This is a genomic window from Herminiimonas sp. GW821-FHT09C12, from assembly GCF_059416385.1.
Map to the genome: position 1 here is coordinate 192,198 of NZ_JBWKPC010000002.1, position 115,343 is coordinate 307,540.

Consider the following 115,343-nt stretch of genomic DNA (forward strand, 5'->3'; position numbering starts at 1 on the left):
CTGTCCCCATCGTCTAGAGGCCTAGGACATCACCCTTTCACGGTGAGTACAGGGGTTCGAATCCCCTTGGGGACGCCAAATTCCAGATTCGTCTGGTATGAAAAAAGCCCTGATTATTCAGGGCTTTTTTCATTCAAGGTTGGAGCGCAAAGAATCAGTGTGCGGGCTCATGTTTGCCGCCACTGTCAAATTTGCGAAGGTCAGTATCAAGGACAGGTTTCTGTCCCCATCGTCTAGAGGCCTAGGACATCACCCTTTCACGGTGAGTACAGGGGTTCGAATCCCCTTGGGGACGCCAAGTTAAAAACGTCACGCTTTTGCGTGGCGTTTTTTTTGTCTGAAATGAAAAAAGCTCTGATTATTCAGAGCTTTTTTCATTTTTACTGTTATTCAATTCAATATCGTATTACTACACAAACTGCATCGAATGGCGCATGCACTTTCAAGTCATTATTGAAGTAGTCGAACATAGCGGGTTGTTCATGTGTGTGCGTCGCAGCTGAGTATACGCACTAATATTGCCGCTAAATCGCACCACAAAGCTGCCACCCGTTCGCATCCAAGTTTCCACTTGATCGACGCTGCCCAATAGCCGCATCGGGGAATTGCTGCCGCATCACTGGATATCGGCCGGCTATTCTTTGCCATCATGGGAAGTTCAAGTCCAAACCGAGTTTCGTGGCAAAGATGAAGGTGACGAGCACCAGGGCCAGGAGCGATAGCACGAAAACTATGGTCACCTTGACGCCCGCGCGTAGCACCGCGCGTTTCTCCTCGGCCTTATCCTTCGCCTTCTTCCCTTGATCGTAATGCCACTTGATGGCGAAGAACATGCCCGTGCCGAGCACGAGAGCCTTGAATGTAACGAAGACTATAAGAGTCCAATCCATCATTTTGAGTATTTCCCAGCTGTTACTTGACGCTATCTATCGTGAGGAGCACTACCTCAAAACGCTGCATGACATCTCAATCGAAGTCGGCTTATTCTAGGTTAAGCAAACAGCGATCGACATTGGACATAAAGCCCTAGGACATAATGTCCTTACTGAGTTATCGGAAAGATCACACGCGGCTCAAGATGGGTTTGCCGGGTGTTTACCCTCAGGTGGCAACTTTGGAATGCGAACCGGTGGCAACATTAATGCGAATATTCATCACAGCACAGAAATCAGTTGCGTATGCTCTGGTGCCAGATAGATCTTTATGGTTCGCAGGTACGCGATGCAAATGCCAACTCGCGTGCTGAATCAGATTTGGTGGATACAACGAATTGCAGCAAGCTCTACCGAGCAAGTCTGAAATACCTCTATATAAGATGCCGTCGTTGCATGCTCCCGCGCTGTGATTTAGCGCTAAAGAGATGACAGCCTGATCACTTTTTGGCATCTCACATGCAAAATTATTCTAAATCCGGCAGGTTTTAACGGTTTCTTTACTCATCAAAATAAAATCGCTGATAAATTAGCTGCTTAGGCAGTTATTGACTTAAGCAGTTATTGATTAAGCATGTATATGAATAAATTTGAAAAAAATTTCCCATCGGGGTCTTGGTGCGTAGAAGAAAGTGTTGGCTACTTGCTGGCGCGTGCTCGTACCAAGCTAGCGAAAGCGGTCGATGTGGATTTGGCGCAGCACGACATTACCCATGCTCAAGGCAGCATGTTGCTGATGTTGAATTCGGGGAATTACTCGACTGCCGCAGAGTTATCGCGAGAGTTGTATATCGATTCGGCATCTATCACCCGCATGGTCGACAGATTGGAAAAGCGTGGCTTGATTCAGCGCATGCCGCGTGGTGATGACAGGCGCGTGATCAATCTGCGTTTGACGGAAGAGGGTGTCGAGCTTGCGGACAAATTACCTGATTTGTATGTAGGTGTGCTCAATGAAAATTTTGCCGAGTTCAGTGGCGAAGAAGTGAATACGCTCAGAAGCTTGCTGCGCAAATTGCTATACGGCGCTGCATCGGAGGCCGTTAGCAAGGAAATGAAAGACAGGGGCGAATGATGAAAAATCTTTTACGTTTTTCTGCCGGTTTAAACCAAAATTCTTTCCGCGGCATGATCGCAGTCAGTTGTGCTGCGGTCTTGCTCAGTGCTTGTGCCAGTTTTAAAGGCATAGATACCAGCGCGAATTTGAATCAGCCTGCGGACTATGCAACGACTGCTTCCTTACCAGAACAGCGCGGACAATGGCCGGATGCTTCCTGGGCGCAAACCATCGGTGGCGCACCTTTGCAAGCTTTGGTGGATGAAGCCATCGCAGGCAATCCTAATTTACAAGTTGCCGCAGCGCGTGTCGCTGGCGCAAGGGCAGCAGCTGATGCAGCTAGTGCAAGTGCTCGTCCATCGTGGTCTGCTAATGCCAGCAGCACATATCAGCGCTATACCGAGAACGGTATCATTCCACCACCGCTGGGTGGTGAGTACAAATCGGATAATGAACTGTCGCTGAATTTTTCCTACGATTTTGATTTCTGGGGCAAGCATGCCGCGGAATTACGCAGTGCCTTGTCCGCAGGGAAGGCCGCGCAGGCAGAGCAATACAATGCGCGTCTGATGATTGCTACTGCAGTGGCGCGCGCCTGGGTGCAATTGGCGCGCCAGTATGCGCAACTGGATTTGAATCAAGAGCAATTGACTGTCGGTGAAAACATCGAGCGCCTGACCAAGCTGCGTTTTAAAGTCGGCCTCGATACGCAAACAGATAATCAACAAACGCATCAACAACTCGCTAGCCTGCGTGCCGAGCGCGCGCAATTGAATGAAGCGATTGCCTTGACGCGTAATCAGTTGGCAGCGTTGATGGGCAAAGGCCCGGATCGCGGCTTGCAAATTGAACGTCCTTCATTGCCTTCCGAAGTAGCGATTGCATTGCCAGACGCATTACCGCTGACCTTGCTCGGACGTCGTCCTGACATTGTCGCAGCACGCTGGAATGTTGAAGCCGCACAAAGCGATATCGATACGGCAAAAACCGAGTTCTATCCGAACGTCAACATCATGGCCTTTGCCGGTTTCTCCAGCTTGGGTTTGAGCAATCTGTTGAATAGCGGTAGTCGTGTTGTTGGTATCGGACCGGCAATTCGTTTGCCGATACTGGATAGTGGTTCTCTGCGTGCCAATCTGAAAGGTCGCGTTGCTTCCTACGATGGTTTGGTCGCAATGTATAACCAGACTTTGACCGAAGCCTTGCACGACGTTGCTGATCAAGTGCAATCGTCGCGTGCTGCGGCGCTGCAAAGTGAGCAGCAGCAACTGGCAACACAAGCATCGGCGAACAACTTGAAACTTGCGCAGCAGCGCGAACGTGTTGGTACTACCAATATGCTGCCGGTACTGTCAGCACAAATGACGTGGCTGTCGCAGCGCCGTATCGATCTTGATTCACAAGCGCGTCGCAGCGATTTACGTATCGGTTTGATCAAAGCCTTGGGCGGCGGTTTCGACGCGCAGACGCAAGGCCTTGAAAAAGAAAACTCCAATCCCTCGAATGTTTCCACCTCCGTGAGAAGTGCATCATGAATACGACCAGCCCAGAAGTAAAAGAAGCCGAAACTCCTAATACCAACGGCAAACGTCGCCGCCGCCTCATCGCGGTGTCGATCCTGCTGGCACTTTTGTTGATTGCCTATGGAATCTGGTGGGCAATTTATGCGCGTCATTTTGAAGATACTGACGATGCTTATGTTGCTGGCAATGTGGTGCAGGTGACGCCGCAGGTGAGTGGTACCGTGATCGCTATTCATGCGGACGATACGGAGTTGGTAAAAGCCGGTAAGCCGCTGGTTGATCTTGATCACAGCGATGCACAAGTGGCATTGGATCAAGCTGAAGCACAACTGGCGCAGACGGTGCGTGAAGTGCGTACCTTATTCGTCAACAACGGTGCACTGAGTGCAGCTGTGACGCAGCGCACCGCAGATGTTGCGCGTGCGCGTGATGATCTGGCACGTCGTCAGGAATTGAGTGGTACCGGTGCAGTAGCAAAAGAAGATCTGGAACATGCGCGCGTTGCATTCATTGCGGCGGAATCCGCATTGCAAGCAGCACGCGATCAGCTGACATCGAATCAGGCATTGACCGAAGGCACAACGGTTGCCAAACATCCTAATGTGCAACGCGCCGCAGCGCAGGTACAAGCTGCTTATCTGGCTTTGTCACGTAATACCTTGCTGGCACCGATTACTGGTTATATCGCCAAGCGTTCGGTACAAGTCGGTCAGCGTGTTGCGCCAGGTACGCCTTTGTTGTCGGTGGTGCCGCTGAATGCATTGTGGGTGGATGCCAACTTCAAGGAAGTGCAAGTTGCCAAGATGCGTATTGGTCAACCGGTCACATTAACTTCTGATATTTACGGTAGCAGCGTTACCTATCATGGCAAGGTCGCTGGTCTCTCGGCAGGTACAGGCGCAGCCTTCGCTCTGTTACCTACACAAAATGCGAGTGGTAACTGGATCAAGGTCGTGCAACGTATTCCAGTGCGTATTACTTTGGATCCCAAGGATTTGGAAGAGCGCCCATTGCGCGTAGGTTTGTCGATGCAGGTTGAAGTGGATGTGGCCAAGTCCGAAGGTACGTCTTTGACCTCGACGACAGCGCCGCGCACTGAGCCGGTTTATCAAACAGCTGTGTTCGATGATGCAGGCAACCAAGCTGCTGCGCGCGTTGCACAAATCATTGCAACCAACAGCAACAGTACTGCGACCACAGGCAAACACTAAACCATGAGCGCTACTCCTCGCGCTGCGTTGTCGCCACTGAGCGGCACGCCACTTATCATTGGCACTCTGGCCTTGTCGCTGGCGGTGTTCATGAACGTGCTCGATTCGTCGATTGCGAACGTGTCGATTCCTGCGATTTCAGGTGACTTGGGTGTCTCGCCACAACAAGGCACCTGGGTCATTACTTCGTTCTCGGTTGCGAATGCGATTTCGGTGCCGCTGACAGGTTGGCTGACGCAACGTATCGGTCAGGTGCGCCTGTTCATCAGTTCCATCTTGCTGTTCGTGCTGGCTTCCTGTCTGTGCGGCTTTGCGCCTAGCATTGAAATTCTGATTGCCGCACGAGTCTTGCAGGGCGCGGTGGCGGGACCGATGATCCCTTTGTCGCAAGCCTTGCTGCTTTCCAGTTATCCGCCCGCGAAGAGCGGGATGGCGCTAGCGTTCTGGGGTATGACGACGCTGGTGGCGCCGATTATGGGGCCGCTGCTGGGCGGCTGGATATCGGATAACTACACATGGCCGTGGATCTTCTACATTAATATTCCCATCGGTATTTTTGCTGCATGGGCAACATGGTCTATCTATCGTGAACGTGAATCGAAAACCTACAAACTGCCGATCGACAAGGTTGGTTTGGTCTTGCTTGTACTGTGGGTCGGTTCTCTGCAATTGATGTTGGATAAGGGCAAAGAACTGGACTGGTTCCATTCTGGCGAAATCATTATTCTTGCTTCAGTTGCGGTGGTGTCTTTCATCTATTTTATTATTTGGGAAATTGGTGAAGAGCATCCGGTGGTGGATTTATCCTTGTTCCAGGGCCGTAATTTCAGTGGCGGTGTGATTGCAATTTCGGTGGCTTACGGCTTGTTCTTCGGTAGCTTGGTGATTCTGCCTTTGTGGTTGCAGACGCAGATCGGTTACACCGCGACGGAGGCTGGCAAGGTGATGGCACCGGTTGGTATTTTCGCGATTATCTTGTCACCTATCGTCGGTAAGTTATTGCCAAAAATCGATGCGCGCTGGGTTGCGACGACTGCATTTCTGATTTTCTCGGTGGTGTTCTTCATGCGGGCGCAGTTCACGCAAGATGTGGACATGATGACCTTGATGATTCCTACCGTGATTCAAGGTGCGGCGATGGCGATGTTCTTCATTCCATTGACGTCCATCATTCTGTCCGGTCAATCACCAGACAAGATTCCGGCGGCAGCAGGTTTGTCCAACTTCGTGCGTATCATGTTCGGCGGTATCGGTACTTCTGTGATGTCGACGATGTGGGATAACCGTACCATCCTGCATCATGCGCAATTGGCTGAATATACCGGTACGCATAATCCAGCCTTTACACAAGCCGTGAGTACCTTGATGGCGCGAGGGATGTCGGAGCAGGCTGCATGGGCGGTGATAGACAGGCAGATGACAGTGCAAGCCAGTACCTTGGCGGCGACGGATTTATTCTGGATGTCCGGCATCATGTTCCTGTGCTTGATCGGTTTTATCTGGATTACCAAACGCAGCAAAGCGGCTGGTGGAGCGGATGCAGCAGGCGCGCATTGATACTTCGTTTATCATGCGTGAATTAAATTTCTGACTGTTTGCATGAGCTTTCCACAAACCTTGCATTTGTTTTGCCGGGTCGTCGATAACTACGGCGACATTGGTATCTGCTGGCGCTTCGCACGACAGCTGCAACAAGAGCACGGTATTGCCGTGACCTTGTGGGTAGATGATTTGCCTAGCTTTAGGCGCATCTGCCCAGACGTTGTACTCAACGTAGAAGAGCAGCAGGTCGCTGATGTGACGGTGCGGCATTGGCGCAATCAAGATGGCGTGTTTGCTGCCAGCGATATTGCCGATATCGTTATTGAGTTTTTCGCCTGCGATATTCCACCGGGTTACATTACTGCGATGGCAGAGTGCAATCCGCGTCCGGTGTGGCTGAACCTGGAAGGGTTGACTGCGGAAGAATGGGTCGAGGGCTGTCATACCTTGCCTTCGCCTCATCCGCGTTTATCTTTGACTAAACACTTTTTCTTTCCTGGCTTCACTAGCAAAACGGGCGGTTTGCTGCGCGAGTTGTCTTTGGAAAAAGAGCGTCAGCAATTCCAATCAGATCCAGCGGCCATGGCGGCGTTTCTTGCGCAATTTGGCGTGACGCCAGAAGAAATGACGTCGACCAAGGTGTCCTTGTTTTGTTATCCGCACGCACCAGTTTCAGCCTTATTCGACGCATGGCAGGGCGGAGGCACGGCTATTACTTGCTTGGTGCCGGAAGGCGTTGCCAGCGGGGTAGTTCAGACATTTCTCGGGACGGATGCCGAGGCGGGAGCCGTATTTACGCGTGGCGCGCTTACTGTCCGCGTATTGCCTTTTGTGCCTCAACCAGATTACGACAAGCTGTTATGGGCTTGCGATCTTAATTTCGTGCGTGGTGAAGATTCCTGGGTGCGTGCACAGTGGGCAGGCAAGCCTTTCATCTGGCATATCTATCCACAAGATGAAAACTTGCATCACAAGAAACTACGCGCATTTTTGCAGCGATATGCCGCGGATATTGAAAGCCTGATTGCGCTCTCTTTGGTTTGGAATGGTGCAAGCACAGAAGGCGCGGATACCTCAACTGACTGGTCTGCGCTATGGGCGTCATTTCAGGCCGATATGCCCAAAATTGCTAGCAGAACCACTGAATGGCAGCGGGAAATGCTGGAAAACGGGGATATGACGAGTAATTTGATACAGTTCGCCCGCACGCTACGCTAAGAATATGCCAAGAAGACGGTATAATATCGGGCTAATTTATACCGAATTCGATCAAACGTGAGCTTGTGGCGCTTTAAGCCAAGAGGCGACAGTTGATTTTTATGCAACCCACTTTTTACGTACACTATGAAACCTGCAAAAGAAATTCGCGTTGGTAATATCATTATGATCGATAGCAAGCCTATGATCGTATTGCGCTCCGATGTTAACGGTTCGAGCCGCACTGGCTTTACCTACAAATGGAAGATGAAAAATCTTCTGACGAACAGCCCGCAAGAAAACGTTATGCGCGGTGACGACAAGTTTGACGTCGTTGTTCTCGACAAAAAGCCTGTGACTTATTCCTATTTCGCTGATCCATTGTTCGTGTTCATGGACGAAGAATACAATCAGTTCGAAATCGAAGAAGAAAACCTGGGTGATGCATTGCATTACCTGAAAGACGGCATGGAATGCGAAGCAGTTTTCTATGACGGCAAAGCAATTTCTGTTGAATTGCCAACTACTGTTGCTCGTCAGATCGTTTACTCCGAGCCAGCAGTCAAGGGCAATACTTCCGGTAACGTGTTGAAAGAAGCACGCATCGAAAACGCAGTCGAAGCATATCAACACACTGTTCAAGTGCCGTTGTTTGTCAGCAGCGATGACATCATTGAAATCGACACCCGTACCAACGAGTACAAAAAAGTGGTTCGTAACTAAATCACTTGAAATGAAAAAAGCTGCCGATCCGGCAGCTTTTTTTTCGCCCTCATATTTTTCAGTGCTTACAGATTACTGCGCGTTCTGTATATGTTCTATCCGCTCCATCGTCGATGGATGAGTGGATAAATAGGGCGAGGATGGTTCGCTGGTTTTACTTTTCAGTTTTTCAAAGCCCTCTGCCATGTGCGAGAGCGCAATGCCATTCGCCTTCATCATGGTGATCGCATAATCATCTGCCTCACGTTCCGCATCGCGCGAATACTTCATGTCCAGCAGCATCGTTGGAATATTCGCGACAATCGCGGAAGCATCGCCAAAGATGACCGTTGCCAACACACCGATAGCAGAGCTTTGCACCACACGTCGCATTAGATGACGTTCATGTAAATGTCCAAGTTCATGCGCCAGTATTCCCATGATTTGCGCATCGTCATTCATTAAATTCACCAATTCATCGGTCAAAATAATTTGCCCTGACGGCAGTGCAAATGCATTCGGACCAATCTCGCTTTTGCGAAAAACGATCGTGTAATCCGGCACACCTTCCTTGGCTGGTATTAATCGCTTGAACTGCTCTGTAATCGCTTGCTGTCGCGCGATAGGTAAATGGCTGGGTGAAAGTATGCGTTTGTCGAGAAAGTCCAGCATACCGCTACCTATGGAGCGTTCGACTTTTTCCGGTAATGCCTTGGCTATGACTTCGGCGGCAAGTGGCAATGCATATAAATACCCGAAGGTAAGCACGACCAGTGTGGCGAGAACGGCAATGAGTGTCCCGCGCCAGCTTTGCTGCATACGTACGACCAGAGAGTCTTGGTGGCCTGTATCGGCAAGCAAGGTGTCGAATGTGTGTGCGTCGCTTATTTCCAGATAGGCGTCGTCTGGAAAGGTGACTTTGCGACTGGTATTGCGCGCACGTTCGGATACGCGCAAATCGCTGATGGCGCAATGACGTTCGACATCGCCGGCGAGTGTAGCGATCCCCGCATCTACCGACAAGGTCACGTGATGCGCACGTGAGGTTTTACCGTCGTAATAGAGTGCGGGAATCTGCGTGATAGCGCTCATTGCAAGCGGTGCCGATTACAGCGACAGATCAAAGTCGAGCAAATCAGTAAGGCCTTCACCAGTTGCAGATACCTGTTCTTTCGTTGCTGCGATGAAATTTTCCAGGCTGCCATCAGGGATGAGCGACATTGATTCCACGCGATACTTCATTGCGCGGATCTGTGCGAATGGCAAAAACAGACCAAGCGTACAGATAATGCCGATGATGTTGGTAATGACGATAAAGGTCATCCGGCTCCATTTCATATCGCTTTGGAAGCGATGTTGACCGAGCCGCGTATTGTTCCAGATCAGGTTCTGAATCAATGTGGCAAAAATCGGAAAGAGCAGAAACATCCAGACATAAAGCGCGAACATGAATATAAAGATACCGACCATGCCCGCATCGGAAGATGTTTCGCGATCCAGGCCTCCAGCGGTAATCATTGCGAACAAGGCGCCGCCTAATGTGAGCGAGATGATGATGACGCCAGCCAGCCAGATGGCAAAGACCAACAGATAGGCTTTGTAAAATTTACCAACCGGACCGGTAAAAGAGAAGTGGCTGGTACCAAACCGGCTTTCCTCATGCTGAAACTTCTTCATGCGTTGATGCGTAAACGGCGCAAGTATGAAGGCAGTGAGCATGGTCAGGATAGGCAGCAGCAAATAGACCCTGTACACGTGTAATAACTGACCACGAAAACCGAAGCGGATGCCACGATAGCTGGAGTTATACAGTTTGAATTGCAGGCTTTTCCATATCAGCCACGGAGCGACCAGCATCACGAGAAGAATCATGGCTAAGCCAATGATGTCCGACATCTCAAATGCGAGGTTGTAAATCACGATCAGGAGGACAGCAATAATGCGTCCCTTCAGGATTGCTACCGGATTGCCGTGATACTCAAAACTCGATCCAGCGACGCTGCTGCTGTTATAGAAGTAATTGGTTCGACGTACCTTGGCCCAGGCGGAATAAATGCCAAGTGTGAGTATGGAAAACAGCAGATTGACGATCCAGATACGGAAGTATTCACCGCCTGTCCCGCTAAATGAAAAACGTATCGCTGCATTGGATGCTTGAGGATTGCCCTCAGGCATTTCTTGGAAGGCCGATGTGTCAGTCATGTTCTCTCCCTGAGAATTTATTTTTATTTGCTGGGACAAGGTTACTTGTTGATGGGTAATTGTCAAGCGCAGTGCGATTCCGAGTATGTACTGCGTATATAACGCTTGTGTGACAGGCCGAGCTATCTACAGAGTTTGTATTGATGACTCATTTTTGAGTGGCGAAATTTTTGCATCACCGTGTAAATATTTCAGGGATGCGAATAATGGATACGTATTTTTTTGATACGTGATGAGTGAATGTATCTGCCTAAAATTTAAGCAGATAAATTTTTTAATAAAAATGTAACAAATGTGAACTTTCAAAACGACTGATACACCAACCCGTGGTTATGCGACGCAGTGAGCATTGCTCATTTACAAGTTGTATTTCCAGAGCGCAAAACAGAGTTGCCGCAACGTCGTTACGCGCGATGTAATGCTGACGCTGCAAGCGTATTCACTCAATTTTTATTACGTCATTGCGACAATTATTTTCAGGAGATTTCATGCTTCGATCTGACACGCTTTTTGGCAAGCGAGAAACCAATACGCCAAACCCACCGCTGAGCACCGCTAGCTCATCCTCTCTGTCAAATTCAAGCACGTCCGGTTCTGCTTTTAATAAGCCATCTTCTTCTGCTGGTGGTTTCAATACACCAAGTCAGGCGCCTGCAGCGAGCATCAATGAAGTTGGCAGCAAGCTGATTGTTGGTCCGAACATTAAACTGAAGGGTGTTGAAATCACCGATTGCGACACCTTGGTGGTAGAAGGTTTTGTCGAAGCAACGATGGATTCGCGCGTGATTCAGATTGCCAAGGATGGATCGTTCAAAGGTTCTGCCGGTATCGATATCGCCGAGATTCATGGCACCTTCGATGGTGAACTGACTGTGCGCCAAAAACTGGTGATTTATGCGTCCGGTCGGGTATCCGGCAAAATTCGTTACGGCAATGTCGTGATCGAAGAAGGCGGCCAGCTTGCAGGTGATGTACAAGTCGGCGGCACGATGACGCCACCTAAAGGATTAGCGGTAGCAAAAAGCGTTTAATTCACAACGCTAATTCTGACGCCTGTCGTCAGTGCCTATATGGGCGCTGACGATGGGCTATTTCCGTTTGATTTTCATCCTGTTTTGTCTGTGATAGTAAGCCGTGCGACAATGCATGGCCTCGCTTGATCCTCAAGCGCTTCCTTTGTCAGTCGGACCACTATCATGCATCCGGAATACATCCTTAACTTATCGTGCCTGGATCAACGCGGCATTGTGCAACGCGTCTCTGGTTTCCTGGCCGAACATGGTTGCAACATCATTGAGTCGGCGCAGTTTGGCGATGCACAGTCCAAACTCTTTTTCATGCGTGTGTATTTTTCGGCAGAAGAAAAATCGCTGAGCGATGAAACCTTGCGCAGTAATTTTTCCACGCTGGCCGATACGATGCAGATGAACTGGCAATTGCACGATGCGCAGAAAAAGCCACGTGTGATGCTGATGGTTTCCAAGATCGGTCATTGCCTGAACGATTTGCTGTTCCGCTACAAAAGCGGTCTGCTGCCGGTAGAGATTCCCGCCATCGTTTCTAATCACACTGATTTTTATCAATTGGCTGCGAGCTATAACATTCCTTTCCATCATTTGCCATTGGCTGCCGGTGCGTCGGAATCAGCCAAGCGTGCACAAGAAGAGCGTGTGCTGGAAATTGCCAAGGGCGCAGAGATCGATCTGGTTGTGCTGGCGCGTTACATGCAAATTCTGTCGCCGGAAATGTGCAAAGCCCTGCAAGGACGCGCGATCAATATTCATCACTCCTTCCTGCCTAGCTTCAAAGGTGCGAAGCCTTATTATCAGGCGCATGAACGTGGAGTGAAGCTGATAGGCGCTACTGCACACTTTGTGACTGGTGATCTGGATGAAGGTCCTATCATCGAGCAAGACGTGGAGCGTGTTGATCATGCGATGAACCCGGCGACGTTGACTGCTATCGGTCGTGATGTGGAATGCGTGGTGTTGGCGCGTGCGGTCAAATACTTTGTCGAGCATCGCATCTTGCTCAATGGACACAAGACGGTGGTGTTCAAGTAAATGTGTTGCTGACTGCAGAACACGGCAATAAAAAAGCACGCTTGAAGCGTGCTTTTTTATTTCTATCTCGACTTATTCAGCGCATCAGTTCAACACGCGCTTGAGGAAGTTGGAGATGTCGTCAAGTTGTGGGCCACAGACCGAGTGCGGCATATTGTATTCATGCCATTCAACGTTGTAACCCAGTGCTTGCAACAGGCTGAGCGAGCGCTGTGCACGCGTGATAGGGATGACTTGATCGCCGCGGCCATGGCCGTAATAGATAGGAATGTCTTTGTTCGCTGCGCTAGCTTCAGTTTCGAGTGTGGTATCGATAGGTACATAACCGGACAGGCACAACAGGCCGCCGAGGCGTTCTGGGTAGCGCAGGCCGACCTGGAATGTCATCGCACAACCTTGCGAGAAACCAGCGATCAGAATTTTGTCAGCAGCAATGCCGCGTGCTTTTTCGCGCTCGATTAATTCATTGATAGATACTTGTGAAGCGCGCAAGCCTGCTTCATCTTCTTCGCGACCAAACTCGGTAACGACCACGTCGTACCAGGCTGGCATTTCACGGAAGCCGTTAACGGTGACAGGGATTTCAGGCGCATGTGGAAAGACGAAACGGATACCAGGGCAGCCGCTCAAATCCAGTTCTCTGACGATAGGAACAAAGTCATTGCCGTCGGCGCCTAGGCCATGCATCCAGATGATGGAAACGGTTGGGTTGGGTGCGGTTTCAATTTCGACGGTTTCTAAGGTCATGGTGTCAATGAGCGGATTGCTGAAGAGTGTAAAAAATTATTTGGCTGGGCGAATGGCGTGCTTAGGACGCCAAGCCTTGCAGATGGCTTCGTTGGTTTCGATATACGGGCCGCCCATCAGGTCTATGCAGTAAGGCACTGCAGCGAAGATGCCGCCGACGATTTGCTTGCCGTCTGCATCTTTCAAACCTTCCAAGGTTTCCTTGATCGATTTTGGCTGGCCGGGCAGGTTCATGATGAGCGCTGCATGCTCTTCCGTTTCGCGGATCACCGTTACTTGACGCGACAGTATCGCGGTCGGTACGAAGTGCAGGCTGATCTGGCGCATTTGTTCGCCAAAGCCTGGCATTTCCTTGGTGCCGACAGCGATGGTTGCTTCCGGTGTGACATCGCGACGAGCAGGGCCGGTGCCACCAGTGGTGATGACCAGATCGCAGTGTTCGACATCAACCAGTTCGATCAGTGCTTGTTCAATCATGAATTGTTCATCCGGGATCAGACGCGTTTCCATCTGCCACGGGCTGGTCAATGCTGCGCTGAACCATGTTTGCAAGGCAGGGATGCCTTGGTCTTCGTATGCACCGCTGGATGCACGGTCGGAAATCGACACCAGGCCGATTTTTAATTCGTCTGGATTAGTCTTCTTCGACATCGTCTTCTTCGTCCTTAGGTTGCTCAGCAGGTGCTTGCAATGATTTCAGAATCTGGAAAATCTCGCGATAAGCCTTAGGCGGCTTGTTTTCCGCTTGTTCTTTGCGTGCGTTACGAATCAAGGTGCGTAGTTGTTGCGCATCCAGGTGTGGATGGTCAGCTAACAACTGCGTTAATACCTTGTCGTCGCTCAGCAATTTATCGCGCTTGCGTTCGATTGCGTGCAGGGAGGCTGTCTCGGACTTCGATGCGCCTTTCCAGCTATCGAGCATTTTTTGTATGGCTGCGAGTTCGTGTTCTTCCAGCGTGCGCATCTTCTTGCCGACATATTGCAACTGACGACGACGGCCTTCGTGATCCTTGATCAGCTGGCATTCGAGGATGGCATCGCGTACATCTTCCGGCATAGGCACGCGTTTGACGCGGTCGCGCGGCTCTGCAATCAGCTCCGCTCCCAGTTTTTGCAGGGCGGTCATCTGGCGTTTGAGCTCGGATTTGGACGGGCGCTCGTACTCCTGTTCGAATTCGGTGGATTGGAACCCGCAGGAGCCTCGGTTAGGATTTGGCATGATCTGATTTGATAAGGCGTTAAGCCATTCTGTAAACGACTGCTATGATAACTGTTTTATAGGTATTTCCGAAGAAAACGACCCTCATGAGCGAATCAGTGTTTATACATAGTCAAGATCAATTAAAGCAACTTGCGCAGGATGTGTTGCGTTATGCGAAAGAAAAAGGCGCATCCAATGCTGCCGTAGAGATCAATGAGGGCAGCGGTTTGTCTGTTTCCGTGCGCAAAGGTGGCGTGGAAACGATAGAGCAGAATAAAGACAAAGGCATGGGCGTCACGGTCTATCTGGGCGAAGAGCGCCATGTCCGTCGCGGTAATGCCAGTACTTCCGATTTTTCGCAGCAAGCGCTGAAGGATACGGTTGAGGCGGCGTACAACATTGCCCGTTTCACAGCAGAAGACGATTGCGCCGGTTTGCCGGACGAAGACATGCTGGAGCGACATCCGCGCGATTTGCAATTGTGCTATCCGTGGCTGATTTCGACCGAAGAAGCGGTTGAATTGGCGAAACGCGGTGAAGCGGCTGCATTTGCTGTTGATAAACGGATAACGAACAGCGAAGGTGCCAGCGTCTACGCACAGCAATCGCATTTTGTTTCTGCCAATTCGCGGGGTTTTATCGGCGGCTACCCGTATTCGCGTCATACGATTTCTGTTGCGCCTATCGCAGGTAAAGGCAGCAATATGCAGCGTGATGATTGGTATACGTCGATGCGCGATCCGAAAAAACTGGCCAAGCCAGAAGCGGTCGGTATTTACGCAGCGCAGCGCGCATTGGCACGTTTGAATGCACGCAAGATCGATACACGCAAATGCCCCGTCTTGTTTGAAGCGCCACTCGCAGCTGGATTGCTGGGCGCATTCGTGCAGGCAGTCTCTGGTGGTGCCTTGTATCGCAAATCAACCTTCCTGCTGGATTCGCTCGGTAAATCGGCTTTTGCATCGCATGTGCAGATCACGGAAGATCCGCATGTGATAGGTGCGGTCGGTTCTTCACCATTCGATGAAGAAGGTGTGAGAACCAGTCGTCGTGATGTCGTTAAAGACGGCGTGGTGCAAGGTTACTTCCTGTCGACTTATTCCGCACGCAAATTAGGTATGCAAACCACAGGCAATGCTGGTGGCTCGCATAACCTTTCGATGACGTCTTCGTTGACGCAAGCGACTGACGATTTCAAAGCGATGTTGAAGAAACTCGATACCGGTTTATTGGTGACCGAATTGATGGGCCAGGGCGTGAATTATGTGACTGGCGATTACTCGCGTGGTGCATCCGGTTTCTGGGTCGAGAAGGGCGTGATTCAATATCCAGTGGAAGAGATCACGATCGCCGGCAACATGAAGGACATCTTCATGCAGGTGGTTGCGATTGGTGCAGATACTTTGGTACGCGGAACCAAACAAACCGGTTCGGTCTTGATTGAAAATATGGTGGTTGCTGGTGGTTAATACGACGTTTTCGTAGTATGGTTATGCCAGTTGTTTATAGCGTAAAGCATGAAGAATTTTTCTACTTCGAACAGCTTACGTCACACTTACAACTTGGTTTTTTTAATGAAATTTGAGTACTGATTTTATCGGTAAACAAATTTCAAACAGGTGTTGTCGTTAATCACTCAGGAGACAAAATGGAACGTCGTTCATTCCTTAAGAAAGCAGCAGTTGGTGCATCGGTAGGCGCGGTTGCCGTACCTTCTTTTGCACAAGCCAACCCAACAATCAACTGGCGTCTGGCATCCAGCTTCCCTAAATCGCTAGACACGATTTACGGCGCAGCTGATGTATTGACCAAACGTGTTGCCCAATTGACCGATGGCAAATTCAACATTCGTCCTTTTGCTGGCGGCGAAATCGTCCCGGCATTGCAAGTGATGGATGCGGTACAAGCCGGTACGGTTGAAATGGGTCATAGCGCGTCTTACTACTACTTTGGTAAAGACCCTACATTCGCATTCGACGGCGCTGTACCGTTCGGTCTGACATCGCGTCAACAAACCGCTTGGTTCGACCAAGGCGGTGGTCGTCAATTGACTCGCGACTTCTTCAAGGACTACGGCATTGTCAACTTCCTGGGCGGTAATACCGGTACCCAGATGGGTGGCTGGTTCCGTAAAGAGATCAAGGAAGTTAAAGATCTGCAAGGCTTGAAAATGCGTATCGGCGGTTTCGCTGGTCGCGTTATGCAACGCCTGGGCTTGGTGCCACAACAGATCGCTGGTGGTGATATTTACCCAGCGCTGGAAAAAGGCACGATCGATGCAGCAGAATGGATCGGTCCTTACGATGATGAAAAGCTCGGCTTCAACAAAGTCGCGCCTTTCTACTACACACCAGGCTGGTGGGAACCAAGCTTGCAACTGTCGTTCTACATCGGCATCAAGGAATGGGAAAAACTGCCTAAGGCATACCAGGCAGCGATCGAAGCCGCTTCGTACGAAGCACACGTTGTCATGCAAGCGGAATACGATGCACGTAATCCAGCCGCATTGGCACGTTTGCTGAAGAACGGCGTCAAACTGCGTACCTTCTCCAAACCGATCATGGAAGCTTGCTACAAAGCAGCGACCGAAGTCATGGATGAAGAAGCAGCGAAGAATGCCAAGTTCAAGAAGATCTACGAACCGTGGAAACGTTTCCGTCAAGATGAGAACCAATGGTTCTCGGTTGCTGAAGCACCGATTCAGAACTTCATGATCGGCCGCAAGTAATCCTTGTAGTTCGATTGAAAAACCCGCAGAGCTTGCTCTGCGGGTTTTTTTATTGCCTGAACATTCGTGATGTTCATTTTTATTGCGCGATAGAACTTCACTTTTTTATAGGCGAAAAAAATCCCGCATAAAAAATCATGCGGGATTGTCAGGGGGAGATTCTGTTACTTCTTGGCTGGTTCTTCAGTCGAGAAGTTTAACTGCGGTGTTTCATCTGCTTCTGTAGCCGGATGTGTTGCATCCGTTGATTCGGTTGAGGTGTCCGGATCATATTCGTCTTGACCCATATCGATCTTCAACTCGATCTTTTCATGCATGTCGGTTTTTGAATCGACTGAAATCAGTTTCGGGAAGGCGATGATCAGCGTCACCATAATCACTTGAATCAGCACGAACGGTACCGAACCCCAGTAAATATCCGAGGTCTTGACCTCTTTCGGCGCGACTGAGCGTAGATAGAACAGCGCGAAGCCGAACGGTGGATGCATGAACGAGGTTTGCATGTTCACGCTCAACAGTACGCCGAACCAGATCAGATCGATGCCCATCTTGTCGGCAACCGGACCAACCAGCGGTACCAGAATAAACGCCAACTCAAAGAAGTCGAGGAAGAAGGCGAGGCCGAAGAACAGGATGTTGACCACGATCAGGAAGCCAGCCGTACCACCTGGCAAGGAGGTCAGCAGATGTTCAACCCACAGATCGCCATTCACGCCGCGGAAGATCAGACCGAACACGCTGGAGCCGATCAGAATGAACATCACGAAGCAAGACAGACGTGAGGTCGAATTCATTGCTTGTTTCAACAAGCTCCATGACAAACGACGGTTCATCATAGCCAAGACCAACGCACCGAAGGCACCCATACCGCCGCCTTCAGTTGGTGTTGCGATACCGACGAAAATGGTACCCAGCACCAGGAAGATCAGCGCGAGCGGTGGAACCAGTACGAACACGACTTTTTCTGCCATCTTCGACAGCAGGCCAATGTTCATTTTGCGGTTGATGTATGCGATCAGGAACGCGCCTGCGATACCCAATGTTGCTGCATAGATGAGGCCTTCATCAGCATGCAATTTAGGATTGCTAGCTAACAGGATCTCTTCGATGACAAACGTAACTGCAACCGTTGCAACGATCAATACGAGCAGGGACACGACGCCGCTGTTGCCGTTTGGCTGACGCAGATTGCGCGCTTCCAGTGGCAAGGCAGGAACCCATTTAGGTTTGAACAGCGAGATGAGCAACACGTAACCGGCATACATCGCTGTCAGCATCAGACCTGGACCGAAAGCAGCCTGGTACATATCGCCGACGGAACGACCCAATTGATCGGCCATAACGATCAAGACCAGTGACGGTGGAATGATCTGCGCCAAGGTACCTGACGCGGCAATCACACCACTTGCCAGTTTTTTATCGTAGCCGTAACGCAGCATGACAGGCAGGGAAATCAAGCCCATCGAGATAACGGAAGCTGCAACCACACCGGTTGTCGCTGCCAGCAAGGCGCCGACAAAAATAACCGCGTATGCCACACCACCGCGCAGAGGGCCAAATAACTGGCCTATGGTATCGAGTAGATCCTCGGCCATCCCTGAGCGTTCCAGAATCAAGCCCATGAAGGTAAAGAATGGAATCGCCAGCAGTGTGTCGTTAGCCATGATGCCGAAAATACGATTCGGCAAAGCTTGCAACAGTTCAGGCTTCAACAAGCCTAATTCAATACCCATCAAGCCGAAGAACAAGCCATTGGCTGCTAATGAGAATGCAACTGGGAAGCCGGATAGTAGAAATACCACCAGCGCGCCGAACATGATCGGCGCCATATTCGCAATAAGAAATTCAGTCATGTTTTTTCCTGGCGATCAGTTAAGTTTATTTGCAGCTTTGATCGCCGCGATTTCTTCTTCCGGCGTAGCGACTTGTTTGTCGAATGCGCTGGCAGGGACTTTGCCTTGCAGGAAACCGATCCGTTTGATGATTTCCGATACACCTTGCAAGATCAGCAGAGTAAAGCCGATAGGAATCAGGATTTTTGCAGGCCAGACGATCAAGCCGCCGGCATTGCTCGAAACTTCCTGGTTCTCAACGGAGATCAGTGCGTAAGGGATGGAGTAATACAGAATCAGTAACGAGGCCGGCATCAAGAACAGGATGTAGCCGAGCAGATCGATCCAGATTTGCGTACGTTTGGAAAAGCGGCCGACGATAACGTCGATACGTACGTGCTCGTTACGACGCAGCGTGTAAGAGGTCGCCAGCAGAAAGATGGCGCCGAACAAATACCATTGAATCTCAAGCCAGCCATTGGAGCTGATGTTGAAAAGGTAGCGCATGACGGCATTGCCGGTACAGATAAGGACGGCGAGCAACAAAGCCCAACTGATGCCGTGACCTATTTTTTCATTGAGGTTATCAATGAATCGCGATAGCGATAGTAAAAAAGACATTATTTTTGTCTCCAGATTGAAATTAGACAGAACATAAGCGCATGCTTTTTATTTTTTATCGCTTGCGACGACATTTTTAAGGCTAGGTGAGTATAAGACATCCTGTACGCGATTTTTTGCTAAAGGAGTTCTTATTGGGTACACACATATCCTATTTTTACAGGCGCAGATGATACAGCGCGTAGCTGACGCGAACATTACGAAAGGCGCATAAACAGGGGAAATGGCGAATAAAAATCTGAGTAAATACGATTACAGCGACATCCCAAAATGGGGCGTCGCTGTAATGTTTGTAAGTTCGCGAGTAGATGTATTGCTGAAAAGATCGAGCATGCGGTGAGGACTTGCATGCTCGATCAAAACCGAGCTTGTAATCAGCTCAGTTTTGTACGGTGTCGCGCGATGGCTGCACGTACTTGTTGTGGCGCGGTGCCACCGATGTGATTACGTGCTGCGACTGAGCCTTCCAGTGTCAGTACTTCAAAAATGTCGGCTTCTATCAGTGTCGAGAAGACGTGCATTTCTTCCAGCGTTAAATCGCTCAGATCAATACCGCGATCGACGCAGGCGCGTACGGCATGGGCAACTGCTTCATGCGCATCACGGAAAGGCAGGCCTTTTTTCACCAGATAATCAGCCAGATCGGTCGCTGTTGCATAACCTTGTAAAGCCGCGGCGCGCATCGCTTCCGGTTTGACGGTAATACCACGCGCCATGTCAGCGAAGATGCGCAAGGTATCAACCACGGTATCGACGGTGTCGAACAATGGTTCTTTGTCTTCCTGATTGTCCTTGTTGTAGGCCAGTGGTTGGCCTTTCATCAGGGTCAGCAGGGCGATCAGATGGCCATTGACGCGACCGGTCTTGCCACGCGCCAGTTCTGGTACGTCCGGGTTTTTCTTTTGCGGCATGATGGACGAGCCGGTGCAGAAGCGATCAGCGATATCGATGAAGCCGACGCGCGGGCTCATCCAGATGACCAATTCTTCCGACATGCGCGAGACGTGCGTCATGATCAAGGCAGCAGCGGCGCAGAATTCAATCGCGAAGTCGCGATCCGATACGGCGTCCAGCGAGTTGTGGCAAACATCTTCGAAATCCAGCGTGCGCGCAACGCGCTCGCGATCGATAGGGAAGGTGGTGCCGGCCAGAGCGGCAGCGCCCAGTGGCAGACGATTGACGCGTTTGCGGCAATCCAGCATGCGTTCTGCATCGCGGCTGAACATTTCCACGTAAGCCAGCATGTGGTGGCCGAAAGTGATCGGTTGTGCCACTTGCATGTGGGTGAAGCCAGGCAGGATGGTGTCGGCGTGTTGTTCAGCCAGATCCAGCAGCGACAGACGCAGGTCGCGCAAAAGGCCGACGATATTGTCGATTTCGCTGCGAACGTACAGGCGGATGTCGGTCGCGACTTGATCGTTGCGCGAGCGGCCGGTGTGCAGGCGTTTGCCAGCGTCGCCGACCAGTTCGGTCAGGCGTTTTTCGATATTCAGGTGGACGTCCTCCAGATCCAGCAGCCATTCAAACTTGCCGGAAGTGATTTCTTCCTGAATTTGCGCCATGCCGCGCTGGATTTCAGCGTGATCTGTCTGGCTGATGATCTGCTGGTGCGCCAGCATCTCTGCGTGAGCAAGCGATCCCTGGATGTCGACGTAAGCAAGACGCTTGTCGAAAAATACCGAGGCGGTGTAACGTTTGACCAGATCGGAAACGGGTTCGTTAAAGCGTGCCGACCAGGCCTCGCTCTTTTTGGAGAGTTGTGCTGTCATAATTGGGTCCTAATGAATACGCGATTATAGAACAAGCCAACCTCGCAATCCCACTCCAGCCGCGATTAATCCTTCATCCATGCCACCTTTGCCCGATTCCGCGCCCATCCCCGTCATTGAGAACGTGATACCGGACTGTTGCAATATAGGCATCATGGTCAGATCTTTGCTATTCGTTAATGGTGTGGTGCTGGTGGTTATGTTGATAGGCGCGAGTAGCGTGCAGGCTGGTTTGCTGGCTTTTGTCGAAGCATCGATGCTGGTGGAGCTGGCTTGTTTGTCGTCCTTGTTTGCACTTTGCGGCTTGCGGCGAGGGATACGTTCGATTCCGCCTTGGGGGCAGCGTCTTGCCTGCGCCTTGGTGCCGGGCGCGATTACAGGTCTGATTATTCATTACCTGCTCAACGATGATATTTTTCTGACCAGCTTGAGTCGCTTGTCGGCGATGGAAGGCGTGGTGTGTGCCGCTTTGTTCGGTATCGCCTTGCAGCACTATTTTGAATTGCGTACGCGCGCATTTTCGCCAGCGCTGGCGGAAGCACGCTTGCAGGCATTGCAGGCACGGATACGTCCACATTTTTTGTTCAATAGTTTGAATGCCGTTTTGTCCTTGATCCGTACCGAGCCTCGTCGTGCAGAAAGCACGCTGGAAGATATGGCTGATCTGTTTCGTGTCCTGATGCGTGATGCGCGTGATATCACGACGCTGGGCAATGAGGTCAGGATAGGCATGCAATATCTGTCGATAGAAAAAATCAGACTGGGTGAGCGCCTGCAAGTCAAATGGGATATGGATGGCATTTCCGGTGATACCTTACAGAAGGCGAAAACACCGGCCTTGCTGCTGCAACCATTGCTGGAAAATGCCGTGCACTATGGTGTTGAGCCATCGCCTGAAACTGCGTTGATCACGATAGCCATCAGTCGCATACGCGATCGCATCGAGATCGTGATGACGAATCCATTTCACGTCGACGTGATATCGACCGGCAATCACATGGCACTGGATAACATACGCGAACGCCTGACGCTTTTATACGATATGGAGGCGCAATTGACGACGCAGGTGACGAACGGGCAATTTGAAGTACATCTGTATCTGCCGTATCAAAAGGCGGGCGCATGATGCCGCGTATATTGATCGTCGATGATGAAGCGCCGGCACGCGCACGCTTGACCACTTTGTTATCGGATATTGCACTTGAATGTCCGCATGAACTGGTCGGTGAAGCGGCGCAAGCGCAGCAGGCGCTGGATAGGATAGTCGAGTTATCACCGGATATTGTCTTGCTAGATGTGCAAATGCCGGGCATGACGGGTATAGAGCTTGCGGAACATCTGTCGCAGAACGACGCGGCTGGGCCGGCGATTATTTTTGTGACGGCGTATGACGAATATGCGCTGAAAGCATTTGAAGTACATGCCTTCGATTATTTGCTGAAGCCAGTGCGTGCAACGCGTTTGGCAGATGCGATCCGGCGTGTCGGTGCATTGAAGCAGAATGCGGGTGCGCAGAAGCAGGCGATTGCCGAAGTCGCCAACACGATGCAAGTAGCACGCAAGAATTTTTCCGTTCAGGAAAGAGGACGTTTGTTACTGGTGCCGGTGATCGATGTGCTCTACCTAAAGGCGGAAGCGAAGTACGTTACCTTGCGTACCAGAGAACGCGAGTATTTGATTGAAGGATCGTTATCAGCGCTGGAGCAGGAGTTCGCTGCGCAATTCATACGTGTGCATCGCAATGCGCTAGTCGCACGGGAAGCCATCATAGGCGTAGAGCGCGGCGCGCAAATCGTGGATGCCGAGAGTGACGGCGATAAAGCGCAGGAATCTTGGCAAGTCATCTTGTGCCATATCGATGATCGTCTGCCGATTTCACGACGACAGTGGGCGGGAGTCAAAGCCTTGGTACGCTAGTTTTTATGCCGAATAAAAAAAAAGGGAAGCACATGTGCTTCCCTTTTTTGTTGGTCTGACGATACTTAACCGGTATTGCGCAGGCCGGCAGCGATACCGTTGATCGACAAGTGAATACCACGACGTACACGGTCATCCACTTTGCCGTCGCGCATTGCTGCACGGTGACGTTTGATCAGTTCGACTTGCAAGTGATTCAGTGGATCGAGGTAAGCGAAGCGATTCTTGATCGAACGTGCCAGCAATGGATTGTTGGCCAAACGTTCTTTCTTGCCAGTGATCAGGGTCAGGCATGCCGAAGTACGTTCGTGCTCGCCAACGATGCGTTTAAAGATGCTGTTACGCAGCTTCTTGTCGACCACCATTTCCGAATAACGCGATGCAACGGCGAGATCGGTTTTCGACAAAACCATGTCCATGTTCGACAACAAGGTGACGAAGAACGGCCATTCCTTGAACATTGCGCGCAAGGTTGCAACGCGTTTGGCTTTGTTCTCGCCTTGCTCCAGCCATTGTTCGATGGCGCTGCCGAAACCGTACCAACCCGGTAACAGCAAACGACATTGTCCCCATGAGAAGCCCCATGGAATTGCGCGCAAGTCTTCAATTTTGCGGGTTGCCTTGCGTGACGCAGGGCGCGAACCGATGTTGAGCTCAGCGATTTCTGCAATCGGTGTGGCCGAGAAGAAGTAGTCGGTAAAGCCTGGTGTTTCGTACACCAGATTGCGATAGCCCTTGTAAGCAAGCTCGGACAATTCATCCATCACGCTTTCAAATTCAGCGAGTTTTTTCGCCGATTTGGTATCGGATGGTGATGGTGTCAGGCTGGCTTCCAGCGTGGCTGCAACCAGTAGCGCCAGATTGCGGCGGCCGATTTCCGGATTGGAGAATTTCGACGCAATGATTTCACCTTGTTCAGTCAGACGGATCTGGCCGTTCACGGTGCCTGGAGGTTGCGCCAGAATTGCTTCGTAGCTTGGTCCGCCGCCGCGACCGACTGTGCCGCCGCGACCATGGAACAGGCGCAGTTTGACGCCTGCATGGTTGAAGACTTGAACCAGTTCGGTTTCTGCCTTGTACAGTTCCCAGTTCGATGTGAGGAAGCCGCCGTCCTTGTTGGAGTCGGAGTAACCGAGCATGACTTCTTGCAGATGGCCTTGCTTGGCGATCAGCTTGCGCACACGCGGAATGGCCATCACTTGTTCCATGATGCTGGCAGCTACGCGCAAATCCGGAATGGTTTCGAACAAAGGAATCACCATCAATTCAACTTCGCCGACGGAGGCTTTGTCCGAATTGGAACGCAGCAAACCGGTTTCGCGTTGCAGCAGCAATACTTCGAGCAAATCCGACACGGTTTCTGTGTGCGAGATGATGTAGTTGCGGATGGCGCGTGCACCGTAGCGCTGACGGATATTGTGCGCAGCGCGCAAGATCGTCAGTTCCGAATTGGTTTCGTCTGAGTAGTCGATATACGGCGAATACAGCAGGCGTGGCTTATCCAGTTCAGCCAGCAACAGCTCAACTTTTTTCTCTTCCGGCAGTTTGGCGTATGCCTGTTCCACTTGTGCACGGTTGAACAATTCAGACAAGACACGTTCATGCACGTCTGAGCTTTGGCGCATATCCAGCGTTGCCAGATGGAAGCCGAAAATTTCAGCAGCGCGCAGCAATGGTGCCAGACGCGGTTTGATCAGGGCAGCGCCGTGACGTGCTTTGAGCGAGTCAACCAGTGTCTGCAGATCTTTGGAGAATTCAGTTGCGCTCTCATAAGGTGCGCCTGGGCCAACTTCCTTGCGCATCAGATTGGTTGCGCCGTGTGCACGGGCAGTTGCTGCCAGGCGTGCATAGATGCCAATTAGTGCGCGGCGATACTGTTCATCAGCACGATGTTCGGAAGTGTCTGGCGACATATCGGCCAGTGCTTGTACTTCAGGGCTAACGCCAGCGAGGAAAGTTGAAACAGGCAATTCGGCACCCAGAGCATGTACTTCCTCCAGGTAGAACTCGAGTATGGTCGTCGATTGACGTGCCAGTGCCAGTTCCATGGTGTCGGCATTTACATTCGGATTGCCGTCACGGTCACCGCCGATCCAGCTACCCATTTGTACGTAAGAGTGTTGTTCGCGTTGTGCATTGGCCGTGCTTGCACGCTGTGGGTATTGCTCGGCAATTTCTGCTTCGATGTCTTCGTATAAGGCCGGCAGTTCACGCAGAAAAGTAATGCGGTAGTAAGACAGGGCATTGTTGATCTCGTCTTCGACCGACAATTTCGAGTAGCGCAGCAAACGTGTTTGCCACAGAGTAGTGACTAGCGCATGCAGTCTTTCCGTATTGGCGGCCAGTTCCTTGGCTGTCATAGGCGCATCGCGCTGTGCTAGCAGACGTGCGATGTCATGTTCCGCATCGAGAATACTTTTACGTTGCACTTCTGTTGGATGTGCGGTCAGTACTGGCGAAATCAGAGCATCTTTGAAGAAGTTGCGTACCGTAGCGCCGGAAACGCCTGCACCATGCAGTTTCTCCAGTGCATAAGCGACGCTGCCTTCTTGTGGCGCAGAGCCTGCCAGCGAATGCGCACGACGACGACGGTTGTGGTGTTGATCTTCGGCGATATTGGCCAGATGCGAAAAATAAGAGAACGCACGCACCACGGAAATGGTTTGTTCGCGCGTCAGCTTTTTCAACAATTTGTTCAAATCAGCGCCTGCCTGCACGTCGGCTTCGCGACGGAAGCGCACGGCGGTTTGACGGATGGTTTCTACTACTTCAAATACTGCATCACCTTCCTGGTCGCGCAATACGTCGCCGAGCAGTCGTCCCAACAAACGAATATCTTCTTTGAGCGGTGCGTCTTTATTTGCCGATGGAGAGATCGCGCGAGGCGAGGATTTCAATTGTTTTGCCATATTGGAAGAGTGCAATCAGCTTGTTCAGAGTGATAAGGGTGGAGTAATACGAAGTTTTATACAGAGGCGCATGCTAAAATTTCCAGGAATTCATGATTCAAAAATCTGCGATGTCACCGATACTGTGGTGACATTGAAAGCGTGTCGAACTTGTAGAAAATCAAACACTTCATCAAGTTCGCCAGCCTCCCGACAGAAAATCGAAAGAAGCCGTGTTGAAATTTCCACCCCCGAAAAAATTAATCATCGCATCGCGCGAAAGTCGTTTAGCCATGTGGCAAGCCGAGCATGTGCGCGAAAAACTAGCCATATTATATCCGCAGTGCGTGATAGAGATTCTAGGGATGACTACACGCGGCGATCAAATTCTTGATCGCACCCTTTCCAAAGTGGGTGGAAAGGGTTTGTTCGTCAAGGAATTGGAAGTCGCGATTGCCGAGCGCCGTGCCGATATTGCCGTGCATTCGCTCAAGGATGTGGCCATGACCTTGCCGGACGGTTTTGAACTGGCAGCCGTGCTGGAACGCGAAGATCCGCGTGATGCTTTCGTGTCCAACGACCATGCGTCGCTGGAATCCTTGCCTGACGGCGCTGTCGTGGGAACCAGCAGCTTGCGCCGTCAAGCCTTGATTGCTGCACGCTATCCGCATTTGGTGATCCGCCCCTTGCGCGGCAATCTGGATCGTCGCCTGGGGAAACTGGATGCAGGCGAATATGCCGCCATCATTCTGGCTGCGGCTGGTTTGAAACGTCTGGGTTTGCAACAGCGCATACGCGCTTATTTGCCGCCAGAGCAAAGCCTGCCGGCACCAGGGCAGGGCGCAATGGCGATTGAAATCCATTCTGACCGCGCCGACTTGAAGGAATGGCTGGCACCGCTCAATCATGAAGCGACTTCTCAGGCTGTGACTGCGGAACGTACGGTTTCCAGGAATTTTGGCGGTAGCTGCCAGATTCCATTGGCCGCATTTGCCACGATAGAAGGCGACACGATGCGTTTGCGCGCCATCATCGCAACGCCGGACGGTTCCAAAATTGCCAGTGCCGATCTCAATGGTGCAGCCAATGAACCTGAAGTGCTGGGCCGTCAGATTGCCGATGCCTTGCAGCAGCAGGACGCCGAAGCGATACTGGCTTTGTGCAAAACGGATGCAGCCGGGGATGACTGAGTTTGTAGTAATTACACGGCCATTGGCGCAAGCCGATGCGCTGGCGCAGCGCGTGACTGAGCTTGGTCGGGAGGCGGTGATTTTTCCCTTGCTGGAAATCTTGCCTTTGGATGATCCGACTTCGTTGCAAGATGCATTGCGCGATCTGGATCAATATGCGCTGATTGCCTTCGTCAGCCCGAATGCGATTGATGCGGCATTTGCTGCACGCACCGATTGGCCACGCCATATTCCGCTGGCGGTAGTCGGCGAGGGAAGTCGCGCTGCCTTGGCTAACCATGGCGCAACAGCGCACAACAGTACGATCATCAGTCCTACCGATCTTGATCGTACCGATTCGCAAACATTATTGGCTGAACTCGATTTGGACGCACTGCGTGGCAAGCAGGTTTTGATCGTACGGGGTGAAACCGGACGGGAATTGCTGGGTGATGCGCTACGTGCTGCCGGCGCGCAAGTGACACCAGTGGCGGCATATCGCCGTGTGGCACCGACTTTCGATAATGCAAGACGCAGCGAACTGAAACGACTATTAGCTTGTCAGAACGATTGGATCGTGACCAGTTCGGAAGGTTTGCGCTTCCTGACGGAGATGGTTGCGCAACTCGATGAAACTGGGAGCGTCGCAAAAATGCAACAACAAAGAATAATCGTATCGCACGTTCGCATCGCAGAAACCGCGCAGTTGCTGGGTTTCAGCAATATTACCCTTACCAGATCAGGCGACGACGGACTGTTAGCCGCGTTACAATCTTGCTCATGACCGATATGCCAACAACTCCAGACTCTACGCCGCAAGCAACTCCGGCTGCGGCACCATCCAATGGCGTGAATCCGAATAGCGATACGCCATCCTCCAAAAATGCCGGTACAGGGCGTCAGCGCTTGATTTATCTGGCGCTTGTCATACTGGCTGGATTGCTCGCAGCGCAGTGGTGGGTATCGCGCGAAGAGCTTTCTACCGTCCGTACCGAAGTCGCTCGTCGTATTCAGAGTGGCGATGCCATCAATACTGAAACCAAGGTCATCGTCAAAGCGGCGCAGGAAACAGTCACCGAGTTGCAAGCCAAGGTCAACGTACTGGAAAGCAAACAGGTCGAAGCACAAAGCCAGCAACTGGCGCTGGAACAGCTGTATCAGGATCTGTTCAAGAAACGTGATGATTGGGCTTTGGCTGAAATCGAACAAGTGTTGTCCACCGCCAGCCAGCAATTGCAATTGGCCGGTAATGTACAAGGTGCATTGATCGCTTTGCAAAATGCCGATGCGCGTCTGTCGCGTGCTGACTCACCACAATTCGTCAATGTACGTCGCGCCATCGGGCACGACATCGCTCGTCTGAAAGCCTTGCCTAGTCTGGACTTGACTGGTATAGCCTTGCGTCTGGATAGCGTGATCGGCCAGATCGACACCATGCCTTTGCTGTCGGATGAGCAACCAGCGTTGCCTGCAAGTGAGCCGAAGAATCGTCCTGTGCCAGTCAAGCCACATGTGAAGAATGCAAAAGCTCCAGCTGAAGAAGCTGCTCCTGCAAATGATTGGTGGCCTGTCGCCAAAGCTAAATGGGAAAGCGTGAGTAGCGAAATGTGGGGCGAGATACAGCAATTGATACGTGTACGCAGCGTTGATACCTCAGACGCTTTGTTGCTGTCGCCAACACAAGCTTATTACGCTCGTGAGAATTTGAAGCTGCGTTTGCTCAATGCACGTCTGGCTTTGTTGTCGCGTAATGAATCTGCTTTCCGCAGCGACATGATTGCGTCGCAAGACAGCATCAGCAAGTATTTCGATACACGTGCGAAGCAAACACAAACTGTGCAAGCCATGTTGAAGCAAGTGCAGTCGAGCAATCTGGCGATTGAGATGCCGACGCTGGCAGAAAGTTTGAACGCAGTCCGTAACTTCAAAGCGAAGCCTTGATCCAGCATCAAGCTGGGTTTCAAGGTTGGCTTTTAAAACAACAATGATTGCTTACCGTTTTTAATATGCGCATATTCCTCTGGCTTCTCGTTTTGTTTGCCACTGCCATCGGACTGGCGGTGGTGGCGCGCTTCAATCCCGGTAATGTGGTGTTTTTCTATCCGCCATATCGGATTGATCTCTCGCTGAATTTCTTCATCCTGTTGTCCGTTCTGTTGTTCTTTTTGGTTTATGCGTTGTTGAAGACCATACGCGTAGCGCAAAAAATGCCGGGCAAGGTCGCTGCTTATCGTCGTGACAAACAGGAACGCAAAGGCAATCAAGCCCTGCGGGAATCCCTGAAATCGTATTTTGAAGGCCGCTTCGGTCATGCTGAAAAAGCTGCGATGCGCGCGACTGAATCACCGGACAATGCCGGCCTGGCCGCACTGATTGCTGCACGTGCAGCGCATCGTATGCAGCAGACCGAACGTCGCGATACCTGGCTGGCGACAGTGGAAGAAGATCAAACACTGAAAACAGCACGCTTGATGACCGCGATCGAATTGCTGGTCGATGAACGTCAGCCTGAACTGGCGCTGGATGTCGTCAAGGAATTGAACGCCAACGGCACACGTCATATCCACGCCTTGCGCATGGCGTTGAAGGCCAATCAACGTGCCAACAACTGGCCAGAAGTGTTGCGTCTGGTGCGTACGCTGGACAAGAACAACGCCTTGCATCCGGCCTTGTCGACGCGTCTGCGCGAATTGGCTTATCAGGATTTATTGAAAAATCCATCGAACGATGCTGAATCGTTGCGCAATATATGGTGGGCGATTCCAGCGGAAGATCGCGTGAAACCGTATGTGGCGATGCATGGCGCAGATGCTTTCAATCAGCGCGGCTTGCATGACGATGCGCGTGCGATTGTTGAAAAAGCGATAGCAACTGAATGGGATGACCGTTTGTTGCGTCCATATCGTGCATCGGCAGCACTCGAAGGTTCACCGGCTCTTCTGGCGCAGATTGAGCGTTGTGAAGAATGGATGAAAAAACATCCTAGCGATCCTGATCTGGCATTGACGCTCGGTACCTTGTGCCTACGACAAAATTTGTGGGGCAAGGCACAACGTCATCTGGAGCAGGCGCTATCCGATGCAAGCAATCCACGTATGTTGCAAGAAGTACATTTGAAACTGGCGCAATTGCATGAAGCCTTGAATCACGATGAAGAGGCCGCATCGCATTACCGTCTATGTGCGATTGCGACGACTTTGTAGTTCCTGCCACCGGGTGCATCGCTCTTGCATGCACCTGTTTCTTCCTTGTTTCCTGCCTTATTACGCCACGATTTGAATGATATTCGGTAGTTTTCCACCAGGCATCATCATCAAGGCAGGTTCAAGCAAGGCGCTGAAAGCCGCTATAATCTAGGGCTTGCTGCACCAACTTCCCACTTTTGAGAAAACAACATGAGTCTGAATCACGTTCCTGCCGGCAAAGATTTGCCGAACGACTTTAACGTCATTATCGAAATCCCTATGAACGCCGATCCGGTCAAGTATGAAGTTGACAAGGAGTCGGGCGCGATGTTTGTCGACCGTTTCATGAGCACCGCGATGCACTATCCGTGTAACTACGGCTACGTTCCGCAAACTCTGTCCGACGACGGTGACCCGGTTGACGTATTGGTGATCACACCATTCCCGCTGTATCCAGGCGTCGTTGTTCGCTGCCGCGCGATTGGCATGTTGAAAATGACCGATGAAGCTGGCGGCGACGCAAAATTGCTGGCAGTGCCTATCGACAAAATCCTGCCTATCTACAGCCATTGGCAAAAACCTGAAGACATCAATGATCTGCGTTTGCAACAGATCCAGCATTTCTTTGAGCACTACAAAGATCTGGAAAAAGGCAAATGGGTCAAGATTGAAGGCTGGGTCGGCCCGGATGAAGCCAAGGCAGAAATCATGTCTGGCGTTGAAGCGTACAAGAAAAACGCTGACAAATAAAAATTGCATTCACAGGTTTGTGTATAAAAAAAGCGCACTGCGAAGTGCGCTTTTTTATTGCCTGATTCTTTCTTAATGATTGGTTTTTCCGCTCAACCAACGTAGACCGAATTGGTTGAACGCCAGGCCGCCCAGCACCAGCATGCAGGCGACGATCTTCCACCATTGCAAGGCTTCATCCAATATCAATGCTGCACAAAACATACCGATGACCGGCACCAATAGAGTGAACGGCGCGACGGTCGCAGTCGGATATTTGCGCATCAACACTGCCCAGGCACCGAAGGCAAACATGGTATTCGGATAGGCTTGATACAAGACGCTGGCCATTCCGGGCCAGTTGAGCTTGTGTGCAGCCGTGACCCAGACGCCCGGACCTTCGATCAGCAGGGACGCGACTATCAGTGGCGGCAATGCGACCAGCGAACCCCAGACCATGAGAGCAAGTGGATTTACCTTGCCGATTTTCTTGGTGACGATGTTGGCAGTCGCCCAGCATGAACTGGCTGTAATGACGAGCAGGAAGCCGATCAGGGTTGCCTTGCTTTCCAGATTGTAGGCAACCAAAGCCATGCCGCTAAAGGCAATCAGCGCACCCAGCAGTTGCGTGATCCTCGGCCTTTCGCCGAGGAAGAGGATGGCGAATCCTATCGTGAAAAATACCTGCAATTGCATGACTAGCGAGGCCAATCCTGGCGTCAAGCCCAGTTGCATGCCGGAGAACAATAAGGTGAATTGCAGCGTGAACTGGAACAGGCCGAATGCGCAGAGCAAGCGCCATGGAATGGCTGGCCGCTTGATAAAAAATACCAGGGGAAAAGCAGCGAAAAAGAAGCGCAGTACAGTGAGTGAAATCGGCGAAAAGTCTTGCAAACCGATTTTGATGACAACGAAGTTGAGCCCCCAAATACTTACTATGGCGAGGGCAATCAGAATATCGGTGGGACTCATGGCAAATACAACTTCTCTAAACCCGAGAGTTTAATACGATTCCGATATACGAGTTGCATGCTGCTATGAACGACTGGTGACAGTTAATTGCCAGAACCGCAATCGTAGCGGTATGAGGCGAGGTAAAAAGAACTACTCAGTTCTTCCAGTATGAGTAGGCTGCAATGAGGACGGCGATGACAACACCGCATACCGGCCAGAATAATCTGGATTGCTGGAATGTCGGTGCATTGGCTGGTTGTTCGGAACGTTCTGCTTTGGGTTTGCGCTCATGTTCGCGTCGCGTGCGAGTCAGATAACGTTTGATATCGAGCGCCATTTCCTCAGCATTTTGATAGCGTTTATCTGCCTTTTTACTCATCGCTTTTGCGACGATTTTTGATAAGGCCAATGGCACGTTCGTCTGTATTGTGTGCACGTCAGGTGCCGCCTTGAATGCAATTTGATGCAATAACTTATCGGTATCAGCGGCTTGAAATGGTTTGCGGAAAGTCAGCATTTCATACATGACTGCACCTAATGAATAGATGTCGGTACGCGCATCGACTGCTTGCCCCATTGCCTGCTCGGGCGACATGTAATTGGGCGTGCCCAGAATATTGTCGTGGAATAGCGTGTAAGGCTCTTCGGCTTTGTGCGCCTGATCGGAGACTCTGTTGGGTGCGCGCGCAATGCCGAAGTCGACAACTTTCGGTTGATGGTCGGCCACCAGAAAAATATTGGCTGGTTTGATGTCTCTATGTACGACACCGTTTTTGTGCGCGTGATCGAGCGCATCGGCGATCTTCCAACTGATGGAGGCAACATCTTCCGCTGTAAAGCGATGACCTGCATCGAGTAGTTTGTTCAGTTCTCGACCTTGCAGATATTCCATCGCAATATAGGTAGAGTCGCCTTCGCTGGATGCTTCGTAGACGGTGACGATATTGGGATGAGCGAGTCGTCCGGCGGCGCGTGCTTCATTGATGAAATGTTGTTCGTGCTGCTTTTTTTCCACTAGCGACAGACGGCTGCGGAAGGTTTTGATGGCCACTTCACGGTCGATAATCGGATCGTGCGCCAGATAAACTACACCGATGGAACCTCGTCCTAGCTCATGTTTGATGGCAAAACGCCCGATGCGAATCAATCTGGTTTGCGTACTGTCGTTTGGAAGAGGTGTGCTGGGTGTCATTGTGCAGCTAGCATGCCTTGAGGTTGAGAAGCTGACAAGCACTCACCATGAAAAGTTGCTCGGAATTAACACTATTTATAACTTAAATGGATTCCGCTCGTTTAATTCGTCCATATAGGATTCGATACCGCCGGTTTCTCTTTTCAGAAATTCTTCAATTGCATTGGAAAAGGACGGATGCGCCAGCCAATGTGCCGACCAGGTTTTTTGCGGCAGGAAGCCGCGTGCCATCTTGTGTTCACCTTGTGCGCCGCCTTCAAAACAAGCCATTTTGTTGGTGATGCAGAATTCCAGTGGTTGATAGTAGGCGGTCTCGAAATGCAGGCAGTCGATATACGTCAACGCACCCCAGTAACGTCCGAATACGGTCTGTTCATCATGGATCAGCAGCGATGAGGCGATAGGCTGGCCGTCTTTCTCTGCAACGATCAGCAAAATATTCTGTGGCATCGTCGCGCCTATGCGCAGGAAGAAATCCAGATTCAGATACGGGGTTGAATGATGCGCGGCGTAGGTGTGGTCGTAGCAGCGCTTGAAGAATATCCAGTCTTCTTTGGTCGCATCATGGCCGGAGATGTGGCGGAAGCTGACACCGGCTTCCTGCACTTTACGGCGTTCGCTGCGGATGTTCTTGCGCTTCTTGCGCTCCAGTGTGTTCAGGAAGTCTTCAAAATCCCGGTAACCGGCATTCAGCCAGTGAAATTGCACGCCGGCGCGCAGCATGAAGCCCGCTTCGCGCAGTAATTCTGCCTGTTCCTGAGGCGGATACAGGATGTGGGTGGACGAGAATGCATTGTTTTCCTGTATGGACGTGATGGCTGCGATGAGCGCGATTCTGGCTTCTGCATCACGTGCCAGCAGGCGACTGCCAGTGACGGGCGTGAAGGGAATCGCCGACAGCAGCTTGGGGTAGTAGTCGAGGCCATTGCGCTCGTAAGCATCCGCCCATGCCCAGTCGAACACATATTCACCGTAGGAGTGCGTCTTGGCATACAAAGGCAGGGCGGCGACCAATTCTTCACCTTGATCCTTTTCCTCGCGCCAGATAGTCAGGAATTGCGGTTGCCAGCCGGACTTTGCCGAGGCGCATCCGCTCTCATGCAATGCATCAAGGAAGGCAAATGACAGGAAGGGATTGGCATCAGTCTGCAGTTGCACTAGCGCATCCCAGGCGGCTTGACCAATTTCTGAAAGAGAAGAAACGATACGCGTGCGATAATTAGTAGATAACTTCACAAGTGGTTTAGCTTGATCCGCAGATTCACGTTCATTCATTTATCGTTATTCATGTCATGACAGTCAAAGTTGCTATCGCTCAAATCAACAGCACCGTCGGCGATCTCGCCGGTAACCGTGCGAAGATTGCTGAATTCTCTCGTCGCGCCGCCGAACAAGGCGCAGACATCGTATTAACACCAGAATTATCGTTGGTCGGTTATCCGCCAGAAGATTTATTGCTGCGTCAGTCATTCTACGCAAAAACGTCGGAAACGTTGGCCGCGCTTGCAAGCGATCTGGCAGCGTTGAAGGATGTACATGTCATCGTCGGCCATCCATTCGAAAAAGACGGACAACGTTTCAATGCCGCATCGGTTCTGCTCAACGGCAAGATCAGCGGTACTTATTGCAAACACGATTTGCCGAATGCGACCGTGTTCGATGAAAAACGCTACTTCGCTTCTGCCGATCAGCCTTTGGTATTCGACGTAAAAGGTGTGCGCTTCGGTATCAATATCTGCGAAGACACCTGGTTCCCGCATGCACCTGCACGTGCAGCAGAAGCGGGCGCGAAAGTACTGCTGGTGCCGAACGGTTCGCCTTTCCACATGAACAAGCAGCACCTGCGCATCGATGTCATGCATGCAAATGTCACTGTGCACGGCATGAGTCTGGTTTATGCGAATCTGGTTGGTGGGCAGGATGAGCTGATTTTCGACGGTAACTCGTTTGTGCTGGATCAGTCTGGCGAGACGCGTGCGCAATTACAGCATTGCGTGGAAGACTTGCAGATCATCGAATTCGAAGGCGGTCAGCCGATTGATGGCACGATCGTGGAAGAATTGTCGGTCGAGGCGCAAGTCTACAAAGCCTTGGTGCTTGGTGTGCGTGATTACATCGGTAAAAACGGATTCCCGGGCGCCTTGATCGGTATGTCTGGTGGTGTCGATTCTGCGTTGACGCTGGCGGTTGCGGTGGATGCGCTAGGTGCTGACAAAGTACGCGCCATCATGATGCCGTCGCCATACACGGCTGAAATCTCCTGGGTTGATTCGCGCGATATGGTCAAGCGGGTTGGCGTGCGCTACGACGAGATTGGCATCAACGATTGTTTCGAAGCATTCAATCGCACGCTGGCCGATGAGTTCAAAGGCTTGAAGCAGGATACGACGGAAGAAAATATTCAGGCACGCATACGCGGCACCATCTTGATGGCTTTGTCAAACAAGCATGGTTCCATCGTGCTGACGACTGGTAACAAGAGCGAGATGGCGGTTGGCTATTGCACCTTGTACGGCGACATGGCAGGCGGCTTTGCCGTGCTCAAGGATATTGCCAAAACGCTGGTTTATCGCTTGTGTGCCTATCGCAATACGGTCTCCGACGTGATTCCTGATCGCATCTTGACGCGTGCGCCATCGGCTGAGTTGCGACCAGATCAAACCGATCAGGATTCGCTGCCGCCGTATGACGTGCTGGACGCGATCATGCAAATGTATATGGAAGAGAACCAAAGTGGTGCAGATATCATCGCGGCTGGTTATCGCCCGGAAGATGTGGCGCGTATTACTCACTTGATCAAGATCAACGAATACAAGCGGCGTCAGTCGCCGGTCGGTATCCGCGTCACGCACCGGGCATTCGGGCGCGACTGGCGTTATCCGATTACATCCAAATTCCGCGAATGACAGCACAAAAAGCTTTCGGGCTATGGGCTCTCCGGCGTAGACTAATGCAAGTGCACAATTAATTTAATGGGAGTATCGATGAAACAAGTTACCGCAATTATCAAGCCATTCAAACTGGATGAAGTGCGCGAGGCACTGGCCGAAGTCGGCGTAACCGGCTTGACCGTCACTGAAGTCAAAGGCTTTGGTCGTCAAAAAGGTCATACCGAGCTGTACCGTGGTGCGGAATACGTAGTCGATTTCCTGCCTAAGGTAAAAGTTGAAGCGGTGGTAGACGATGCTGGCGTAGAGCAGGCCATCGAAGCGATCATCAAGGCTGCGCGTACCGGTAAAATCGGCGACGGCAAGATTTTCGTGCAGGCAGTTGAGCAGGTAATCCGTATTCGTACCGGCGAAACAGGCGCTGATGCCGTCTAAGTAAGAATGTTGATGCTGTGAATGTCGACTCCGAACATAGGTTCGGAGTGAAGTGGGCTAAGTCTTAGCTAGCCCTGAGCAGCACAATCAAAGCACCTGCGCCGCCATCGGCCGCCTTGGCCTGGCAAAAGGCGATGACTTCGTCTTTCTGTGTGAGCCAATTCCGTACTTTATTTTTCAATACAGGTTCTTTATTGATAGAACCTAGTCCTTTGCCGTGTATGACACGTACGCAACGCACACCGCGTTTAACGGCATTCCGTAAATACTCACCTAATGCGTCGCGTGCTTCATCGGTACGCAAGCCATGCAAATCGAGCTGACTCTGGATCACCCAGTGTCCGCGTCTAAGTTTGCGTATGACGTCCGGCCCGATGCCGTTACGGGCATAACTGAGGGCATCATCTGTATCGAGCAGGGTTTCGACGGTGAAGTCGTCGGACAGTGATTCGCGCAATGCCGCTTGCTCGTCCGCTATACGGTGGCGTGCAATGGGAAGTGGGCGAGGGCTGTTTGTGGCTAATTTGTCAGAGGGTGTCAGTGGCGCGACGTCGCCTATGCTGCGGCGGAATAGATCGGCTTCCAGCTGCGCAGTTTTTTCTGCTTGCAGACGTTCTGCTTCTGCGATTTTGCGGGCTTCTTCCTGCTTCTTCAAATCCTTCTGCAAAGATTTGAGTGCAGCAAAATCCTTGATTGAGGCAGGCATGACATTACTTCCTGAATGATGTGGCTGATCACTAAGCTAAGCAATTTGCCGCATGAACAGGCATCACGCCATGTTCATGCGGCAAACGAAATGCTTACTCCTGACCTTCCAGATAGCGTTGCGCATCCAATGCCGCCATACAGCCGGTACCTGCGCTGGTGATCGCCTGACGATAGACGTGATCTTGTACATCGCCCGCAGCGAATACGCCGGGTACGCTGGTCGCTGTAGCCATGCCTTCGAGTCCGGTTTTGGTCTTGATATAACCGTTTTTCATATCAAGCTGACCTTCAAAAATGCTGGTGTTCGGTTTGTGGCCGATCGCGACGAAGACGCCGTGCAATTTGATAGGTGTGATGCTGCCATCTGCAGTCGACTTGATCGTCATGCCGGTTACACCACTGTCGTCACCAGTGACTTCTTCCAGTGTTGAATTCCATTTGACCTCGATCTTGCCTTCGGCAACTTTGGCCATCAGGCGATCGATCAGGATTGCTTCTGCACGGAATTTGTCGCGGCGATGCACGACGGTTACCTTGGTGGCGATATTCGACAGATACAGCGCTTCTTCGACTGCGGTGTTGCCGCCGCCGATAACAGCGACTTCCTGGTTGCGATAGAAGAAACCGTCGCAGGTAGCGCAAGCAGACACGCCTTTGCCCATGAACGCTTGTTCGGACGGCAAACCGAGATATTGCGCTGAAGCACCAGTTGCAATGATCAGTGAGTCACAGGTATATTCGCCAGCGTCGCCGATCAGGCGTATTGGTTTTTCATCCAGTTTAGTGGTGTGGATGTGATCGAAAATAACCTCAGTGTTAAAGCGCTCGGCGTGCTGCAACAAGCGCTGCATCAGTTCCGGGCCTTGTACGCCCATCGGATCACCTGGCCAGTTTTCAACATCGGTTGTGGTCATCAATTGACCGCCTTGCTCGACGCCGGTAATCAATACCGGTTTGAGGTTGGCACGTGCGGCATAGACTGCAGCACTGTAACCGGCAGGGCCGGAGCCGAGAATTAAAACGTGGGCATGTTTTGCGCTGGACATTGAGATAAGTAATCGTAAAAAGAGTGAGTAAAAATGCTATCTGTAACAGTAAAACCTGTTGCTGGTTGCTTATATATGTCGCCACAGCATCAAATTTCAACCTGTTCTTGAATTATTCGGTGTAACAGGGAAAAACTGGTTAAGATTATAGACGAACCAGCCGTTCCAGCAGGGGCGGCAGCCAGAAACGGCGATTACTTCAGCTTTTATTCTGTATTTACGCCGTTTGCCGCCGTTTTTTCTCTTTCATCCGCGGCATTCGTGCATGTTGACTATTGACGCTACCGCGTCTGGATTTATGACAAAAACAAGCCAAGCCTATACTCGCAAGACCGACGCCACAAAAGCCCCTCCATTACCGGGCAGACTAGTGCGGCTTTTGTCCGAAGCGCGCTGGTTGATTCTTGCGGCCGTCACCCTTTACCTGATACTGATTTTCCTGACTTATTCCCCGGTTGATCCGGGTTGGTCACATGCCAACGTCGTGTCGAAATTGAATAATGTCGGTGGTCGTGCCGGCGCGTGGCTGGCTGATTTACTGCTGTTTATTTTCGGCTTGTCCGCATGGTGGTTATGCGTATTCTTGTTGCGTCTGGTATGGGTTGGTTATCGCCGTTTGTCGCAACGCTTTTTGCTGAAAAAAGAACCGGAGCCTGAGCATCATCAGGAAGGTTTGATCCGCGGCATAGGCTTCTTCCTGCTGATGATCGGTAGCGTTGCCTTGGAATATCTGCGTATGCATTCCTTGAAAGCAGAATTGCCGCGCGCACCTGGCGGCGTACTGGGTGAATTGATCGGTAACGCTGCGCAAAATGCATTCGGCTTCATGGGCGCAACTTTGCTGTTGCTCTTGGTGTTCGGCCTTGGTTTCAGCTTGTTCTTCCATGTGTCATGGTTGGGCGTGGCTGAACGTATCGGTGGATCTATCGAATTTGCATTCCAGGCTATTCGTAATCTGTACGGTGCACGCGAAGATCGCAAGGTCGGCGTTGTTGCTGCGGTCAAGCGCGAAGAAGTTGTGGTCAATGAGCGTGCAAAAATCGTCGATGCGCCGCCTATCCGCATCGAGCCGCAAATCGTCGCTGTACCGAAATCGGAACGCGTAGAAAAAGAGCGTCAGGTTTCTCTCTTCAACGATATGCCGGATACAAATCTGCCGCCATTGTCGCTGCTGGATGAGGCACCGCAATCGCAGGAAACCGTCAGCATAGAAACACTGGAATTCACTAGCCGTCTGATCGAGAAAAAACTATCTGACTTTGGCATCGTGGTGAAGGTGGTCGCCGCTTATCCAGGACCGGTTGTGACGCGCTATGAAATTGAACCGGCAACCGGCGTTAAAGGTAGTCAGATTGTCGGCTTGGCACGTGACTTGGCGCGTTCCTTGTCGCTGACGTCTATCCGCGTAGTCGAGACGATTCCTGGTAAAAATTACATGGCATTGGAACTGCCTAATCCTAAGCGCCAGATTGTGCGCTTGACCGAGATCGTCAGCTCCAAGGTTTATAACGACAGTTCATCCAGCCTGACCATTGCGCTTGGCAAGGATATTGCCGGTAATCCGGTGGTCGCCGATTTGGCCAAGATGCCGCACTTGCTGGTCGCGGGTACCACCGGTTCCGGTAAATCGGTGGGTATCAATGCGACCATCCTGTCGCTGCTCTACAAATCCGATCCGAACCAGGTACGCCTGATCCTGATCGATCCGAAGATGCTGGAACTCTCGATTTATGAAGGCATCCCGCATTTGTTGGCACCAGTTGTGACCGATATGCGTCAAGCCGGTCACGCGCTGAACTGGGGCGTCAATGAGATGGAACGCCGCTACAAGCTGATGAGCAAATTGGGTGTGCGTAATCTGGCTGGTTACAACACCAAGATCGCAGAAGCAGAAAAGAACGAACAGAAGATTCCGAATCCATTCAGCCTGACACCGGATGCTCCGGAACCGTTAGAGAAATTGCCTACCATCGTCATCATCATCGACGAGTTGGCCGATCTGATGATGGTCGTCGGCAAGAAGGTGGAAGAGTTGATTGCGCGTATTGCTCAAAAAGCACGTGCAGCCGGTATCCACTTGATTCTCGCGACACAGCGCCCATCTGTAGATGTGATTACAGGCTTGATCAAGGCAAATATTCCGACACGTATCGCATTCCAGGTCAGCAGCAAAATCGATTCTCGTACGATTCTGGATCAAATGGGTGCGGAAGCTTTGCTGGGTATGGGTGACATGTTGTATATGCCGCCAGGTACAGGCTTGCCGGTCCGCGTGCATGGTGCGTTCGTTTCTGACGAAGAAGTACATCGCGTGGTCGATCATCTGAAGGCACAAGGTGAACCAAACTACATCGAAGGCATCTTAGAAGGAGGCGTTGTAGAAGATGGTGATCTGACGCTGGGCGCTGAAGGTGGTGCTGGTGGCGGCGAGGCTGATGCGCTTTACGATCAGGCTGTAGCAATCGTTTTGAAGAATCGCCGTGCATCGATCTCGCTGGTGCAGCGTCATTTACGCATAGGCTACAACCGTGCTGCGCGTCTGCTGGAACAGATGGAGCAAAGCGGTTTGGTCTCAACCATGCAATCCAACGGCAACCGGGAAATTCTGGTGCCTGTCGGTAATGCAGCAGAATAGCGCAGCTGAATTGAAAGCTCATATGAAACAACAGCAATCTCTGGTTACAAAAATATTCGTGCCGCGCACTTTGCTTGTGAGCGCCTTGTTGATAGCGGCTGCCTTGGTAGCGCCGCGCTTTGCTCACGCTGCAGCGTTGGATCAATTCAAATCCTTCGTCGCTTCCACGCAATCGGCACGCGGCGAGTTTTCGCAGCAATTAGTGAAGATCGATAGCGGCACGGCCAAGGTATCGAATAAATCGACAGGCACGTTTATCTTCGCGCGTCCTGGTAAATTCATCTGGACTTACCAAAAACCGTATGAGCAGTTGTTGCAGGCAGATGGCGATAAACTCTACATCTACGACAAAGACTTGAATCAAGTCACGATCAAGAAGCTGGGCGATGCGCTCGGTTCTTCACCTGCTGCGATTCTATTCGGCAGCAATGATCTGGAAAAGAATTTCACGCTGAAAGAAGCGGGCACCAAGAATGGTTTGGAGTGGCTAGAAGCCACGCCGAAAGCCAAAGACACAACCTTCGATCACATCGGCATCGGCTTGCGTAACGGCGTGCCGGAAGCGATGGAGCTGCGCGATTCCTTCGGCCAGGTATCTTTGCTGACCTTCACCAAGTTTGAGAAAAATCCGCCTATGCCTGCGAATCAATTCAAGTTCGTTGTGCCGAAAGGTGCGGACGTTTTTCAGTAGAAATACGAATTGTTGCGCGCCAGTTTGACGGTGCGCATGCAAGGCCCTTGTTATAGCGCGACGCCAGTTTGATTTTTCGACTGGCGTCGATTTCATTCGCACTCTCGACTTTTCAGAATCAAGCTATCCATGAGTTTCATCCCTCTTGCCGAACGACTCCGCCCGCATACTCTCGATGAGGTCATCGGGCAGCAGCACATACTCGGTGCCGGCAAACCTTTGCGCGTAGCGTTTGAATCGGGTGAGCCGCATTCGATGATACTGTGGGGGCCGCCTGGCGTCGGCAAGACGACGCTGGCGCGCTTGATGGCGGATAGCTTCAATGCTGATTTCATTGCGCTTTCTGCAGTTCTCTCCGGCGTTAAAGATATACGCGAAGCGGTAGAGCGTGCCGAGCTGTCTCGTGGTGCGATGGGGCGTCGCACTATCCTGTTTGTCGATGAAGTGCATCGCTTTAACAAAAGTCAGCAGGATGCTTTCCTGCCCCATGTGGAAAGCGGCTTGTTCACCTTCATTGGTGCGACGACTGAGAATCCATCGTTTGAAGTGAATGGTGCATTGCTGTCGCGCGCTTCCGTCTATGTGTTGAAATCACTGGATGAAGATGATCTCGGTGCGATGGTGGATCGCGCATCTGTGAATGAACTGGATGGCATCAGCTTCACACCGGATGCGAAAGCGACATTGATAGGCAGTGCCGATGGCGACGGCCGCAAACTCCTGAACAATCTGGAAATCGTCGCGCGCGCAGCGCAAGCGAAAAAGATCACAGAAGTTGATGCCGAGTTATTGAAGGCTTGTCTGGGCGATGCTTTGCGTCGTTTCGATAAAGGTGGCGATGCTTTCTATGACCAGATTTCGGCGCTGCATAAATCGGTGCGCGGCTCGAATCCAGATGCTTCGCTGTACTGGTTTGTGCGTATGCTCGATGGTGGTGCCGATCCACGTTATCTGGCGCGTCGTATCGTGCGTATGGCGAGCGAGGATATCGGTCTGGCTGATCCGCGTGCCTTGCGTCTGACACTGGATGCTGCTGAAACCTATGAGCGTCTTGGTTCACCAGAAGGTGAGTTGGCATTGGCACAAGCTGTGATTTACCTCGCGTGCGCAGCTAAATCGAATGCAGCCTACAAGGCGTACAACGCAGCACGGGCGCATGTGGCTAAAGACAAGTCGCGGCCGGTGCCTGAGCATTTACGCAATGCGCCAACCAAGTTGATGAAGGAACTGGGTTACGGCAAGCTCTATCGCTATGCGCATGACGAGCCTGATGCTTATGCAGCGGATGAGGTTTATTTGCCGGACGGTATGTCCGAACCGCATTGGTATCAGCCGACGCCACGCGGGCTGGAAGGCAAGATTTCTGAAAAACTGGCGTATTTGCGTTCACTGGATCAGGCTGCGAAACGAAGCAAAAAGTAAGTTGCTGGCTGCCTGTTCTGGGTAATTGCTGGTTTCTATTTTTCGGTGCGCCGAGTTCTGATCTGGTTCAGAAAGGCATAAGCGGCACCGATGCTGACGCCCGCTACGATCCCATAGCCGAGGCTGTGACCAGAGTTCAGGAACTGGATGCCGCCCCAGATCGCAGCGCCGAGCGCAATGATCAATCCCACGATCAAGACGGTGAGGGAAACGGGATGTGGTGTGTTTTGATCTTCCATGATTCTGCTTGCTTGGTTTGAAAAGTAAGGCAATGGTAACGCAGGCCGGGCAGCGAGGGCTTATCCGGGATGAATTTTTCCGGCTACGTTGGAATCGGCTTGGGCCTTGGTACAATCTCTACTTAACTCATCTTTTTGCCTCTTCTCATGATAGATATTCAACTTCTTCGTAAAGACATCGACAACGTTGCTACCCGCCTGGCCGGTCGCAAATTCAAGCTCGACGTCGCCGCCTTCAATGCAATGGAAGCGGAGCGCAAGCAGATCCAGTTCAGTACCGAAGATTTGCAAAACAAGCGCAATACGCTGTCCAAGCAAATCGGCGCCTTGAAAGGCAAGGGCGAAGATACATCGGCGGTTATGGCTGAAGTAGCTGGTATTGGCGATGAGCTGAAGGCATCGGCTGCGCGTCTGGATGTCTTGCAAGCGCAGATCAGTACATTCATGCTGGCTATCCCCAATTTGCCGCACGAATCTGTGCCGGTTGGCGTGGATGAAGAAGGTAATGTCGAATTGCGTAAAGTCGGTACACCGCGCGCATTCGATTTTGAAGTTCGCGATCACGTTGATATTGGCGCAGCACTCGGCCTGGATTTCGATGTGGCAGCCAAAATTACCGGTTCACGTTTCTCAGTCATGAAGGGCGGCATCGCACGCCTGCATCGCGCATTGGCGCAATTCATGTTGGATACGCATACCGCAGAACACGGTTACACCGAGTGCTACACACCCTATATCGTGAATGCAGATTCATTGCAGGGCACCGGCCAGTTGCCGAAGTTCGAAGCTGATTTGTTTGCCGTGAAAAAAGGTGGTCAGGAAGGTGAGGGCGAAGCCCTGTACCTGATCCCTACCGCTGAAGTGCCGCTGACCAATATCGTGCGTGATGAAATCGTCGCCGGTGATGCTTTACCTATTCGTATGACAGCGCATTCACCATGCTTCCGCTCCGAGGCTGGCAGCTATGGTCGCGATACGCGCGGCATGATACGCCAGCATCAATTCGACAAAGTCGAAATGGTGCAGGTAGTGCATCCTGAGAAATCGTACGAAGCGCTGGATGAAATGTGCGGCCACGCTGAAAACATCTTGAAGAAACTGGGCCTGCCTTACCGCGTGATTACCTTGTGTACCGGTGATATGGGCTTTGGCGCGACCAAGACTTACGATCTGGAAGTATGGTTGCCGGCGCAAAATACCTACCGCGAGATTTCTTCGGTATCAAATTGCGAAGCCTTCCAGGCGCGTCGCATGCAAGCGCGTTTCCGCAATGCCCAGGGCAAGACAGAATCGGTACATACGCTGAATGGTTCAGGTTTGGCAGTTGGTCGCACCTTGGTTGCATTGCTGGAAAACTATCAGCAAGCAGATGGCAGCGTCACGATTCCGGAAGTATTGCATCCATATATGGGTGGCTTGCAGCGTTTGACACCACAAGCCTGATGGAAGCTTAGACGACAGGTGTAGCCAGCTCCTGCGCTGCATCGTCGTCATTCTTTTCCATCGCATAAGGTCCCAGGCGACGGTCTATAAACAGACTGTTTCCCGGGATTTTTTTCGCCTGCTTTTTCGCGTCGGCGGTGGCGGTCGCAATCTGGTGATGCGAGCCGTAGTGTCCCGGCTCTACTTTGACCAAGCCTAATGAGATGGTGGCAAGCGTGTGGAAGACTTGCTTGCCGCGGCGGTCTTCACTAATGTAGCCACCTTTCTTGCGGTCTTCGACGCAATAGAAGTCGGGTACCGCCGCGACAAAGGCATCGATGATGGCGCGGCAGCGCTGTTCCCAGTCTTCACTTTGGAACAGGATGATGAAATCGTCGCCGCCGATGTGACCGACGAAATCCTTTTGCGGATCGCAATGTCCGCTGAGAATTTTTCCGGTCAGGCGCAACATGTCATCGCCTTTGCGATAACCATATACATCGTTATAAGGTTTGAAGTGATCGAGATCGACGTAACAGGCGCAGAATCGCGTGCCATTTTCCAGCAGTCTATCGATGTGTTCATCGATAGGTACGTTACCCGGCAATAGCGTGAGTGGATTCGCATAGCGTGCGGCATTGATTTGCATTTGCGTGATCTCGCGCATCAAATCATGCGCATTGCCCATGCCCATATACTGACCGTTGTCGGTGATGATGAAACCATTGAACAAGTGATGGCGGTCAGCATCGACAATGATCTGGCTCAGCGCATGCAGCGCGGTATTTTTATCTGTGATCAGCGGATTGGCATCCATGAACAGCGTGCAGGACTTCTTGCCATGTAGTTCACGCAGATAAGGACGGGCGAAGCGGTCAATCAGATTGGCACGTGTAATCAGGCCAACCGGTATGCCATTCGACACGACTGGAATGACTTCCAGCGTCGGATCGTTGTTGAACATTTCATAGATGCGATTGTTATGCACTTCGGGTGCGACCGCTTTCACGCTGCGTAGCAGCTTCATCGCAGTCAACATCTTGTGACCGCGGCCGTTTTCATGCGGATACACGGCAACGCCATTGTGGCGCAGCAGGGTGCGCAGGTCTGCCGACAGCGTTGTTGCAGGATTGGCATGCGGACGTGCGATTTTGTAGCCTTGACCATAGGCCACGCCGAGGTCGCGGATCATCAGCAATTCGGCATCGGTTTCTATGCCTTCTGCGATGACGATGGTGCCGGACTTCTCTGCAATCTCTTGGATGGAGCGTACGAATTGAAGTTTGATTGGATCTTGATTGATGCCTTGTACGAAGTGCATATCGATCTTGACGTATTCGGGACGTAGTTCTGACCACAGACGCAAGCTGGAAAAGCCTTCGCCCAGATCGTCAATCGCTATACGGAATCCCATCGCACGGTAATGCGTGACTGCTTCGCGCAGCAGATCATAATCGTAAGTTGGCTGACTTTCGGTCAGCTCGATGATGACGCGTTCTGGATTGATGCCGACTTCATGGATATAACCAAGTGTCTCGCCGTGCTTGACGTCTGGTTGCACTAGACATTCCGGGCTGACGTTCAAAAACAACTTTCCCGGCAAGTGCAGCTCCGCAAATTTTTCCAGTGTGATGCGGCGGCATAGATGTTCTACTTCAACACTGAGATTGCATGAGCGCGCAACTTTGAACAGATTCAAAGGCGAATGCAATGGGCTATCGGATGGGCCACGTATCAATCCTTCGTAACCGATGATCTCGCCACTTTGCATGCGGATGATGGGTTGGAACAAAGGCGTCAACTGGCGATGCTCGATAATTTCTTTCAAGCGTTGCACAAGATGATCGTCCGGTTGATCGGTGCTCTCACTCATTGCGACATCATTGGCGGCAGCTGACATGTGGGCCTCTTGGGTTCTGAACCGTAAAGGTTGAACGAGCGAAATTGCTGATGTGTTCAGTGTCTTTTCAGTGAGCGTGTTTCTTCTTGATTTGCTTGGCTGTACAGGAGAAAAGGACATCAAAATGACTCTTTACGTAGTGATGGGCAGGGCTGACGGATTGATCTCAGCGGAATGGTACTGATGATTTATGACAGGATGATGATAAGAAATATTGCATCATTGATAATTAAGTTAATGCGCTTGGTATTGCCCTTGAACGCATGTTTGAGAAAACATACTGAGTTGGCTCAATCTATCTGTGGGGAGGGTTTCCCATCGCGAAAGACTCTGATATAATCTTTCGCTTCACTGCATTAAACCGCAGCGATAGACCATATTAGGAGAGGTGGCAGAGTGGTCGAATGTACCTGACTCGAAATCAGGCGTACGTGCGAACGTACCGAGGGTTCGAATCCCTCTCTCTCCTCCAGAATTAATAAAAAAGCCCGCGCAAGCGGGCTTTTTTATTTCTGCAGCAAGCAAGGTGGTTGGGATTGCGTGTGGGATTTGCAGAGCTGCACTTGCGAGCGAATCAGAATAAAGCGTCAGAAGTGTTCGGAAGCCCGCGTTAAGCTAAATGCTGATGCGGGTTTTTTGTTATCTGTGCGTTGCATGTTTATCGACATCCGATTTTTCTGTGGATATCTATGATGAACGGCAAATAAAAAGCCCATATGAAAATGGGCTTTAGTGATTGTAGGGAGCCGTCGCTCCGACTTGCTGACTATTTTTTGAATGCGTCCTTGGCATCACCGACGGCTTTCTCAGCTTTTCCTTCTACCTGTTTTGCCAAGCCTTTGGCTTGTTGTTCTGTGCTGCCGACAAGCTTGCCAATTTCTTGCTGTACTTTGCCAGCTGCATCTTTAAGCGCGCCTTCTACTTGTTCTTTGTTCATGAGAGTGTCTCCTGTAAAGATGGATGAGGCCATAAGCCGGATGGGCGTCCTATGGCAGGAAAGTCATGGTGACTTATCGTCATCCATGCTTCTGTGCGCCATCTCACATATAGCAATATTGTTTTTGTTGGAGAGTTTTCTGGTGGTAACAGGATATGTAAATGTCCGATTACAGCGTATGGGCTTTTACTTGCTAAGCCACTGATGGAATGCACGCTCTGGCTTGTGCAGATAAAAAATAAGGCGACCCCGGTAAAAGGGTCGCCCAAAGGAGTATTGAAGGAAAAGATGCAGGTCGAGTATTACCTATTCTTTTTCGCGTGACGATCCCATGGACATGGGATTTTTGACGTAATTTTAAGTGGAAGATTATTTTCGAGCGCCAACGTAGTGGCTACTTAATTATTCCAAATACCTGAGTGGTGCAGGATTGCGGCCTTTTTGAATGCTGAATGTAATGATTTAAGCAGGACTGATAATGCGTTTGAGATCAATGAGTTATGGTGAAGCCAGTATGGTTGTCCACAGGACTATCCACAGAATTCGGGGATAAGTTTTGGTGTGGAAGTTGCCTTGCTATGAAATTGGGAAAGGATGTTTGAGCCAGGTAAGCGGCATGATCATGCAGAAGATTTTTTAATTTCTCTATTGATTGGCGTTGTGAGCGTCTCTCCTTGTTTTTTTTATTTCTCAAAAAACAAGGGCCTCTCTGTTGCCAGAGAGGCCCGAAGAGACATCAATGAGAGTTGTAATTTGTTCCGATTATTGCGCATCCTCTTTAGGATGACGATCCCATGTGTATGGGATATTGTTATATATCTTCATACCGAACTGATGAGGCAAACGATGCGCTTGTGCATCGCATATCGTGTGTATATGCGGTCCATGCTAGGATGGTTTGTCTTAAGGAGACCGTTATGCCATCCGAGAAAATGGGCGCGTACGAAGTTGAATACTCAGGGGTTCAACTTGCAGATGATCAAGGTTGGGTGGCACATGTTGCGATCTACGGCCATTCAAGCAATCCCATGCACAGAAACTGTGTATTTCCAGATCAGCGTGTATCGCTGGATGCCATATTCCCCAATCAAGCTGAAGCCGAGGCTGAGGCGCGCAAAGCTGCTGCGCATATGCTGGAATCCAGCACGAATCATTCGCGTACCAGCTAGCTTCGTATCCCAGCATGCAGGCAATCACTGATTTCTTGGGCTAGTTTCTATATTTATCAGTCGATACACACTATGTGAACATCTTTGGAGGGACGTCGATCATGAGTAGAGTGCCGGATACGGTTTACAAGGGCTACGAGATATTTACCGTGGTTGTGCCAACTGGTGATGGTTGGTGGTCGGCGACGAGCGAGATTGAAACGAACGGTGAAGACGGCATCGAGATATCGCAAGGATTTGGCGGGCCTTGCCAGGGCCATACCAGTGAAGCAGCAAGAATCATGGTCATCGCCGATACGAAACAGAAGATCGATGATTTGCTGGCAGTACCTTGATTGTTTCGGCGCTCTAAAACGAAGGCGTTAAGTTGATGCATCTTGCAAGGCTTAGTTATTGCTCTGTGTAACGATGTTTTGTTGCCGTAGCCATGGCTACCTATGCCGTGTACGCATAAGAACATGCAGACTTTGAGCGGACAATTGTCCTAGGCTGGTTTATAGTTTCCTGTTCCACTTTTCTTGCCTCTTTATATCTATGGTTGACCCAAGTACCACGAATGTCATTGTTGAACCGCTGATTCAGGTCGGCATGTCTTTGCCTGAAATTAAGTGGCCTTATCTCGTGAGTTTGACGCGCTTGAGTTTGGCGCTGGCGCTTGGACTGCTGATCGGTTTGGAGCGCGAGCGACGCGGCAAGGAAGCTGGCTTGCGCACGTTCTCTCTGATTGCGCTGCTCGGTGCGATGGGCGGCACGCTTGGCGATAATTACGCGTATCTGATTCTTTTCCTGACCGGCATTCTGACGGTATTCCTGAATGTACAGCGTCTGCGTACCAATGACAGCAGTGAGTTGACGACTTCGGCTGCGATGTTGATTACTTGTGTGGCCGGTATCCTGTGCGGTAAAGGACATACGGCTACGCCAGCTTCGATTATCGTGATTGTCACTGCGCTGCTGGCGTGGAAGGATAGATTGACTGGTTTCAGTCTCGGTTTGACTGAGAACGAAATGCGCTCGGCGCTACTACTTGCGATTTTGGCGATTGTGATTTATCCGGCATTACCTATTGGTGCGATTGGTCCTTGGCATTTGATCGAGCCGCGTGCAGCCTGGGTGACGGTGATCCTGATTGCCGGTATCGGCTTCGTCAACTATGTGCTGTGGAAGATGTATGGCACGCGCGGTATTGTGATGACCGGCTTCCTCGGCGGTTTGGTCAATAGCAGCATTACGGTGAGTGAACTGGCTTCGCGCGCCAGAGATAATCAGCGTGATACCGTCAGTGCAGCGTATCGCGGGATTTTGCTGGCAACTGCTGCCATGCTGATTCGTAACGGTATGTTGTTGCTGATACTGGCACCGGCGGCTGCGTTCTCTGCATCGATTCCATTTCTATTGATGCTGGCGCTGAGCGCTGGCTGGTTCTTCATGGATGCGAACACGGTGAAAAAGACGGTTGAGGATCCAGCTCAATCCGTCGATCTGCCTTTGCCATTCTCGCTCAGTGCGGCTTTGAAATACGGCTTGGTGTTTTTGGTTCTGCATATTGCAGGCGTAGTGGCGCAGCAAGGTTTCGGCGAGGCTGGATTTTATGCCGTTAGTTTGATCGGTGGTGTCGTTTCCAGCGCAAGTGCGGTGGCCGCTGCGGCAAGCCTGGTTACCAGTGGTACGGTACCGGAACATGTGGCGTCTGCAGGCGCAGTGATTGCATCGCTGGCCAGTGTATTGATTAATCTGCCGCTCGTGCTGCGTGCGCATAATCGTGGGCTGACATTAAGACTGTCGATCGCGATGGTGTCTATTTCCATCGTCGGGATACTTGGAGCATTGATTGCCAAGCCTTTGCTTTCTTTCTTGATTGAAGCATTTCCGGCATTGACGCAATTTAGTTAGGAGTGGGGAGGGCAGTTTCAGGCTGAATTGCCTATTTTCCTTGGAGTAATAAGTTCATATATGTATTTGTAACTATGCAAATAACAAATAGATTGTTTGACATTTTGTTGCAGTGCAGTATAGTTGACCTGTCTCCTCCAACTCCTCAAGAATTGGATTCAGCCCGCTTCTCATAAGGAAGCGGGCTATTTTTTTGTCTAATAACTTTCTTTTAAGCAATAAAGTTTTCAAAAAAATACTAATTGCATGCTGTTTTATTATCTTTTTGTCAGTGTCATCTCACACGCGAATGGGATAAGCGCTGATTCAAGCCTTTTGTTTGCAGTGTGATGATAGGACCTTGGAAATTATGAACATCCAGGGAGAAGCTCATGGCACAAGTATTAAACGCTCGCAACGCAGCTACAGGTCATCCCGTTATTAACTCGAACGCAATTGCTGCGCTCAACCTTGGGCTGCCGTCTGAGCCTAAGTCAGTCAGTGCTCGTCTCGCGGTGCCAAAAACACTGGCAGGATTGCACGGCCATCATCCTAAGCACAATGGCTTGCTGGCAGCGCTGCCAGCGGCAGACTATGAACGCTTGCTGCCGCATCTTGAATTTGTCGAAATGCCATTTGGTACGACGATTTGTAGTGCCGGTGAGCAAATGCAGTATGTCTATTTTTTGACCGGCAGCATTGTTTCTCTATTGTATGAAACCGCAGATGGCGCATCGTCAGAAACTGCTGTCATCGGCTACGAAGGCGTGGTTGGCGCTGATGTATTCATGGGCGGCGGTGCATCGCTGCACCGTGCTTTCGTCAAAAGCGCCGGTTACGGCTTCCGTATCAAGGCGTCGATATTGACGCAAGAATTCGCCCGTGGTGGTGCGTTGCAGCAATTGCTTCTGCGCTTTACCCAGGCATTGTTTACGCAAATGGCGCACACCGTTGCTTGCAATCGACATCACACCATCGTGCAGCAATTATGTCGCTGGTTATTGTTGAGTATTGATCGCCTGCAATCGGATCAGATCAGCATGACGCAAGATTTGATCGCGAATATGTTGGGTGTAAGACGTGAGAGTGTGACGGAAGCTGCGCGTAAATTACAGGATGATGGCTTGATTCATTACAGCCGCGGTCACATCACAGTGGTCGATCGCGCAGGTTTGGAAAACCATATCTGTGAATGCTACGCCGGCATCAAAAAAGTCTATGAAGGCTTACTGAAAACGAATAACTAGAACCCTTCAGCAAAAACGCAGCGCAAAAAAAAGCCCCGATAAGGGGCTTTTTTATATTCAGCAAAAGCTGCGTACTTGAGCGACTTAGTAACGCGGTTGCTGTTGTGGTTGCTGCTGTTGCTGTTGTTCTGCGACAAAGATTTCAACGCGGCGATTGCGTGCACGGCCTGCTGCATCAGCATTGCTGGCGATAGGTTCGCGGCTGCCACGACCATCTACATAAATGCGTTGCGGTGCGACGCCACGACTTGCCAGGTAATCACGGGTGCGGGATGCGCGGTCAAATGACAGAGGATTATTGATGGCATCGCTACCAGTGCTGTCTGTGTGGCCAATGATAGTAACTGTGGCGGAAGGGTTATCAACCAGACCTGCTGCGAAGCGATCGAGAATCGGGTGCAAGCTAGGATTGAGGTCAGAGCGGCCGGTTGCAAAGGAGATATCGCTAGGGATTTCAAGCTTCAAGCGGTTATCGGCAGTTTGGCTGACTTGCACGCCGGTTCCTTGTGTCGCCTGTTCCATTGCGCGTTTCTGGTTTTCCATTTTGCTGGACCAGACGTTACCTGCTACTGCGCCGATGATGCCGCCCAGCGCTGCGCCGCCTGCGACATTTTTGCCGCCGCCTGTAATGCCGCCCAACAGTGCGCCTACACCTGCGCCTATACCCGCGCCTTGTGCAGTACCGCGCTCGGTTTCAGACATGTTTGCACAACCGGAGAGAACTAATACTGCGGCAAGACTGCCGATCATTAATTTGCGCATGATGGTTTCCTTATTGAAAGATACGGTTTAACTACGCGTCACGAATATTCGTCTGGTCGATACACGTACAAACACAACTAGGGATTCATCATAATGCAGATTGGAGCAAATGACAGAAGCGCATGTGTTTCCATTTGTTACGTGTAACTCATCAATTCGATTGATGCCAATACAGAGCATTAACGATTATCGATTCCAATTCGTTGACACACCGATGCCTATCCATATGGATATTCAAATCGAGTGAAATATTGGTGTTCGTCGCTGTTAAACGTTCTTCAGGAAAGAAGGCGCAAGTGCATGAATTAAAAAAATGGGGGAATCATTTTCATGACTCCCCCATTCGGCATTTACTTCACTATCAAATTGTTTTTAACTGATTGGACACCCTTTACACCGCGGGCAACGCTGGTGGCTTTTGGAATATCTGCAGCATTTTTTACAAAGCCACTCAGTTGGACTATGCCTTTGAATGTCTCGACATTGATTTCAGTCACTTTCAGGCCAGGTTCATTCAGGATCGCTGCTTTGACTTTGGTTGTGATGAAGGAGTCATCAACATATTCACCTGTACCTTCTTGTTTTGCAGTAGAAGCACAACCGACTACGGTTGTCAGCAGGATGGCAGTGAACAGGGCGGTAAGCCATTTTGATTTGTTCATGTTTGATTCTCCGGTTCGTTTATTTTGTAAGCAAGGGAGGCATCGTGATGGATGCTTTTCCTATGCAAGCTTTGTATAGCCTTGAACTTTGTGCATATTGTTCGTCTTTTCGACAAACTGAGATTACTGATTTGCAATGCTGGAGTCTGTGCGTTAGCGAACACAAGATAGAGTCAGCTTATTGGCTATGAGCAACCTTTTATGTGAAGGCGGTTTGCCTCGGATGTGCTTGCCTCTGGTTATGCATGAACGAAAAAAAACCTTCGTACGAGAAAGCACGAAGGTTTTTTGTAGAAGCAGCTAAGAAATCAATCACACAATTGGCGCGGTGTTCTTTCGCTATAGGCGACAACGAAGTCATCGAAATTGCCAGTTTGGTTGCGCTCCATATCTTCCTGTTCGGCCAAGGATGTTTTTGCCAGCGTATTGAAATACTGATTTTCTTCGTCATTCAATGGACGTGCACGGAAGTACTCTGCATGCGCAATGCTTTGACGCAGGCCGAATTGTTCAAACGATTTTTCCGTTGTTTGCAACTCAACTAATACGCGTGCCGATGGTGTCAGATCCGGATGCAGCAATTTCTCTCTTTGTGCAACGAGTGCACGCGCATGTTGTTCGTCATCACGTTGAGCGTCCAGCAAATCAGATGTGGCCTGTATGCGATCGAGTAATTCCAGTCCCCAGTCTTGCAATTTGATCGCCGATGCACCGCGTTGCAATAACAAGCCTGGGCGACGACCTTCCTTGACGGTGAGGGCGAAATTTTCCGTGTTTTCGCGATTGCAGGTTTCACCTGTGAACGGGCTTTCATCCAGTGCGCAGAACAGCAGGAAGGCATCAAGGAAGCGCGATGTTTCCAGGCTGATGCCTAGCGGTTCGAATGGATCGATGTCCATGCAGCGCACTTCGATGTATTGCACGCCGCGCGCGCATAGCGCTTCTACCGGACGTTCGCCACTATTGATGACGCGCTTAGGTCGTATTGTCGCGTAGTACTCGTTCTCGATTTGCAGCAGATTGGTATTGAGTTGTATCCATTCACCATCGCGTCGTGTGCCGATTGCTTCATACGCCGGGTACGGCTGACGTACTGCGCGCGACAGGCTGCGCATATAACTTTCCAGATCGTTATATGGCGGCATCAGACCGGCTTGCGCATTGTTCTGATAACCGAGATCGCTCATGCGCAAGCTGGTGGCATACGGCAGATAGAGCGTGTCGTCCGACAATGTTTGCAGCTCATGTTTGCGTCCGCGCAGGAAGTGCGTGGAAAGTGCAGGCGAGGCACCAAACAGATACATCAGCAGCCAGCTATAGCGCTGGAAGTTGCGGATCAGTGAGATATAGCTTTCGGATTGGTAGGACTTGTCGTCTAGCTTGCTTTGTTCGCTTTTCTTGATGACGCGCCACAAGTCTTCGGACAGCGAATAGTTGTAGTGTAGGCCGGCGATACATTGCATCGCTTTACCGTAGCGCAGTGCCAAACCACGTCGGTAGACGTGCTTGATCATGCCGATATGCGAAGTGCCGTACCAGGCAATTGGAATATCTTCCTCTTCCGGCAAGGTGCACGGCATGGACTGGCTCCACAACAACTCGTGATCCAGTTTTGCATTGGCAAAACGATGGATGCGATCGAGCTCATCCAATGCGGTGGCAACATCAGGTTCAGCCGAGGTGATGAATTCCAGCAGCGATTCAGAATAATCGGTGGTGATTTGCGGATTGGTCAGCGCAGAACCGAGTGCACGTGGGTGCGGGCCGATGGCAAGATTACCTTGCATATCGACGCGTAGTGTTTCCCGTTCAATGCCGCGGCGGCCCTGATTCAGCAGACCGCGGTGCGCGTCGTCTGCCAATAGCGCGAGTCGGCGCGTGAATAAATTGCTCAATTGATGATCCCCTATCGATACACCGCCTGATCAAGCGCGGTAACTTTGGCGGAAGAATAACCGAAATTGAGAAAGCAGGTAGGGCGATGAAAAATTTTTCTAATCGCAACGCATGTCTGCGTTGCGATTGTCATAGCTAAAAATGCGATGGAGGTAGCGAAAAGAAAACAGGGCATGGCCCATGGATTTTATTTTCGCCCACCTTTGCTGGTGACGGTAGTGCTTTTGCGTGCAGGTCTTGCCGCGACTGCACTGCGATTTGTCGTAGTACGTGCAGTCGGGGTGCGCGTAGTTGGCGTACGCTGTACGGCGGCACCTGGACGCGGTTTGTTCTGGCCGAATTTTTTCGCCAACTGATTCGGTCCCGGCGTTTCGCGTCTATGTTCTGCGGCGATAACGGCGCGCGATGGCGCTGCATGACGCGGCACCAGATGATGCTCGCCGCTACCGATCAAATCGCTGCGTCCCATGCGTTGCAAACCTTCGCGCAGGATTTCCCAGTTGTCTGGATCGTGATAACGCAGGAAAGCTTTGTGCAGTTTGCGGATTTTGCCGGTGCGTACGGTTTCTACTGCTTCTGAATCTTCGGTCACTTTGCGCAATGGATTCTTGCGTGTGTGATACATGGTCGTTGCCAATGCCATAGGCGTAGGCATGAAAGTTTGTACCTGATCGAGGCGGAAGTTGTTTTTCTTCAGCCACAGCGCCAGATTCAACATGTCTTCATCGGTGGTGCCAGGATGCGCCGCGATGAAGTAAGGGATCAGATACTGTTCCTTCCCGGCTTCCTTCGAATACTTCTCGAACAGTTCCTTGAACTTGTCGTAAGCACCCATGCCCGGCTTCATCATCTTCGACAATGGGCCTTCTTCCGAGTGTTCTGGTGCGATCTTCAGCAAGCCACCAACGTGATGCGACACCAGTTCCTTGACGTATTCAGGTGAACGCACGGCGAGGTCGTAACGCAAGCCGGAGCTGACCAAAATCTTTTTGATGCCAGGAATGGCGCGTGCCTTGCGGTACAACTGGATCAGCTTGCTGTGATCGGTGCCAAGGTTGGAGCAGATACTTGGATACACGCAGGACAGACGACGGCATGACTCTTCGATGCGTTTGTCTTTGCACGCGAGGCGATACATATTCGCAGTCGGGCCACCCAGATCGGAAATTGTGCCGGTGAAGCCTTTGACCTTGTCGCGGATCAATTCGATCTCGCGCAAGATGGACGGCTCGGAGCGACTCTGAATGATGCGGCCTTCATGTTCAGTGATCGAGCAGAAGGTACAACCACCGAAGCAGCCGCGCATGATGTTGACCGAGAAGCGGATCATTTCCCACGCCGGGATGCGCGCCTTGCCGTAGATCGGATGCGGTGCACGTGCGTAGTTCATGTCGTACACGCCATCCATCTCATCCATGGCCAATGGCAGTGGCGGCGGATTGAGCCAGACGTCGCGTTCGCCATGCGCTTGCACCATTGCGCGGGCATTACCGGGATTGGATTCCAGATGGAATACACGTGAAGCATGTGCGTACAAAACCGGATCGTCCTTGATCACATCGTAGGATGGCAGACGTACGACAGTCTTGTTGCGGACTTCACGTTCGGCTTCACGGCGCTCTTCGCGGCTCATGATTTTGATGACTTTGACGGGTGCTTCTACAGGTGCTGGTGGTGTAGCGGAAGATGCGTCTTCGGAAGTTTTGCAACCTTCCGTATTCTTCATCTTCATTTCATACGGATCGGGATGCGCATCGACTTTGCCCGGTGTATCAACGCGAGTCGAATTGGCTTCTGTCCATTCTGGTGTTGGTTTCCAGCCGGGTGGCACCATGAAGGCTGTGCCGCGCAAATCACGGATGGAAGAAATAGGTTCGCCTGCGGCCACGCGATGTGTCAGATCGACCAATGCGCGTTCTGCATTACCGAAGATCAGGATGTCTGCTTTTGAGTCAGGCAATACCGAGCGACGTACTTTGTCCGACCAGTAATCGTAATGTGCGATGCGGCGCAAGCTTGCTTCGATACTGCCGATGACGACGTTGACGCCGGGATAGGCTTCGCGTGCGCGTTGCGAATACACAGTCACCGCACGATCCGGACGTTTGTTCGGTTCGCCGTTAGGTGTGTAGGCATCGTCGGAGCGGATCTTGCGATCAGACGTATAGCGATTGACCATCGAATCCATATTGCCGGCGGTGATGCCGAAATACAGATTTGGTTTGCCGAGTGCGCGGAACGGTTCTGCCGACAGCCAATCCGGTTGGCTGATGATACCGACGCGGAAGCCTTGCGATTCCAATAAACGTCCAACCAGTGCCATGCCGAAGCTTGGATGATCAATGTAGGCATCGCCCGTTACCAGAATGACGTCACAGCTATCCCATCCAAGTTTGTCCATTTCTGCGCGAGACATAGGCAGAAAAGGCGCGGGCTTGATATCGCGCGGACGTTTGCTTGAATAGGAAAACAGATTTTTTGGCTGTGCGCTCATGAGATGCAATGGTTGGAAGTAATGTCTATATCGACATCATTTCGCGTGGGGCGAGGAAGGCGACAGTATACAGCTTTGGCGTGCAGCAAGGCGGCTTAAAGCAGGCTATGGCCTTGATTTATTTGGGAGTTTTATTTTTAAGTTGCTTTCGTGCCAATAAATTGGGCCGCCGTTTGCATCTGTACTCAGCTTTTTCTTTTTTCAGCCGTTATCAAGGATAGGATCGCGGCAAGTTCGAGTGCGTTGTTGTCAATGCGATCATTTTTCGTCAATTTGATGAGTAAGGGGTCTCGCATGAGCATTACAAGTTTAAATAACAATACGACACAACGACCAGCTACCTTGCCTGCGATGGCTGCACGTGAAGCAACGCAACGTGTCTCCGAAAAAACGGAAACCAGCGTCAGCGACAAGGTGACACTAGGCGCGCAACCGGCAGAAGACGCTACCTACGGTGATCTGCGTAATACAGCGGCGCAAGCGCGTCCTGATGTTGCCACCATGCTGGAAGAGTCCAATCGTAAAGTGAAGGAAATCATCAATCTGATTCTGCCTTTGCTGGAACAGCAAGGATTGAATATTGCGAAAGTGGTGAGTGGTGAGCAGACACTGACGACTGATGCGGAGACTATCGAGGCAGCCAAAGCGGCGATTGCTGAAGATGGTGAGTTCGGTATCAAGCAAGTGTCGGAACGCATACTCAATTTTGCGAAGAGTGTGATCGGTGATGATCCAAGCAAGCTGGCAGCCATACGCGCAGCGGTGGAAAAGGGCTTCAAGGAAGCGAGTGACATGCTGGGCGGGACCTTGCCGGAAATCAGCCAGAAAACGCATGCTGCAATCATGGCGGAATTCGATCGCTGGGAGAGCGAAGGTATTGCATCTGGCACTGCTAGCCCGGCGACGAAAGAAAGCAGCACTGAAGCCAAAGCGGCTTAGTAGCGATACCACTTGGGGATACAACTGGTTGCAGTTTTGCGCCAGTTGTTCCTGCGCCAACTTTTATCCATTCTTTATCGTCATGTTTAACGCTGCGAGCTAAAAGGCTTGCAGCTACCGAGCGGCAAGCTGACAATACACATCTTTTTCAGATTGCCTCATCATGGTCGACTCTATCCGTCTCTCGAAACGCGTCGCCGAATCGGTTCCTTGTTCCCGTCGCGAAGCAGAGCAATACATTGAAGGCGGTTGGGTAACGGTAGACGGGATCGTGATTGAAGAACCCGGTTATCGCGTTACGCAGCAACAATCCATACTCCTGTCTCCTGATGCGACATTGGTCGCGGTCGATCCTGTCACCATCCTTTTGCATAAACCTGCTGGTATCGATGTCGCCACGGCCTTGCAGAGCATCACGCCTGAGAATTTGTATGCGGAAGATCGTTCCGGTATTCGTTTTCTGAAAAAACATACCGTTGATCTGAAGCCGACAGATAACCTGGAAACCTATGCCAGTGGCCTTGTTGTCTACACGCAGGATTGGCATATCGCACGCAAATTGATTGATGAAGCTGCGACTGTGGAGCAGGAATACATCGTTGAAGTCAGCGGTGATCTCGTGCCAAATGGATTGGCTTTGCTGAACCACGGCTTGACCTTCAACCGCAAGCCTTTGCCGCCGATCAAGGTGAGCTGGCAAAACGAAACGCGCTTGCGCTTCGCCTTGAAGGGCGTACAGCGTGGTCAGATCGCACACATGTGCGAGATGGTTGGTTTGAAAGTCGTCAGCTTGAAACGTATACGCATCGCGCGCATGCCGATGTCGAGCTTGCCTGCAGGGCAGTGGCGTTATCTGAAAGGGTATGAGCGCTTCTGACGCTCTCGTACATTCAAATTTCGAGCATTATTCAACGCTTATCGCAAGGGCAGGATTTTCTGCTCTTGCATCATCATCAGTTGTGTAGACGCAAATCAATTGCAATTTAATGCGGTGCACAATTTCTATTATGTATTTGTCCATATTGGTGAATGTTTGCACTATTTTTGTGCTGCACCGTTAACCTTTGATATTTACTGCCGATATATGACAAACGTATGACTAAAAATGTTTTTTGATATTTAGTCCATGTTTTCAAAATGTTATGAGAAAACATGAATGACGGATCGTATCCTCAGGTCAGATGATTTATCAGCATATTGCATGTGTCGATTTTCACTCTGGAGAATGGAATAAAGATGTTGGTAGAACAAAACGTAATTTTGGAGGGGACACGATGCGCATCGCAAATATGAAAATAGGTGTAAGACTTGGTTTGGGTTTCGGATTGATCTTGTTGCTGGTCGCGGCAATGGGAGCAACCGGCATTATGCGTTTGCAAAACATCAATGATGCAAGTCGTCATCTGGTGGATGAATCCCTGCAAAAACAAAAAGCAGCAGGGGAGTGGTTGCAAGGAACGAGTGTTAATGCCGTACGTACATTGGCTTTGGTAAAAGCGTCGAATGCGGAAGTTCAGGCTTTTTTCCAAAAGGCGATTACCGCACAGAGTGCGCAAATTACCGAAATCCAAAAGAGTATTGAAGACCGGATCAACACAGACAAGGAAAAAGGATTATTTGCCGAAGTGGCAAAGAAAAGATCTACCTATATCGACATTCGCAAATCGATTCTTGCGGTTAAGGCTGGTGGCAATATCGATGAAGCCAACCAAATGATCGATACAAAAATGGTGCCGGCGTTGGATGCATACGTTGATAGCGTAAAAGATGTGGTTGCGTATTATCAGAATGAAGTGAAACTGGCGGATGAGTCGATTACGGCTGATTTTGTATCGGGGCGCATGACCTTGATCATAGGTGCCTTGATTGCATTGGTTCTGGGTGCACTCATCGCTTGGCGTCTGACAGTCGGTATCACACGACCATTGCAGGAAGCATTGTCGGTAGCTGAATCGGTGGCAGAAGGCGATTTGACTACACGTAGCACCATGGTTGCTGCGCAAGATGAGCCAGGGCTGTTGCTCAATGCACTGCGTCGTATGCAGGACAGCTTGGCAAAAACCGTGACGCAGATTCGCATGGGTACAGACACGATTGCGACTGCATCCAGCGAAATTGCCAGCGGTAATCTGGATCTCTCTTCCCGTACCGAAGAACAAGCCAGCTCGCTGGAAGAAACCGCATCTTCGATGGAAGAGCTGACTTCGACTGTCAAACAGAATGCTGACAATTCACGCCAAGCAAATCAATTGGCAGTCGCTGCATCGGCGGTCGCAGTCAAGGGCGGCACGGTTGTTTCGCAAGTGGTTGATACGATGGGTTCCATCAACGATTCGGCGAAGAAGATTGTCGACATCATTGGTGTCATCGATGGCATCGCATTCCAGACCAATATTCTGGCTTTGAATGCTGCAGTGGAAGCTGCGCGTGCTGGTGAGCAAGGCCGTGGTTTTGCCGTAGTGGCAACGGAAGTGCGTAATCTGGCACAACGTTCAGCCGCCGCTGCGAAAGAAATCAAGGCCTTGATCGGCGACTCAGTCGAGAAAGTCGATGCCGGTAGCAAACTGGTGGCAGAAGCCGGTAGCACCATGGATGAAATCGTCGATGGCGTGAAGCGCGTTGCTGACATCATGGCCGAGATCACTGCAGCGAGCCAGGAACAAAGCGACGGTATCGAACAAGTGAATCAGGCCATCGGCCAAATGGATCAAGTCACGCAGCAGAATGCGGCGCTGGTGGAAGAGGCGGCAGCGGCAGCTGAATCCTTGCAGGATCAAGCCAAAAATCTGGCGCAAGCTGTCAGCGTATTCCAGGTTGGTGGTGAATATGCATCGGCGCAGCAGACAGCTCCTCGTACAATTCAATCGACAGCAGTGCGTGCACCAGCAGTGACTAAGTCGACTAAATCGTCAGTGGCGGTACCGGAACGGACCAAAGCGACGCCGACCAAGGCCGCAGTCAATGGCAATACGGATGATTGGGAAGAGTTTTAAAATCTGAGTTATCCGACTTGATCGGATAGAAAAATGGCGCTGCAGAGTTGATCTCTACAGCGCCATTTTTTATGGGCATAAAAAAACGGCCGAATGAACATTCAGGCACTGATCGTTGATGATGCGATTACTTGTTCAGGATGCCTGCATGGAAGGCGATGTGATCCTGCATGAAGGTCGAGATGAAATAGTAATTGTGGTCGTAGCCGGAATGACGACGCAGCGTCAATGGCTGCTCAGCGGTCCAGCATGCCGATTCGAAATGATGTGGCAGCAATTCGATATCGAGGAATTCATCATCCAATCCCTGATCGATCAGTATGCCTTGCGGGAACGGTGTCTTGCGCGCACGCATCAATGCGCTCGCATCGTGTTTAGCCCATTCCGCATGATCGCTACCCAGATAATTTGAAAAGGCTTTTTGACCCCACGGGCAATGACTAGGCGCGGTGATAGGTGCAAAGGCTGATACTGATTTATAAATATCAGGATGCTTTAGAGCCAGCGTCAACGCACCATGACCGCCCATCGAATGGCCGAACACGCCTATGCGATCGGCGAGTGCAGGGAAGTTGGCGATGATGATGTTGCGCAGCTCGTGCACGACGTAGCTTTCCATACGGAAGTGCGTAGCCCACGGTTGTTGCGTCGCATCGATATAGAAGCCTGCACCGTGACCGAAGTCCCAGCTTTCAGCAGCGCCCTTGATGCCGGTACGGCGTGGGCTGGTATCCATGGTCACCAGCATGATGCCGTGCTCGGCCGCATAACGCTGCGCGCCGCCCTTGATCATGAAGGTTTCTTCAGTGCAGGTCAGACCGGCCAGATAAAACAATACAGGTACTTTTTTATGCTTGGCCTGTGGCGGTTGATACACGGAAAACGTCATAGGCAAACCAGTCGACGTCGACTCGTGTTTGTAAAAACTTTGTGTGCCGTTAAAGCATTTGTGCTGGCTGGTCAGTTCCACTTCTTTCCCCACTTAACTTTTCAATTAACTTAGTAAACAACAACCGAGCGGATCGATTCGCCGCTCTTCATCAGATCGAAGCCTTCATTGATACGTTCCAATGGCAATTTGTGCGTGATCAGATCATCGATATTCAGTTTGCCTTCCATGTACCAATCAACGATCTTCGGTACGTCGGTGCGACCGCGTGCGCCGCCGAAAGCGGAGCCTTTCCATTCGCGACCAGTGACCAATTGGAATGGACGTGTGCTGATTTCTGCACCGGCTTCTGCCACGCCGATGACGATCGATTGACCCCAGCCTTTGTGACAGCATTCCAATGCTTGGCGCATCGTGTGTACATTGCCGATGCATTCGAAGCTGTAGTCTGCGCCGCCGTCAGTCAATTGCACGATGGCGTCAACCACGTTCTCGACTTTGCTCGGATTGATGAAGTGCGTCATGCCGAACTTGCGTGCCATTGCTTCGCGCGCAGGATTCAGATCGACACCAATGATCTTGTCAGCACCAACCATGCGTGCTGCTTGAATCACGTTGAGGCCGATACCGCCGAGCCCGAACACGACCACGTTGGCACCAGCTTCCACTTTTGCCGTGAACAAGACTGCGCCCACGCCGGTGGTCACGCCACAGCCGATGTAGCAAACTTTGTCGAACGGTGCATCTTCGCGGATTTTCGCCAGAGCGATTTCCGGCACGACGATGTAATTGGAGAACGTCGATGTACCCATGTAGTGAAACAGAGGCTTGCCATCGATAGAGAAACGGCTGGTTGCATCCGGCATCAAACCGCGACCTTGGGTCGAGCGGATTTTTTGGCACAGATTGGTTTTGCGCGACAGGCAGAATTTGCATTCGCGGCATTCCGGTGTGTAGAGCGGAATGACGTGGTCGTCTTTTTTCAGGCTTTTGACACCAGGGCCAACTTCAACCACTACGCCCGCGCCTTCATGGCCGAGGATGGCAGGGAAGATGCCTTCAGGGTCAGCGCCTGACAGTGTGTAGTAATCAGTATGGCAAATGCCGGTAGCTTTGATCTCGACGAGCACTTCACCTTCACGTGGGCCACCCAGTTCCACTTCTTCGATGGTCAATGGTTGTCCTGCTTTCCAGGCGACGGCGGCTTTGGTTTTCATGATGGGATCTCGAAAAATAAATGATGTGAAATGATACGTTATCTCTCAGCTGGCAGATGGCGCATGCATTTTTTTCATGCGGGTGGTGATACTGCTCTGGATTCCCGTATGAGCGGAAATCCAGATGAATGCGCAGAGCAAGGCGAAAATTCCGCCACTTAATTACTACTTAATTACTTGATTGCAGCTTCAATCGCGTCGTCCGGCAGCACGACGTTGACGTCCAACACTTCCAGATTGCCCTGGCTATTCAGAGAAATCTTGATGTCGTCCGGATTGACCTTCACGTATTTTGAAATCACAGCGATCAACTCTTGATGCAGAGCTGGCAGGAAGTCAGGACCGGCGCGGCCATTACGTTCACGCGCAATGATGATCTGCAGACGTTCCTTGGCGGCGCTTGCAGTTTTCGGCTTGGTATTAAACAGGAAAGACAGGAGAGCCATGATTACTTACCTCCAAAAATTCTCTGCAGAAAGCCAGGCTTTTCGTAGTCAGTAAATCGCAATGGGAGGTCTTCGCCGAGGAAGCGCGAGACCACATCTTTGTAGGCTTCTGATACTTCACTGCCTTCGATATGAATCGCAGGATTGCCGGAGTTCGATGCGTGCAATACAGATTCCGATTCCGGAATGATGCCGACCAGTGGAATGCGCAGGATTTCCTGCACGTCGGTGTAAGACAGCATTTCGCCAGCTTCCACACGCTTCGGTACATAGCGGGTAATCAACAAATGTTCCTTGACCGGTTCGCCGCCGTTTAATGCACGACGCGATTTGGCTTGAATGATGCCGAGGATGCGATCCGAATCGCGTACCGACGACACTTCAGGATTGGTGACGATGATGGCTTCATCAGCAAATGTCAGCGCCATGACAGCACCGTGTTCGATACCGGCAGGCGAGTCGCAGATGATGAATTCGAAATCCATAGCAGCCAGATCTTGCAGTACGCGTTCCACGCCTTCTTCCGAGAGCGCATCTTTGTCACGTGTTTGCGATGCAGGCAGCACGAACAGATTGTCGCAGTGCTTGTCCTTGATCAGCGCTTGATTCAGCGTTGCTTCCTTGTTGACGACATTGATCAGGTCGTACACCACGCGGCGTTCGCAGCCCATGATCAAATCGAGATTGCGCAGGCCAACGTCGAAATCGATGACGACAGTTTTATGTCCGCGCATGGCCAGACCGGACGCAAAGCTTGCGCTCGAAGTGGTTTTGCCGACGCCGCCTTTACCCGACGTTACAACGATGATTTTTGCCAAAGGAAACCCCTTTCGTTAAATAATAAGTTTATGCCGCTGCCTTGAGGGGCAGCATGTCGATACGATCGCCTACCAGCCGAACTTGCGTTGCCTGTTGCGCACGATCTGCCGGAAAACCGTTTTCAAATGTGCGATACATGCCGGCGATCGATACCAGTTCCGCTTCCATGCTTAATGTAAAAATACGTGCTTCTGTATTACCGCTTGCACCTGCGAGCGCACGACCGCGCAAAGGTGCGTAAATATGGATGCTGCCGTCGGCGATGACTTCTGCGCCATTGTTGACGGCGGCCGTGATGATCAAGTCGGCGCCACGTGCGTAAATGCGCTGACCTGCGCGCACCGGCGTATCGATGATCATGGTGTTGGCAGCAAATTGTGTTGCCACTGGTGCTGCTGTCTGTACTGGTGCCGGTTCTGGTGCAATCTGCACGACGGGTGGCTCCAGCTCGATTTCAGCTTGTCCCGGTGCGCTTGGATTTTGTTCGCGCGTCTTGACCGTGCCGTCCAGGCTCAGACCTTGCGCCAGTATCTCGGACACCATCTCTGGCGTTGCGTTGCGCACGGCAACCGCGTTCAGTCGATACGATTTGAGCAGAGCAGTGATGGCCGCCCAGTCTATGGTTTGGCCAGCAGGGTCCAGCGAGCCAACATCGATGACAGCAAATTCATCATCGAAAAAATCGGCATTGCCGCCAGTCATTTCCTGCATTGCGGTATCGAGTACGGCAAGGTTGGCTTCCCGCAGAATGGCGGAGACGGCGACGACGGTGGAAATCTTGATTTCGATCGGCTTGCGGGATGAGCTTTTGGACATGAGTACGGTAAATGGTGACGCAGATGCGTTTTAAATTTCTTCGATCAATTTCTGGCGGGTAACGTTGCTTGCGATCAGTTGCTCACGAACACGCGCCGCTCAGATAACAGGTGACGCGTATTATAACCGCTACCGCGAGTGTTTCCGCGGGGTTTGACAGGATAAGACACAGTCTTTTCCATATAAGGTTTTGCGGATCAATACCAGCCTTTTCTGCATTTTATTTGAAGCGGATTCAACGCAATTTTGTGTGTGGCCAGCTATCGGGTCGCGTGTAGAATAGCCCCTTTTTTTCGGGGCAAGCCATGTGGTTCAAGAATCTTCAGATATATCGTCTTCCTGCACCGTGGGCTATTACAACCGAGCAGTTGGCAGCAGATTTGGCGCCGCACGCGTTTCAGCCATGTAGCAGCCTGGATATGCAAAGCCAGGGCTGGGTATCGCCACGCGAAAATGGCGAACTGGTGTATTCACTCAACAAGCAGATTTTGCTCTTGCTTGGTACCGAGAAAAAACTGCTGCCGACTACCGTGATCAATCAAGTCACCAAGATCAAGGCGGCGGAGATCGAAGAGCAGCAAGGCTTCAAGCCTGGCCGCAAGCAAATGAAGGAAATCAAGGAAGACGTCACCGACGAGCTGTTGCCGCGCGCTTTCAGCGTCTGGCGTCAGACTTGGGTCTGGATCGATCCGGTCAACGGTTGGTTGGTAGTCGATGCCGGCAGCCCGGCCAAAGCGGATGAAGTCATCAAGTTGCTGATCAAATCCGTCGAAAAATTACCAATGGAAGCGCTGCACGTAACGCAATCACCGGTCGCGGCCATGACCGAATGGCTGGTTGCCGATACAGCACCGAGCGGCTTTACCGTCGATCAAGATACGGAATTGCGCGCCAACGGCGAAGGCAAGGCAACCGTACGTTATGTACGTCATACACTGGAAGCCGATGATGTACGCCGCCACATTGCATCCGGCAAGCAATGCACACGTCTGGCGATGACCTGGGCAGACAAGATTTCCTTCGTATTGACCGAATCGTTGACGATCAAGCGTGTTGCACCGCTGGATGTGATCAAGGAAAACGCTGATACCACCGCGCAGAACGATGATGAACGCTTTGACTCGGACATCATGCTGATGACCGGCGAATTGAGCCGTATGCTGGCTGATTTGGTAGAAGCTTTGGGTGGCGAGATTCAGAAGCAATGATGGGTTGAAGTGTTGTGATGGTCTTGCCTGTTGCCTAGTGCTTCAGGCATGACATGTCGCAGAAGGGCGAGTATGCTGTGAAATCAGCTTGTCAGAGCTTACTCAAGCAGTTATTTTACGTTTAAGTCGTTTTACTTTTTAGATATAGCCATGGAAATTCAAGTCGGTGACATTGGTCACATGATTCAGTTGTCAGTAGCGCCTGTGTTCTTACTCACAGGTGTGGGCACCAATTTGATGGTCTTGACCAATCGTTTGGGCCGGATCACTGATCGTTCGCGTGTATTGGAAGAAAAACTGCGCACAACCGATCCTATACATCATCCAGACTTGAATGCAGAACTGGTCACGCTTTATCCGCGTGCGCATTTGATCAATCGTGCCATTGTGCTGAGTACAGCCTGTGCCTTGATGGTCAGCATGGTGATCATCTCCTTGTTCGTGGGCGATGCCCTGACTGTCGAGTTATCCAAATTTATCGCGATCTTTTTTATTCTGGCGATGTTGTGCCTGGTATCGAGTTTTGTGATGCTCTTGCGTGAAATTTTGTCTGCGACGAATTCTCTATACGAACGAAGGATAGAACCGATAGCACGACCTGATTGATATCGAAGAACAGTAAGAAATACAAAAGCCCGCAGATTATTCTGCGGGCTTTTTTCTTGTTAGCGCTGCGATATTCACTTCCAAAGTATTTGTTAATTTAATAAAATTAATATTTTTACAATTTAGCAAATAGGAGAAAAAGTATGCAGGATGTCGGCAGCAGCAGATGGCTACGCAGAATAAGCGTGTTGATGGTAAGTCTGGTTTTGGCGGCATGTGCCAGCCAGCAAGGAAGTCCATCGACATCGGCTCATCCAGCCGTGATGACGCAGCAAGTGCAGAGCAGCATGACGGCGGAGCAAGCTTTGCAATTGCTGAAGGATGGCAATGCGCGTTTTGTGTCGGGCAAAGGTGGTGCGCATGATTTGCCTGCGCAAGTTCTGGCGACTGGCAAGAATGGGCAATTCCCGTTTGTCAGCATCGTCAGTTGTATCGATTCACGCTCGTCGCCATCGCTGGTATTCGATCTTGGCATCGGTGACGCTTTCAACGCGCGTGTGGCTGGTAACGTGATTAACGAAGATATTCTCGGTAGTCTTGAATACGGTTCGAAAGTAGCGGGCACCAAATTAATCGTCGTGCTCGGTCATACCTCATGCGGCGCGGTGAAAGGCGCATGCGACAACATCGCGCTGGGAAATTTGAGTGGATTGTTGGCGAAGATACGTCCTGTCGTCAGTGCCACGTCGGATACGAAAGGCGCGGATCGCTCTTCGCATAATTACGCCTTTGTCGATGCCGTAGCAGAAAACAATGTGAAGAGGATGGTGCAAGCTGTGCACGACAGAAGTCCGATTTTGCGCGAGATGGCTGCGAATAATCAGGTGAAGATTGTGGGTGCGATGCTGGATGTAAAGACGGGGGAAGTTCGGTTTTATTAAAACAGCAGACGTAAAAAAGCCGACGCGATAAGACGTCGGCTTTTTTATGTATGAAGCAGATCAGTAGGTTGGTGGTACGTAACCTTGTGCTGCATCAGCGCCGTCGCCGAAGAAGTGTTTTTCCATTTGCGTAGCCAGATATTTGCGTGCACGTACATCGGCCAGGTTCAAACGGTTTTCATTGACCAGCATTGTTTGATGCTTGAGCCAGGCCGCCCATGCTTCTTTCGATACGGTTTCATAAATACGTTTGCCGAGTTCGCCCGGATACGGAGGAAAGTCCAATCCTTCCGCTTCCTTGTCCAGTTTGATGCAGTGAATCATGCGTGTCATGTTGCTATCCTTTTCTATCGCTATACCGCGCTGTTGGGTAAATATCGCGGGTGGCTCAGGTGTTGAATCAAATGCCGCCGCTGCCAGGAGCGACGGCGCATATTGGGTAAAGAGGCGACATTATAGGTTTTTTGTGAAAACCAGTGATTTGCGCTGCCAGTTGTACATTTGTTGACGATTCTTTGGCAAGTCGTCGACGGTCGCCGGGACGAAGCCGCGCTTCAAGAACCAGTGCGCGGTACGTGTGGTCAGGACAAACAGTTTTTTCAAACCGGCAGCACGTGCACGGTTCTCCATGTGCTTGAGCAAACGTTCGCCATCGCCTTGTGTTTGCACTTCCGGATTGACGATCAGACATGCCATCTCTGCCATTTTCTCGGCAGGGAAAGGGTAGAGCGCCGCACAACCGAAGATCACGCCATCATGTTCGATGACGGAGAAGTAATCGATTTCGCGTTCGATCAATTCGCGGCCGCGTTTGACTAATGTGCCATCGGCTTCCAGCGGTTCGATCAATTTAAGAATGCCGCCGACATCTTCAATCGTGGCATCGCGCAGACTTTCCAGATTCTCGAAAGAGATCATGGTGCCGACGCCATCATGCGTAAACAATTCCAGCAAGGCCGAACCGTCGGTGGTGAATGGCACGATGTGTGCACGCGGTACGCCGCCGTTACAGGCTTGTACTGCATGCTGCAAATAGAAGGCGGAATCAGCAGGGACGCAATCGTAGCTCAGCACGGCATCGACCTGATGCGATGACAGCTCATGTATTTCCACACCGCCCATGTCTTTAATCATTGGCGTTTCGGTGATGAAAATCAATTTGTCGGCGCGCAAGGCAACTGCTGCCGAGACGGCTACGTCCTCCATCGTCAGATTGAAGATTTCACCTGTAGGTGAGAATCCCAGCGGCGACAGTAATACCAGGCCACCCGCATTCAAAATTGGGTGTATCGCTTCATAAGCGATCTTGCGTGTCACGCCGGTCAGTTCCAGATCGACACCATCAATGATGCCGATAGGGCGCGCAGTGACGAAGTTGCCGGAAATGATACGAATCGCAGCGTGCGCCATAGGCGTGTTCGGCAAGCCCTGACTGAAGGCGGCTTCGATATCGAGGCGCAATTCGCCAGCCGCTTCTTTTGCGCATTCCAGCGCTGCGGTGTCGGTAATGCGCAAGCCGTCGTGGAAGCGGGCTTCTACATTTCGCAGCGCCAACTGTTCTTCTACTTGCGGACGCGAGCCGTGCACGATGACGACTTTGATGCCGAGAGCATGCAATAAAGACAAATCCTGTGCCAGCACCGGTAACGCGCCAGCCTTGACCAACTCACCCGGGAACGCGATGACAAAGGTCTTGCCGCGGAAGGCGTGAATGTACGGTGCGACGGAACGCAGCCACTGGACGAATTGTTCTTGATTTTCCATGAGACGCATTATAACCATGGCAACCGCTATCGATTGTGCGATCTGACGACGAAATGCGACACTGCTCTGTATAATTCCGCACTACATGTCTGCTCCAGAATCCAACCAAAAACCTAAGCCAGCCGCGACTAATCGTCCCGCGCGCGTCGCTCAAGCCCCATCCGCACCGCCGGTCCGTAACCCGCTGCCTGCGATTACCTTCCCTGAAGAACTGCCGGTTTCCGGCAAGCGGGAGGATATTGCACGGGCTATCCAGGCGAATCAGGTCATTATCGTCAGTGGCGAAACCGGTTCCGGTAAAACCACGCAATTACCGAAAATCTGCCTGGAACTCGGTCGTGGCCTGAACGGCTTGATCGGTCACACGCAACCGCGCCGGATTGCGGCATCGTCAACAGCCAAGCGCATCGCGCAGGAAATCGGCTCGCCCTTGGGCGAACACGTCGGCTTCAAGGTGCGCTTCAACGACACGCTGACCAAAGGCGCGTGGATCAAGCTGATGACCGATGGCATCTTGCTGGCGGAGACACAAACAGATCCGCTGCTGCGTCAGTACGACACCATCATCATCGATGAAGCGCATGAGCGCAGCTTGAACATCGACTTCTTGCTCGGCTATCTGAAGCAGTTGCTACCCAAGCGTCCTGATCTGAAAGTCATCATCACTTCGGCCACCATCGACGCCGATCGTTTCGCACGTCACTTCGGTAGCAACGGAAAACTGGCGCCGGTGATTGAAGTGTCCGGTCGCATGTATCCGGTCGAAGTCCGTTATCGCCCGGTTGAAGCTTTCGACAAGAACACAGAAAACAATCCGAATGCAACGTCGGATGCTGCGGCGGCACGTCGTTCGGCAATGGCGGCCAAGGAACGTGGTCAGCGCGATCTGATGGATGCGGTAGTCGATGCGGTTGATGAACTGGCGCGTATAGGTTCTGGCGACGTGTTGGTGTTCCTGCCGGGTGAACGTGAGATACGCGACGCTGCAGAAGCCTTGCGCAAGCACCATCCGCCGCACGTGGAAATTCTTCCGTTGTTCGCACGCTTGTCCGCGCAAGAACAGGAGCGCGTATTCAAGGTGTCCAATGCGCGCCGTATCGTGTTGGCAACCAACGTTGCAGAAACTTCGCTGACCGTGCCCGGCATACGCTACGTAGTCGATGCCGGTCTCGCACGTGTTAAACGCTACAGCTATCGCAACAAGGTCGAGCAACTACAGATCGAACCGATTGCGCAGTCAGCTGCGAATCAGCGCGCCGGTCGTTGCGGCCGTGTCTCTGCCGGTGTCTGTATACGTCTGTATGACGAGCAGGATTATCTGCTGCGGCCGAAATTTACCGAGCCGGAAATTTTGCGTTCCTCATTGGCATCCGTCATCTTGCGGATGAAGTCGCTGCATCTGGCTGATGTAGAAACTTTCCCTTTCATCGAACCGCCTTTAGGCCGCGCGATCGCTGACGGTTATCAACTGCTGCAAGAGTTGGGCGCAGTCGATGATGAAAACAAGCTGACCAAGCTGGGTCGCGAGTTAGCCAAGTTGCCATTGGACCCGCGTGTAGGCCGCATGATACTGGCGGCGAAAGATAATGTCTGCCTGACGGAAGTTCTGATCATCGCTGCGGCATTGTCGGTGCAAGATCCGCGCGACCGTCCGATGGAAGCGCAAACCGCAGCCGATAACGCACACAAGAAATTCGCCGATGAAAAATCGGAATTCGCCAGCTATCTGAAAATCTGGAAATGGTTTGAAGATGCAGTCGCGCACAAGAAATCGAATCGCCTGTTACAGGAAGAATGCCGCGCAAGTTTCCTGTCGCAGTTACGCCTGCGCGAATGGCGCGATGTTCATTCGCAATTGCTGACCATTGTGCGTGAGCAAGGGTGGCGCCTGAATGAAGCGCCAGCAACTTACGAGCAATTGCATACGGCCTTGCTGACTGGCTTGCTCGGTAATATCGGCTTCAAGTCTGAGGAAGAACAGCATTACCTGGGTGCACGTGCGATCAAGTTTCATATCTGGCCAGGTTCGTCGCTCATCAAGAAAGCCGGCAAATGGATCATGGCGGCCGAGCTGGTCGATACGACGCGCCTGTATGCGCGTTGCATCGCACAGATACAGCCAGAATGGCTGGAGCGTGTTGCCGGTCATTTGCTGAAAAAATCCTACGGTGAGCCGCGCTGGGAAAAACGCACTGCGCAAGTTTCTGCGTATGAGCGCGCGACCCTGTACGGTCTCGTTGTCTACAGTCAGCGCCGGATTCAATATGGCTTGATCAATCCATCGGATGCACGCGAAATCTTTATCCGCGATGCGCTGGTTGGTGGTGATTTCGAAACACGTGCGCCTTTCTTTGCGCATAACCATAAATTGATACGCGAGATCGAGAATCTGGAGCACAAGTCACGCCGTCTCGATGTATTGGTCGATGACGAACTGATTGCGGCTTTCTACGACAAGCTGATTCCAGCCGATATTCATAACGGCATCACGTTCGAAAAATGGCATAAAGAAGCGACGGCCAAAGAACCGAAACTGCTGTATCTGAATCGTGATGATTTGATGCGGCATGAAGCTGCAGGCGTGACGACAGAGCTGTTCCCTAAAGTGATGAACGTCGCTGGCGTTGATATGGTGTTGTCGTATCACTTCGAGCCTGGCACGCCGCGCGATGGCGTGACCTTGACGGTGCCTTTGTATGCCTTGAATCAGGTATCGGCGGATCGCTGTGAATGGCTGGTGCCCGGCATGCTGAAAGAAAAAGTCCATCTGTTGATCAAGTCATTGCCGCAAAAACTGCGCCGTCATTGTGTACCGTTACCGGATTACGCTGCAGGTTTTTGTGATCGTGTGCAAGAAGCGCATGCCTTCGGCAAAGGTAGTTTGCTGGATGCGGTGATTGCCGATGTACGCGAGCAAACTGGTATTGCTACCAAGACGACTGACTACAAACTGGAAACCTTGTCCTCGCATCAGTTCATGAACTTCAAGATCATTGATGAACATGGTCGCCAGTTGGAGATGGGACGTAATCTTGGCACCTTGCGTTCAGAGTTCGGCGGACAAGCAAGAGAGAGTTTTCAACGTATTGCCGAACAAACGGCGATGCCGTTGGTAGGGCAATCAACCAGCGCGGCTAAACCAGTTGCTGTTACCGGTAAAACGCAAGCGACTAGCCCTGCGACTAAAACACAATCGGGCACAGCAACGCATGCTGGTGGCAAAGTCGCAAACGCGACGACGCATCAGAACCTGACCAGCTGGACCTTTGGTGAATTGCCGGAACTGCTGGAAATCCAGCAAGGCAAGCAAACGCTGATTGGCTTTCCCGCATTGGTGGATAAAGGCACGTATTGCGATCTGGAAGTGTTTGACGATCCGAATGAAGCAGCACGCGTGCATCGCATAGGATTGCGTCGCTTGCTGGCTTTGCAGTTGAAAGAGCAACTGAAGTACCTGGAAAAAAACATTCCAGGCTTGCAGCAAATGGGCATGCAGTTCATGGCCTTGGGTTCGCAGGAAGAGTTGCGCGATCAGATTATTCACGCTGGTCTGGAGCGTGCCTGCCTACAAGAACCGCTGCCGAAAAATGCAGAAGAGTTCAATGCACGCAAGGACGAAGGTAAATCTCGACTCGGCTTGCTAGTCAATGAAATTGCACGACTGGTCGGTTTGATCCTGACTGAATATCACGCCTTGCCGAAGAAGCTGCAAACAGTGAAAGCACATGCGCAAGCCGTGACCGATATGCAGTCGCAATTGCAAGGTTTGGTCAGCAAGCGCTTCATCGCAGAGAACGACTACATCAACCTCACGCATTTCCCGCGCTATCTGAAGGCGATCAATGTGCGCATCGATAAATTGCGTGCCGATCCAGCACGCGATACGCGGGCAATGGCTGAATGGCAGCAAGCGGCCGCGCCATGGCAACGCGCATTGAAGGAGCGTCACGGCGATCCGAAGATGACGGAGTTCCGCTGGTTGCTGGAAGAGTTACGGGTGTCCCTGTTTGCGCAAGAGTTGCGTACGCCTATGCCGGTATCGGTCAAGCGATTGCAGAAGGTGTGGGAAACGATGCAGAGATAGGCGATTACTCTGGAGAGTATTAATGACGTTTTATGGGTAATCATAAAACGTCTCTTCTCTTTAACGTATAAAGAAAAAATGTGTTTCGCAAATGAGGTTTTGTTATTTATCCTCAATGATCACGCTCTCGAACAATTTGTCCGCTTTGGCAGAAAATTGATCATCTTTATTCTGATCGTAGTACCTCTGGTAATAGCGAACTTCAAAACCCATACGTTTATATTTTGTCGACCCACATGAAATAATGTGTTGTTCGCTCCATTTTTTCTGCTGGTTGTTGTGCGTGTGAATTTTGCGCAGATCTTCTAATAACAAATGCACTCTGACACATTGATTATTCTGCGGATATTCTTTGACGTCGAGAGTTTGCAGACTGAATTCTTGATTGTTTGCAAAGGCTTTTTGCATGTTTTTTTTGAGATTCTCGATATAAGCGGAAATTGGATTGAATGGTGTATCCAGTTTAATTACGTAGGCTTCAATCTCTTGATTTTCATCGACTGATTCGCCATCCTTCTTCAGCTTGGCACTTAAACCAGACTTTGTAATATTCCAACCAGTTTCATCCGGTGAACCGAAGCTGAGACCTAGTACTGAACCAGTGTTGTCAGTAATGCCTATTCTTACACGCTCATCATTCGTTGCGCGATTGGTCTCGGCGTGAAGATTTGTGATGAACGAAAACAGGCATATGAAAAAGATGGAAAAGTATTTCATTGGAATTTCCTAAGTAGGATTGTTTGTTAAATGGAGGGGCTTAAATTAAGGACGTGTGATCATAGAGATTTGAAAAATAATGATAAATCCCATAATTATGGGATTTATGTAGTCCGCCCCCTTATTTGTATTCTTATCGGCCCGGATCGGATACTTCTTAGGCTTTCACCTGTAATGACGGACGAACTTACACTTGTCGCCTCGCGGGAGCGCGACGTCTCAGAACGGAGTCACAGTGAGTAACCCGCGTTTATAGATATGCGAGGGAGTCAGATTCCTTGGCGATTTCGCGTAAAATTGCGGAAATTCCTTACAACACTCACTTAAATCTAAGAATATGACCATCAAATCCGACAAATGGATACGCCGTATGGCGGCAGAAACCGGCATGATCGAGCCATTCGAGCCTGGTCAAGTGCGTCAGGCTAACGGGCAGAAGATAGTCTCTTACGGCACATCTTCCTACGGTTACGATATTCGCTGCGCTGACGAATTCAAGATTTTCACCAACATCAACAGCACCATCGTTGATCCGAAAAATTTCGATGAAAATTCCTTCGTCGACGTTAAAAGCGACGTATGCATCATTCCGCCAAATTCATTTGCGCTTGCTCGTACGATTGAATACTTCCGCATCCCACGTAATGTGCTGACGATCTGCCTGGGCAAATCAACTTACGCGCGCTGCGGCATCATCGTCAACGTCACACCGTTCGAACCTGAATGGGAAGGCTATGTGACGCTGGAGTTTTCCAACACGACACCGTTGCCTGCGAAGATTTACGCCGGTGAAGGTTGTGCGCAAGTTCTGTTTTTTGAAAGCGATGAAGTGTGCGAAGTGTCGTACAAGGATAGAGGCGGTAAGTATCAAGGCCAACACGGTGTGACTTTGCCTAAGGCTTGAGATGTGATGTTCACGTAGGTTCTATTGGGCCATGATATTAGGGGAGATGTAAATGGGATTCGGATTCCGCAAAAGAATCAAGATAGCTCCAGGTTTGCATCTCAACTTAAGTAAGAAAGGCGTTAGTACATCAGTTGGCGGCAATGGGGCGACAGTCAACCTAAGTTCCAAGGGTGTCAAAGCCACTGTAGGCATTCCCGGTACTGGAGTTTCTTATTCAAAAAAATTAACTGAAGCATCAAGCACAAAAAAGTCTCGAGCTGTAGCGGAACCTGAGCAGTTGGAAGGATTTTCTCCTAGACAAGTTTGGAGTGGTGAGGGAAACCGACCTGTTTCGATTTGGCTTGGTATTGGGATTTTTTTAATGCCTTATTTATTTGCATGGTTTTTACTTCGGCAAGGCTATAGCAAAATGGCGCGCTACTTGGCGTTTAGTTGGACTGCTTTGGTTGTTTTTGCTGTTATGTCAAAATGAAAAATCGTTTTGTAGAGTCGTAGGTTGAACTAACGTTTTATCAGCCCAACACTCAAACTCAGGGCCGTGCAAGCCCCGCCAATTTCCTCGCCTCAATAATCATCCTCTCCACCGCACCTGATTGCGGTATGTCGCGATAAGCCAGATGCAAAGGCGCGCGCAAGCCGGGGGCGTGATCCACGTTCAAATAAACGACTTGTTCCAGTTTTACATGCCGTATCGAGGCTGGAACGATAGATATGCCCAAGCCGGCGGCGACCAAACTTAGCGTAGATAGATTCTTGCGCGCTTCCAGTTTTACTTTGGGGCTGAAGCCTGCGACGCGGCAGGCTGCGATCACGGTATCGTACAAACCGGGACCGCTGGGGCGTCGGTTCAGGATGAAGGATTCTTCTGCCAAAGCCGTGAGCGGCAAACTCTTGCGGCGCTTGTTCTGCGCCAGTGGATGTGTGGCTGGCAGCGCGACGATCATTTCTTCCACCAGCATCGTTTCCATTTTCAATCCTGCTGCATTGCCTATCGGTGAGCGTATGAAGGCGACGTCGACACGATTCTGACGCAAGGCTTCGACCAGATCGGATGTATTACTTTCTTCTACCGCAAGCGTAACGCCCGGCGATACCTGCCGGAACGCGCGTATGACCGCTGGGATGAATGGATGCAGCGATGCTGACTCGGTAAAACCGACTGCAATGCGGCCTAGTTCGCCTTGCGAGATACGGCGCACACCTTCTATCGTGGTGTTGACCTGATCCAGAATGATGCGCGCATCTACCAACAGGGCGTGTCCACTTTCGGTCAATTCCATGCCGCGTGGCAGACGTCGAAACAGTGTGACGCCGAGCTCTTTTTCAAGCGCACGAATTTGCTGGCTCAACGGTGGTTGTTGTATGCCTATGCGTTGTGCGGCTTTGGTCAGATGACCTTCTTCGGCAACGACGACAAAATAGCGCAGCAGGCGCAGGTCTATGGATGACATATATTTTAAGTATGTTTAACTATGATTCCATATATTAGACTGAATGACGCTACGCGCGTAAGCTTTCGCCTATCAATGAATATGACGGAAGCAAGAAGATGGAAAGCAGTACACAAATAGCGGAAACGCCAATGGCGCAAGTGGAAGTGCCGCACCCGACCATTCGGCAATTATTTCTGGGTTTTCTAGCGCTGGGCATGATGGCCTTTGGCGGTGCCTTGCCATTGGCACACCGGATGCTGGTGGAGGACAAGCGCTGGCTGAATGAAACTGAATTCACCGAACTGCTCGGTCTGTGTCAGTTCCTGCCGGGCGGCAATATGATTAATTTGTCGGTTGCAGTTGGCATGCGTTTTCGTGGAGTCAAAGGTGCTTTCGTTTCCATCATGGGTTTGGTTGCGATGCCATCCGTTGTCTTGATCATGCTGGGGATGTTGTATGAGCGCTTCCGTAACGATGCGCAAGTAGGGCATGTATTTGCCGGCCTAGCCGCAGCGGCTGCCGGTTTGCTGATTTCCATGGCGATCAAAATCGCATTGCCTTTGCGTAAGAAGTTCATAATGGCTGGCGTTGCGGTGATGTGTTTTATCGCGATTGCTTTACTGCGCTTGCCATTGTTGTGGGTCATGCTGGTGATGACACCACTCAGCATCTGGGTTACGGCAAGAAGCAAGAAATGACGCAGACCCTGATTGCCTTATTCCTGATTTTTTCCCAGTTGTCGCTGCTGGCATTTGGTGGCGGCAATGCGATCCTGCCTGAGATGCAGCGTCAGGTTGTCGAAGTGCATCAATGGATGAGTGCGAAAGAATTCAGTGCCTTGTTTGCCTTGAGTCAGGCAGCGCCGGGGCCGAACATGATGATAGTCAATCTGGTTGGCTGGCAGGTGGCGGGTTGGGCCGGCATGCTGGTGACTGCTATTGCCAAGTTTGGTCCTTCATCGCTGCTGACTATCATGTCGCTACATGCATGGGAACGCTTCAAAGATAGACCATGGCGTGCCTATATACAGTCCGGCATGGTGCCTGTGACTGCGGGCATAGTTGCTGCCAGCGCGGCAGTGATTGCACATACGTCGGATACCAATTGGCTGCTGACCGTGATTACCATTGCCACCGCTTTGTTGGCCTGGAAAACGCGGATACATCCGCTCTGGCTATTGTTGATAGGTAGCTTGGCAGCTTTGCTGGGAAATGGTCTGGTTTGACTGTTGAAGGTATAGAACAACATACCTTTAGTTTCATGAAGCGAGTAAGTGCAGGGCGTTTCGCCTTGAATGGCGAAGCAGTTTGGTATTAATGCTTCTTCTGCAGTTTCTGTTTCAATACCTGAACAGCATCCAGTTTTGCATCCATACCCGCAATCGACGTCAGCAATTGCAATGATTGCTTGCGAAAACGGAAGGCGTCTACGGTGACGAAGGAGCCGCTACCTACGTAACGTATGGTGACGATGATTTCCGCTTTGCCATCGTGATCCAGATCAGCGAATTTGATGCTTTCCACCGTGCCATTGCGTGGTCGCACAATGCCGGTGATGAAAGCGTCATACGGATAGGCTGGATCATTTTTCGCATACAGACGCAGGCTGTAGCTGCCTATGCTACGCGGTTCAAAATCACCTTCCGCTGCTACAACCATGCCTTTAGTCTCAGGGAAGTTTGCTGCCTTGACGACACGTTCATTGCCTGCTGCGATAGCGGCGGTAGACAGTACAGCGCTCAGAAAAAATAATACAAGCTTGTTCATGGATCTTTGTTTCTTTCATTTAATTGGCAAAGCGCATCTGCATGTTTTCGTCTATGCGTTCGCTAGCGAATCTAATGATGTGTGTGCGGACTGACTGCGACTGAATCACGGCATCTGATGTCTGTTGCATTTTAGTCAGATGCGTCCCAGGCCGGATTCCAGACTACTTCCCAAAGATGTTGGTCGGGATCTTTAAAGTAGCCTGCGTAGCCGCCCCAAAACGTATCGTGCGCGGGTTTGACGATGCTTGCTCCGGCATTCTTTGCTTGCAGCATGATGGCATCGACTTCTTCTTTCGAAGATACGTTATGCCCGATGGTGAATTCGGTAGCACTGATAGGCGCGACAGGAATGCCGGTATCTTGAGAAATGCTCTTGCGTGGCCACAGCGCCAACTTCAATCCTGACTGCAGATCGAAGAAGGCAACTGCACCATATTCAAATTCGGCACCGATGATGCCTGGTGTTTGCAGGCCGAGGCCATCCCGATAAAACTGGAGTGCTTGCTCCAGATCATCAACGCCTAGCGTGATGACGGTAATGCGAGGTTTCATTTCACATTCCTTTCATCAGGATAGCTATCGATTTATTGGCGTACGCAATCGACGAAGTAATCGCGCTTGCCGTCGACTTCGCGTTTGACCAGACCGTGTACATCGGTTTCGAAGCCAGGGAATTTCTCGTTGAAGTCACGTGCAAATTTCAGGTAATCGACGATCGTTTTGTTGAAACGTTCACCTGGAATCAGCAATGGAATGCCCGGTGGATATGGTGTCAACAAGATCGATGTGACGCGACCTTCCAGCTCGTCGATAGGTACACGATCGATTTCGCGATGCGCCATTTTCGAGAATGCGTCGGATGGTTTCATCGCCGGTTGCATGTCGGACAGATACATCTCGGTTGTCAGACGTGCGACGTCGTAGGCTTTGTAGAAATCGTGTATCGATTGACACAGATCGCGCAGACCAACGCGCTCGTAGCGCGGATTGGCTGCTGCGAATTCCGGCAGAATGCGCCACATAGGCTGGTTCTTGTCGTAATCGTCCTTGAACTGTTGCAGCGCAGTCAGCAGCGTGTTCCAGCGGCCTTTGGTAATGCCGATGGTGAACATAATGAAGAACGAATACAGGCCGCATTTTTCAATGATGACGCCGTGCTCAGCCAGGTATTTGGTCACGATGGACGCAGGGATGCCGGACTCGCCGAACTTGCCGTCGAGTGACAAACCAGGATTGACGATGGTCGCCTTGATCGGGTCGAGCATATTGAAGCCCGGAGCCAGATTGCCGAAACCATGCCAGTCGTCTTCCGCGCGGATCATCCAGTCGTCTTGTGTGCCTATGCCTTCTTCGCTGAAGGTGTTCGGTCCCCACACCTGGAACCACCAATCCTGGCCCCATTCCTGATCGATTTTCTTCATCGCACGACGGAAGTCCAGCGCTTCCAAAATGCTTTCTTCCACCAACGCGGTACCGCCTGGCGCTTCCATCATCGCAGCAGCAACGTCGCATGAAGCGATGATCGAATACTGTGGCGAAGTCGAGGTGTGCATCAGATACGCTTCATTGAAGGCGTCCTGATCGAGCTTGACGCTCTCCGATTCGCGCACAAGAATTTGCGATGCCTGTGACAAACCAGCCAGCAATTTATGTGTCGATTGGGTTGAGAAGATCATCGACTCTTTGGCGCGCGGACGGTCTTTGCCGATCGCATGCATGTTTTTGTAGAAATCGTGGAAGGTCGCGTGCGGCAACCATGCTTCATCGAAATGCAGCGTGTCGATTTCGCCATCGAGCATGTTCTTCAGCGTTTCCACGTTGTAGATCACGCCGTCGTAAGTCGATTGCGTGATGGTCAGGATGCGTGGCTTTTTGTTAGCGGCTTCGCGAGCAAATGGATTGGCTTCGATCTTTTTGCGGATATTCTCCATCGAAAATTCCGACAGCGGAATAGGACCAATGATGCCGAGGTGATTACGTGTTGGCATCAGGAAAACAGGAATCGCGCCGCACATGATGATCGAGTGCAGAATGGATTTGTGGCAGTTGCGATCAACCACAACGATATCGCCAGGCGCGACAGTCGAGTGCCACACCATCTTGTTCGAGGTCGAGGTGCCGTTGGTCACGAAGTAGCAGTGATCCGCATTGAAGATGCGTGCGGCATTGCGCTCAGATGCAGCTACCGGACCGGTGTGATCGAGTAACTGACCGAGTTCTTCTACCGCGTTACAAACGTCGGCACGCAACATGTTCTCGCCAAAGAATTGGTGGAACATCTGGCCTATAGGCGATTTCAAAAATGCGACGCCGCCGGAGTGACCAGGGCAGTGCCATGAGTAGGAACCATCTTGCGCGTAATGCACCAGCGCGCGGAAGAATGGTGGCGACAGACCATCCATATAGGACTTTGCTTCGCGGATGATGTGACGCGCGACGAACTCTGGCGTGTCTTCAAACATGTGAATGAAACCATGCAGCTCGCGCAGGATGTCATTTGGAATGTGGCGTGAGGTACGTGTTTCACCGTACAGATAAATTGGGATGTCGGCGTTCTTGTGGCGAATTTCTTCGACGAAGGCGCGCAGCGATTTCAATGCGTAATCGGTTTCTTCAAACGAGCCGGCACCGAACTCTTCATCATCGATAGACAGGATGAAGGCGGACGCGCGCGATTGCTGTTGTGCGAACTGCGAGAGATCGCCGTAACTGGTGACGCCCAGCACTTCCATGCCTTCTTTTTCCATCGCTTCGGCCAGCGCGCGGATGCCTAGTCCCGACGTGTTCTCGGAACGAAAATCTTCATCAATGATGACGATGGGGAAGCGAAATTTCATGAGGTCTCCAGCAAGACGGATAGTGCGGCGTACAGGGTCGATTTGTGCGCCAGATAGGGAAAGCGAATTTTCGCAGATATGTGTGCGATTTGGGGAGAAAAAAGCCGCCGATTGGTCGATCAGCGGCATAGTGGGTCATCAGTGTGACGCCAGTGTTACAAAAACGATCAGACTATTTAATCCGGTCGTAGGTAATGTAGGCGTAATCGAAGCCATTTGCCTCGGAATGATGCTCTTCGCGTACCGTTTCTTGCCACTGTTTTGGGTCGATAGCCGGGAAAAAAGCATCGCAATCGAAGGCTTTGTCTATCTTGGTCACGATCAGGCGGTCAGTGCCTGCCAGTGTGTCGGCATAAATCTGCGCGCCACCGATGATGAAAGCCGGGTTGTCACCGACCAGTGCCTTGGCGGCCTCCAGCGAAGTCACAGCCTCCACACCAGCATGTTGCCACTCCGCATTACGCGTAATGACGATATTGCGGCGATTCGGCAAAGGGCGTCCGATGGAGTCGAAAGTCTTGCGACCCATGATGATCGGATGGCCGGAAGTCGTGCGCTTGAAGTGCGCCAGATCCTCAGGCAAGTGCCAAGCCAGGGTGTTGTTGATGCCGATGCCGTTGTTGGTATCGGTGGCGACGACGATGGTCAGATGTGCGGGCATAGTGTTCGTGTAATTTTAAACAGCCATCGGCGCACTCAATGGTGCGTGATGTTCGTATTTTTCCAGACTGAAATCGCTAGGCTCGAGTTTTTCCAGCCATTCAGGTTCGTACTTGCCGGTGACGGCATAGTCGGGAATGCGATCTGATAAAACCAGCTTGGGCGAGGCATGCGGTTCGCGCATCATTTGTTCGTTGAGCATATCCAGATGATTCTCATAGATATGCGCGTCGCCGATGAAGTAGGTGAACCACTTCGGTGTATAGCCAGTCAGGCGGCCAACTACATGCAGCAAGGCAGCGGCTTCGGCCAGATTGAAAGGCGTGCCGAGACCGATATCGTTGCTGCGGATGTACAGGCAGAGCGAAATTTCTTTGGTCGTCGCATTCGGGATGAACTGATACAGCAAATGGCAAGCCGGCAAGGCAATCGCGTCCAGATCGGCGCAGTTCCAACCGTGGAACAGGATACGACGACTGCCTGGATTCTTGATGATGGTGTCGAGGCAGTCGCGCAATTGATCGATGGCTTTGTACAGCAGGACTTTGCCCTTGCCTTCGTCGTTGACGGCGGAGACGACGCGGAAGCCGTGCTTCTGCGCATCTTCTATCTGCGCCGTGTTGTCAGCGTCCAGCAATTTGTATGCTGGCCATTGGCGCCATTGTACGCCGTACACCGGGCCGAGGTCGTCTTCGCCCTGGCGATACGGGTTGTTCAGCCATTCGGTATTTTCATTGGCATTCTGATCCCATACCTTGCAACCCAGCGCGCGGAAATCGGCAGCACTGCGGGTAGCGCGCAAGAATCCTATCAATTCGCCGATTACGGATTTGAATGCGAGTCGCTTGGTCGTGATCGCTGGGAAGCCGTCTTTTTGCAGATCGAAGCGCAGCATGGCACCAGGAATACTGATGGTGCGGATGCCGGTACGATTTTCCTGCCAGGTGCCGGTATCGAGTACTGTGCGCACCAGGTCAAGATACTGTTTCATGCGTAGTCCGTTTTTTTATATAGGTTGTCGGAATATAACTTTCGCTATATTTCCCGGGAATTCGCTATTTTAACGGGTTAAGCCGCAGGCAGCGGAATCGGCGATCAATGCTGGTTGAATTGCAAGGCGGCCAGGCTGGCATACAGTCCACCGGCCGCGACCAGTGTAGCGTGCGTGCCGGTTTCGACTATCTTGCCGTGTTCCATCACGATGATACGATTGGCGCGCTGTACGGTGGCCAGTCTATGTGCGATGACCAAGGTGGTACGACCGACCATGGCGGCTTCCAGTGCGCCTTGCACCAAACGTTCTGATTCGGCATCGAGTGCGCTGGTTGCTTCGTCCAGCAATAGCAGCGGTGGATTCTTCAGTAGCGCGCGTGCAATCGCAATACGCTGGCGTTGGCCGCCGGATAAGCGCACACCACGCTCGCCGAGGAAGGAGCTATAGCCTTCAGGCAGACGTTCGATGAATTCATGCGCCGCAGCCATGCGGGCAGCTGCAATCACGTCATCGTCACTGGCGTCAGGACGGCCATAGCGTATGTTCTCCATCGCATTGGCAGAAAAAATCACAGTGTCTTGCGGCACGATACCTATCGTATTGCGCAAGTCATGCAAGTCGAGGTCACGGATATCGATGCCATCCAGTTCAATCACGCCTTCCTGCGGATCATAGAAGCGCAATAGCAACTGGAACAATGAAGTCTTGCCGGCGCCGGATGGACCGACGATGGCGACAGTTTCACCCGCTTGAATCGCGACCGACAGATTGGACAGCGCAGGCGTCAACGGGCGAGATGGATAGTGGAAGGTCACCAAGTCCAGCGTCAGCGATGCGCCATTGGCACGCCGTGGCGGCAAGGCGGTAGGCGATGCAGGGGATTTAATGGGTGATTTCTCTGCCAATAACTCAAGCAAACGTTCGGTCGCGCCGGCTGCACGTTGTGCGTCGCCTAGCACTTCGGATAATGCACCGATAGCACCGGCAACAATTGCCGAATAAAGAATGAATTGACCGAGCACGCCGCCGCTCATGGTGCCGTCGATGACAGCATGTGCACCCAGCCACAGTACAAAGACGATGGCGCCAAAGATCAGCAGGATGGCGATCATCGTCAACAAGGAACGTGCGCGTATGCGGCGCATCGCTGTTTTGAATGCGCTCTCTACGGTTTTGCCGAAACGTTGAGCCTCGATTTTTTCATGAGTGTAAGCCTGCACGGTAGGCATTGCATTGAGGATTTCCCCTGCCAGTGCAGACGCATCAGCTACACGATCTTGTGAATCTCGTGACAGCGTACGTACGCGTCGACCAAACCACACGATAGGCAAGACGACGAACGCTAGAGTGATCAAGATGATGGACGACAATTTGATGCTGGTGATGAATAGCATCACCAAACCGCCAGCGAACAGCAACGCATTGCGCAAAGCCATCGAAATGCTGGTGCCTATCAGTGTTTGTATCAGTGTTGTATCGGTCGTAATACGCGACAAGACTTCGCCGCTTTGCGTAGTTTCAAAGAATTGCGGGCTTTGCGTCACCACGTGTGAATACACAGCATTGCGCACATCGGCGGTGACACGTTCGCCCAGCCACGACACCATGTAGAAGCGCGCCGCAGTGGCGATCGCCAACACGCAGGCAACGCCAAACAAGGCGATGAAATAGGTGTTGATGCTGGACGGGTCATGCATGCCGTTGGCGCCAAAGCCCAGATCGATCATTTGCCGGAAGGCATACGGGATCGCCAACGTGGCGGCGGCCGCGACGATCAGCGCAATGCCGGCCAGGGCGAACTGTTTTTTATACGGCAGTAAAAATTTAACCAGGCCGCGTAAAGTGGCGATGCTACCTTTTTGCAATTCTCGGGACGTCTTGATGGTCATGGATACAGTGTTCTGGGTAAAAGATGATGTCAGGAGGCAGAGGCCGCCTGATTCTTGCATTTAAGGCACTGCTGGTATGTAGCCATAAGGCTGGCATGAAGGCGTAGCTTAACACCAGTCAACGCAGCATATTTTTCCGCGTACTTCGTTAAAAAACGCAGAAAACACATTTGTTCTCAGGCAATATGGGGGCGGGCAGGCAGAGCACAACTGTTATCTTTGCCTCGGCAATGAACTGTCACGCCGAAATGGGGTCATTCAGATTCACGCATCACGGGGGAGCAGATTGCTGCAATTCATCCAGTGTACCGAACAGAATGACCAGAGTGTCCGTGACGAGCTGCTCGCGGGCTTGAGCGCAGCACAGGCTTTTACCTCACCCAAGTATCTGTACGATGCCTTGGGTTCCAAATTATTCGAGGCGATCTGTGAGTTGCCGGAATATTATCCAACCCGCACTGAATCTCTTATCTTCAAAACGCATGGCAGGGCGATTGCACAAGCCATAGGCAGTGGTGCTACGTTGATCGATCTTGGCGCCGGTAATTGCGCCAAGGCGGCGCGCCTGTTTCCTGCCTTGCAGCCGGTGCAATATGTGCCGGTCGATATCTCAGTCGGTTTTCTGCGCGATGCACTGCAGCGCTTGCAGCAGCAATTTCCATCTATTGTCATGACTGGTCTGGGGATGGATTTTTCCAGCGAATTGTTATTGCCCGATAGTGTGCGTGAGGAAAAACGTCTGTTCTTTTATCCCGGTTCTTCGATAGGCAATTTCACACCTGAGGACGCACTGGCTTTTCTGCAGCGTATCCGCGCAGCTTGCGGTGAAGATGGTGGCTTGCTGATAGGCGTCGATCTGATCAAGGAAAAATCCATACTGGATGCGGCCTACGATGATGCACTGGGAGTCACAGCTGCTTTCAATCTGAACTTGTTGCGACATCTGAATCATTTGTTAGGTACTGACTTCGATGTGCGGGCGTGGCGTCATCGCGGGTTTTTCAATGACAAAGCCAGTCGTATAGAAATGCATCTGGAAGCAGCGTCAGAGCAAACAGTGCGCTGGCCGCAAGGCGAGCGGCGTTTTGAACGCGGCGAGCGCATACATACCGAAAATAGTTATAAGTACACGCAGCGCAGCTTTACGGATTTGCTGGAGCAGGCGGGCTTTCGTCGCTTGTCGTTCTGGACCGATCCGCAGCAGTGGTTCATGGTGTGCCACGCACATGCGATTTGAGCTGAATAGTTGCTTTGCAGTTCTTGTTTACAGCTTGATTTCGCATTTATTTAATTCGCAGTAAACTGCACAAAGCCGCATCCTGAAACTGTTCCAATAACATGACGGATTGCAATGAACGCACAGACAGAAAATATTCATCTGCTTGCACCGCATCAGAACCTGACGCGTTATATGGCTATACGCGCACGTTCGATCGCCTTGGCAGAGCCGCTGTCGGAAGAAGATTGTGGTGCGCAATCGATGCCGGATGCCAGTCCTATCAAATGGCATTTGGCGCACACCACCTGGTTTTTCGAAACCTTTATCCTTGAACGTTTCGAAGCAAACTTCCAGCCGCATCATCCAGCCTTCCGTGTCCTGTTCAATTCCTATTACAACGGTGTGGGTGACAAGCATGCACGTGCGCAACGCGGCTTGCTGACGCGTCCGCCGTTTGACGAAGTGCTGGCCTATAGACGCGATGTAGATGCACGGATACATGCTTTGCTTGCACAAACATTGCCAGCAGAGGTCATGTCAGAAATGGCGGGTTTGCTGGAACTGGGTTTGCAACACGAACAACAGCATCAGGAATTGATGATGACGGATGTCTTGCATCTGTTCTCGCGCAATCCACTCAAGCCGGCGTATGCCGACTCACTCTATTCGCTAGCCGAAACGGCACCGGCATTGCAATGGCTGTCTTTCGATAGCGGTGTGGTGCAGTTGGGGCATGAGGGTACAGATTTTTGTTTTGATAATGAATTGCCGCGCCATCGGCAGTTTGTTGAGCCGTATGCACTGGCGACACGATTGGTGACGAATCGCGAGTATCTGGCTTTCGTCGAAGCGGGCGGCTATGAGAATCCGGCTTTATGGTTGTCGGAAGGTTGGGATTGGGTGCAGACACAACAAATTTCGCATCCGCTGTATTGGCAGCATGATAGAGGCTGGCATGCATTTTCTCTGCATGGCTTGCGGCCACTCGATTTGAATGCAGCGTTGACACATATTTCTTATTTTGAAGCAGATGCTTATGCACGCTGGAGCGGTGCGCGTCTGCCGACTGAAGCTGAATGGGAACATGCTGCTCGCGAGGCGGGAGACTTGATCCAGTTGTTTGGTACTTGCTGGCAATGGACTAGCAGCAGCTACGCAGCGTATCCCGGTTACCAAGCTGTAGCGGGTGCGCTGGGTGAATACAACGGCAAGTTCATGTCGAATCAGTATGTGCTGCGCGGCTCTTCATGCGTGACGCCGAGTGGACATGAGCGCGTCAGTTATCGGAATTTCTTTCCGGCGACGGCGCGTTGGCAATTTTCCGGGATTCGTTTGGCGCGCTAGATACAGTTACAGGCGGATGCTGATTTCACGCTTGATCATTCAGCTAGTACTTTGAAAACCGGATTCCCAGTTTGTGCTCTATGCTTTCTCCCAGACGTGGCCCCAAGCCAGGTAGAAGCGAGCGCAGGGTTTTAGGCATTTCGCGCAATCCTTCGCGCATTTCCTTGACCATCTTCAAACCGGTTTTATCGTCCATCCCTTTTGCCAGCGCTTCTCGACAACGCACGACGGAAAGTACTATGTCATCCGTCAACATATCCAGTTCATAGTCGTAGGTTTCTCTTAACAGTCCGATCAACCTATCGTAGACGGGCAATAGCTCATACAGATCCGATGCCGCAATGGCTGCGACTTCCTCGGGGGAGGGACGTTTTGCAACGCGTGTGAAGGGCAAGATGTTATTGCCTGCTGCATTCTTCTCGGACATAAGCCTACCCAACCATACTCAGACGATTCCATAGTATGGTTGGCTGGCGAAGCAAGTCAATCGAATTGCCTAAGTGTTTTTGCTTATGGCTTGAGTTGGATAGACGTAGCTTTTTACTCAACTGCTTAACGGAACTCCAGGCGGTTGTAATCCAGTATGCCTGCTTCCAATGATTGCTCCTTGAAGTAGCGTTGATGCAGCGTATCGCTGAATGCCCAGAAATCCTGATTGTCACGACGTACGGCCCAGCGTTTGGTAAAGGCGGCATAGTCGCTTTCCGAACGCAGTCCTTGCAGTGCGGTGATCATCGCTGGCAAGTCCGCAGAGCGGACGCGATAAAAGGCATTCGGATAATTGAAGATGATGCCGGGTGCCAGCGTCAAGGTAGCTTCTTCCGGTATCACTTCTTTCCGCTCACCCAATAGATGGGACACGCTGGCATGCGCCGTATTGCGTATCAGGCTGAATGTTCTGGCTTTGCCGTCGGGCGTATCGATTACCAGCAGCGCAGTTTCCGGCAACCATTGCAATGCCTGGCCCTTGGTCGCTGCGAGTGTCGTCAACGGAGCTTGCAAATATGTTGGTGTTTGCTTCGTCCAGTCCAGATTGGTAGAGATCACGGGTGCGAGTCGTTTTCTCATCTGCTCCAGCAATTCCTTCTTCGGATTATCGGTGACATAGCGAATACCGCTATCGACATCCAAGGTACTGGCTGGGCCACCGTAGACTTGTTCTCGTACAGAAAGACTGTCGCCGCGATACCAGTAGTCACGTGTGGCGATACGCTGAGCCTTGGGCAGCATCAGCAGGAAAGTGGATTCACCTTCTGCACGCAAATAATCCATGTAGAGCCGTGAGTTGAGTTGATGGCCAACGTTGCCATACACATCGTAATTCGCTACCAGCAGATAGTGGATGCGTTCCAGTAATGGGTAGCCTATGACCCAGGCGGTTTTTGGCGTGTCGCCGACAAAGCCTTTGACCACGCTTGCATTGTCAAAATGGCGGAACACGGTTAGTGCTGCGTTGTCGTTATGGCCGTCACCATCCCAGATCAGGTTGAGGTTGATATCAGCCGGTTGTTTGATGACTTTGGCCATCAAGGTGGTGCGTGCTTTCAGGTAATCATTTTCCAGCTTCCCATATTCGAGCCAAGGCACGAGGATGCCGCTGCTGCGATTGCCGGTGGGCAGGCGTGCCAGAGCTGCGCTCTGTTGCAGCAACAGGTCGACCTCTTTATCGTAGGTTTCGGACGGTGCGAGGAAGGTCACCCAGAACTGATCGCGGATGACATTGAGTGCAACCTGGCCGCGACATACAGGCCCTTTGATGAAGCCCATGATGGTGAACTCGGCTTCATCCAGCATGAAGCGATAGCGTGCGCCTACTGGTAACTGGGCGAAGGTGGCAAATGGATTGGCTGCGGTTTCTTCGCTATAACCAGGGAGTTTATCTACCTGATAAGGAACATCGAAAAATAGACTGCGCCAGCGTGTCATGCGTTGTGCATCTAGCCGATAAGGCATGTGAGTTTTGGCGACTATCGCTTCGAGTTCTTCAGTCAGGCGATAGTAGACACGGCCAACATTGGGATTGTCTACCGGACGTGGTGTTGCGATGATTTTTATTGGTTGTCCTGGCGGTGTCGCTGAACGTACCAGTTTGAAATAGCGGCGCTGTTTGTCGTCGTTGAACTCATCGCCGAAATACAGATGCGCTAGGAACAAATGTTCATAGGCATAACGCGCAAACAGTTGTTCTTTCAATGAATCGCCATTGAAGAATTTTTCCCACAGCTTCACTTTTTCCGTTACTGCCGCTGGCAATGCGGGTTGCCCTTCATAAGGCGCACCTCGTTCCAGCCAGTTCGTCATGGTGCGATGCTCTTCCGGCGACAGAGCGGGAAGGCCAAAAGGCATACCGCCTAACGGTGTGCTGCGCTCGTAGGCATCCATTTCGAAATCGGCCGGGCACATGTTTGCGCGGTTTTCCGACAGATCCAGCTTGTTCAGTTTGCTATCGTCAGATGGCCACGGATGTTGCTGCTTGAGTGCCAGCATGCGATGGATCAAGCCGACTGCGCGATTGGCTTCCGGTGTAGACATGTGTTCGTTCAGAACCGGAAAGAAATCGTGCTGGCGCCATTCGGAAGGTTTTTGTGCATCGATATAAAGGCGCGATGGTTCGGCTGCCAGCAGGCGTGTCGCATCATACACAGCGGTTTTGTTGGCACCGCGTGCCAAGCCGTCCCAACTGGTGGTTTTTAGCTGACAGGGCGCGTCATAGCAGGCATGACAAACTACGCAGCGTTGATTGAGTATCGGTTGTATCGTTTGCAGATAGGAATTGTCTACGGGTGGGGGCATCGGCACATCAAAGCGTGTCGGATCTGCCGGGCCATATAAATTATCGATGCGTGAGCTGAGCAGGGTGCTGCAGGCGGCAATCAGTATGACGATGGGTAATAGGATAATCCGACGCATACGACATACCTGAAGAAAAATCTGTAAATGTGACCTTGCCGTATTTTGCCATACGTATCAATTTCAAAGCCAGCAAGCAGTGGCTGGATCAGGTTTGTTGTCGAGAGGGAAAGTTGATCGCATATTGCGGTAATTTCTAGGCGTAAAAAAAGCCGCTGAAACTCAGCGGCTTTTTTTGAAGTTTGCGTAGATCAGGCAGCCTTCATATTCACGGTCAATGCAACATCTCGATTCACTGCGCTCAGCACCGCACGGAACGAGGCCGTCATGATATTGCTGTCGATACCGACACCGAAACGGGTAGGACCATTGTCGACGCGCAGCTCAATGTAGCTGGCAGCATTGGCGCTGGCACCTGCACCGATGGCATGTTCATGGAAATCCATCAGTTTGATATCCAAGCCCAACGCATTGATGAAGGCATCAATTGGGCCGTTGCCAGAGCCGCTTACCGTCACTGGTTTGCCATCTTTTTCCAGCTCGACCTTGATTTGAATTTCATTGCCTTTCGAATCATCGATATGGTGGCTGCGATATTGATAAGGCGTGATGGCAGTCAGATATTCACTGTTAAAAATCTTGTGTATATCGCCAGCAGCCACTTCGCCACCGGTTTCATCGGTGATGCGTTGCACGGCGCGGCTGAATTCGATCTGCAAACGGCGTGGCAATACGAGGCCATATTCCTGTTCCAGCAAATAGGTCATGCCGCCTTTACCAGACTGGCTGTTGACGCGGATCACGGCATCGTAGCTGCGACCGAGATCAGCTGGATCGACAGGCATGTAAGGCACTTCCCAGATTTCGTCAGCTTTCTGTTTGGCAAAGCCTTTCTTGATCGCATCTTGATGCGAGCCGGAGAATGCGGTGTAGACCAAGTCACCGACATAAGGGTGACGTGGATGAACTGGAATCTGATTGCATTCTTCCACGCATTGACGAACTTCATCGATATCGGAGAAATCCAAACCTGGATTGACGCCTTGCGAATACAGATTCAAGGCAAGTGTGACGAGGTCAACGTTACCAGTACGCTCACCATTGCCGAACAAGCAGCCTTCGATACGATCAGCACCAGCCATTACAGCCAATTCCGCTGCGGCGACGCCACAACCGCGATCATTGTGCGGATGGACGCTGAGGATGATGGAATCGCGGCGCGCCAGATTACGGTGCATCCATTCGACTTGATCGGCGTAGACGTTAGGTGTACTGGCTTCTACCGTGCTTGGCAGATTGAAGATCATCTTGCGTTCTGGTGTCGGCTGCCATGCTTCGGACACGGCGTCGCAGACTTCCTTAGCAAAATCGAGTTCAGTCATGCTGAAGGTTTCCGGTGAATACTGGAATACCCATTCTGTTTCTGGATGCGCATCGGTCAATTCGCGGATCAGCTTGGTGCCGGCGACAGCCAATGCTTTCACTTCTTCCTTCGACATATTGAACACAATGCGGCGGAAGGAAGGTGCCGTCGCGTTGTACATGTGCACGATGGCGCGGCGTGAGCCGATGACGGACTCGACGGTGCGGCGGATCAGGTCTTCACGTGCTGGCGTCAAGACTTCAATCGTGACGTCGTCAGGGATACGTTTGCCATCGATCAGTTTGCGCACGAAATCGAAATCGGTTTGCGAGGCGGAAGGGAAGGCGACTTCAATTTCTTTCAGGCCGATTTTCAACAGCATGTCGAAGAAACGGAATTTCTTCTCGTGGTTCATCGGTTCGATCAAGGACTGGTTGCCATCGCGCAAATCGGTGCTCATCCAGATAGGCGGTTTGCTGATGACCTGGTCAGGCCAGGTACGGTCTTTGAGTTGCACGGGTGGGAAGGCGCGGTATTTCGCAGCCGGGTTGGTCAACATCATGATAAATCCTTTAATTCTGTAATCGGGATAAAGCGTCAGGAGTGGCGATATGGGCTACCTGACTGCCACGTGCGCTAGGTCAGGTAACCGATCGGTAGCAATAGCAAAGCCAATGAACGAGCGAACGTCATCCCGGCGAACAAATCGCCATTGATGCGCACTGCTGAAATCGGCTTGATAGGCATGATGGTTACGGGTAACTCGGTTGTACTGCGATATGGACTACGACTGGTAAAACATGTGTGTTGCGTGCAACACAAGGGATCGATACTAGGCTAGTAATAGCGATAGCAGCGTCGATAGCGATGCGCTAGCGATGTGCGATGGTGCGGAAGGAATGTGGTTTGCGTAAGACATGGGGCTAACTTTAGGGGAACAAGGACGTGGCTGTCAAGTTTCATTTATCCAACGGCAGGGTGTAATGCAAGAATTCGTTGTCACGTTGATAACCGGCGGCTTCATACAGTTTCTGCGCCGGGTTGTTGTGCGCGGTTGCCAGTTCCAGTCGCGCAGCACCGTCCGCAATGGCAAATTCCTTGGCCTTTTCCAATAATGCGCGGCCAACGCCATGACCTCGTGCTGTTGTCGAAACGAACAGATCATTCAAGGTCCAGATACGTTTTGCCGCGGTGGATGAAAAGGTCGGGTAGAGCTGAGTAAAGCCTAGTGGTGTAGATGCAACGTCTTCTGCCAGAAAAATCACGGATTCGTTCCGAGTCATGCGCGCATGTATGAAATCACGCGCGACATCGATATCTGCCGCTTCACGGTAAAATTGACGATAAGCGTCAAATAGCGATGCAACTGCGTGTAGATCGTTGATTGTTGCGCTTCGTACCGTGATTGTCATGCAGCTACCTCAACTTTAGCCGCGCCTTTGACCATTTCTCCAATCACTTGCGCATCGGCAAAACCTTCACGATGAAACAGGGCGAGCACTTCGTCGACGCTGGCAGGATCGCATGCGACCAGCAAGCCACCCGAGGTTTGTGGATCGCTCAGTAATGCACGTTGTACCGGTGTGATGGCTGCTGCCAGCGATACATCATGGCCGTACGCATCCCAGTTACGTCCCGATGCGCCGGTGATGCAGCCTTGCTCTGCCAGATGCTGAACATTCGGTAAAAGTGGGATGCTGGGCATATTCAGTTTTGCGCCTAATTTTGCACCGCGTGCGAGTTCGAGCAAATGTCCAAGCAAGCCGAAGCCGGTTACGTCAGTCAGTGCATGTACGCCATCCAGTTTGGATAAAGCCATGCCGGGCTTATTCAATTTGGTGGTGTTCGCGATCATTGCGGCATAACCGTCTGCATCCAGCACATTTTTTTTCAAAGCTGCGGAAAGGATGCCGACTCCCAAGGGCTTGCCGAGTATCAGCTTGTCGCCGGCTTTGGCATCCGCATTGCGTTTGACCTTAGATGGGTGCACCAGTCCAAGCACTACCAAGCCGTAGATAGGTTCGACCGAATCGATAGTGTGGCCACCGGCGATAGGGATGCCGGCTTCAGCGCAAATCGATTCACCACCTTTGATGATCTGACCTATGGTTTCTATCGGCAGTTGATTGATAGGCATGCCGACCAAGGCCAGCGCCATGATAGGCGTGCCGCCCATCGCATAGACGTCGGAGATTGCATTGGTGGCAGCGATACGGCCAAAGTCGTAAGGATCATCGACGATAGGCATGAAGAAGTCTGTAGTCGCGATCAACGCTTGCTCATCATTGAGCTTGTAGACGGCAGCATCATCGGAAGTCTCGATGCCGACCATTAATTCTTTTGGCACAGGGAAGCCGCTGGAGTTCTTCAGAATGTCCGCCAGCACACCAGGTGCAATCTTGCAGCCGCAACCGCCACCATGCGAGAACGAAGTAAGTTTGATTGGTGCATTCATGAATTTCTCTTTTTAAAGTGTGCGTGCTGCTTCTTGGCTGCTTGGCTTTTAGTCGATTTGATATGGCATCATGTCGTATCAATAAAGATGTTTTTATCCATCTGCGACCGGCGTTTATTCAATGACTTCATCTTTTCGCAATGCCACGTCTGAAGAGCTGACCAACGCGCTGCAAGATGCACGTGATTATACGCTGCAGCTTTTTGATTGTTTTTGCGAAGCCGGCTTGGATGTCCCTGCGAATGTGCCGATATCGCCCAACGTTTCTCCACCTTTGTGGACCTTGGGGCATATAGCATGGTTTGCCGAGTGGTATATCTTGCGTGAGGCAGAATCGAGTGCACCGACGGCTGCACAGCGTACCTCGATGCTGACCAAAGGCGATGACTGGTTCGACCCGAATACCTTGTCACATCGTGGTCGCTGGACTCTAGACTTGCCGCGCACCGGTGCCTTGAAAACCTATTGCCATGAAGTGCTGGATCGCGTACTGGACAAGCTCTCGCGTGCAGAAGACGACGATGCTGCACTGTATCCGTATCGCCTGGCATTGGTATATGAAGACATGCGTGCTGAGACGCTGGTTTGCCAAATGCAAACGCTGCGTGTCATGCCTTTGACGCGTCTGGCAGCGCCTGCCTTGCCGAACTGGTCGCAAGGCGAGATTAGTTTCCCCGGCGGCACGATACAGCTAGGCAGTGAAAAAACGGATGACTTCATCTTCGATAACGAGAAGTATGCGCATGCGATGTATGTGCCGGCGTTTACGATGGATTCCACTTTGGTATCGAATGCACAATTCGCCGAATTCATTGCCGATGGTGGTTACGACAATCCGAATTTTTGGAGCAAGGCAGGGCGCGCATGGCTGATGCAACAAGAACGTTCAGCGCCGATTAGCTGGCAGCGTGATGGTCATCGTTGGTGTGCGGAACGCTTTGGTCGATTGATCGTGTTACCTGACCATGAACCTGTACGGCATATCAGTTTGTTTGAAGCTCAGGCATTTTGTCTGTGGGCCCATCGACGTTTGCCGACGGAAGCGGAATGGGAATTTGCTGCAATGTCTGCGCATCCGGCATTGCGCTGGGGCGATCTGTGGGAATGGACTTGTTCGCCATTCGAGCCGTATCCCGGATTCTCTGTTGATGCTTATCGTGAATATTCGGAACCGTATTTCATGACGCATCAAGTGTTGCGTGGTGCCTCATTTGCGACACGGCAAAGAATACGTTCACCTAAATTCAGAAATTTCTATCTACCGGAACGTAGCGACATGCTGGTTGGATTTCGTACCTGCGCTTTGTAACGGAAAGATTTCAACTCAGGAGGCGATATTTATCGCCTCCTGAGCTGGTATTAACAGTTGCCCTTCTTGCCTTGGCCGGGAGGACAGTGATAACCGTTATTTTTGTTGTGGTGTTTGTCTTTGCGATAGTGCTTGTCATGTCTGTTTTGCTGCCATCCACCTTGATGCAAATTCCAGTGACCATGATCCTGGTGCCATTGCGGACGTTGATAGACATAGCCGGGGCGAGCACGTACCCAGTGGCCTTGCGCCCATACGTGTTGATAGCCATTCCAATTCCAGTAACCCGGTGCCCATACATAACCGTGACGTGGCGGCGGCATACGTTCATAACGCAGTGGCGGCGGTGCTGTGCCGATATTGATGCTGACGCTGGTGTGCTGCGCCATCGCTTGCAGTGGTACGACGGCAGTTGCACTGAGCAGAAGAGCGGCGACGCCTAAAAGTAATCGTTTCATGATTTCTTGTCTCGAAAGTGATGATGGGTTCACTATAGCGTTTGCATAAATTACTTCAGCAACTTATGCATCTGCTTACAATTGTTACGGTATGTTATTTCCGTCTTTACATAAAGATACTGTACTGAAAACTGTAGACGCATAAAAAAAGACCGGGTTTATGACCCGGTCTTTTTAGTTCAACGTCTGGCAGACGTCAGCGATTAACGCTCGCCGAAAGGACGACGTGTTGCGCCGCCTGCATCGCCGGTACGTGGACCTTTGTTGAAGCTGCTGCCATCTTTACGTGGTGCATTTGGCTTGCTGAATGTACGCTGACCTGGCTTAGCCGTGTTGCCACGGTTGTCGCCTGGTTTCCAGCCACCTGGTTTGTGGTTCGAACGCGGTGCCGAAGCGCTGCGTTTTGGTTCGAAACCTTCGATGACTTCGACCGGGATCAATTGCTTGATGAAGCGCTCGATACGTTTGACGTTCATGCTTTCTGCGTGGTTTACCAGCGAGACTGCAATGCCGTTACGGCCAGCACGACCGGTACGACCGATGCGGTGAACGTAGTCTTCCGGGAACTTAGGCAGATCGTAGTTAACAACGTGCGTAATAGCTGGAACGTCGATGCCGCGTGCAGCAACGTCGGTTGCTACCAGAACACGGATCTGACCGCGACGCAAGCCATCCAATGTACGGTTACGCGCACCTTGGTGCATGTCGCCATGCAATGCAGCGGCAGCGAAACCAGCGATGTTCAGACGATCAGCGATGGTGTCTGCATCACGTTTGGTTGCGGTGAACACAACAGCTTGATCCATGGTTTCGTCACGCAGCAGGTGATCGAGCATGCGATTCTTGTGCGACAGATCGTCGACGAAGTGGACGCATTGCTTGATGTTTTCATGCTTGGTAGCGGAACCGGCGATTTGAATGATCAATGCATCTTTGGTGATGCGTTTTGCCATGTTGCCGACCATGCCGTCCAGTGTTGCCGAGAACAACATGGTTTGACGACCTTCTGGTGTAGCTGCGACGATTTTTTCGATGTCGTCGATAAAGCCCATATCCAGCATGCGATCCGCTTCATCCAATACCAGGATTTGCAGTTGCGAGAAATCGATCTTGCCCGATTCCATGTGGTCGATCAAACGGCCTGGAGTTGCTACCAGAATCTCTGGATTCTTGGCTAGCAATTGCATTTGTTTCGGGTAAGGCATACCGCCCAGAATCGAAACAGCTTTGACACGTTTCATGAACGCGCCGTATTTGTCGGTCGAGGTAGTTACTTGCAGTGCGAGTTCGCGGGTCGGGGTCAACACCAGCATTTTCGGTTGTGCTGCTTTGAAGCGTGGGCGATCGCCGCGTGAGCGAGCCGATTGCGCTTCTTGATTAGGTGTTTTGCCAGATTCAGGTTGTTGCTGTTCGGATTGAACTGCGAATTTATGCAGCGCAGGCAGCATGAATGCCGCTGTCTTGCCGGAACCAGTTTGTGACGAAACCATCATGTCGCGGCCTTCAATGCCTGCAGGGATCGCCTGGGCTTGCACACCTGTTGGAGCTGTGTAGCCCGATTCGGTCAGTGCTTTGATGATGGACGCGTGGAGGCCTAGTGATTCAAAAGTCATTATTTTTCTTTCGTATATATCAGCGCGACAGCGCGCATCATGGATTGTGTCCACGATGAATGTCTGCGAGTGCGCAAAAAATGCAACGCCAACCAACGAAACAGCTAAGAAAGCTCTGAGAGATTTCGGCACAAAAGCTTTGCGCCGGGACGGTGTCTGGAATTCAACACCTGAAGGCGGGGGGCTTTATCGTTAATGCTAACGGTTCGCGATGCTGCAAAGTGCGATGTCTGTTACAAAGCACAGCGCGCATTGTAGTACAGATTGGACTCACTGTCGAGTCATGTCGCGGAATACAAGCTTTTCTCCTCTGAGGAGCGCTGAAACTGTACTTGTGTCTATGTTAATAAAAAACGCGGCAGTAAGCGTACTGCCGCGTTTTCACATACCGGAATCGAGCCGTTTATCTGACTCTATGCATGGCGTTTATTCCAGACCGTTCATGCCGCCGACCACATGCGAGAAGCCGCCGTCGACGTAAGTGATTTCGCCAGTGATGCCACCTGACAGATCAGACAACAGGAAGGCTGCTGCATTGCCGACATCTTCGATCGTGACGTTGCGACGCAATGGTGCATGCGCTTTGACAAAGTTGAGGATCTTGCTGAAGTCTTTGATGCCGCTGGCAGCCAAGGTCTTGATCGGGCCAGCGGAGATGCCGTTGACGCGCACGCCTTTAGGACCGAGCGATTCAGCCATGTAACGTACGCTGGCTTCCAGTGATGCTTTTGCCAGACCCATGGTGTTGTAGTTAGGCAGGGCGCGCATGGAGCCGAGGTAGGTCAAGGTCAGCAGTGCTGCATTTGGGCGCAACATCGGCAACGCAGCTTTGGCCATCGCCGGGAAGCTGTATGCAGAGATGTCGTGCGCGATCTTGAAGCCTTCGCGTGAAATACCATCGAGGAAGTCGCCGGCAATGACTTCGCGTGGTGCAAAGCCGATTGCGTGGACCAGACCGTCGAGGTGATCCCACGATTTGCCCAGATCGGCAAACAGTGCGGCGATTTGTTCATCGCTACCGACGTCGCAATCGAATACCAGTGTGCTGTCGAATTCTTTTGCGAACTCGGTAATGCGATCCTTGAAGCGGTCGCCGACGTAGGTGAATGCGAGTTCAGCGCCTTCGCGCTTGCAAGCAGCAGCGATGCCGTATGCGATGGAGCGGTTCGATAACAAACCGGTGATGAGGATTTTTTTGCCTTGCAAGAATGCCATGAACGACTCCAGTGGATTTTCGACAGTAACTGCGCGCGAATAAGTGCGGAATGGGCAAGATTGTAGGGGCTAGTCGGCGCAACGGCAACTTTTGTGACAATTCTCTGTTTTTGCCGGCTTTGCCGCAGGTGTATGCAAGAGTGTGCTGGCGTCGGGGCGTTTCTGTAGAATAGCCAGAACGTCAATATATGCGTTGCGCTTTAACAGAGAGCGGATCGCGCGATCAGCAAGCAATCACCATCAATGACAGGCGAATGGCTAAATCACTTTTTTCTCTTCTGCTGTTCTGTTTTATTTCTCAAAGTAGTAGCGCCTTTGCCGCGCACGCTTTCTCTCTCTACGACACGCCCAAGTATCCGGCCGGTTTCACGCATTTTGATTTTGTGAATCCAGATGCGCCTAAAGGTGGTGAGTTATTCCTCGCCAACCCGGATCGGCGTACCAGCTTCGATAAATTCAATCCCTTCTCGATGAAGGGTGTATCGGCGGCCGGACTTACCAATCTGATGTTTGAAAGCCTGACGACTTCTTCCAGTGGCTCTGAAGCCATTACAGATGAGGTGGCGACCATGTATGGCTTGTTGGCAGAAGACATGGAATTGTCAGCGGATCGTATGGCCATGACTTTCCGCCTTAATCCGAAAGCACGTTTCAATAACGGCGATCCGGTGCTGGCTGCCGACGTTAAGTATTCCTTTGATACTCTGGTGGCCAAAGGTGCGCCGCAGGTCAAATCGCTGCTCGCCAATGTGAAGCAATGTGTGGTGTTGAATGAGCGCACCGTGCGTTTCGACTTCAAGACACTCAATCGTGAAATGCCTTTGATAGTCGGCAGCGTGCCGGTGTTTTCGCGCAAATGGGCTGCAAGTACAGACTTCGACAAGATTGGGCTGACACCGCCGATAACCACCGGCCCCTATCTGATTGATAGATACGATACTGGTCGCTCCATTAGTTACAAGCGGAATCCGAATTACTGGGGCAAAGATCTCGCTACGCGCAAAGGCATGTTCAATTTCGCACGCATCAACTACCGTTTCTACAAAGATGATGTGGCGCGTCTGGAAGCCTTCAAGGCTGGTGAATTTGATCTGGTCGTGGAGAACAGCGCAAAGAATTGGGCGCGTAGTTACAAGGGACCTAAATTCAATAGCGGTGCAATCATTAAACGTGAGCTGGCGCATTCTAACGGTGCCGGCATGCAAGGCTTCATGATGAATCTGCGCCGTCCGCAATTTCAGGATATACGCGTGCGGCAGGCATTGGGCTTGGCACTGGACTATGAATGGATGAACCGCCAGCTATTCTTTGGCTCTTACAAACGCATTTACTCCTTCTTCAATAATAGTCCGATGGCAGCCACCGGTATGCCTTCAACAGAAGAATTGGTATTGCTGGAACCGTTGCGTAGCAAGCTCGATCCCGTTGTATTCGGGCCTGCACCAATCCCGCCAAATACCAATCCACCTGGTTCGCTGCGTACCAACTTGCTGAAAGCAGTTGAACTATTCCGTCAGGCCGGTTGGGAATATCGCGACGGTGCCTTGCGTAATGCCAAAGGTGAGCCATTTGCGTTTGAAATCATGGATGATCAATCCGCCATGTCGCGCGTGATCAGCATCTATGTCCGCAATCTGCAAAAACTAGGAATACAGGTCACGCAACGTACGGCTGACTATGCCTTGATACAAAAGCGCATGGAAGATTTTGATTACGATATGACCAGCATCCGCTTCTCGGACGTCAGTACACCTGGCAATGAGATGTTCGATATGTTCGGTTCCAAGGCCGCAGATGAAAAAGGTTCGAGCAATGTTTGGGGCTTGAAAGATCCTGCCGTCGATCGCCTGGTCGAAGCGCTGGTGGCAGCAGATAGCCGGACAGAACTGCAAGGTGCAGCCCGTGCACTGGATCGCGTACTGTTAAACAAACATATCGTCATCCCGCAATGGTATTCATCTACTCACAGGATCGCTTACTGGAACCGTTTCGGCATGCCGGCCAAGTTGCCGCTGTATTACCAGCCGGATCCTTATGTGATTTCAACCTGGTGGCAAGAAAAAGCAAAATGAGGATCTCGCGATGAATCTGTGGTCTTACATAATCAAACGCGTGTTGCTGATGGTGCCCACCTTGTTGGGTGTGATCGCGATTACTTTTGCTGTCATCCAGTTCGTACCCGGCGGGCCGGTTGAGCAGGCTTTGGTGGAATTGAAAGGGCAGTTTGGTGCAGGTGGTGAAGCCGGTGGTGGTGGCATATCGCAATACCGCGGGCGGCAAGGTATAGATGCCGAGCGCGTAGCTGAAATTAAAGCACTGTACGGTTTCGACAAACCGCCGGTGGAACGCTTCTGGCAAATGCTGAAAGGTTTTGCCACCTTCGATTTAGGACAAAGTTTTTATCATCACAAAGATGTATGGGATTTGGTCGTGTCGAAATTGCCGGTCTCTATCACGATAGGGATGTGGACTTTTTTCCTGACTTATTTCATCTCGCTGCCGCTTGGTATTGCGAAAGCAGTGCGCGAAGGTAGTCGTTTCGATTCACTCACCAGCATCGTGGTGCTAATTGGTTATTCGATCCCTGGTTTTATCCTCGGCGTTTTCCTATTAGTGATGTTCGGTGGCGGCAGCTTTGTGCAGTGGTTTCCACTGCGCGGTTTGACCTCCGATAACTGGGATCAATTGTCGTTGATCGGCAAGGTACTCGATTATCTGTGGCACATCACACTGCCGGTGACCGCATCGGTGGCCGGTTCGTTTGCCGTAATGACGATGCTGACGAAGAACACTTTCCTCGAAGAAATTCGCAAACAATATGTGCTGACCGCGCGCGCCAAGGGTTTGAGCGAAAACGCAGTTTTGTACAAGCACGTATTCCGCAATGCATTGATCCCATTGGTGACGGGCTTTCCCGCTGCGTTCATAGGTGCGTTCTTTGCCGGTAGCCTGTTGATCGAAACTTTATTCTCGCTGGATGGCTTGGGTCTGTTGTCTTACGAATCGGTGATCCGACGTGATTATCCGGTTGTGATGGGTACGCTCTATCTCTTTACGCTGATCGGTTTGGTGGTCAAGTTGCTGGGCGATTTGTGCTACGTCTGGGCCGATCCACGTTTGCAGTTTGAAAGTCTGAATCGATGAATTTACCTTCCACTTCTTCATCGTCTGCCGCAGAGTCGGTATCGCCGGGACGGCGCGTTTGGTTGCGTTTCAAGAAGAATCGTCGCGGCTACTGGAGCCTGATCATTTTCAGTATTCTGGTGGTGATCAGTTTGATGGCAGAACTGGTGTCTAACGACAAACCATTGATCGCACGCTATAACGGCGAATTGGTATTCCCTATCTTCAGTACGTATTCGGAGAAGAAGTTCGGTGGTGATTTCGAGTCGCCTGCCGATTATCTTGATCCCTTCATACGCGATCAATTCAAGAAGAACGGCAACTGGGCGATCTATCCGCTCAATCATTACCACTACGACACGCTGAATTATTTCGCCACCTCACCGAACCCTGCACCACCTTCCGCCGAGAATTGGCTGGGTACAGATGATAGAGGGCGCGATGTGGCTGCACGCTTGTTATACGGTTTTCGTGTCTCCGTGCTGTTCGGATTAGCACTGACCTTCACGGGTGTATTGCTAGGTGTAATTACAGGTGCGATCCAGGGTTACTTTGCGGGCAAGACGGATTTGTTCTTCCAGCGCTTTATGGAGATCTGGGGCTCTATGCCGGAGCTGTACTTGCTGATCATTTTTGCTTCTATTTTTCAACCGAGCATAGGTTTGTTGTTGATTTTGCTCTCACTGTTTGGCTGGATGAGTTTGTCTGATTATGTGCGTGCAGACTTCCTGCGTAATCGTAATCTGGAATATGTACAGGCGGCACGCGCGATGGGTTTGTCCAACGGACAGATTATCTGGCGCCACGTGTTGCCAAATAGCTTGACGCCGGTAGTGACCTTTTTGCCGTTCCGCATGAGTGGTGCGATTCTGGCGTTGACCAGTTTGGATTTTCTCGGTCTGGGCGTGCCGGCATCAACAGCAAGTCTTGGTGAGTTGCTGGCGCAGGGGAAGAATAATCTAGATGCGTGGTGGATCGCTTTGTCGACCTTTGTGGTGCTGACTGTGATGTTGCTGTTGTTAACGAATATCGGCGATGCCTTGCGTAACTCGCTGGATGTCCGGAGGAAAGCATGAGTCTGCTGGATATTCAAAACCTGCAGGTGTCCTTCGATACCAGCAAAGTCGTCAACGATGTCAGCTTCAGCATTGCTGCCGGTGAAAAGTTTGCATTGGTAGGTGAGTCGGGCTCGGGCAAGACCGTCACTGCGCTTTCGCTATTACGTCTGAATCAGGATGCGACGTATGGCGGCAAGATTCTGTTTGAAGGTCAGGACATCCTGCAAAAAACCGAAGCCTCGATGCGCTCGGTACGCGGCAATGATGTGGCAATGATCTTCCAGGAGCCGATGACGGCACTGAATCCCTTGTTCACGATAGGTAATCAGATTGCAGAGGTATTGATGCTGCATGAAGGCATCAGCGCGAAAAAAGCGGCTGTACGTACCGTCGAATTGCTCGACAAGACAGGCATTCCAGAGCCGCAACGACGCGCACTATCGTATCCGCATCAACTGTCCGGTGGGCAGCGCCAGCGCGCCATGATTGCGATGGCTTTGGCGTGTAAACCAAAGTTGCTGATCGCCGATGAGCCGACCACTGCGCTCGATGTGACGATACAGGTGCAGATCGTCGAATTATTGAATCAGTTACAGCGCGAAGAAAACATGGCGGTGTTGATGATTACGCATGATTTGAATCTGGTGCGTCATTTTGCCGATCGCGTCGGCGTGATGGAAAAAGGCAAGTTGATCGAAGTGGCGACCACGCAGCAGCTGTTCGCCGCTCCGCGCGAAGCTTATACGCAGAAATTATTGGCGAGCCAGCCGCATCAATTGGTCAATGCCGTGAACGAGGCTGCCACGCCACTGCTGAATGCCGAGCATGTGCGCTGTACCTTTGATATCAAAAAAGGTTGGTTCAAGACAATTCCATTTATTGCCGTCGATGATGTCGACGTGCAAGTGCGTCCCGGTGAAACTTTAGGCATAGTCGGCGAATCAGGTTCCGGTAAGTCAACGTTAGGTTTGGCCTTATTGCGCCTATCCAGTGCGAAAGTGAAAGGCGCAATTGCATTTGAAGGTAAAGCGATAGCGGATATGAGTCGTGATGCATTGCGGCCTTTGCGTGCGCGTATGCAGATCGTATTCCAGGATCCGTTTGCCTCGCTGTCACCACGCCGCACCATAGAACAAATCGTAGGCGAAGGTTTGGCCTTGCATCAACCGAAGTTGGGAGCCGAAGGAATTCGTAAAGCGGTGGCTGATGGTTTGCTCGAAGTCGGATTGTCACCGGAGATGATGACGCGTTATCCGCATGAATTCTCCGGTGGGCAGCGTCAGCGGATTGCGATTGCGCGTGCGTTGGTGTTGAAGCCAGATCTGATTTTGCTGGATGAACCTACTTCATCGCTGGATGTGTCGGTGCAACATCAAGTCTTGTTGCTGTTGGCGGAATTGCAGCGCAAATACGGCATGGCTTACATTTTCATCAGTCACGATTTGGCAGTGATACGCGCGATGGCACATCGTGTGATGGTGATGAAGGATGGGAATGTGGTGGAAAAGGGTATGACGGCGTCCGTGTTATCGAACCCGCTTGAACCCTATACGCAACGCTTGCTGGCGGCCTCAATCTACGCTCGCCCCGATGAGAACACTGCAACGGGGCATGTGTAGGGATTGACCTTATTTGATGTTGCTACCGCTTGCGGAAGCTACGCTGATTTTGCTATTGGAACGGTTGTTGTGAGATTTCGCGACAACCGTTTTTGTTTTGACCGTGTGGCTAGCTTGCTTGATGTTGTGCTTTGTATTAGTTTTGGTTTTGCTTGCCACTGCGCGATAGGGAACGTGCAATTCCAGCTTCTGTCCGCTAGCTAGTTTGTCGTGACGCAGATTATTCCAGTTCTTGATTTGAGCGATAGTGACTTTATAGCGACTCGCCAGCGAATCGATAGTGTCTTTTTTCTTGACGGTCACATTGATGCGTTTGGTATCTGGCACATCAGGCGTCATCGCCAGCGTCGCGTTGTCGGCAACTTCCTGCGTAATATCCTTTTGTGCAGAATCTTCCGTACGTGGCACCAGGATGGTCGAGCCAGCCTTCAGCAACATCTTCGGCGGAATATTGTTGACCTCACGGATAACTTGCGGCGTCGTGTGGAATTTTGCTGCGATCGTTTCTATGCGTTCGCGTGCATTGGTCACGCGGTGCGCTGTCCATGACGACAGTGCGTGTCCCCATTTCGCTAAATTAGCCTTGAATTTATCTGCATTGCTTTGCGGCAGGAGAATTTGTGTATTGCTGCTGCCGGTAATGACTGGGCGATTGAATTGCGGATTCAAGGCCTTGAATTCATCCATCGGCATTTCTGCCAATTGTGCTGCCAGCTTGACGTCGATATCGCGTGTCTTTGCAACGCTGACAAAGTAAGGCTGATTATCGACTTTTAACAGCGTAATGCCGTAGGCATCAGGCGTTGCGATGATGTTTTTGACCGCTTGTAGCTTGGGTACGTAATTCTTTGTTTCTGCCGGCATGTAGGCGGAGAGACTATTGAAGTCAGTTCCTAAGCCGGCTGCTTCTGCTTTCTTGATTGCACGCTGTACAGAACCTTCGCCCCAGTTGTAAGCCGCGAGGGCCAACTGCCAGTCACCAAACATGCCATACAATTTTTGCAGGTAAGTCAGTGCAGCATCGGTTGAGGCCAGTACGCTACGACGTTCATCCTTGAACATATTCTGTTTCAGGTTGAAGTCGCGACCAGTGGATGGAATGAATTGCCACATGCCGGCAGCTTTAGCTGTGGAATAGGCTTGTGGGTTGAATGCGGATTCGATGAACGGCAGCAATGCCAGTTCGGTCGGCATGTTACGTTTTTCCAGTTCTTCCACCACGTGATACAGATAGAGCGATGCGCGCTTGGTGGTGCGGCCGATATAGTCAGGCCGTGAGCTGTACCAAAGTGTCTGGTTGATGACTAGTTGGTTATCAACCAGATCGGGAATCGCAAAGCCCTTGCGTATGCGGGCCCAAACGTCTGCGTCGCTGGTAACGACAAATTCGCTGAGTGGATCGTTGGCAAGGCTGGGATTGTCTTGGAGAGCGGCGTCTTTTACCCAGTTGTACGCTGGCAAGGATAGATCGCTGGCGGCGTGGGCGAAGCCGGCAATGCTCAATAGAGCGGCGGCGGAAGTAATTCTGAATGGCACTTTAAAATCGGATATAGGCATGGGGTCTCGCAAAAATGACCGACCCATGAGCAGCCGGTTGAAAAGGATAATGGCCGAGTGTAAGTAATGCGCATTTTCCGAGTCAAGACAATTTACACAACAGCTAGTGTTTATCGTGGCTATTTCCACTAAAAACGGGTATCAAAGCGATAACGTTTTCGTAGGGAAATGAGAAAAACGCGCATCTCGGTATATGCCGTGAAGCAATTTTCATGCAAACAGCGATTGTTTTTGAAATCTGAGATGGGTAAAACGTTTAGCGGAAGTTGTTTTTCCACTCGCGCAAGGCGGTAAAAACAGCAACAGGATCTTTGCTGTTTACCCGGCCTTCTGTGATCAAGTGTTGAGCAATGGCCGGTTCACGTGCACGCAAAAAGGGATTGGTTGATTTTTCCAGTCCGATATTTGACGGTACAGTTGGAATATCTAGCTCGCGTTTTGCCTGCTCAGCTTTGAATCGTGCTGAAAGTGCAGCATTGTCTGGCTCTGCTGCGAGCGCAAAGCGCAAGTTGGAGATCGTATACTCATGTGCGCAGTAGACTTTGGTGTTATCCGGCAGCGCTGCAAGCTTGTCCAGCGAGGACAACATTTGTGTAGGTGTGCCTTCGAACAAGCGACCACAGCCGCCGGCAAACAGCGTATCGCCGCAGAACAGCCAGCCTTGTTCTTTTGCTACATAGGCGATGTGGCCCAGCGTATGGCCGGGCACGTGCAACACAGATAGATTCAGCCCTAATTCAGGGATATTGACGATATCGCCTTCATCCAGCGCTGTGGTCACGTTGGCAATCGGATCGTGGCGCGGTGCAAAAACCGGTACTTTAAAGTGTTGTAAGAGCGTTGATACGCCGCCGACATGGTCACTATGGTGATGAGTCAGTAGAATAGCGACCAACGACAGCTTGTGCGCTTCCAGCGCGGCAAGAATCGGCGCAGCATCGCCCGGGTCCACCACGGCAGCATGTACGCCATCGTGGATAATCCAAAGGTAATTGTCGTTAAACGCGGGAACAGTTAGTACACTCAACATACGCATGGAAACATTTTCTACAGAAAAATCCATTATATCCCTCGGGCCTTGGCTAGAGACACCGACCGGCAATTACGTGCGGAATTGGGAACATGCGCGCCTGGATGAGCTGACTGTGGATATTTTCGGCTTCAATGCGACACAGCTGGGTTTGCCGCAGATTCAAGCTTTGCGCGCGAGCCGGATGCCGCATACATGGCTGACGGATACGAATATTCCATCAGCTGACAATGACAATGAGGCGCGGCGGATTGTTGTGGTGCAGGATTTTGAAGAGTTGCCGTATGCATCTGCCAGTATTGATTTAATTGTTCTGCCACATGTACTGGAATTTGCTACTGAGCCGCATCAAGTACTGCGCGAAGTGGAGCGTGTCCTGATTCCTGAAGGACAGCTCATCATCTGCGGTTTCAATCCTTACAGTTTTTGGGGAGCGCGCCAGATGCTGGGACGCTTGAGCGAATCTTATTTTTTACCGCAGGAAGGTGAGTTCATCAGCCTGCCGCGTATGAGAGATTGGCTGAAGTTATTGAATATGGAAGTCAGCAACGGATATTTTGGCTGTTATGCGCCGCCGTGCGAAAGCGAGAAATGGCTGAATCGTTTTTCCTTCATGGAAAACATCGGCGAGCGCTGGTGGCCCTATTTGGGCGCGGTCTATGTGGTGCAGGCGATCAAGCGCGTCAAAGGCATGCATTTGATCGGCCCGGCCTTGAAGAAACAAAAAGCAGGAGCGCCGCAAGGCGTACCTGCGACCAACAAAATACACAGATAAGAAATACACAATATGAGCATGGACAAGATAGATATTTATAGTGATGGTGCCTGCAAAGGCAATCCTGGTCGCGGTGGTTGGGGTGCTTTGCTGGTAATGGGCGAACGCGAGAAAGAAATATTCGGTGGCGAGCTGAATACCACCAATAACCGTATGGAATTGAAGGCAGTGATAGAAGCGTTGAACGTATTGACGCGTCCCTGTGAAGTGGTCGTGCATACCGATAGTCAGTACGTACAAAAAGGTATCAGCGAATGGATACACGGTTGGAAGGCGCGCGGTTGGAAAACCGCGGCCAAGGCACCGGTCAAGAACGTAGATCTGTGGCAGGCGCTGGATGCAGCTCAGGCGCGCCACAAAATAGAATGGCGCTGGGTGCGCGGACATAATGGTCATGCCGGTAATGAGCGCGCCGATGCGCTTGCCAATCGCGGTGTCGAAGTCGCAGTCTAAGTTTTGGCTCGATAAGCACTCGTTTTTTCTCACACCTTTTGAATACTGATTAAGCATGCGACAAATTGTTCTAGATACCGAAACCACAGGTTTGAATCCGCGTTCCGGTGATCGCATCATTGAAATCGGCTGCGTCGAGTTGGTCAATCGACGTTTGACTGGTAATAACTTCCATCACTACATCAATCCTGAGCGCGATTCGGAAGAGGGCGCGTTGGCAGTCCACGGATTGACGACAGAATTCCTCAGCGATAAACCGAAGTTTGCGGAAGTTGCCAATGAATTCCGCGATTACATCAGCGGCGCAGAAGTCATCATCCACAACGCACCGTTCGACGTCGGTTTTCTCGATGCCGAGTTCAAGCGTGTGAATACGCCTAGTTTCAAGGAACATGTAGGCGACATCGTCGATACGCTGGTGCAGGCAAAGGAAATGCATCCGGGCAAACGTAATTCCCTCGATGCCTTGTGCGATCGCTACGGTATTTCGAATGCGCATCGCGCATTGCACGGCGCGTTGCTGGATGCTGAGTTGTTGGCTGAAGTGTATTTGGCCATGACGCGTGGTCAAAACAGTTTGACGATGGATTTGGGCGGGCCGGAGGTTGATGGCGATGGCCTTGCGCTGGAAATGGTGGCGATTGCCGATGTTTTGCTACAGCCGGCAACGGAAGAAGAATTAGCCGAGCATGAAGTCGTGATGAAAAGTCTGGACAAAGAAGTGAGAGGGCAATGCCTGTGGCGCAAGGCTGAGGCGAATTGATGCCTTGAGGCTTTTGTGAGATAATTTGCGCCGCTTCGGGAGGTTAGCTCAGGGGTAGAGCGATCGCCTCACACGCGATAGGTCACAAGTTCGAAACTTGTACTTCCCACCACGATTTTCATTATGTATTTTTCATGTTTTGAAAAATATTCATAATAACGCTTGCATGTTCATTGAATATCAGTGTATATTGATTGCGTGACGAGTTCGCTCGTTCACAGATTTGCCACTTTCCACTATAGGACTGGGTGAATCAAAAATACTAGCCTGCTTCCTTTTCGGTCGCGGGCTTTTTGCTTTCTGGGACAGAATAAATCCTCTATCGCTTCTTTTATAGAAGCCTTGCGCAATAAAAATGCCTACCGGTTTCCCGTCAGGCATTTTTGTTTTCTACGAGATGCTTTGTTCTTACGCGCAAAAATCCAATGGTAGGCGACGTGGGAAGTGTTGGCCTTTGCCTGGGCGATCTGCATCGCGCAAGGTGCGCCATGTGTAAGCCAGTGCCGCTTCCACTGCAGTCACAATGTCTTCGCCTAACGCAAGCCGACCAGCCAGAGTGCTGGCGAGTGTGCAGCCCGAGCCGTGGTAACTGCCCGGCAAGCGCGCGCAGGTAAATGTCTGGAAGGTGCCGTCGCGTGAATACAGGCGGTTATGAACTTCTTCTTCATCGCCGTGGCCGCCGGTAATCAGTAAATGCTGACAGAAGGGCAGTAATTTTTCTGCGCATTGATCGGGCGTGCCGTTTGGCAGTTCAGCCAGAATGCGTGCTTCCGGTAGATTTGGTGTGGCGATTGTTGCAAGCGGCAAGAGTCGTTCGCGCATTGCATAACCGACTTCATCCTTGCCGAGTGCGCCACCACCGCCAGCGCGCAATACGGGATCGCACACAATCGGAACATGAGACAGACGTCGCAGAATTTGTGTGACGGTATCGACCATTTCGACTGAACCGAGCATGCCGAGCTTGATACCTGCTACTGGTAAATCAGTGATAACCGCTTCGGCTTGCGCCAACACCCATGCGGAATCCAGCACGCGAAAGTCGGATACATCGACCGAGTTTTGTACGGTGAGTGCAGTAACCGTTGGTGCAGCATGGCAGCCTTGCGCCATTAAGGCTTCGATATCGGCTTGCAGGCCGGCACCACCGCTTGGATCGTGACCGGAGAGACAAAGAACGATAGGACGTGCAGAAGTATTCATTGTGCAGATTGACTCTTTAAACATGGCTGCCTGTAGCTATTACTAACAGTGAAGGCAGACCTGAAAAAAATGTGTGGCGCGAGTATTGATTTGAACAATCGTAGCCAGACGCGTTGCGGTGAACATTATAGCTGTGACTGCCTGTTGCGATGCGAATTGCGGAAGCGGTACGCAGGATGCGTATTGTCGATGGCAGGATTAAGGGAAGAGGTTTTGTTTGTGTATCACGGCGGCGATGTCACCAGCCGGTAAGGGACGTGCAACGTAATATCCTTGTACTTCATCGCAAGAAAGAGTTTGTAAGATCGTTAATTGTTCTATTGTCTCCACACCTTCAGCCACGACGCGCATGCCCAGCGCTTTTGCCATAGAGACAATTGCGGTAAAGAAGATTTCACCATCCTTGCCTCTGCCAAGTTGCGAGGTAAAGGCCTGATCAATCTTGAGTACATCCATATCCAATCGTTGCAATAGAGACAGCGATGAATACCCGGTGCCGAAATCATCCACGTGTACCTTGATGCCCATTCCGTTGATGGCGGTAATTTCATCGAAGATGTCGCCGACATTGCGCATCATCGCTGATTCGGTCAGTTCTATTTCAAGGAGCTTGGCAGGAATTCCATATTTTTCGAGATTGGCTGCCAGCATCTTTTTAACCTTGCCCTCATTGAATTGATGCGGAGAGACATTGACGGAAACTGGCACAACTTCAATACCTTGCTTTATCCATGTAGCTAGTTGCGCACATACTTTATCGACGACGATTTCACCGATTGGATTAATCAAGCCTGTTTCCTCAGCCAGGCCGATAAAGTCGTTCGGCATGACCAAGCCACGCTCTGGATGCTGCCAGCGGATGAGTGCCTCTACACCAAGTAATTTGCCTGTCAACGTTTGCACGCGCGGTTGGTAATAGATACGGAATTGATCTTCCCTGACAGCTTGCAGCAATTCCTGTTCTGTATTGAGCCGCATCTTGATGTCTTCGTACAGCGTGTGATCATAAAAACGGAATTGCCCTTTGCAGCCGGTTTTTGCAGCATACATTGCGATGTCCGCATTCTTGATCAAGGTTTCTACATCCTGCCCGTCGCGCGGGAAAATACTGATGCCGATAGAGGCGCCTATCTTGTTTTTTTGTGGCGTCGTGTCGCGTGAGATATCGAAGGGTTCGCGCAAAATCTGATTGATGGAAAACGCGATATGCGCAGCTTCTTCTTCGCTATGGATCGCTTCCAATATGACGGTGAATTCGTCACCGCCGATTCTGATAATTTTGTCGCTTGCGCGCACGACGGATCTTAAACGCATCGCAACGGTACACAAGAGTTGATCGCCAGCAGAATGACCGAGTGTATCGTTGATGTTTTTAAAATCGTCCAGGTCAATGAACAGAATCGCCAGCATGGAGTGATTGGCTTTGGCTGTTGCCAACGCTCTTGGCAGATACGTCATGAGCCAATGGCGATTCGGCAAAGCTGTCAGACCATCTTCTGTCGCTAGCCGTGCCATTTCACGTTCGTGGCGCTTGGGCTCGCTGATATCACGCAAGGTAACGGCGAGGCCATTTTCTGAACGGACGAATTTTCTTTTCAGCCATTCTGCATCGATAGGACTTTCTGGTGGCACTTGGTAATCGTCTTCATAGAAGCCGGTTTCCATCGCGATGCGATAAGCACCCATGACTTTTTCAAAATATGAGCCCGAGTAGAAATCTGAAACTTTGACGCCAGTAAATTTTTCTTTATCGATGTTGTAGAACGATGCACCTTTTTCATTGCAATCCACGACCTGGAAGTCGGTGATGAAACCATTCCTGTCACGCATCGGAAGCAGAATATAAAATCCCTCGTTGCCACCTTCCGTGGCGATACGATAAGTCTCTCTGATGGCGTCCGCTTGCTGTTTCCTCCAGGTCAATCGTATCGACATCCACATCGCCATGGCAGCAAATAGAAACAAAATGCCACTGCCGATGATGGCAATTTTTCGATACATGTCGTGATGGTCTTCATAAGGCAGAAGAATATCTTCCTTGCTTAAGCCGACCAATACAAAAAAAGGATAGTTGTTTATTTTTTGTGTCGCGACGAAATGCGTCTGCGCACTTGGAAGCAGGGCGGCATCAGCCGTCATGTCTGCGATGCCATTATTTTTGGCTGTAGGAAGTGGTATGAGTGATAGTCCCTCGCTGTACTGGCTATTCACTTTTGTCATGCGTTCGACACCGTCTTCACCAACGAAGGCAAGTATTCCATCGCGCCCAAGAATGGGATCATCGGAAAAAAGTGTAAAGAATTCTGGTGCAATTCCGATGACCAGAACGCCACCGAATGTGCCGTCTTCGTTTTCAAGTCGGCGTGATACCTGCACGATTTTTTTCTTGCTTAATCTACCTATCGTAGGTGCGCCTATACGTAGTTCGCTGGAAACGTTTTTTTGATGAAATTGAAAATAATCACGATCAGTGACAGTGAACGTTTCGGTAACAGGAATCGTTGTTGTTACAGGTACGCCGCTCTCATCGTAAATGGCAATAGATGCAAATTGCGGGATGTTCAATAAGCCTTGATCAGCCATTTCCTCAAAACCTAGATAGCCGTTAGATCGTTCCCATCCGTATTTTATTTGCTGTGATAACTGATCCAGTTGTTCCAGGGTTCTGGTTAAATATTGTGCGTAAGCTTTGGAAATGGAAACGGCTTGTTTAGCTGCATTTTCCTGCAGCAATTTTTTATCGTTCGCCAGTTTTGAATAGATGGCACTCCATAGCAAAGCCATCAGTAACAAGGCAAGCAGGGGCCATAAAATGACGAGACGTAGATGACGTTGAATGAAGCTGATTTTCGGTGAGCTATCGCGCGGGTAATCCCCTTGGTTTTTCGCATGCATAAGAATAGTCAACCGAACGTAGGTTATTTTCTGAGATGGAAATTGGAGGTAAGCGAGCGACAGCGAAAGAATGCGACTCTGCGCTGGCTCTTTGGATTGGTGACTAAACAATCCGGGAGGTCGAAGAACGTTTCTTGCTAACAGGCTTGTCTAAAAAATTTAAATATGTAGCAATTTCTTTGTATAAAGGTTGTGTTTAAAGTGGCTTTTCCCCTAACAAGCTCAACGTATATTTATTCTGTTGTATGCAGATATTTGCTTCTGTTGTTTGCGTAGAGCAAGTTAGTTTAGTCATTCAAAAATATTGCTGTTATCCCATAAATATGGGATGTAAATTAGTAATAATCAGTTAATTAACAAATAGCGATATTTTTGATGGCTAGTACAGTATTGCCTAGAGGGAAATCCACTTGCTTGCTGCTTTGCGTGTATGTAGCTGGACAGATTTTTATTTGATGATTTAACAAATTCATTCAGACGTATCGAACAATCATTAATCAATTGATATGTAAATTGATGTTTGTCCTGATTTTCCTTTCATTTTTGAGATGACTGATTCTTGTATTGATGCGTCTGAATTTATCGCTTAGCTTGATGAGGCAATGCGGTCCACGTTTTGACGTGGTGTGATCTTGTTGTGATTGATTAGAGTGATTTCGTCGTAATCTGTGTCTTGCTGTCAGGCTATGGGACGCGTACCATGAGGTCAGAAAAATAATGACATTTTTTTATGGAGACATCGATGTCAGTACATTTGATTGAGGCAGTGCGTTTTAATGATGCAGGCGACAGAGTTGAAATGGTGAGATGGGGAAGGGGACACCGTAAAGGAGATGGTTCTCCCGGCTGGGAAGCAGTGACAGCAGAACACGACGTTAGTCTGGTAGTCGATGCCTTGCATTTTGGTGATGAGGTGGCTACAGCATTCAAGGTTGGCAACGATATGGTGTTGGGCCCTAGAGTCCACATCGTTATCCATCAACACGGCATTGAAGACATTGATACGATCGACCATGATGTTCCTGGTCGTACCTTGGCTGATTTGCCGCGCTTTTAATCTGTCGCCATTCGGCGGCAGATACACATATATTTGAGATTGGATGCAGTAATGGGTGGTGATTTATCAGTAGATGAGTTCAATGCGCTGGATGAAATAGTTGCTGGCGTGAAGCAAGGACGACCATCTGCCTGCGTGGCAAGAAATACCAAGCGTCTGCTTGGACTCAAATATATCGAGTATGCAAAAAGTGGGAATCTTGTCTTGACCGATAAGGGTAAGCAAACCCTGTTCATCAAGAGCTGTATTAATGGCTTGCGTGCGATAGCGAATGATCCGCTTGCTGTGCTGAAATCGGATGTGGTGACTTTCCTTGGCAAGAAAGGTCATA

Annotated in this window: 100 protein-coding genes and 4 tRNA genes (1 of these 104 only partly in view); 55 read left to right on the forward strand and 49 right to left on the reverse strand. The window is 51.1% G+C overall.

Translation table 11 applies throughout. The annotated features are described in order from the left end of the window. Nucleotides 1–2: 2 nt before the first annotated feature. Together AC07N2_RS10820 and AC07N2_RS10825 are read left to right on the forward strand one after the other, a co-directional pair. Nucleotides 3–78 (forward strand) — tRNA-Glu (locus AC07N2_RS10820). A gap of 144 nt (nucleotides 79–222) precedes the next feature. Next, nucleotides 223–298, forward strand: a tRNA-Glu gene (locus AC07N2_RS10825). A 349-nt stretch (nucleotides 299–647) separates the two neighbouring features. Here AC07N2_RS10825 and AC07N2_RS10830 read toward each other — a convergent pair. Continuing rightward, nucleotides 648–893, reverse strand: coding sequence for a hypothetical protein (locus AC07N2_RS10830; RefSeq protein ID WP_494778289.1), 246 nt, complete (start codon nucleotides 891–893; stop codon nucleotides 648–650). Nucleotides 894–1,512: 619 nt separating this feature from the next. Here AC07N2_RS10830 and AC07N2_RS10835 point away from each other — a divergent pair. The 6 genes from AC07N2_RS10835 to AC07N2_RS10860 all read left to right on the forward strand — a co-directional run bounded on the left by AC07N2_RS10835 (nucleotide 1,513) and on the right by AC07N2_RS10860 (nucleotide 8,185). Further along, nucleotides 1,513–2,007, forward strand: coding sequence for a MarR family winged helix-turn-helix transcriptional regulator (locus AC07N2_RS10835; RefSeq protein ID WP_494778290.1), 495 nt, complete (start codon nucleotides 1,513–1,515; stop codon nucleotides 2,005–2,007). Next, nucleotides 2,004–3,524, forward strand: coding sequence for an efflux transporter outer membrane subunit (locus AC07N2_RS10840; RefSeq protein ID WP_494778291.1), 1,521 nt, complete (start codon nucleotides 2,004–2,006; stop codon nucleotides 3,522–3,524). Before AC07N2_RS10835 ends, AC07N2_RS10840 begins: the two co-directional genes overlap by 4 nt. Beyond that, nucleotides 3,521–4,723, forward strand: coding sequence for an HlyD family secretion protein (locus tag AC07N2_RS10845; protein WP_494778292.1), 1,203 nt, complete (start codon nucleotides 3,521–3,523; stop codon nucleotides 4,721–4,723). The genes AC07N2_RS10840 and AC07N2_RS10845 overlap by 4 nt, the downstream gene beginning before the upstream one ends. Before the next feature lie 3 nt (nucleotides 4,724–4,726). Continuing rightward, on the forward strand, nucleotides 4,727–6,280 hold the full coding sequence (locus tag AC07N2_RS10850; RefSeq protein WP_494778293.1) for a DHA2 family efflux MFS transporter permease subunit: 1,554 nt from the start codon (nucleotides 4,727–4,729) through the stop codon (nucleotides 6,278–6,280). A gap of 42 nt (nucleotides 6,281–6,322) precedes the next feature. Then, nucleotides 6,323–7,483 carry an elongation factor P maturation arginine rhamnosyltransferase EarP gene (earP, locus tag AC07N2_RS10855; protein ID WP_494778294.1) on the forward strand — a complete coding sequence of 387 codons (1,161 nt, stop codon included), beginning with the start codon at nucleotides 6,323–6,325 and terminating at the stop codon, nucleotides 7,481–7,483. 126 nt (nucleotides 7,484–7,609) lie between these two features. After that, complete coding sequence (locus tag AC07N2_RS10860; protein WP_076591899.1) at nucleotides 7,610–8,185, forward strand: elongation factor P; 576 nt, start codon at nucleotides 7,610–7,612, stop codon at nucleotides 8,183–8,185. A 72-nt stretch (nucleotides 8,186–8,257) separates the two neighbouring features. Here AC07N2_RS10860 and AC07N2_RS10865 read toward each other — a convergent pair whose 3' ends face one another. Both AC07N2_RS10865 and AC07N2_RS10870 read right to left on the reverse strand, forming a co-directional pair. Further along, entirely contained in the window at nucleotides 8,258–9,256 is a 999-nt protein-coding gene (locus AC07N2_RS10865; protein ID WP_494778295.1) for a M48 family metallopeptidase, read from the reverse strand. A gap of 15 nt (nucleotides 9,257–9,271) precedes the next feature. Further along, nucleotides 9,272–10,366: a YjgN family protein gene (locus AC07N2_RS10870; protein ID WP_494778296.1), complete on the reverse strand. Its 1,095-nt coding sequence runs from the start codon at nucleotides 10,364–10,366 to the stop codon at nucleotides 9,272–9,274. A 488-nt stretch (nucleotides 10,367–10,854) separates the two neighbouring features. On the opposite strand from AC07N2_RS10870, the gene AC07N2_RS10875 reads away from it, so the two are divergent. Further along, the gene (locus AC07N2_RS10875) at nucleotides 10,855–11,397 is read left to right on the forward strand and encodes a bactofilin family protein (protein WP_494778297.1); all 543 of its coding nucleotides are present in this window, start codon (nucleotides 10,855–10,857) and stop codon (nucleotides 11,395–11,397) included. A gap of 162 nt (nucleotides 11,398–11,559) precedes the next feature. Further along, nucleotides 11,560–12,429 (forward strand): formyltetrahydrofolate deformylase, encoded by an 870-nt coding sequence (purU, locus tag AC07N2_RS10880; protein WP_494779242.1) that lies wholly within the window; start codon nucleotides 11,560–11,562, stop codon nucleotides 12,427–12,429. 84 nt (nucleotides 12,430–12,513) lie between these two features. Here the strand turns inward: purU and AC07N2_RS10885 are convergent, their stop codons facing one another. Genes AC07N2_RS10885 through yjgA form a run of 3 tightly spaced genes read right to left on the reverse strand, consistent with a single transcriptional unit; the run spans nucleotide 12,514 to nucleotide 14,395 of the window. Then, on the reverse strand, nucleotides 12,514–13,176 hold the full coding sequence (locus AC07N2_RS10885; protein WP_494778298.1) for an alpha/beta hydrolase: 663 nt from the start codon (nucleotides 13,174–13,176) through the stop codon (nucleotides 12,514–12,516). 36 nt (nucleotides 13,177–13,212) lie between these two features. Further along, nucleotides 13,213–13,827, reverse strand: coding sequence for a molybdopterin adenylyltransferase (mog, locus tag AC07N2_RS10890; RefSeq protein ID WP_494778299.1), 615 nt, complete (start codon nucleotides 13,825–13,827; stop codon nucleotides 13,213–13,215). After that, entirely contained in the window at nucleotides 13,811–14,395 is a 585-nt protein-coding gene (gene yjgA, locus AC07N2_RS10895) for a ribosome biogenesis factor YjgA (RefSeq protein ID WP_076591892.1), read from the reverse strand. The genes mog and yjgA overlap by 17 nt, the downstream gene beginning before the upstream one ends. An 86-nt stretch (nucleotides 14,396–14,481) precedes the next feature. Between yjgA and pmbA the strand changes: the two genes are divergently transcribed. Next, a complete protein-coding gene (gene pmbA / locus AC07N2_RS10900) occupies nucleotides 14,482–15,846 on the forward strand; it encodes a metalloprotease PmbA (RefSeq protein WP_494778300.1) in 1,365 nt (454 codons plus the stop codon). A gap of 179 nt (nucleotides 15,847–16,025) precedes the next feature. Then, entirely contained in the window at nucleotides 16,026–17,105 is a 1,080-nt protein-coding gene (locus AC07N2_RS10905; protein WP_494778301.1) for a TRAP transporter substrate-binding protein, read from the forward strand. Nucleotides 17,106–17,269: 164 nt separating this feature from the next. On the opposite strand, the gene AC07N2_RS10910 is transcribed toward AC07N2_RS10905, so the two are convergent. The 3 genes from AC07N2_RS10910 to argH form a co-directional block, all read right to left on the reverse strand. Further along, nucleotides 17,270–18,958 (reverse strand): TRAP transporter large permease, encoded by a 1,689-nt coding sequence (locus AC07N2_RS10910; RefSeq protein WP_494778302.1) that lies wholly within the window; start codon nucleotides 18,956–18,958, stop codon nucleotides 17,270–17,272. A gap of 15 nt (nucleotides 18,959–18,973) precedes the next feature. Then, entirely contained in the window at nucleotides 18,974–19,558 is a 585-nt protein-coding gene (locus AC07N2_RS10915; protein WP_494778303.1) for a TRAP transporter small permease subunit, read from the reverse strand. A gap of 374 nt (nucleotides 19,559–19,932) precedes the next feature. Further along, nucleotides 19,933–21,327 (reverse strand): argininosuccinate lyase, encoded by a 1,395-nt coding sequence (gene argH, locus AC07N2_RS10920; protein WP_494778304.1) that lies wholly within the window; start codon nucleotides 21,325–21,327, stop codon nucleotides 19,933–19,935. A gap of 154 nt (nucleotides 21,328–21,481) precedes the next feature. On the opposite strand from argH, the gene AC07N2_RS10925 reads away from it, so the two are divergent. Continuing rightward, nucleotides 21,482–22,453 carry a sensor histidine kinase gene (locus tag AC07N2_RS10925; protein WP_494778305.1) on the forward strand — a complete coding sequence of 324 codons (972 nt, stop codon included), beginning with the start codon at nucleotides 21,482–21,484 and terminating at the stop codon, nucleotides 22,451–22,453. Further along, a complete protein-coding gene (locus tag AC07N2_RS10930; protein ID WP_494778306.1) occupies nucleotides 22,450–23,244 on the forward strand; it encodes a LytR/AlgR family response regulator transcription factor in 795 nt (264 codons plus the stop codon). Before AC07N2_RS10925 ends, AC07N2_RS10930 begins: the two co-directional genes overlap by 4 nt. A gap of 65 nt (nucleotides 23,245–23,309) precedes the next feature. Here AC07N2_RS10930 and ppc read toward each other — a convergent pair whose 3' ends face one another. Then, nucleotides 23,310–26,153 carry a phosphoenolpyruvate carboxylase gene (ppc, locus tag AC07N2_RS10935; RefSeq protein WP_494778307.1) on the reverse strand — a complete coding sequence of 948 codons (2,844 nt, stop codon included), beginning with the start codon at nucleotides 26,151–26,153 and terminating at the stop codon, nucleotides 23,310–23,312. A gap of 215 nt (nucleotides 26,154–26,368) precedes the next feature. Between ppc and hemC the strand changes: the two genes are divergently transcribed. From hemC to ppa, 5 genes are all read left to right on the forward strand, one after another. After that, nucleotides 26,369–27,322, forward strand: a complete 954-nt coding sequence (hemC, locus tag AC07N2_RS10940) for a hydroxymethylbilane synthase (protein WP_494778308.1) — start codon at nucleotides 26,369–26,371, stop codon at nucleotides 27,320–27,322. Further along, nucleotides 27,315–28,085, forward strand: a complete 771-nt coding sequence (locus AC07N2_RS10945; protein ID WP_494778309.1) for a uroporphyrinogen-III synthase — start codon at nucleotides 27,315–27,317, stop codon at nucleotides 28,083–28,085. The genes hemC and AC07N2_RS10945 overlap by 8 nt, the downstream gene beginning before the upstream one ends. Then, nucleotides 28,082–29,242, forward strand: a complete 1,161-nt coding sequence (locus AC07N2_RS10950) for a uroporphyrinogen-III C-methyltransferase (protein ID WP_494778310.1) — start codon at nucleotides 28,082–28,084, stop codon at nucleotides 29,240–29,242. Before AC07N2_RS10945 ends, AC07N2_RS10950 begins: the two co-directional genes overlap by 4 nt. A 65-nt stretch (nucleotides 29,243–29,307) precedes the next feature. Continuing rightward, a complete protein-coding gene (locus AC07N2_RS10955; protein ID WP_494778311.1) occupies nucleotides 29,308–30,504 on the forward strand; it encodes a heme biosynthesis protein HemY in 1,197 nt (398 codons plus the stop codon). 192 nt (nucleotides 30,505–30,696) lie between these two features. Beyond that, nucleotides 30,697–31,236, forward strand: coding sequence for an inorganic diphosphatase (ppa, locus tag AC07N2_RS10960; RefSeq protein ID WP_494778312.1), 540 nt, complete (start codon nucleotides 30,697–30,699; stop codon nucleotides 31,234–31,236). Nucleotides 31,237–31,308: 72 nt separating this feature from the next. On the opposite strand, the gene AC07N2_RS10965 is transcribed toward ppa, so the two are convergent. The 3 genes from AC07N2_RS10965 to AC07N2_RS10975 form a co-directional block, all read right to left on the reverse strand. Next, entirely contained in the window at nucleotides 31,309–32,187 is an 879-nt protein-coding gene (locus AC07N2_RS10965; RefSeq protein ID WP_494778313.1) for an EamA family transporter, read from the reverse strand. 136 nt (nucleotides 32,188–32,323) lie between these two features. Further along, nucleotides 32,324–33,361, reverse strand: coding sequence for a serine/threonine protein kinase (locus AC07N2_RS10970; RefSeq protein ID WP_494778314.1), 1,038 nt, complete (start codon nucleotides 33,359–33,361; stop codon nucleotides 32,324–32,326). 75 nt (nucleotides 33,362–33,436) lie between these two features. Continuing rightward, complete coding sequence (locus AC07N2_RS10975) at nucleotides 33,437–34,636, reverse strand: GNAT family N-acetyltransferase (protein ID WP_494778315.1); 1,200 nt, start codon at nucleotides 34,634–34,636, stop codon at nucleotides 33,437–33,439. Between the two features lie 17 nt (nucleotides 34,637–34,653). On the opposite strand from AC07N2_RS10975, the gene AC07N2_RS10980 reads away from it, so the two are divergent. Then, a complete protein-coding gene (locus tag AC07N2_RS10980) occupies nucleotides 34,654–36,267 on the forward strand; it encodes an NAD+ synthase (protein ID WP_494778316.1) in 1,614 nt (537 codons plus the stop codon). 78 nt (nucleotides 36,268–36,345) lie between these two features. Further along, on the forward strand, nucleotides 36,346–36,684 hold the full coding sequence (locus tag AC07N2_RS10985) for a P-II family nitrogen regulator (protein WP_076591876.1): 339 nt from the start codon (nucleotides 36,346–36,348) through the stop codon (nucleotides 36,682–36,684). Nucleotides 36,685–36,748: 64 nt separating this feature from the next. Here the strand turns inward: AC07N2_RS10985 and AC07N2_RS10990 are convergent, their stop codons facing one another. Next, nucleotides 36,749–37,390 carry a Smr/MutS family protein gene (locus tag AC07N2_RS10990; RefSeq protein ID WP_494778317.1) on the reverse strand — a complete coding sequence of 214 codons (642 nt, stop codon included), beginning with the start codon at nucleotides 37,388–37,390 and terminating at the stop codon, nucleotides 36,749–36,751. A 94-nt stretch (nucleotides 37,391–37,484) separates the two neighbouring features. Continuing rightward, nucleotides 37,485–38,438 carry a thioredoxin-disulfide reductase gene (gene trxB / locus AC07N2_RS10995; protein ID WP_076591874.1) on the reverse strand — a complete coding sequence of 318 codons (954 nt, stop codon included), beginning with the start codon at nucleotides 38,436–38,438 and terminating at the stop codon, nucleotides 37,485–37,487. Between the two features lie 298 nt (nucleotides 38,439–38,736). Here trxB and AC07N2_RS11000 point away from each other — a divergent pair, with 298 nt between their 5' ends. The 3 genes from AC07N2_RS11000 (at nucleotide 38,737) to AC07N2_RS11010 (ending at nucleotide 43,186) form a co-directional block, all read left to right on the forward strand. Continuing rightward, entirely contained in the window at nucleotides 38,737–41,073 is a 2,337-nt protein-coding gene (locus tag AC07N2_RS11000; RefSeq protein ID WP_494778318.1) for a DNA translocase FtsK, read from the forward strand. Between the two features lie 22 nt (nucleotides 41,074–41,095). Beyond that, a complete protein-coding gene (gene lolA / locus AC07N2_RS11005) occupies nucleotides 41,096–41,764 on the forward strand; it encodes an outer membrane lipoprotein chaperone LolA (RefSeq protein WP_494778319.1) in 669 nt (222 codons plus the stop codon). 129 nt (nucleotides 41,765–41,893) lie between these two features. Then, on the forward strand, nucleotides 41,894–43,186 hold the full coding sequence (locus AC07N2_RS11010; RefSeq protein WP_494778320.1) for a replication-associated recombination protein A: 1,293 nt from the start codon (nucleotides 41,894–41,896) through the stop codon (nucleotides 43,184–43,186). Nucleotides 43,187–43,221: 35 nt separating this feature from the next. Here AC07N2_RS11010 and AC07N2_RS11015 read toward each other — a convergent pair whose 3' ends face one another. Then, a complete protein-coding gene (locus AC07N2_RS11015; RefSeq protein ID WP_494778321.1) occupies nucleotides 43,222–43,425 on the reverse strand; it encodes a hypothetical protein in 204 nt (67 codons plus the stop codon). Between the two features lie 147 nt (nucleotides 43,426–43,572). Here AC07N2_RS11015 and serS point away from each other — a divergent pair, with 147 nt between their 5' ends. Further along, on the forward strand, nucleotides 43,573–44,868 hold the full coding sequence (gene serS, locus AC07N2_RS11020; protein WP_494778322.1) for a serine--tRNA ligase: 1,296 nt from the start codon (nucleotides 43,573–43,575) through the stop codon (nucleotides 44,866–44,868). Between the two features lie 7 nt (nucleotides 44,869–44,875). On the opposite strand, the gene AC07N2_RS11025 is transcribed toward serS, so the two are convergent. Beyond that, complete coding sequence (locus AC07N2_RS11025; RefSeq protein WP_494778323.1) at nucleotides 44,876–46,747, reverse strand: GGDEF domain-containing protein; 1,872 nt, start codon at nucleotides 46,745–46,747, stop codon at nucleotides 44,876–44,878. A gap of 382 nt (nucleotides 46,748–47,129) precedes the next feature. On the opposite strand from AC07N2_RS11025, the gene AC07N2_RS11030 reads away from it, so the two are divergent. Beyond that, nucleotides 47,130–47,219 (forward strand) — tRNA-Ser (locus tag AC07N2_RS11030). Between the two features lie 294 nt (nucleotides 47,220–47,513). Here AC07N2_RS11030 and AC07N2_RS11035 read toward each other — a convergent pair. Further along, entirely contained in the window at nucleotides 47,514–47,684 is a 171-nt protein-coding gene (locus AC07N2_RS11035; RefSeq protein WP_076591869.1) for a CsbD family protein, read from the reverse strand. Nucleotides 47,685–48,601: 917 nt separating this feature from the next. Here AC07N2_RS11035 and AC07N2_RS11040 point away from each other — a divergent pair. From AC07N2_RS11040 to AC07N2_RS11055, 4 genes are all read left to right on the forward strand, one after another. Next, nucleotides 48,602–48,853, forward strand: coding sequence for a hypothetical protein (locus tag AC07N2_RS11040; protein WP_494778324.1), 252 nt, complete (start codon nucleotides 48,602–48,604; stop codon nucleotides 48,851–48,853). Nucleotides 48,854–48,954: 101 nt separating this feature from the next. Beyond that, nucleotides 48,955–49,188, forward strand: a complete 234-nt coding sequence (locus AC07N2_RS11045; protein ID WP_494778325.1) for a hypothetical protein — start codon at nucleotides 48,955–48,957, stop codon at nucleotides 49,186–49,188. Nucleotides 49,189–49,387: 199 nt separating this feature from the next. After that, nucleotides 49,388–50,746: an MgtC/SapB family protein gene (locus tag AC07N2_RS11050; protein WP_494778326.1), complete on the forward strand. Its 1,359-nt coding sequence runs from the start codon at nucleotides 49,388–49,390 to the stop codon at nucleotides 50,744–50,746. Between the two features lie 371 nt (nucleotides 50,747–51,117). Further along, nucleotides 51,118–51,972: a Crp/Fnr family transcriptional regulator gene (locus tag AC07N2_RS11055; RefSeq protein WP_494778327.1), complete on the forward strand. Its 855-nt coding sequence runs from the start codon at nucleotides 51,118–51,120 to the stop codon at nucleotides 51,970–51,972. An 84-nt stretch (nucleotides 51,973–52,056) separates the two neighbouring features. Here the strand turns inward: AC07N2_RS11055 and AC07N2_RS11060 are convergent, their stop codons facing one another. The 4 genes from AC07N2_RS11060 to AC07N2_RS11075 all read right to left on the reverse strand — a co-directional run bounded on the left by AC07N2_RS11060 (nucleotide 52,057) and on the right by AC07N2_RS11075 (nucleotide 57,708). Beyond that, nucleotides 52,057–52,734 (reverse strand): YiaD family glycine zipper/OmpA-like lipoprotein, encoded by a 678-nt coding sequence (locus AC07N2_RS11060; RefSeq protein WP_494778328.1) that lies wholly within the window; start codon nucleotides 52,732–52,734, stop codon nucleotides 52,057–52,059. A gap of 350 nt (nucleotides 52,735–53,084) precedes the next feature. Next, nucleotides 53,085–53,396, reverse strand: coding sequence for a BON domain-containing protein (locus AC07N2_RS11065; protein ID WP_494778329.1), 312 nt, complete (start codon nucleotides 53,394–53,396; stop codon nucleotides 53,085–53,087). A 308-nt stretch (nucleotides 53,397–53,704) separates the two neighbouring features. Then, a complete protein-coding gene (gene gshA / locus AC07N2_RS11070; protein WP_494778330.1) occupies nucleotides 53,705–55,291 on the reverse strand; it encodes a glutamate--cysteine ligase in 1,587 nt (528 codons plus the stop codon). 188 nt (nucleotides 55,292–55,479) lie between these two features. Continuing rightward, a complete protein-coding gene (locus AC07N2_RS11075; RefSeq protein ID WP_494779243.1) occupies nucleotides 55,480–57,708 on the reverse strand; it encodes a YgiQ family radical SAM protein in 2,229 nt (742 codons plus the stop codon). Between the two features lie 86 nt (nucleotides 57,709–57,794). Between AC07N2_RS11075 and AC07N2_RS11080 the strand changes: the two genes are divergently transcribed. The 4 genes from AC07N2_RS11080 to AC07N2_RS11095 all read left to right on the forward strand — a co-directional run bounded on the left by AC07N2_RS11080 (nucleotide 57,795) and on the right by AC07N2_RS11095 (nucleotide 61,718). Next, a complete protein-coding gene (locus AC07N2_RS11080) occupies nucleotides 57,795–58,007 on the forward strand; it encodes a hypothetical protein (RefSeq protein WP_494778331.1) in 213 nt (70 codons plus the stop codon). Nucleotides 58,008–58,080: 73 nt separating this feature from the next. Beyond that, the gene (locus AC07N2_RS11085; RefSeq protein WP_494778332.1) at nucleotides 58,081–58,725 is read left to right on the forward strand and encodes a hypothetical protein; all 645 of its coding nucleotides are present in this window, start codon (nucleotides 58,081–58,083) and stop codon (nucleotides 58,723–58,725) included. 163 nt (nucleotides 58,726–58,888) lie between these two features. Then, the gene (locus AC07N2_RS11090) at nucleotides 58,889–59,602 is read left to right on the forward strand and encodes an rRNA pseudouridine synthase (protein WP_494778333.1); all 714 of its coding nucleotides are present in this window, start codon (nucleotides 58,889–58,891) and stop codon (nucleotides 59,600–59,602) included. Between the two features lie 397 nt (nucleotides 59,603–59,999). Beyond that, nucleotides 60,000–61,718 (forward strand): methyl-accepting chemotaxis protein, encoded by a 1,719-nt coding sequence (locus AC07N2_RS11095; protein WP_494778334.1) that lies wholly within the window; start codon nucleotides 60,000–60,002, stop codon nucleotides 61,716–61,718. 127 nt (nucleotides 61,719–61,845) lie between these two features. Here the strand turns inward: AC07N2_RS11095 and fghA are convergent, their stop codons facing one another. From fghA to minC, 5 genes are all read right to left on the reverse strand, one after another. Continuing rightward, on the reverse strand, nucleotides 61,846–62,688 hold the full coding sequence (gene fghA / locus AC07N2_RS11100) for an S-formylglutathione hydrolase (RefSeq protein WP_494778335.1): 843 nt from the start codon (nucleotides 62,686–62,688) through the stop codon (nucleotides 61,846–61,848). Nucleotides 62,689–62,717: 29 nt separating this feature from the next. Further along, nucleotides 62,718–63,824, reverse strand: a complete 1,107-nt coding sequence (locus AC07N2_RS11105; RefSeq protein WP_494778336.1) for an S-(hydroxymethyl)glutathione dehydrogenase/class III alcohol dehydrogenase — start codon at nucleotides 63,822–63,824, stop codon at nucleotides 62,718–62,720. Between the two features lie 173 nt (nucleotides 63,825–63,997). Next, nucleotides 63,998–64,270 (reverse strand): cell division topological specificity factor MinE, encoded by a 273-nt coding sequence (gene minE, locus AC07N2_RS11110; RefSeq protein WP_076591857.1) that lies wholly within the window; start codon nucleotides 64,268–64,270, stop codon nucleotides 63,998–64,000. A 2-nt stretch (nucleotides 64,271–64,272) separates the two neighbouring features. Further along, on the reverse strand, nucleotides 64,273–65,088 hold the full coding sequence (gene minD, locus AC07N2_RS11115) for a septum site-determining protein MinD (protein ID WP_076591856.1): 816 nt from the start codon (nucleotides 65,086–65,088) through the stop codon (nucleotides 64,273–64,275). 28 nt (nucleotides 65,089–65,116) lie between these two features. Then, nucleotides 65,117–65,905: a septum site-determining protein MinC gene (minC, locus tag AC07N2_RS11120; RefSeq protein ID WP_494778337.1), complete on the reverse strand. Its 789-nt coding sequence runs from the start codon at nucleotides 65,903–65,905 to the stop codon at nucleotides 65,117–65,119. 305 nt (nucleotides 65,906–66,210) lie between these two features. Between minC and AC07N2_RS11125 the strand changes: the two genes are divergently transcribed. The 3 genes from AC07N2_RS11125 (at nucleotide 66,211) to AC07N2_RS11135 (ending at nucleotide 68,600) form a co-directional block, all read left to right on the forward strand. Further along, the gene (locus AC07N2_RS11125; RefSeq protein ID WP_494778338.1) at nucleotides 66,211–67,113 is read left to right on the forward strand and encodes a recombination-associated protein RdgC; all 903 of its coding nucleotides are present in this window, start codon (nucleotides 66,211–66,213) and stop codon (nucleotides 67,111–67,113) included. Nucleotides 67,114–67,263: 150 nt separating this feature from the next. Continuing rightward, nucleotides 67,264–67,719 carry a DUF2721 domain-containing protein gene (locus AC07N2_RS11130; RefSeq protein ID WP_494778339.1) on the forward strand — a complete coding sequence of 152 codons (456 nt, stop codon included), beginning with the start codon at nucleotides 67,264–67,266 and terminating at the stop codon, nucleotides 67,717–67,719. 143 nt (nucleotides 67,720–67,862) lie between these two features. Then, on the forward strand, nucleotides 67,863–68,600 hold the full coding sequence (locus tag AC07N2_RS11135; protein ID WP_494778340.1) for a carbonic anhydrase family protein: 738 nt from the start codon (nucleotides 67,863–67,865) through the stop codon (nucleotides 68,598–68,600). A 60-nt stretch (nucleotides 68,601–68,660) separates the two neighbouring features. On the opposite strand, the gene AC07N2_RS11140 is transcribed toward AC07N2_RS11135, so the two are convergent. Beyond that, nucleotides 68,661–68,933, reverse strand: coding sequence for an oxidative damage protection protein (locus tag AC07N2_RS11140; RefSeq protein WP_012079035.1), 273 nt, complete (start codon nucleotides 68,931–68,933; stop codon nucleotides 68,661–68,663). A 120-nt stretch (nucleotides 68,934–69,053) separates the two neighbouring features. After that, nucleotides 69,054–70,364 carry an amino-acid N-acetyltransferase gene (gene argA / locus AC07N2_RS11145; RefSeq protein WP_076593971.1) on the reverse strand — a complete coding sequence of 437 codons (1,311 nt, stop codon included), beginning with the start codon at nucleotides 70,362–70,364 and terminating at the stop codon, nucleotides 69,054–69,056. Between the two features lie 85 nt (nucleotides 70,365–70,449). Between argA and hrpA the strand changes: the two genes are divergently transcribed. Further along, complete coding sequence (gene hrpA, locus AC07N2_RS11150) at nucleotides 70,450–74,448, forward strand: ATP-dependent RNA helicase HrpA (protein WP_494778341.1); 3,999 nt, start codon at nucleotides 70,450–70,452, stop codon at nucleotides 74,446–74,448. Between the two features lie 102 nt (nucleotides 74,449–74,550). On the opposite strand, the gene AC07N2_RS11155 is transcribed toward hrpA, so the two are convergent. Beyond that, nucleotides 74,551–75,165 carry a hypothetical protein gene (locus AC07N2_RS11155; protein ID WP_494778342.1) on the reverse strand — a complete coding sequence of 205 codons (615 nt, stop codon included), beginning with the start codon at nucleotides 75,163–75,165 and terminating at the stop codon, nucleotides 74,551–74,553. Between the two features lie 337 nt (nucleotides 75,166–75,502). Between AC07N2_RS11155 and dcd the strand changes: the two genes are divergently transcribed. Next, nucleotides 75,503–76,069 (forward strand): dCTP deaminase, encoded by a 567-nt coding sequence (gene dcd / locus AC07N2_RS11160; protein WP_076591848.1) that lies wholly within the window; start codon nucleotides 75,503–75,505, stop codon nucleotides 76,067–76,069. A 52-nt stretch (nucleotides 76,070–76,121) separates the two neighbouring features. After that, the gene (locus AC07N2_RS11165; protein ID WP_494778343.1) at nucleotides 76,122–76,544 is read left to right on the forward strand and encodes a DUF4236 domain-containing protein; all 423 of its coding nucleotides are present in this window, start codon (nucleotides 76,122–76,124) and stop codon (nucleotides 76,542–76,544) included. 58 nt (nucleotides 76,545–76,602) lie between these two features. On the opposite strand, the gene AC07N2_RS11170 is transcribed toward AC07N2_RS11165, so the two are convergent. Continuing rightward, the gene (locus tag AC07N2_RS11170; RefSeq protein ID WP_494778344.1) at nucleotides 76,603–77,523 is read right to left on the reverse strand and encodes a LysR family transcriptional regulator; all 921 of its coding nucleotides are present in this window, start codon (nucleotides 77,521–77,523) and stop codon (nucleotides 76,603–76,605) included. 98 nt (nucleotides 77,524–77,621) lie between these two features. On the opposite strand from AC07N2_RS11170, the gene AC07N2_RS11175 reads away from it, so the two are divergent. Both AC07N2_RS11175 and AC07N2_RS11180 read left to right on the forward strand, forming a co-directional pair. After that, the gene (locus tag AC07N2_RS11175; RefSeq protein ID WP_494778345.1) at nucleotides 77,622–78,203 is read left to right on the forward strand and encodes a chromate transporter; all 582 of its coding nucleotides are present in this window, start codon (nucleotides 77,622–77,624) and stop codon (nucleotides 78,201–78,203) included. Further along, nucleotides 78,200–78,730 (forward strand): chromate transporter, encoded by a 531-nt coding sequence (locus AC07N2_RS11180; RefSeq protein WP_494778346.1) that lies wholly within the window; start codon nucleotides 78,200–78,202, stop codon nucleotides 78,728–78,730. Before AC07N2_RS11175 ends, AC07N2_RS11180 begins: the two co-directional genes overlap by 4 nt. Before the next feature lie 88 nt (nucleotides 78,731–78,818). On the opposite strand, the gene AC07N2_RS11185 is transcribed toward AC07N2_RS11180, so the two are convergent. The 6 genes from AC07N2_RS11185 to AC07N2_RS11210 form a co-directional block, all read right to left on the reverse strand. Then, the gene (locus AC07N2_RS11185) at nucleotides 78,819–79,271 is read right to left on the reverse strand and encodes a PliI family lysozyme inhibitor of I-type lysozyme (RefSeq protein ID WP_494778347.1); all 453 of its coding nucleotides are present in this window, start codon (nucleotides 79,269–79,271) and stop codon (nucleotides 78,819–78,821) included. 131 nt (nucleotides 79,272–79,402) lie between these two features. After that, complete coding sequence (locus tag AC07N2_RS11190) at nucleotides 79,403–79,825, reverse strand: VOC family protein (RefSeq protein ID WP_494778348.1); 423 nt, start codon at nucleotides 79,823–79,825, stop codon at nucleotides 79,403–79,405. A gap of 32 nt (nucleotides 79,826–79,857) precedes the next feature. Then, nucleotides 79,858–82,110 carry an Orn/Lys/Arg family decarboxylase gene (locus AC07N2_RS11195; protein WP_494778349.1) on the reverse strand — a complete coding sequence of 751 codons (2,253 nt, stop codon included), beginning with the start codon at nucleotides 82,108–82,110 and terminating at the stop codon, nucleotides 79,858–79,860. A 172-nt stretch (nucleotides 82,111–82,282) separates the two neighbouring features. Next, nucleotides 82,283–82,771, reverse strand: a complete 489-nt coding sequence (locus AC07N2_RS11200) for a dihydrofolate reductase (RefSeq protein ID WP_494778350.1) — start codon at nucleotides 82,769–82,771, stop codon at nucleotides 82,283–82,285. Nucleotides 82,772–82,786: 15 nt separating this feature from the next. Next, a complete protein-coding gene (locus tag AC07N2_RS11205) occupies nucleotides 82,787–83,761 on the reverse strand; it encodes a thymidylate synthase (RefSeq protein ID WP_076591840.1) in 975 nt (324 codons plus the stop codon). A gap of 104 nt (nucleotides 83,762–83,865) precedes the next feature. Continuing rightward, entirely contained in the window at nucleotides 83,866–85,653 is a 1,788-nt protein-coding gene (locus tag AC07N2_RS11210) for an ABC transporter transmembrane domain-containing protein (RefSeq protein ID WP_494778351.1), read from the reverse strand. Nucleotides 85,654–85,939: 286 nt separating this feature from the next. Between AC07N2_RS11210 and egtD the strand changes: the two genes are divergently transcribed. Further along, a complete protein-coding gene (gene egtD, locus AC07N2_RS11215; RefSeq protein WP_494778352.1) occupies nucleotides 85,940–86,890 on the forward strand; it encodes an L-histidine N(alpha)-methyltransferase in 951 nt (316 codons plus the stop codon). 114 nt (nucleotides 86,891–87,004) lie between these two features. Next, nucleotides 87,005–88,216: an ergothioneine biosynthesis protein EgtB gene (gene egtB, locus AC07N2_RS11220; RefSeq protein WP_494778353.1), complete on the forward strand. Its 1,212-nt coding sequence runs from the start codon at nucleotides 87,005–87,007 to the stop codon at nucleotides 88,214–88,216. Between the two features lie 43 nt (nucleotides 88,217–88,259). Here the strand turns inward: egtB and AC07N2_RS11225 are convergent, their stop codons facing one another. From AC07N2_RS11225 to selD, 5 genes are all read right to left on the reverse strand, one after another. Then, a complete protein-coding gene (locus tag AC07N2_RS11225) occupies nucleotides 88,260–88,643 on the reverse strand; it encodes a hypothetical protein (protein WP_494778354.1) in 384 nt (127 codons plus the stop codon). 125 nt (nucleotides 88,644–88,768) lie between these two features. Continuing rightward, nucleotides 88,769–91,126 carry a fatty acid cis/trans isomerase gene (locus tag AC07N2_RS11230; protein ID WP_494778355.1) on the reverse strand — a complete coding sequence of 786 codons (2,358 nt, stop codon included), beginning with the start codon at nucleotides 91,124–91,126 and terminating at the stop codon, nucleotides 88,769–88,771. A 191-nt stretch (nucleotides 91,127–91,317) separates the two neighbouring features. After that, nucleotides 91,318–92,991 (reverse strand): 2-isopropylmalate synthase, encoded by a 1,674-nt coding sequence (gene leuA, locus AC07N2_RS11235; protein WP_494778356.1) that lies wholly within the window; start codon nucleotides 92,989–92,991, stop codon nucleotides 91,318–91,320. 397 nt (nucleotides 92,992–93,388) lie between these two features. After that, the gene (locus AC07N2_RS11240; RefSeq protein ID WP_494778357.1) at nucleotides 93,389–93,841 is read right to left on the reverse strand and encodes a GNAT family N-acetyltransferase; all 453 of its coding nucleotides are present in this window, start codon (nucleotides 93,839–93,841) and stop codon (nucleotides 93,389–93,391) included. Next, nucleotides 93,838–94,884: a selenide, water dikinase SelD gene (gene selD, locus AC07N2_RS11245; RefSeq protein ID WP_494778358.1), complete on the reverse strand. Its 1,047-nt coding sequence runs from the start codon at nucleotides 94,882–94,884 to the stop codon at nucleotides 93,838–93,840. Before selD ends, AC07N2_RS11240 begins: the two co-directional genes overlap by 4 nt. A 121-nt stretch (nucleotides 94,885–95,005) precedes the next feature. Between selD and senA the strand changes: the two genes are divergently transcribed. After that, complete coding sequence (gene senA, locus AC07N2_RS11250) at nucleotides 95,006–96,193, forward strand: selenoneine synthase SenA (protein WP_494778359.1); 1,188 nt, start codon at nucleotides 95,006–95,008, stop codon at nucleotides 96,191–96,193. A gap of 50 nt (nucleotides 96,194–96,243) precedes the next feature. Here senA and AC07N2_RS11255 read toward each other — a convergent pair whose 3' ends face one another. The 3 genes from AC07N2_RS11255 to fabI form a co-directional block, all read right to left on the reverse strand. Then, entirely contained in the window at nucleotides 96,244–96,651 is a 408-nt protein-coding gene (locus AC07N2_RS11255) for a YXWGXW repeat-containing protein (protein ID WP_494778360.1), read from the reverse strand. A gap of 203 nt (nucleotides 96,652–96,854) precedes the next feature. Next, a complete protein-coding gene (locus AC07N2_RS11260; protein WP_076593968.1) occupies nucleotides 96,855–98,264 on the reverse strand; it encodes a DEAD/DEAH box helicase in 1,410 nt (469 codons plus the stop codon). Nucleotides 98,265–98,690: 426 nt separating this feature from the next. After that, nucleotides 98,691–99,479, reverse strand: coding sequence for an enoyl-ACP reductase FabI (gene fabI, locus AC07N2_RS11265; protein WP_494778361.1), 789 nt, complete (start codon nucleotides 99,477–99,479; stop codon nucleotides 98,691–98,693). Between the two features lie 254 nt (nucleotides 99,480–99,733). Here fabI and AC07N2_RS11270 point away from each other — a divergent pair, with 254 nt between their 5' ends. From AC07N2_RS11270 to AC07N2_RS11285, 4 genes are read left to right on the forward strand one after another with little or no spacing between them, the layout of a single operon-like run. Then, on the forward strand, nucleotides 99,734–101,551 hold the full coding sequence (locus AC07N2_RS11270; protein ID WP_494778362.1) for an extracellular solute-binding protein: 1,818 nt from the start codon (nucleotides 99,734–99,736) through the stop codon (nucleotides 101,549–101,551). A gap of 10 nt (nucleotides 101,552–101,561) precedes the next feature. Further along, nucleotides 101,562–102,623: a microcin C ABC transporter permease YejB gene (locus AC07N2_RS11275; RefSeq protein ID WP_494778363.1), complete on the forward strand. Its 1,062-nt coding sequence runs from the start codon at nucleotides 101,562–101,564 to the stop codon at nucleotides 102,621–102,623. Beyond that, on the forward strand, nucleotides 102,620–103,678 hold the full coding sequence (locus AC07N2_RS11280) for an ABC transporter permease (RefSeq protein ID WP_494778364.1): 1,059 nt from the start codon (nucleotides 102,620–102,622) through the stop codon (nucleotides 103,676–103,678). The genes AC07N2_RS11275 and AC07N2_RS11280 overlap by 4 nt, the downstream gene beginning before the upstream one ends. Further along, complete coding sequence (locus AC07N2_RS11285; protein ID WP_494778365.1) at nucleotides 103,675–105,279, forward strand: ABC transporter ATP-binding protein; 1,605 nt, start codon at nucleotides 103,675–103,677, stop codon at nucleotides 105,277–105,279. The genes AC07N2_RS11280 and AC07N2_RS11285 overlap by 4 nt, the downstream gene beginning before the upstream one ends. A gap of 9 nt (nucleotides 105,280–105,288) precedes the next feature. On the opposite strand, the gene AC07N2_RS11290 is transcribed toward AC07N2_RS11285, so the two are convergent. Together AC07N2_RS11290 and gloB are read right to left on the reverse strand one after the other, a co-directional pair. Then, entirely contained in the window at nucleotides 105,289–106,836 is a 1,548-nt protein-coding gene (locus AC07N2_RS11290; protein ID WP_494778366.1) for a transglycosylase SLT domain-containing protein, read from the reverse strand. A 256-nt stretch (nucleotides 106,837–107,092) separates the two neighbouring features. Next, entirely contained in the window at nucleotides 107,093–107,866 is a 774-nt protein-coding gene (gloB, locus tag AC07N2_RS11295) for a hydroxyacylglutathione hydrolase (protein WP_494779244.1), read from the reverse strand. 4 nt (nucleotides 107,867–107,870) lie between these two features. Between gloB and AC07N2_RS11300 the strand changes: the two genes are divergently transcribed. The 4 genes from AC07N2_RS11300 to AC07N2_RS11315 all read left to right on the forward strand — a co-directional run bounded on the left by AC07N2_RS11300 (nucleotide 107,871) and on the right by AC07N2_RS11315 (nucleotide 109,969). Continuing rightward, nucleotides 107,871–108,641, forward strand: a complete 771-nt coding sequence (locus AC07N2_RS11300; RefSeq protein WP_494778367.1) for a class I SAM-dependent methyltransferase — start codon at nucleotides 107,871–107,873, stop codon at nucleotides 108,639–108,641. An 18-nt stretch (nucleotides 108,642–108,659) separates the two neighbouring features. Further along, nucleotides 108,660–109,094 carry a ribonuclease HI gene (gene rnhA, locus AC07N2_RS11305; RefSeq protein WP_076593965.1) on the forward strand — a complete coding sequence of 145 codons (435 nt, stop codon included), beginning with the start codon at nucleotides 108,660–108,662 and terminating at the stop codon, nucleotides 109,092–109,094. 55 nt (nucleotides 109,095–109,149) lie between these two features. Next, complete coding sequence (dnaQ, locus tag AC07N2_RS11310; RefSeq protein WP_494778368.1) at nucleotides 109,150–109,857, forward strand: DNA polymerase III subunit epsilon; 708 nt, start codon at nucleotides 109,150–109,152, stop codon at nucleotides 109,855–109,857. A 37-nt stretch (nucleotides 109,858–109,894) separates the two neighbouring features. Further along, nucleotides 109,895–109,969: transfer RNA gene (locus AC07N2_RS11315), tRNA-Val, on the forward strand. A 296-nt stretch (nucleotides 109,970–110,265) separates the two neighbouring features. Here the strand turns inward: AC07N2_RS11315 and AC07N2_RS11320 are convergent. Both AC07N2_RS11320 and AC07N2_RS11325 read right to left on the reverse strand, forming a co-directional pair. Further along, entirely contained in the window at nucleotides 110,266–111,060 is a 795-nt protein-coding gene (locus AC07N2_RS11320) for a hydroxymethylpyrimidine/phosphomethylpyrimidine kinase (protein ID WP_494778369.1), read from the reverse strand. Between the two features lie 198 nt (nucleotides 111,061–111,258). Further along, nucleotides 111,259–113,955, reverse strand: coding sequence for an EAL domain-containing protein (locus AC07N2_RS11325; RefSeq protein ID WP_494778370.1), 2,697 nt, complete (start codon nucleotides 113,953–113,955; stop codon nucleotides 111,259–111,261). Nucleotides 113,956–114,697: 742 nt separating this feature from the next. Between AC07N2_RS11325 and AC07N2_RS11330 the strand changes: the two genes are divergently transcribed. Further along, nucleotides 114,698–115,012 carry a hypothetical protein gene (locus AC07N2_RS11330; protein ID WP_231949289.1) on the forward strand — a complete coding sequence of 105 codons (315 nt, stop codon included), beginning with the start codon at nucleotides 114,698–114,700 and terminating at the stop codon, nucleotides 115,010–115,012. A gap of 51 nt (nucleotides 115,013–115,063) precedes the next feature. Beyond that, nucleotides 115,064–115,343, forward strand: partial view of a hypothetical protein gene (locus tag AC07N2_RS11335; RefSeq protein ID WP_076591820.1) — the 5' portion only. 86 nt of this gene lie beyond the right edge of the window; only the first 280 of its 366 coding nucleotides appear in the window; its start codon is at nucleotides 115,064–115,066; the stop codon falls past the right edge of the window.

Bases quoted from the DNA above. Each gene is read 5' to 3' on its own strand.
- rnhA (WP_076593965.1), top strand. From the start codon at position 108,660: ATGGACAAGATAGATATTTATAGTGATGGTGCCTGCAAAGGCAATCCT.
- AC07N2_RS10930 (WP_494778306.1), top strand. From the start codon at position 22,450: ATGATGCCGCGTATATTGATCGTCGATGATGAAGCGCCGGCACGCGCA.
- AC07N2_RS11260 (WP_076593968.1), bottom strand. From the start codon at position 98,264: ATGACTTTTGAATCACTAGGCCTCCACGCGTCCATCATCAAAGCACTG.
- AC07N2_RS10840 (WP_494778291.1), top strand. From the start codon at position 2,004: ATGATGAAAAATCTTTTACGTTTTTCTGCCGGTTTAAACCAAAATTCT.
- AC07N2_RS11170 (WP_494778344.1), bottom strand. From the start codon at position 77,523: ATGTCATCCATAGACCTGCGCCTGCTGCGCTATTTTGTCGTCGTTGCC.
- egtB (WP_494778353.1), top strand. From the start codon at position 87,005: ATGAACGCACAGACAGAAAATATTCATCTGCTTGCACCGCATCAGAAC.
- AC07N2_RS10835 (WP_494778290.1), top strand. From the start codon at position 1,513: ATGAATAAATTTGAAAAAAATTTCCCATCGGGGTCTTGGTGCGTAGAA.
- minC (WP_494778337.1), bottom strand. From the start codon at position 65,905: ATGTCCAAAAGCTCATCCCGCAAGCCGATCGAAATCAAGATTTCCACC.
- dnaQ (WP_494778368.1), top strand. From the start codon at position 109,150: ATGCGACAAATTGTTCTAGATACCGAAACCACAGGTTTGAATCCGCGT.
- AC07N2_RS10980 (WP_494778316.1), top strand. From the start codon at position 34,654: ATGACAGTCAAAGTTGCTATCGCTCAAATCAACAGCACCGTCGGCGAT.
- AC07N2_RS11330 (WP_231949289.1), top strand. From the start codon at position 114,698: ATGTCAGTACATTTGATTGAGGCAGTGCGTTTTAATGATGCAGGCGAC.
- AC07N2_RS11280 (WP_494778364.1), top strand. From the start codon at position 102,620: ATGAATTTACCTTCCACTTCTTCATCGTCTGCCGCAGAGTCGGTATCG.
- AC07N2_RS10990 (WP_494778317.1), bottom strand. From the start codon at position 37,390: ATGCCTGCCTCAATCAAGGATTTTGCTGCACTCAAATCTTTGCAGAAG.
- AC07N2_RS10945 (WP_494778309.1), top strand. From the start codon at position 27,315: ATGACTGAGTTTGTAGTAATTACACGGCCATTGGCGCAAGCCGATGCG.
- AC07N2_RS11010 (WP_494778320.1), top strand. From the start codon at position 41,894: ATGAGTTTCATCCCTCTTGCCGAACGACTCCGCCCGCATACTCTCGAT.
- AC07N2_RS10955 (WP_494778311.1), top strand. From the start codon at position 29,308: ATGCGCATATTCCTCTGGCTTCTCGTTTTGTTTGCCACTGCCATCGGA.
- AC07N2_RS11270 (WP_494778362.1), top strand. From the start codon at position 99,734: ATGGCTAAATCACTTTTTTCTCTTCTGCTGTTCTGTTTTATTTCTCAA.
- ppa (WP_494778312.1), top strand. From the start codon at position 30,697: ATGAGTCTGAATCACGTTCCTGCCGGCAAAGATTTGCCGAACGACTTT.
- AC07N2_RS11210 (WP_494778351.1), bottom strand. From the start codon at position 85,653: ATGACCATCAAGACGTCCCGAGAATTGCAAAAAGGTAGCATCGCCACT.
- argH (WP_494778304.1), bottom strand. From the start codon at position 21,327: ATGACAGCACAACTCTCCAAAAAGAGCGAGGCCTGGTCGGCACGCTTT.
- AC07N2_RS10845 (WP_494778292.1), top strand. From the start codon at position 3,521: ATGAATACGACCAGCCCAGAAGTAAAAGAAGCCGAAACTCCTAATACC.
- AC07N2_RS11130 (WP_494778339.1), top strand. From the start codon at position 67,264: ATGGAAATTCAAGTCGGTGACATTGGTCACATGATTCAGTTGTCAGTA.
- AC07N2_RS11230 (WP_494778355.1), bottom strand. From the start codon at position 91,126: ATGCGTCGGATTATCCTATTACCCATCGTCATACTGATTGCCGCCTGC.
- AC07N2_RS11090 (WP_494778333.1), top strand. From the start codon at position 58,889: ATGGTCGACTCTATCCGTCTCTCGAAACGCGTCGCCGAATCGGTTCCT.
- AC07N2_RS11180 (WP_494778346.1), top strand. From the start codon at position 78,200: ATGACGCAGACCCTGATTGCCTTATTCCTGATTTTTTCCCAGTTGTCG.
- pmbA (WP_494778300.1), top strand. From the start codon at position 14,482: ATGAGCGAATCAGTGTTTATACATAGTCAAGATCAATTAAAGCAACTT.
- AC07N2_RS11065 (WP_494778329.1), bottom strand. From the start codon at position 53,396: ATGAACAAATCAAAATGGCTTACCGCCCTGTTCACTGCCATCCTGCTG.
- AC07N2_RS10875 (WP_494778297.1), top strand. From the start codon at position 10,855: ATGCTTCGATCTGACACGCTTTTTGGCAAGCGAGAAACCAATACGCCA.
- serS (WP_494778322.1), top strand. From the start codon at position 43,573: ATGATAGATATTCAACTTCTTCGTAAAGACATCGACAACGTTGCTACC.
- AC07N2_RS11125 (WP_494778338.1), top strand. From the start codon at position 66,211: ATGTGGTTCAAGAATCTTCAGATATATCGTCTTCCTGCACCGTGGGCT.
- selD (WP_494778358.1), bottom strand. From the start codon at position 94,884: ATGAATGCACCAATCAAACTTACTTCGTTCTCGCATGGTGGCGGTTGC.
- AC07N2_RS11155 (WP_494778342.1), bottom strand. From the start codon at position 75,165: ATGAAATACTTTTCCATCTTTTTCATATGCCTGTTTTCGTTCATCACA.
- AC07N2_RS11050 (WP_494778326.1), top strand. From the start codon at position 49,388: ATGGTTGACCCAAGTACCACGAATGTCATTGTTGAACCGCTGATTCAG.
- AC07N2_RS11085 (WP_494778332.1), top strand. From the start codon at position 58,081: ATGAGCATTACAAGTTTAAATAACAATACGACACAACGACCAGCTACC.
- AC07N2_RS10860 (WP_076591899.1), top strand. From the start codon at position 7,610: ATGAAACCTGCAAAAGAAATTCGCGTTGGTAATATCATTATGATCGAT.
- AC07N2_RS10910 (WP_494778302.1), bottom strand. From the start codon at position 18,958: ATGACTGAATTTCTTATTGCGAATATGGCGCCGATCATGTTCGGCGCG.
- AC07N2_RS11095 (WP_494778334.1), top strand. From the start codon at position 60,000: ATGCGCATCGCAAATATGAAAATAGGTGTAAGACTTGGTTTGGGTTTC.
- earP (WP_494778294.1), top strand. From the start codon at position 6,323: ATGAGCTTTCCACAAACCTTGCATTTGTTTTGCCGGGTCGTCGATAAC.
- AC07N2_RS11300 (WP_494778367.1), top strand. From the start codon at position 107,871: ATGGAAACATTTTCTACAGAAAAATCCATTATATCCCTCGGGCCTTGG.
- AC07N2_RS11205 (WP_076591840.1), bottom strand. From the start codon at position 83,761: ATGAAACAGTATCTTGACCTGGTGCGCACAGTACTCGATACCGGCACC.
- AC07N2_RS11080 (WP_494778331.1), top strand. From the start codon at position 57,795: ATGGTTGGAAGTAATGTCTATATCGACATCATTTCGCGTGGGGCGAGG.
- AC07N2_RS11325 (WP_494778370.1), bottom strand. From the start codon at position 113,955: ATGCATGCGAAAAACCAAGGGGATTACCCGCGCGATAGCTCACCGAAA.
- AC07N2_RS10865 (WP_494778295.1), bottom strand. From the start codon at position 9,256: ATGAGCGCTATCACGCAGATTCCCGCACTCTATTACGACGGTAAAACC.
- gloB (WP_494779244.1), bottom strand. From the start codon at position 107,866: ATGTTGAGTGTACTAACTGTTCCCGCGTTTAACGACAATTACCTTTGG.
- AC07N2_RS10905 (WP_494778301.1), top strand. From the start codon at position 16,026: ATGGAACGTCGTTCATTCCTTAAGAAAGCAGCAGTTGGTGCATCGGTA.
- AC07N2_RS11045 (WP_494778325.1), top strand. From the start codon at position 48,955: ATGAGTAGAGTGCCGGATACGGTTTACAAGGGCTACGAGATATTTACC.
- AC07N2_RS10965 (WP_494778313.1), bottom strand. From the start codon at position 32,187: ATGAGTCCCACCGATATTCTGATTGCCCTCGCCATAGTAAGTATTTGG.
- AC07N2_RS11320 (WP_494778369.1), bottom strand. From the start codon at position 111,060: ATGAATACTTCTGCACGTCCTATCGTTCTTTGTCTCTCCGGTCACGAT.
- AC07N2_RS11225 (WP_494778354.1), bottom strand. From the start codon at position 88,643: ATGTCCGAGAAGAATGCAGCAGGCAATAACATCTTGCCCTTCACACGC.
- ppc (WP_494778307.1), bottom strand. From the start codon at position 26,153: ATGGCAAAACAATTGAAATCCTCGCCTCGCGCGATCTCTCCATCGGCA.
- senA (WP_494778359.1), top strand. From the start codon at position 95,006: ATGACTTCATCTTTTCGCAATGCCACGTCTGAAGAGCTGACCAACGCG.
- AC07N2_RS11240 (WP_494778357.1), bottom strand. From the start codon at position 93,841: ATGACAATCACGGTACGAAGCGCAACAATCAACGATCTACACGCAGTT.
- minE (WP_076591857.1), bottom strand. From the start codon at position 64,270: ATGGCTCTCCTGTCTTTCCTGTTTAATACCAAGCCGAAAACTGCAAGC.
- lolA (WP_494778319.1), top strand. From the start codon at position 41,096: ATGAAACAACAGCAATCTCTGGTTACAAAAATATTCGTGCCGCGCACT.
- AC07N2_RS11200 (WP_494778350.1), bottom strand. From the start codon at position 82,771: ATGCCCGCACATCTGACCATCGTCGTCGCCACCGATACCAACAACGGC.
- AC07N2_RS11105 (WP_494778336.1), bottom strand. From the start codon at position 63,824: ATGAAAACCAAAGCCGCCGTCGCCTGGAAAGCAGGACAACCATTGACC.
- AC07N2_RS11175 (WP_494778345.1), top strand. From the start codon at position 77,622: ATGGAAAGCAGTACACAAATAGCGGAAACGCCAATGGCGCAAGTGGAA.
- AC07N2_RS11165 (WP_494778343.1), top strand. From the start codon at position 76,122: ATGGGATTCGGATTCCGCAAAAGAATCAAGATAGCTCCAGGTTTGCAT.
- AC07N2_RS10985 (WP_076591876.1), top strand. From the start codon at position 36,346: ATGAAACAAGTTACCGCAATTATCAAGCCATTCAAACTGGATGAAGTG.
- AC07N2_RS11290 (WP_494778366.1), bottom strand. From the start codon at position 106,836: ATGCCTATATCCGATTTTAAAGTGCCATTCAGAATTACTTCCGCCGCC.
- AC07N2_RS11135 (WP_494778340.1), top strand. From the start codon at position 67,863: ATGCAGGATGTCGGCAGCAGCAGATGGCTACGCAGAATAAGCGTGTTG.
- AC07N2_RS10850 (WP_494778293.1), top strand. From the start codon at position 4,727: ATGAGCGCTACTCCTCGCGCTGCGTTGTCGCCACTGAGCGGCACGCCA.
- AC07N2_RS10975 (WP_494778315.1), bottom strand. From the start codon at position 34,636: ATGAATGAACGTGAATCTGCGGATCAAGCTAAACCACTTGTGAAGTTA.
- AC07N2_RS11275 (WP_494778363.1), top strand. From the start codon at position 101,562: ATGAATCTGTGGTCTTACATAATCAAACGCGTGTTGCTGATGGTGCCC.
- yjgA (WP_076591892.1), bottom strand. From the start codon at position 14,395: ATGCCAAATCCTAACCGAGGCTCCTGCGGGTTCCAATCCACCGAATTC.
- AC07N2_RS11140 (WP_012079035.1), bottom strand. From the start codon at position 68,933: ATGACACGCATGATTCACTGCATCAAACTGGACAAGGAAGCGGAAGGA.
- AC07N2_RS11000 (WP_494778318.1), top strand. From the start codon at position 38,737: ATGACAAAAACAAGCCAAGCCTATACTCGCAAGACCGACGCCACAAAA.
- AC07N2_RS10970 (WP_494778314.1), bottom strand. From the start codon at position 33,361: ATGACACCCAGCACACCTCTTCCAAACGACAGTACGCAAACCAGATTG.
- AC07N2_RS11195 (WP_494778349.1), bottom strand. From the start codon at position 82,110: ATGAAATTTCGCTTCCCCATCGTCATCATTGATGAAGATTTTCGTTCC.
- AC07N2_RS11025 (WP_494778323.1), bottom strand. From the start codon at position 46,747: ATGTCAGCTGCCGCCAATGATGTCGCAATGAGTGAGAGCACCGATCAA.
- AC07N2_RS10870 (WP_494778296.1), bottom strand. From the start codon at position 10,366: ATGACTGACACATCGGCCTTCCAAGAAATGCCTGAGGGCAATCCTCAA.
- AC07N2_RS11075 (WP_494779243.1), bottom strand. From the start codon at position 57,708: ATGTCTCGCGCAGAAATGGACAAACTTGGATGGGATAGCTGTGACGTC.
- fabI (WP_494778361.1), bottom strand. From the start codon at position 99,479: ATGGCATTCTTGCAAGGCAAAAAAATCCTCATCACCGGTTTGTTATCG.
- AC07N2_RS11060 (WP_494778328.1), bottom strand. From the start codon at position 52,734: ATGCGCAAATTAATGATCGGCAGTCTTGCCGCAGTATTAGTTCTCTCC.
- AC07N2_RS11285 (WP_494778365.1), top strand. From the start codon at position 103,675: ATGAGTCTGCTGGATATTCAAAACCTGCAGGTGTCCTTCGATACCAGC.
- AC07N2_RS10925 (WP_494778305.1), top strand. From the start codon at position 21,482: ATGGTCAGATCTTTGCTATTCGTTAATGGTGTGGTGCTGGTGGTTATG.
- AC07N2_RS11015 (WP_494778321.1), bottom strand. From the start codon at position 43,425: ATGGAAGATCAAAACACACCACATCCCGTTTCCCTCACCGTCTTGATC.
- AC07N2_RS11055 (WP_494778327.1), top strand. From the start codon at position 51,118: ATGGCACAAGTATTAAACGCTCGCAACGCAGCTACAGGTCATCCCGTT.
- AC07N2_RS11190 (WP_494778348.1), bottom strand. From the start codon at position 79,825: ATGAAACCTCGCATTACCGTCATCACGCTAGGCGTTGATGATCTGGAG.
- leuA (WP_494778356.1), bottom strand. From the start codon at position 92,991: ATGATGTTGACCAACCCGGCTGCGAAATACCGCGCCTTCCCACCCGTG.
- AC07N2_RS10885 (WP_494778298.1), bottom strand. From the start codon at position 13,176: ATGACCTTAGAAACCGTCGAAATTGAAACCGCACCCAACCCAACCGTT.
- hrpA (WP_494778341.1), top strand. From the start codon at position 70,450: ATGTCTGCTCCAGAATCCAACCAAAAACCTAAGCCAGCCGCGACTAAT.
- AC07N2_RS10830 (WP_494778289.1), bottom strand. From the start codon at position 893: ATGATGGATTGGACTCTTATAGTCTTCGTTACATTCAAGGCTCTCGTG.
- AC07N2_RS11255 (WP_494778360.1), bottom strand. From the start codon at position 96,651: ATGAAACGATTACTTTTAGGCGTCGCCGCTCTTCTGCTCAGTGCAACT.
- trxB (WP_076591874.1), bottom strand. From the start codon at position 38,438: ATGTCCAGCGCAAAACATGCCCACGTTTTAATTCTCGGCTCCGGCCCT.
- argA (WP_076593971.1), bottom strand. From the start codon at position 70,364: ATGGAAAATCAAGAACAATTCGTCCAGTGGCTGCGTTCCGTCGCACCG.
- AC07N2_RS10915 (WP_494778303.1), bottom strand. From the start codon at position 19,558: ATGTCTTTTTTACTATCGCTATCGCGATTCATTGATAACCTCAATGAA.
- dcd (WP_076591848.1), top strand. From the start codon at position 75,503: ATGACCATCAAATCCGACAAATGGATACGCCGTATGGCGGCAGAAACC.
- AC07N2_RS11035 (WP_076591869.1), bottom strand. From the start codon at position 47,684: ATGAACAAAGAACAAGTAGAAGGCGCGCTTAAAGATGCAGCTGGCAAA.
- AC07N2_RS10950 (WP_494778310.1), top strand. From the start codon at position 28,082: ATGACCGATATGCCAACAACTCCAGACTCTACGCCGCAAGCAACTCCG.
- AC07N2_RS11040 (WP_494778324.1), top strand. From the start codon at position 48,602: ATGCCATCCGAGAAAATGGGCGCGTACGAAGTTGAATACTCAGGGGTT.
- mog (WP_494778299.1), bottom strand. From the start codon at position 13,827: ATGTCGAAGAAGACTAATCCAGACGAATTAAAAATCGGCCTGGTGTCG.
- AC07N2_RS11185 (WP_494778347.1), bottom strand. From the start codon at position 79,271: ATGAACAAGCTTGTATTATTTTTTCTGAGCGCTGTACTGTCTACCGCC.